General features: G+C 73.2%; 98 protein-coding genes, 1 tRNA gene and 2 pseudogenes (1 of these 101 only partly in view). 61 read left to right on the top strand and 40 right to left on the bottom strand.

Going from position 1 to position 115,343, the window contains the following annotated elements; translation table 11 throughout:
• Positions 1–243: 243 nt before the first annotated feature.
• Together IE329_RS04530 and IE329_RS04525 are read right to left on the bottom strand one after the other, a co-directional pair.
• Positions 244–495: a WhiB family transcriptional regulator gene (locus IE329_RS04530; RefSeq protein WP_014138019.1), complete on the bottom strand. Its 252-nt coding sequence runs from the start codon at positions 493–495 to the stop codon at positions 244–246.
• Between the two features lie 371 nt (positions 496–866).
• The gene (locus tag IE329_RS04525; protein WP_190209471.1) at positions 867–1,838 is read right to left on the bottom strand and encodes a diacylglycerol/lipid kinase family protein; all 972 of its coding nucleotides are present in this window, start codon (positions 1,836–1,838) and stop codon (positions 867–869) included.
• Positions 1,839–1,888: 50 nt separating this feature from the next.
• Between IE329_RS04525 and IE329_RS04520 the strand changes: the two genes are divergently transcribed.
• Complete coding sequence (locus IE329_RS04520) at positions 1,889–2,314, top strand: hypothetical protein (protein ID WP_190209470.1); 426 nt, start codon at positions 1,889–1,891, stop codon at positions 2,312–2,314.
• A gap of 87 nt (positions 2,315–2,401) precedes the next feature.
• Here the strand turns inward: IE329_RS04520 and IE329_RS04515 are convergent, their stop codons facing one another.
• The 5 genes from IE329_RS04515 to sodN all read right to left on the bottom strand — a co-directional run bounded on the left by IE329_RS04515 (position 2,402) and on the right by sodN (position 6,424).
• Positions 2,402–3,535, bottom strand: coding sequence for an RNA polymerase sigma factor SigF (locus tag IE329_RS04515; protein WP_413789711.1), 1,134 nt, complete (start codon positions 3,533–3,535; stop codon positions 2,402–2,404).
• A 177-nt stretch (positions 3,536–3,712) separates the two neighbouring features.
• On the bottom strand, positions 3,713–4,126 hold the full coding sequence (locus IE329_RS04510) for an ATP-binding protein (RefSeq protein WP_190209468.1): 414 nt from the start codon (positions 4,124–4,126) through the stop codon (positions 3,713–3,715).
• A 324-nt stretch (positions 4,127–4,450) separates the two neighbouring features.
• Complete coding sequence (locus IE329_RS04505) at positions 4,451–4,927, bottom strand: GNAT family N-acetyltransferase (protein ID WP_190209467.1); 477 nt, start codon at positions 4,925–4,927, stop codon at positions 4,451–4,453.
• Positions 4,928–4,993: 66 nt separating this feature from the next.
• A complete protein-coding gene (locus IE329_RS04500; RefSeq protein ID WP_073926181.1) occupies positions 4,994–5,368 on the bottom strand; it encodes a nuclear transport factor 2 family protein in 375 nt (124 codons plus the stop codon).
• A gap of 660 nt (positions 5,369–6,028) precedes the next feature.
• Complete coding sequence (sodN, locus tag IE329_RS04495; protein ID WP_190209466.1) at positions 6,029–6,424, bottom strand: superoxide dismutase, Ni; 396 nt, start codon at positions 6,422–6,424, stop codon at positions 6,029–6,031.
• Between the two features lie 184 nt (positions 6,425–6,608).
• Between sodN and sodX the strand changes: the two genes are divergently transcribed.
• A complete protein-coding gene (gene sodX, locus IE329_RS04490) occupies positions 6,609–7,049 on the top strand; it encodes a nickel-type superoxide dismutase maturation protease (protein WP_190209593.1) in 441 nt (146 codons plus the stop codon).
• A gap of 44 nt (positions 7,050–7,093) precedes the next feature.
• On the opposite strand, the gene IE329_RS04485 is transcribed toward sodX, so the two are convergent.
• The 5 genes from IE329_RS04485 to IE329_RS04465 all read right to left on the bottom strand — a co-directional run bounded on the left by IE329_RS04485 (position 7,094) and on the right by IE329_RS04465 (position 11,974).
• The gene (locus IE329_RS04485) at positions 7,094–7,681 is read right to left on the bottom strand and encodes a CGNR zinc finger domain-containing protein (RefSeq protein WP_073926178.1); all 588 of its coding nucleotides are present in this window, start codon (positions 7,679–7,681) and stop codon (positions 7,094–7,096) included.
• A 137-nt stretch (positions 7,682–7,818) separates the two neighbouring features.
• Positions 7,819–8,619 (bottom strand): amino acid ABC transporter ATP-binding protein, encoded by an 801-nt coding sequence (locus IE329_RS04480; RefSeq protein WP_308438334.1) that lies wholly within the window; start codon positions 8,617–8,619, stop codon positions 7,819–7,821.
• Positions 8,616–9,605: an amino acid ABC transporter permease gene (locus IE329_RS04475; RefSeq protein ID WP_229927162.1), complete on the bottom strand. Its 990-nt coding sequence runs from the start codon at positions 9,603–9,605 to the stop codon at positions 8,616–8,618. The genes IE329_RS04480 and IE329_RS04475 overlap by 4 nt, the downstream gene beginning before the upstream one ends.
• A 46-nt stretch (positions 9,606–9,651) precedes the next feature.
• Entirely contained in the window at positions 9,652–10,587 is a 936-nt protein-coding gene (locus IE329_RS04470; protein ID WP_190209465.1) for an ABC transporter substrate-binding protein, read from the bottom strand.
• A gap of 454 nt (positions 10,588–11,041) precedes the next feature.
• Positions 11,042–11,974 (bottom strand): ABC transporter substrate-binding protein, encoded by a 933-nt coding sequence (locus IE329_RS04465; protein ID WP_190209464.1) that lies wholly within the window; start codon positions 11,972–11,974, stop codon positions 11,042–11,044.
• 578 nt (positions 11,975–12,552) lie between these two features.
• On the opposite strand from IE329_RS04465, the gene IE329_RS04460 reads away from it, so the two are divergent.
• Positions 12,553–13,749 (top strand): NAD(P)-dependent malic enzyme, encoded by a 1,197-nt coding sequence (locus IE329_RS04460; RefSeq protein ID WP_190209463.1) that lies wholly within the window; start codon positions 12,553–12,555, stop codon positions 13,747–13,749.
• Positions 13,750–13,873: 124 nt separating this feature from the next.
• Positions 13,874–14,836 carry a zinc-binding dehydrogenase gene (locus tag IE329_RS04455; RefSeq protein WP_190209462.1) on the top strand — a complete coding sequence of 321 codons (963 nt, stop codon included), beginning with the start codon at positions 13,874–13,876 and terminating at the stop codon, positions 14,834–14,836.
• Positions 14,837–14,931: 95 nt separating this feature from the next.
• On the opposite strand, the gene IE329_RS04450 is transcribed toward IE329_RS04455, so the two are convergent.
• From IE329_RS04450 to IE329_RS04420, 7 genes are all read right to left on the bottom strand, one after another.
• Positions 14,932–15,990 (bottom strand): PadR family transcriptional regulator, encoded by a 1,059-nt coding sequence (locus IE329_RS04450; RefSeq protein ID WP_190209461.1) that lies wholly within the window; start codon positions 15,988–15,990, stop codon positions 14,932–14,934.
• A 1-nt stretch (position 15,991) separates the two neighbouring features.
• Complete coding sequence (locus tag IE329_RS04445) at positions 15,992–16,888, bottom strand: DUF4097 family beta strand repeat-containing protein (protein ID WP_190209460.1); 897 nt, start codon at positions 16,886–16,888, stop codon at positions 15,992–15,994.
• A 263-nt stretch (positions 16,889–17,151) separates the two neighbouring features.
• Entirely contained in the window at positions 17,152–17,331 is a 180-nt protein-coding gene (locus IE329_RS04440; RefSeq protein WP_073926358.1) for a DUF6104 family protein, read from the bottom strand.
• Positions 17,332–17,409: 78 nt separating this feature from the next.
• Entirely contained in the window at positions 17,410–19,359 is a 1,950-nt protein-coding gene (locus IE329_RS04435) for a serine/threonine protein kinase (RefSeq protein WP_190209459.1), read from the bottom strand.
• 224 nt (positions 19,360–19,583) lie between these two features.
• Positions 19,584–23,369: a multifunctional oxoglutarate decarboxylase/oxoglutarate dehydrogenase thiamine pyrophosphate-binding subunit/dihydrolipoyllysine-residue succinyltransferase subunit gene (locus IE329_RS04430; protein WP_190209458.1), complete on the bottom strand. Its 3,786-nt coding sequence runs from the start codon at positions 23,367–23,369 to the stop codon at positions 19,584–19,586.
• Positions 23,370–23,697: 328 nt separating this feature from the next.
• Entirely contained in the window at positions 23,698–24,828 is a 1,131-nt protein-coding gene (locus tag IE329_RS04425; RefSeq protein WP_190209457.1) for a sensor histidine kinase, read from the bottom strand.
• A 90-nt stretch (positions 24,829–24,918) separates the two neighbouring features.
• Positions 24,919–25,653, bottom strand: a complete 735-nt coding sequence (locus tag IE329_RS04420; protein ID WP_190209456.1) for a response regulator transcription factor — start codon at positions 25,651–25,653, stop codon at positions 24,919–24,921.
• Positions 25,654–26,144: 491 nt separating this feature from the next.
• On the opposite strand from IE329_RS04420, the gene IE329_RS04415 reads away from it, so the two are divergent.
• The 5 genes from IE329_RS04415 (at position 26,145) to IE329_RS04395 (ending at position 33,232) form a co-directional block, all read left to right on the top strand.
• A complete protein-coding gene (locus IE329_RS04415; RefSeq protein ID WP_190209455.1) occupies positions 26,145–26,918 on the top strand; it encodes a rhomboid-like protein in 774 nt (257 codons plus the stop codon).
• A gap of 280 nt (positions 26,919–27,198) precedes the next feature.
• Positions 27,199–29,592 carry an endopeptidase La gene (gene lon, locus IE329_RS04410; protein ID WP_190209454.1) on the top strand — a complete coding sequence of 798 codons (2,394 nt, stop codon included), beginning with the start codon at positions 27,199–27,201 and terminating at the stop codon, positions 29,590–29,592.
• Positions 29,593–29,936: 344 nt separating this feature from the next.
• Positions 29,937–31,382 carry an NHL repeat-containing protein gene (locus tag IE329_RS04405; protein WP_190209453.1) on the top strand — a complete coding sequence of 482 codons (1,446 nt, stop codon included), beginning with the start codon at positions 29,937–29,939 and terminating at the stop codon, positions 31,380–31,382.
• Positions 31,383–31,457: 75 nt separating this feature from the next.
• Positions 31,458–31,985 carry a GtrA family protein gene (locus IE329_RS04400; protein WP_190209452.1) on the top strand — a complete coding sequence of 176 codons (528 nt, stop codon included), beginning with the start codon at positions 31,458–31,460 and terminating at the stop codon, positions 31,983–31,985.
• Between the two features lie 14 nt (positions 31,986–31,999).
• The gene (locus IE329_RS04395; protein ID WP_190209451.1) at positions 32,000–33,232 is read left to right on the top strand and encodes an ROK family protein; all 1,233 of its coding nucleotides are present in this window, start codon (positions 32,000–32,002) and stop codon (positions 33,230–33,232) included.
• Positions 33,233–33,347: 115 nt separating this feature from the next.
• Here IE329_RS04395 and IE329_RS04390 read toward each other — a convergent pair whose 3' ends face one another.
• A complete protein-coding gene (locus IE329_RS04390; protein ID WP_308438333.1) occupies positions 33,348–34,409 on the bottom strand; it encodes an ABC-2 transporter permease in 1,062 nt (353 codons plus the stop codon).
• 99 nt (positions 34,410–34,508) lie between these two features.
• Here IE329_RS04390 and IE329_RS04385 point away from each other — a divergent pair, with 99 nt between their 5' ends.
• Both IE329_RS04385 and IE329_RS04380 read left to right on the top strand, forming a co-directional pair.
• Positions 34,509–34,958, top strand: a complete 450-nt coding sequence (locus tag IE329_RS04385) for a MarR family winged helix-turn-helix transcriptional regulator (protein WP_229927161.1) — start codon at positions 34,509–34,511, stop codon at positions 34,956–34,958.
• A gap of 332 nt (positions 34,959–35,290) precedes the next feature.
• Positions 35,291–36,778 (top strand): annotated as a pseudogene (locus IE329_RS04380) (MDR family MFS transporter); the annotation flags it as partial.
• 379 nt (positions 36,779–37,157) lie between these two features.
• On the opposite strand, the gene IE329_RS04375 reads toward IE329_RS04380, so the two are convergent.
• Positions 37,158–37,403 (bottom strand): hypothetical protein, encoded by a 246-nt coding sequence (locus IE329_RS04375; RefSeq protein WP_190209449.1) that lies wholly within the window; start codon positions 37,401–37,403, stop codon positions 37,158–37,160.
• Positions 37,404–37,414: 11 nt separating this feature from the next.
• Positions 37,415–38,599 carry an inorganic phosphate transporter gene (locus IE329_RS04370; RefSeq protein ID WP_190209448.1) on the bottom strand — a complete coding sequence of 395 codons (1,185 nt, stop codon included), beginning with the start codon at positions 38,597–38,599 and terminating at the stop codon, positions 37,415–37,417.
• 337 nt (positions 38,600–38,936) lie between these two features.
• Between IE329_RS04370 and IE329_RS04365 the strand changes: the two genes are divergently transcribed.
• Positions 38,937–40,526: a C40 family peptidase gene (locus IE329_RS04365; protein ID WP_190209447.1), complete on the top strand. Its 1,590-nt coding sequence runs from the start codon at positions 38,937–38,939 to the stop codon at positions 40,524–40,526.
• A gap of 69 nt (positions 40,527–40,595) precedes the next feature.
• Here the strand turns inward: IE329_RS04365 and IE329_RS04360 are convergent, their stop codons facing one another.
• Positions 40,596–42,899: an FdhF/YdeP family oxidoreductase gene (locus IE329_RS04360; protein WP_190209446.1), complete on the bottom strand. Its 2,304-nt coding sequence runs from the start codon at positions 42,897–42,899 to the stop codon at positions 40,596–40,598.
• 393 nt (positions 42,900–43,292) lie between these two features.
• On the opposite strand from IE329_RS04360, the gene IE329_RS04355 reads away from it, so the two are divergent.
• Positions 43,293–44,120 (top strand): hypothetical protein, encoded by an 828-nt coding sequence (locus tag IE329_RS04355; RefSeq protein WP_190209445.1) that lies wholly within the window; start codon positions 43,293–43,295, stop codon positions 44,118–44,120.
• On the opposite strand, the gene IE329_RS04350 is transcribed toward IE329_RS04355, so the two are convergent.
• Both IE329_RS04350 and IE329_RS04345 read right to left on the bottom strand, forming a co-directional pair.
• Entirely contained in the window at positions 44,114–46,084 is a 1,971-nt protein-coding gene (locus tag IE329_RS04350) for an FAD/NAD(P)-binding protein (protein WP_190209444.1), read from the bottom strand. The genes IE329_RS04355 and IE329_RS04350 overlap by 7 nt on opposite strands.
• Entirely contained in the window at positions 46,081–47,172 is a 1,092-nt protein-coding gene (locus tag IE329_RS04345) for an amino acid ABC transporter permease (protein WP_190209443.1), read from the bottom strand. Before IE329_RS04345 ends, IE329_RS04350 begins: the two co-directional genes overlap by 4 nt.
• An 841-nt stretch (positions 47,173–48,013) precedes the next feature.
• Between IE329_RS04345 and IE329_RS04340 the strand changes: the two genes are divergently transcribed.
• The 6 genes from IE329_RS04340 (at position 48,014) to IE329_RS04315 (ending at position 54,941) form a co-directional block, all read left to right on the top strand.
• On the top strand, positions 48,014–49,180 hold the full coding sequence (locus IE329_RS04340; RefSeq protein ID WP_190209442.1) for an LLM class flavin-dependent oxidoreductase: 1,167 nt from the start codon (positions 48,014–48,016) through the stop codon (positions 49,178–49,180).
• 190 nt (positions 49,181–49,370) lie between these two features.
• Positions 49,371–50,318 (top strand): ABC transporter substrate-binding protein, encoded by a 948-nt coding sequence (locus IE329_RS04335; protein WP_190209441.1) that lies wholly within the window; start codon positions 49,371–49,373, stop codon positions 50,316–50,318.
• Positions 50,319–50,349: 31 nt separating this feature from the next.
• Positions 50,350–51,516, top strand: a complete 1,167-nt coding sequence (locus tag IE329_RS04330; RefSeq protein ID WP_190209440.1) for an amino acid ABC transporter permease — start codon at positions 50,350–50,352, stop codon at positions 51,514–51,516.
• Positions 51,513–52,289 (top strand): amino acid ABC transporter ATP-binding protein, encoded by a 777-nt coding sequence (locus IE329_RS04325; RefSeq protein ID WP_308438332.1) that lies wholly within the window; start codon positions 51,513–51,515, stop codon positions 52,287–52,289. Before IE329_RS04330 ends, IE329_RS04325 begins: the two co-directional genes overlap by 4 nt.
• Before the next feature lie 197 nt (positions 52,290–52,486).
• On the top strand, positions 52,487–53,473 hold the full coding sequence (locus IE329_RS04320; protein WP_190209439.1) for an ABC transporter substrate-binding protein: 987 nt from the start codon (positions 52,487–52,489) through the stop codon (positions 53,471–53,473).
• 217 nt (positions 53,474–53,690) lie between these two features.
• Complete coding sequence (locus IE329_RS04315; RefSeq protein ID WP_190209438.1) at positions 53,691–54,941, top strand: serine/threonine-protein kinase; 1,251 nt, start codon at positions 53,691–53,693, stop codon at positions 54,939–54,941.
• 26 nt (positions 54,942–54,967) lie between these two features.
• Here IE329_RS04315 and IE329_RS04310 read toward each other — a convergent pair whose 3' ends face one another.
• The 5 genes from IE329_RS04310 to IE329_RS04290 all read right to left on the bottom strand — a co-directional run bounded on the left by IE329_RS04310 (position 54,968) and on the right by IE329_RS04290 (position 60,512).
• Positions 54,968–55,813: an STM4011 family radical SAM protein gene (locus IE329_RS04310; protein ID WP_190209587.1), complete on the bottom strand. Its 846-nt coding sequence runs from the start codon at positions 55,811–55,813 to the stop codon at positions 54,968–54,970.
• A gap of 125 nt (positions 55,814–55,938) precedes the next feature.
• Positions 55,939–57,288, bottom strand: coding sequence for an STM4012 family radical SAM protein (locus IE329_RS04305; RefSeq protein ID WP_190209437.1), 1,350 nt, complete (start codon positions 57,286–57,288; stop codon positions 55,939–55,941).
• Entirely contained in the window at positions 57,285–58,154 is an 870-nt protein-coding gene (locus IE329_RS04300; protein ID WP_190209586.1) for an STM4013/SEN3800 family hydrolase, read from the bottom strand. Before IE329_RS04300 ends, IE329_RS04305 begins: the two co-directional genes overlap by 4 nt.
• Before the next feature lie 74 nt (positions 58,155–58,228).
• Entirely contained in the window at positions 58,229–59,509 is a 1,281-nt protein-coding gene (locus tag IE329_RS04295) for an STM4014 family protein (protein ID WP_190209436.1), read from the bottom strand.
• A 40-nt stretch (positions 59,510–59,549) separates the two neighbouring features.
• Entirely contained in the window at positions 59,550–60,512 is a 963-nt protein-coding gene (locus tag IE329_RS04290; RefSeq protein WP_190209435.1) for an STM4015 family protein, read from the bottom strand.
• A 161-nt stretch (positions 60,513–60,673) separates the two neighbouring features.
• Between IE329_RS04290 and IE329_RS04285 the strand changes: the two genes are divergently transcribed.
• The 3 genes from IE329_RS04285 to IE329_RS04275 all read left to right on the top strand — a co-directional run bounded on the left by IE329_RS04285 (position 60,674) and on the right by IE329_RS04275 (position 63,423).
• The gene (locus IE329_RS04285; protein WP_190209434.1) at positions 60,674–61,000 is read left to right on the top strand and encodes a hypothetical protein; all 327 of its coding nucleotides are present in this window, start codon (positions 60,674–60,676) and stop codon (positions 60,998–61,000) included.
• Positions 61,001–61,057: 57 nt separating this feature from the next.
• The gene (locus IE329_RS04280) at positions 61,058–62,299 is read left to right on the top strand and encodes a DUF6745 domain-containing protein (protein WP_229927159.1); all 1,242 of its coding nucleotides are present in this window, start codon (positions 61,058–61,060) and stop codon (positions 62,297–62,299) included.
• Positions 62,300–62,571: 272 nt separating this feature from the next.
• Positions 62,572–63,423 carry a fumarylacetoacetate hydrolase family protein gene (locus IE329_RS04275; RefSeq protein ID WP_190209433.1) on the top strand — a complete coding sequence of 284 codons (852 nt, stop codon included), beginning with the start codon at positions 62,572–62,574 and terminating at the stop codon, positions 63,421–63,423.
• 146 nt (positions 63,424–63,569) lie between these two features.
• On the opposite strand, the gene IE329_RS04270 is transcribed toward IE329_RS04275, so the two are convergent.
• Positions 63,570–64,352, bottom strand: a complete 783-nt coding sequence (locus tag IE329_RS04270) for a TetR/AcrR family transcriptional regulator (RefSeq protein WP_190209432.1) — start codon at positions 64,350–64,352, stop codon at positions 63,570–63,572.
• Between the two features lie 162 nt (positions 64,353–64,514).
• Here IE329_RS04270 and IE329_RS04265 point away from each other — a divergent pair, with 162 nt between their 5' ends.
• The 5 genes from IE329_RS04265 (at position 64,515) to IE329_RS04245 (ending at position 70,905) form a co-directional block, all read left to right on the top strand.
• Complete coding sequence (locus tag IE329_RS04265) at positions 64,515–66,227, top strand: DUF885 domain-containing protein (RefSeq protein WP_190209431.1); 1,713 nt, start codon at positions 64,515–64,517, stop codon at positions 66,225–66,227.
• 368 nt (positions 66,228–66,595) lie between these two features.
• Positions 66,596–68,173, top strand: coding sequence for an MFS transporter (locus IE329_RS04260; protein ID WP_190209584.1), 1,578 nt, complete (start codon positions 66,596–66,598; stop codon positions 68,171–68,173).
• A gap of 212 nt (positions 68,174–68,385) precedes the next feature.
• Positions 68,386–69,303, top strand: coding sequence for a carbohydrate kinase family protein (locus IE329_RS04255; RefSeq protein WP_190209430.1), 918 nt, complete (start codon positions 68,386–68,388; stop codon positions 69,301–69,303).
• Between the two features lie 144 nt (positions 69,304–69,447).
• Positions 69,448–70,413, top strand: a complete 966-nt coding sequence (locus IE329_RS04250) for a trypsin-like serine peptidase (protein ID WP_190209429.1) — start codon at positions 69,448–69,450, stop codon at positions 70,411–70,413.
• Between the two features lie 81 nt (positions 70,414–70,494).
• Positions 70,495–70,905, top strand: coding sequence for a PPOX class F420-dependent oxidoreductase (locus IE329_RS04245; RefSeq protein ID WP_190209428.1), 411 nt, complete (start codon positions 70,495–70,497; stop codon positions 70,903–70,905).
• A gap of 60 nt (positions 70,906–70,965) precedes the next feature.
• On the opposite strand, the gene IE329_RS04240 is transcribed toward IE329_RS04245, so the two are convergent.
• Both IE329_RS04240 and IE329_RS04235 read right to left on the bottom strand, forming a co-directional pair.
• On the bottom strand, positions 70,966–71,775 hold the full coding sequence (locus tag IE329_RS04240; protein WP_229927158.1) for a hypothetical protein: 810 nt from the start codon (positions 71,773–71,775) through the stop codon (positions 70,966–70,968).
• A 267-nt stretch (positions 71,776–72,042) separates the two neighbouring features.
• A tRNA-Arg gene (locus IE329_RS04235) sits at positions 72,043–72,114 on the bottom strand.
• Between the two features lie 163 nt (positions 72,115–72,277).
• Here IE329_RS04235 and IE329_RS04230 point away from each other — a divergent pair.
• From IE329_RS04230 to IE329_RS04110, 25 genes and pseudogenes are all read left to right on the top strand, one after another.
• Positions 72,278–72,751, top strand: coding sequence for a response regulator (locus tag IE329_RS04230; protein WP_190209427.1), 474 nt, complete (start codon positions 72,278–72,280; stop codon positions 72,749–72,751).
• A 202-nt stretch (positions 72,752–72,953) separates the two neighbouring features.
• Entirely contained in the window at positions 72,954–74,615 is a 1,662-nt protein-coding gene (gene argS / locus IE329_RS04225) for an arginine--tRNA ligase (RefSeq protein ID WP_190209426.1), read from the top strand.
• 179 nt (positions 74,616–74,794) lie between these two features.
• Entirely contained in the window at positions 74,795–76,186 is a 1,392-nt protein-coding gene (gene lysA, locus IE329_RS04220; protein WP_190209425.1) for a diaminopimelate decarboxylase, read from the top strand.
• A gap of 132 nt (positions 76,187–76,318) precedes the next feature.
• Positions 76,319–77,611 (top strand): homoserine dehydrogenase, encoded by a 1,293-nt coding sequence (locus IE329_RS04215; protein WP_190209424.1) that lies wholly within the window; start codon positions 76,319–76,321, stop codon positions 77,609–77,611.
• An 8-nt stretch (positions 77,612–77,619) separates the two neighbouring features.
• Positions 77,620–78,708, top strand: a complete 1,089-nt coding sequence (thrC, locus tag IE329_RS04210; protein WP_073926132.1) for a threonine synthase — start codon at positions 77,620–77,622, stop codon at positions 78,706–78,708.
• 425 nt (positions 78,709–79,133) lie between these two features.
• Entirely contained in the window at positions 79,134–80,051 is a 918-nt protein-coding gene (gene thrB, locus IE329_RS04205; RefSeq protein WP_190209423.1) for a homoserine kinase, read from the top strand.
• Between the two features lie 604 nt (positions 80,052–80,655).
• A complete protein-coding gene (gene rho / locus IE329_RS04200; protein WP_190209422.1) occupies positions 80,656–82,809 on the top strand; it encodes a transcription termination factor Rho in 2,154 nt (717 codons plus the stop codon).
• Between the two features lie 300 nt (positions 82,810–83,109).
• A pseudogene (locus IE329_RS04195) lies at positions 83,110–84,168 on the top strand (LCP family protein); the annotation flags it as partial.
• 354 nt (positions 84,169–84,522) lie between these two features.
• Complete coding sequence (gene rpmE, locus IE329_RS04190; protein ID WP_073926128.1) at positions 84,523–84,747, top strand: 50S ribosomal protein L31; 225 nt, start codon at positions 84,523–84,525, stop codon at positions 84,745–84,747.
• A 140-nt stretch (positions 84,748–84,887) separates the two neighbouring features.
• A complete protein-coding gene (gene prfA, locus IE329_RS04185) occupies positions 84,888–85,964 on the top strand; it encodes a peptide chain release factor 1 (RefSeq protein WP_190209420.1) in 1,077 nt (358 codons plus the stop codon).
• 52 nt (positions 85,965–86,016) lie between these two features.
• Positions 86,017–86,883, top strand: coding sequence for a peptide chain release factor N(5)-glutamine methyltransferase (gene prmC, locus IE329_RS04180; protein WP_073926126.1), 867 nt, complete (start codon positions 86,017–86,019; stop codon positions 86,881–86,883).
• Positions 86,884–87,019: 136 nt separating this feature from the next.
• On the top strand, positions 87,020–87,667 hold the full coding sequence (locus tag IE329_RS04175; protein ID WP_190209419.1) for an L-threonylcarbamoyladenylate synthase: 648 nt from the start codon (positions 87,020–87,022) through the stop codon (positions 87,665–87,667).
• Between the two features lie 29 nt (positions 87,668–87,696).
• Complete coding sequence (locus IE329_RS04170; protein WP_073926347.1) at positions 87,697–88,338, top strand: arsenate reductase/protein-tyrosine-phosphatase family protein; 642 nt, start codon at positions 87,697–87,699, stop codon at positions 88,336–88,338.
• A gap of 158 nt (positions 88,339–88,496) precedes the next feature.
• Complete coding sequence (locus IE329_RS04165; protein WP_190209418.1) at positions 88,497–89,894, top strand: serine hydroxymethyltransferase; 1,398 nt, start codon at positions 88,497–88,499, stop codon at positions 89,892–89,894.
• 193 nt (positions 89,895–90,087) lie between these two features.
• Positions 90,088–91,584 (top strand): MraY family glycosyltransferase, encoded by a 1,497-nt coding sequence (locus tag IE329_RS04160; RefSeq protein ID WP_190209417.1) that lies wholly within the window; start codon positions 90,088–90,090, stop codon positions 91,582–91,584.
• Between the two features lie 301 nt (positions 91,585–91,885).
• Positions 91,886–92,329 (top strand): hypothetical protein, encoded by a 444-nt coding sequence (locus tag IE329_RS04155; protein ID WP_190209416.1) that lies wholly within the window; start codon positions 91,886–91,888, stop codon positions 92,327–92,329.
• A 285-nt stretch (positions 92,330–92,614) separates the two neighbouring features.
• Complete coding sequence (gene atpB, locus IE329_RS04150) at positions 92,615–93,433, top strand: F0F1 ATP synthase subunit A (RefSeq protein ID WP_373311066.1); 819 nt, start codon at positions 92,615–92,617, stop codon at positions 93,431–93,433.
• A gap of 83 nt (positions 93,434–93,516) precedes the next feature.
• Complete coding sequence (gene atpE, locus IE329_RS04145; protein ID WP_190209414.1) at positions 93,517–93,750, top strand: ATP synthase F0 subunit C; 234 nt, start codon at positions 93,517–93,519, stop codon at positions 93,748–93,750.
• A 36-nt stretch (positions 93,751–93,786) separates the two neighbouring features.
• Positions 93,787–94,344, top strand: coding sequence for a F0F1 ATP synthase subunit B (locus IE329_RS04140; protein WP_190209413.1), 558 nt, complete (start codon positions 93,787–93,789; stop codon positions 94,342–94,344).
• Positions 94,341–95,156, top strand: coding sequence for a F0F1 ATP synthase subunit delta (locus IE329_RS04135; RefSeq protein ID WP_190209412.1), 816 nt, complete (start codon positions 94,341–94,343; stop codon positions 95,154–95,156). The genes IE329_RS04140 and IE329_RS04135 overlap by 4 nt, the downstream gene beginning before the upstream one ends.
• Before the next feature lie 157 nt (positions 95,157–95,313).
• Positions 95,314–96,888: a F0F1 ATP synthase subunit alpha gene (gene atpA, locus IE329_RS04130; RefSeq protein ID WP_073926119.1), complete on the top strand. Its 1,575-nt coding sequence runs from the start codon at positions 95,314–95,316 to the stop codon at positions 96,886–96,888.
• A gap of 32 nt (positions 96,889–96,920) precedes the next feature.
• Positions 96,921–97,835 carry a F0F1 ATP synthase subunit gamma gene (locus IE329_RS04125; protein WP_190209411.1) on the top strand — a complete coding sequence of 305 codons (915 nt, stop codon included), beginning with the start codon at positions 96,921–96,923 and terminating at the stop codon, positions 97,833–97,835.
• A 3-nt stretch (positions 97,836–97,838) separates the two neighbouring features.
• Positions 97,839–99,281: a F0F1 ATP synthase subunit beta gene (gene atpD / locus IE329_RS04120; protein WP_190209410.1), complete on the top strand. Its 1,443-nt coding sequence runs from the start codon at positions 97,839–97,841 to the stop codon at positions 99,279–99,281.
• Positions 99,282–99,469: 188 nt separating this feature from the next.
• A complete protein-coding gene (locus tag IE329_RS04115) occupies positions 99,470–99,850 on the top strand; it encodes a F0F1 ATP synthase subunit epsilon (RefSeq protein WP_190209409.1) in 381 nt (126 codons plus the stop codon).
• A 129-nt stretch (positions 99,851–99,979) separates the two neighbouring features.
• On the top strand, positions 99,980–100,480 hold the full coding sequence (locus IE329_RS04110; RefSeq protein WP_073926115.1) for a DUF2550 domain-containing protein: 501 nt from the start codon (positions 99,980–99,982) through the stop codon (positions 100,478–100,480).
• A gap of 79 nt (positions 100,481–100,559) precedes the next feature.
• Here IE329_RS04110 and IE329_RS41405 read toward each other — a convergent pair whose 3' ends face one another.
• Positions 100,560–100,691 carry a hypothetical protein gene (locus IE329_RS41405; RefSeq protein WP_268257249.1) on the bottom strand — a complete coding sequence of 44 codons (132 nt, stop codon included), beginning with the start codon at positions 100,689–100,691 and terminating at the stop codon, positions 100,560–100,562.
• Between the two features lie 164 nt (positions 100,692–100,855).
• Here IE329_RS41405 and IE329_RS04105 point away from each other — a divergent pair, with 164 nt between their 5' ends.
• Positions 100,856–101,428, top strand: a complete 573-nt coding sequence (locus IE329_RS04105) for a cob(I)yrinic acid a,c-diamide adenosyltransferase (protein ID WP_073926114.1) — start codon at positions 100,856–100,858, stop codon at positions 101,426–101,428.
• Positions 101,429–101,514: 86 nt separating this feature from the next.
• Here IE329_RS04105 and IE329_RS04100 read toward each other — a convergent pair whose 3' ends face one another.
• On the bottom strand, positions 101,515–102,048 hold the full coding sequence (locus IE329_RS04100) for a hypothetical protein (protein ID WP_190209408.1): 534 nt from the start codon (positions 102,046–102,048) through the stop codon (positions 101,515–101,517).
• A 158-nt stretch (positions 102,049–102,206) separates the two neighbouring features.
• Here IE329_RS04100 and IE329_RS04095 point away from each other — a divergent pair, with 158 nt between their 5' ends.
• Both IE329_RS04095 and IE329_RS04090 read left to right on the top strand, forming a co-directional pair.
• Positions 102,207–103,421 (top strand): sensor histidine kinase, encoded by a 1,215-nt coding sequence (locus IE329_RS04095; protein ID WP_229927157.1) that lies wholly within the window; start codon positions 102,207–102,209, stop codon positions 103,419–103,421.
• The gene (locus IE329_RS04090; protein WP_190209406.1) at positions 103,418–104,071 is read left to right on the top strand and encodes a response regulator; all 654 of its coding nucleotides are present in this window, start codon (positions 103,418–103,420) and stop codon (positions 104,069–104,071) included. The genes IE329_RS04095 and IE329_RS04090 overlap by 4 nt, the downstream gene beginning before the upstream one ends.
• Before the next feature lie 48 nt (positions 104,072–104,119).
• Here IE329_RS04090 and IE329_RS04085 read toward each other — a convergent pair whose 3' ends face one another.
• On the bottom strand, positions 104,120–104,425 hold the full coding sequence (locus tag IE329_RS04085) for a hypothetical protein (RefSeq protein ID WP_229927156.1): 306 nt from the start codon (positions 104,423–104,425) through the stop codon (positions 104,120–104,122).
• Between the two features lie 215 nt (positions 104,426–104,640).
• Here IE329_RS04085 and IE329_RS04080 point away from each other — a divergent pair, with 215 nt between their 5' ends.
• The 3 genes from IE329_RS04080 to IE329_RS04070 all read left to right on the top strand — a co-directional run bounded on the left by IE329_RS04080 (position 104,641) and on the right by IE329_RS04070 (position 108,932).
• Positions 104,641–105,510, top strand: coding sequence for a 3-hydroxyacyl-CoA dehydrogenase family protein (locus tag IE329_RS04080; protein WP_190209405.1), 870 nt, complete (start codon positions 104,641–104,643; stop codon positions 105,508–105,510).
• A 475-nt stretch (positions 105,511–105,985) separates the two neighbouring features.
• Positions 105,986–106,357, top strand: a complete 372-nt coding sequence (locus tag IE329_RS04075) for an STAS domain-containing protein (RefSeq protein ID WP_190209404.1) — start codon at positions 105,986–105,988, stop codon at positions 106,355–106,357.
• Positions 106,358–106,694: 337 nt separating this feature from the next.
• Entirely contained in the window at positions 106,695–108,932 is a 2,238-nt protein-coding gene (locus IE329_RS04070; protein ID WP_190209403.1) for an ATP-binding protein, read from the top strand.
• Positions 108,933–108,942: 10 nt separating this feature from the next.
• On the opposite strand, the gene nucS is transcribed toward IE329_RS04070, so the two are convergent.
• Entirely contained in the window at positions 108,943–109,602 is a 660-nt protein-coding gene (gene nucS, locus IE329_RS04065) for an endonuclease NucS (protein ID WP_190209402.1), read from the bottom strand.
• Between the two features lie 779 nt (positions 109,603–110,381).
• On the opposite strand from nucS, the gene IE329_RS04060 reads away from it, so the two are divergent.
• A complete protein-coding gene (locus tag IE329_RS04060; protein ID WP_073926107.1) occupies positions 110,382–110,774 on the top strand; it encodes an SCO5389 family protein in 393 nt (130 codons plus the stop codon).
• 104 nt (positions 110,775–110,878) lie between these two features.
• On the opposite strand, the gene IE329_RS04055 is transcribed toward IE329_RS04060, so the two are convergent.
• A complete protein-coding gene (locus IE329_RS04055; RefSeq protein WP_190209581.1) occupies positions 110,879–112,060 on the bottom strand; it encodes an LLM class flavin-dependent oxidoreductase in 1,182 nt (393 codons plus the stop codon).
• A gap of 395 nt (positions 112,061–112,455) precedes the next feature.
• Between IE329_RS04055 and IE329_RS04050 the strand changes: the two genes are divergently transcribed.
• Positions 112,456–112,773, top strand: a complete 318-nt coding sequence (locus IE329_RS04050; RefSeq protein ID WP_190209401.1) for an ATP/GTP-binding protein — start codon at positions 112,456–112,458, stop codon at positions 112,771–112,773.
• Between the two features lie 48 nt (positions 112,774–112,821).
• Here the strand turns inward: IE329_RS04050 and IE329_RS04045 are convergent, their stop codons facing one another.
• Both IE329_RS04045 and IE329_RS04040 read right to left on the bottom strand, forming a co-directional pair.
• On the bottom strand, positions 112,822–113,589 hold the full coding sequence (locus tag IE329_RS04045; protein ID WP_190209400.1) for an ABC transporter permease subunit: 768 nt from the start codon (positions 113,587–113,589) through the stop codon (positions 112,822–112,824).
• A gap of 1 nt (position 113,590) precedes the next feature.
• On the bottom strand, positions 113,591–114,658 hold the full coding sequence (locus IE329_RS04040; RefSeq protein WP_190209399.1) for an ABC transporter ATP-binding protein: 1,068 nt from the start codon (positions 114,656–114,658) through the stop codon (positions 113,591–113,593).
• Positions 114,659–114,749: 91 nt separating this feature from the next.
• On the opposite strand from IE329_RS04040, the gene IE329_RS04035 reads away from it, so the two are divergent.
• On the top strand, positions 114,750–115,343 hold the 5' portion of the coding sequence (locus IE329_RS04035) for an alpha/beta fold hydrolase (RefSeq protein WP_190209398.1). Its footprint extends 201 nt past the window's final position; only the first 594 of its 795 coding nucleotides appear in the window; the start codon lies at positions 114,750–114,752; the stop codon falls past the right edge of the window.

The following is a 115,343-nucleotide window of genomic DNA, read 5'->3' as shown; positions in this document are numbered from 1 at the left end:
CCGGAACGGGGGCTCTGGGTGATGCGACGATCACCGACGCGTTGCGCACGGTGAGCGCCCTAGGCCCACAATATTGCTCTCAGTGAGCAGTATCAAGTACCTGGGCCGCTCGGCGTCGCGGAACCTCACCGGAGTGCGGCCCCTCATACGGAAGGCTTCGCCAGAAGAGGCAGGGAAGCCCTTGATCATGGGTTGATCGGGTCGTGCGGCCGCCGGGTGGCCCGACGGCTGATGGTGCTTCGATCAGGCGGTGCGGGCGCGGTTGCGGGCAGCACGGCGCTTCATCGCGCGACGCTCGTCCTCGCTCATACCGCCCCAGACGCCGGCGTCCTGGCCGGTCTCAAGAGCCCACTGCAGGCACTGCTCCATTACGGGACAGCGGCGGCACACGGCCTTGGCTTCCTCGATCTGCAGCAGAGCAGGACCGGTGTTCCCGATCGGGAAGAAAAGCTCCGGGTCCTCTTCGCGGCAGACAGCGCGGTGGCGCCAGTCCATGGTCGTCCAACTCCTCCTGCCGGCAGGCGGTGGCCCGGCCGGCGCAATCGATGGGCTTGTGAATGTGAACGCTTTCACGAATCCCTCAACAGCAAAAGGGACCAAAGGCCCATCGGGCCCGGGTGGTCTGTGCTGGGGTGGGGTTCGGGTGATTCAGGGGAAGCGCCCCGGCCGCGTCCGTCAGGCTCTGACGTTGTTGCCGGTGCGATGCGTCCCGATCGCCATGTAGAGGTTCGCAAACCTCGGGCCCGGATACAACCCCCTTCGAGTAGGAATTTTTGATTCTTCGGTGTCGCCTAGCTCACAGCCCGTACTTCTATGGAGTGAAGGGGGCTTGTGCGTTCGAGAAGAAGGGCGAAACCCTCTTCTGGTCACACAATCACACGCAGTGCCCGCCGAACGCCTGTGAAACTGACGCGACTCCTGTCTCCAAGGTGGTCCCCGTCGACCTGAAACGGGGCCGGTTCCTGTGAAACCAAGGTGAAGTGCCGGACGTCGTGATAGGAGATGGCGTGCTTGCCCAGCGGCCCCGCCGCCTGCGCGTCGTCCTTCGAAGGCGTGTGTGACCGCAGGATCTGACGGACCGTTCGAGCGGTTCCGAACGCCGTCATCCGGGTGATGCCGAAAACGTCCAAGTCCGTGTCGAAGGAAGCGAGCGGGGAGGGATACACCGGACGGTTCCCGAGGAAGGTCCACGGCGAGGTGTTGCTGACTATGGTCAGCACCAGGCCGGGGGTCGGTGCCCGGCCCGGAATCTCAAGGGTCACCGGGCCCGCCCGGCGGTGTTCACGCTCGGTGACGTAGTGCCGCAGTGCCTGTCCGACGTAGAGCGCGTGGGTGGACTTGCGCCCCGCCCTGCGCTGCTCCTCCACCCGGCCCACCACGCCGGCGTCGAAGCCCAGGCCCGCGGTGAAGGTGAACCAGCGGTCCGGCAGGCCCTCGGTCATCGCCTTGCCCAGTCCGACCGGGCGCTCCCGGCGCTGGTCCAGGGCGTCCAGCAGCACCCCGGTGGCCTCCACGGGGTGGTTGGGCAGCCCGAGCGCGCGGGCGAACACGTTGGTGCTGCCGCCCGGCACCACCGCGAGCCGCGGCACCCGCTCGCCCGGGCCGTGCGCCAGGAGGCCGTTCACGACCTCGTTGACGGTGCCGTCGCCGCCCAGGGCCACCACGAGGTCCACCGCGCCGTCGTCGGCCGCCTGCCGGGCCAGGTCGCGGGCGTGCCCGCGGTACTGGGTGTGGGCGACCTCCAGCTTGAGGTCGCTGCGCAGCGCATGGGTGAGGACGTCCCTGGTGCGGGCACTGGTGGTGGTCGCCTTCGGATTCACGACCAGGAGAGCGCGCATGGGCCCAGCCTACGGGTCGGTGCCCGGAGGGCGGCGGCTACCCTGCTTGGGTGACCGCAGAAACCGCCGGCCGGACGCCCGCCACCGCCACCCGCCCCACCTCGCTGCTCGTCGGCGCGGCGATCGCCGCGCTCCAGGGCGCGGCCCTGGTCGTCTGGGGCGGCTACGACATGATCGCCGCGCTGGTGGGCGACCCGATCGACCGGGGGCTGAGCGTCTTCGGCGGCTTCGTCATCCTGCTGCTCGGCCTGATGCCGCTGCTCGCCGCCCGGGGGCTGCTGAAGCTCCGCAGCTGGGGCCGGAGCCCGGCGGTGCTGACCAGTTCGATCTGCCTGCCGGTGGCGTACTACATGTGGCAGAGCGGCGGCGTGATGCCGGTGCTGGCGGTGTTCGTGGCGCTGCTCGGCGTCGTCGGCATCGGCTCGCTGCTGAACCCGACGGTGACCGCCGTGCTGTACCCGCCGCGCGAGGGCTGAGCGGCCCGCCGAGGGCCGGCAGCGGGGCAGCGGACGCCGAACGCCGGCACACCCGAGGGTGTGCCGGCGTTCGGCGTCCGCGGGCCGCTACTCCTCGACGAGGAGCTTCTCCCGCAGCTGTGCCAAGGTCCGGGCGAGCAGCCGGGAGACGTGCATCTGGGAGATGCCGACCTCGGTGGCGATCTGCGACTGCGTCATGTTCCGGAAGAACCGCAGGACGAGGATCTTCTGCTCGCGGGGCGGGAGTTGGGCCAGCAGGGGCTTGAGCGACTCCCGGTACTCGACGCCCTCCAGCGCCTCGTCGGTCGTCCCCAGGGTGTCCGCCACGGCCGGCGACTCGTCGTCGCTGTCCGGGACGTCCAGCGAGAGCGTGCTGTACGCGTTGGCGGACTCCAGGCCCTCCAGCACGTCCTCCTCGGAGATCCCCAGGTGCTCCGCCAGCTCGTGCACCGTGGGGGAGCGCCCGTGCCGCTGGGAGAGCTCGCTGGTCGCCGTGGTCAGCGACAGCCGCAGCTCCTGCAGCCGGCGCGGGACCCGGACGGCCCAGCCCTTGTCGCGGAAGTGCCGCTTGATCTCGCCCACGATGGTCGGCGTCGCGTAGGTGGAGAACTCCACCCCGCGCTCGTGGTCGAAGCGGTCCACCGACTTGATCAGGCCGATGGTGGCGACCTGGGTGAGGTCGTCCAGCGGCTCGCCGCGGTTGCGGAAGCGCCGGGCCAGGTGCTCCACCAGCGGGATGTGCATCCGGACCAGCTGGTTGCGCAGCTCCACCCGCTCGGCCGAGCCCTCGGGCAGCGCGGAGAGCCGCACGAACAGCGCCCGGGCGGCCTCCCGGTCCGGGGCCCCGGAGCGGTGCGGGGTCGGCTGCGCCGGCACGGCGGCGCGCACCGCGGCGCCGGCCGCCCCGGCCGCCTCGGCGTCCGGGACGGCCGTGGTGTCCTCGTCCGGCAGCGCGGCCGCCGGTTCGGCCGACGGCTCGGCCGCGGGCTCGGTCGACGGCGGCGGCGTCGACGGATCGGACGTCGGCTCGGTCGGCTGGCTCATCCGGTGGGCGTCCTTCGGGTGCGCGTCGTCGTGGGCGGCGAGGCCGGGAACGCTCGCCTGGGGCGGTACGGCCCGTCCGGCCGTCGCGAGGGCGCGGGCCTGCGCGACGGCGTCGGCAGCCGCTTCGGCGGAGCCGGCCGTTCGCCGGTCGGTACCCGTACGGTCCAGATCACTCACGGCCATTCCCCCGTTCCGTTCCGGGAGCGCCGGAGCCGCGGTCGCGGCCCCGGAGTCATCTCGTTGGTCGTACCGCGGTGGGGCGGTACCGGGAGCCGTACGCGCGGCCCGGTGCGGCGCCGGGCGTACGGCCCTTGCTCGGTGGTGCGTCGTGCGCCGCGCTCCCGCGCGGCGCCGCTACGGCTGGGCCGGGGATCCACCGCGCTTCTTGTGCAGGCTGATCGACACTGTCCGGTCGTCGGCGACCGAGGAGTCCACCTCGCCGGCCAGCGCGGAGAGCACCGTCCAGGCGAAGGTGTCCCGCTCCGGTGCCCGGCCGTCGGTGGTCGGCGCCGAGACCGTGACCCTGAGCGAGTCGCCGACCAGCCGGAACTCGCAGGAGAGGACCGAACCCGGCACCGCCTGCTGGAGCAGGATGGCGCAGGCCTCGTCCACCGCGATCCGGAGATCCTCGATCTCGTCCAGGGTGAAGTCCAGCCGGGCCGCGAGGCCCGCCGTTGCTGTTCGCAGCACCGAGAGGTAGGCCCCCGCCGCGGGCAGCCGGACTTCCACGAAGTCCTTCACTCCGGGCTCGCCGTCGATCTGGGACACCCTCACCTCCTGGGTGACGCGCTGTGCTTCCGGCCCCGAGGCCGCGGCACTGTCTGTTGCTTGGCTCAACTGCTTCGCCCCAACTGTCCAGAGGGGTGGTGCGGTACGTACCGGTTCATACCCCGGTAGGGGTGGCCGGACGCCGCGCATCCGCCCGAGACGTTACCGCGATCAGTGGGCGGATGTCGCGATCCTTGACCGTCGTCACGGGAACGAGCGACTCCGGAAGCAAGGGTCACTCATGGTAAGCCCTCGCGACGCAGGGTGGCAGGGGTTGACCCCACCGGCTTTCCGGGCGGCTCCCGGGACGGCGGCGGCGGCCGGTCAGCGGCGGCCGGCCTCCGCCAGCGCCTCGTCGGTCAGCCGGTAGACGGTCCAGCCGTCCATCGGCACCGCGCCGAGCGACTTGTAGAAGTTGATCGACGGCTCGTTCCAGTCGAGCACCGACCACTCCACCCGCGAGTAGCCGCGCTCCACCGCGATCCGGGCCAGCTCCAGCAGCAGGGCCTTGCCGTGCCCGCCGCCCCGGGAGGCCGGGCTGACGTACAGGTCCTCCAGGTAGATGCCGTGGGTGCCGCGCCAGGTCGAGAAGTTGAGGAACCACAGGGCGAAGCCGACCGGCTCGCCGGTGCTGTCGTCCTCCGCGATCAGGCCGAACAGTGCCGGGTTCGCACCGAACAGCGCCTCACGCAGCTGTTCCTCGGTCGCCTGCGCCTCGTGCAGGGCCTTCTCGTAGTCCGCGAGCTCGCGGATCATGGCGTGGATGACCGGGACATCGGTTATGGCGGCGGTACGGATCATGTTGTCGAGGGTACTCAAAGCGCCGGCCGGGCGGGATGTACCGATCCGGCGGGGCCGGCGGGCGGCTCACTCCTGCTCGTCCCAGGCCTGGATGGACGTCTGGTCGACGATCCGGCCGTCCCTGAGGTCGGCGACCGAGGTGCAGAGCACCCTGACCCCGTCCGGGTACAGGCAGGACTCCATGAAGGCCACGTGGTCGCCCTGGACGACGACCTGCTCCAGCTTGTGGGTCATCTCCCGGCCGTAGACGTCGGCCAGCATGGCGCTGATCTCCGAGCGGCCGTGCATGACCAGGGGGTGGCTCGGCTGGGTCTTGTGGTCGACCATGCGGAGCTCGGCGTCGTCCGCGTAGAGCGCGAGCAGGGTGTCGGCGTCCCGGTGCTCGATGCCTTCGCGAAGTGCTCTGGTGTCGAAGGCGGTCGGTGCCGCCGTGGTGCCCATGATGGCTCTCCTCCGGTTGGTACCAGTGGTACCAACGAGCCTACGCCCGGGAGCTCGGCCGGGCTCCACCGTGCGCGGACCGGCGGCCGGCGGCCGGCGCCGCGACGGTGGCGGGGTGTGCGGGGGTCCCGGGTGCCCGGCCGGCCCGCCGCCCGGGTCCGGCCCCGGCCGGACACCCCCGCCGGCCGCGCGGGCCCACGGCGGCGCCGGGCCCGCGGCACCGTCCGGCCCGCGACGGTCTCCGCCGGACGGCCCGGCCCGCCGGTCCCCCGGCTGCTCCGCGCCTTCCCCCGGCGGGGGAGCGGGTCGCCCGCCGGGGCCGCCAGGGGCGGGCAGGGCGGGGGCACGGCAGGGGGACTGACCGGACGTCATCTGCGGCCCGCTCAGGTCCCGTCCGGCGGCGCCGGCGGCCCCGTAGGACCTCCGGGCGCCGGAGGCAGCCAGGGTGCGGCCCGCCCCGCGGATCGACGCGACGGCCCCCGGGCGACCCGGCCGCGGCGCCCGCCGGTGGTCTCCGCCCCCGGCGAACCGCCCGCCGTGTCGGCCGCGTTGCCCGCCGCCCCCGGTGCCGCCGGGTACGGGCGCCCGGCCCCGGGCAGCGCGACGCCCCCCGCTCGTCGGGCGAGCGGGGGGCGTCGTGGTGCGGGGTCCGACCAGGCGTCAGGCCTGCTTGGTCTCCCAGAAGATCTTGTCGACCTCGGCGATGAGGTCCAGCAGGGCCTGGCCGGTGGCCGGGTCCGTCGACGCCTTGGTGGCCGAGGCGGCCTTCAGGGTGTCGTTGATGAGCTGGTGCAGCTGCGGGTACTTCTCGAAGTGCGGGGCCTTGAAGTAGTCGCTCCAGAGCACCGAGATGTGGTGCTTGACGGCCTCGGCGCGCTGCTCCTTGATGATGATGGCGCGAGCGCGGAAGTGCGCGTCCTCGTTGGCCTGGTACTTCTCCTGCGTGGCCTTCACGGACTCGGCCTCGATCCGGGCCTGGGCCGGGTCGTAAACGCCGCAGGGCAGGTCGCAGTGGGCCTGGGCGGTGGCGCGAGGTGCAAACAGACGAGAGAACATGGGAGTCCTTCCTTAGATCGTCTTCCCGCGGCTGAGATTACCCCGCCGGACGGCGGCTTTCGCGGTGGCCCCGGGGGCCTAGGGCCAAAGGCGGAGCCTGAACCGGTTGATTTCGGACACGGGCGGGCGAGGTCCGGTGCGGGACACTGGACGCGGTCAACCGGAGGAGGTAGGCGTGGGGCCGATGGAGGAGCCGGCGGGCGGCGTGCCCGGCGGCGGTCTGCTGCCGTTCGGCGTGGTCGACGTGGCGGGGCCGTCGATGGTGCCGACGCTCCACGACGGCGACCTGGTGGTGGTCCGCTACGGGGCACGGATCAGGCCGGGCGCGGTGGTGCTGTTCCGGCACCCGCTGCAGCAGGACCTGCGCCTGGTGAAGCGGGCGGACGGGCGGCGCGGCGGCGGCTGGTGGCTGCTCTCGGACAACCGGCCGGTGGACAGCGACAGCCGTCAGTTCGGGGCGGTTCCGGACGAGTTGGTGCTCGGCCGGGTGCTGCTGAGGGTGCGCCCCGGGCCGGCCTGGCTGGCGCCGTCGCGGTGGCTGGAGCGGGCGGTGCTGGCCGGCCCGCTGGCCCGGGTGCCGGGGCTGGCCCGGCGGCTGGGGGTCTGGCTCAGCCCGGAGCTGTGACCGCCGTGCGGCGGCCGGTCCGGGCGGGCGCGGGGCCGGACGGCTCAGGCCTGGGCGGCGGTCGCCTCCAGGGCCTCCTGGCGCTTGCGGGCCCGGTACGCGGCGACGTTGGCGCGGGTGGCGCAGCGGTCGGAGCAGTAGCGGCGCGAGCGGTTGGTGGAGGTGTCCAGGTAGGCGTTGCGGCAGGGGGCGGCCTGGCAGATGCCGAGCCGGTCGGCGCCGAGCTCGGTGAGGTGGATGGCCAGGCCCATGCAGGCCACCGCGGTGTAGTTGGCGGCGGCGGTGGGCGCGTTGTCGGCGAGGTGCAGGTGCCAGCGCGGGCGGCCGTTCTCGTCCAGGTAGTCGTGCCCGGAGACCAGCGGGCTGACCGGGTACTCGATCATCAGGCTGTTGAGCAGGTCGACGCCCCGCACCTCGTCCCCCTCGGCGGCGGCCTCGAAGACCCCGCGCAGCCTGGTCCGGGCGGCCCGCAGGCGGGGCAGGTCGGACTCGTCGGCGAGCGAGGCGGCGCGGGACGGGCTGCCGAACAGGCTCCGTACGGCGTCCACCGACGTCAGCTGGTCGGTGCCGCGCCAGGGCTGCTCGCTGTTGACGAGCCGGACGGCGAAGTCGGCGTACGAGGCGAGCTCCACGGTGGTCCTTCCAGGGCCGGTAACGGGTGAGCTGGCTCCAGCCTATTACTTTTGGGGGGAAACGCGGCGGCGCCCGGCAGGTTGGCACCTGCCGGGCGCCGGACCGTCCCGGACCGGGGCACGGCCCCGGAGGGGGGTCAGAGCACCTTGGAGAGGAACGCCCTGGTCCGCTCGTGCTGCGGGTTGGTGAGCACCTCGCGCGGGTTGCCGGACTCGACGACCACGCCGCCGTCCATGAACACCAGCGCGTCGCCGACCTCGCGGGCGAAGCCCATCTCGTGGGTGACGACGATCATCGTCATGCCCTCCTCGGCCAGGCCGCGCATGACGTCCAGGACGTCGCCGACCAGCTCGGGGTCGAGCGCCGAGGTGGGCTCGTCGAAGAGCATCAGCTTCGGCTTCATCGCCAGCGCGCGGGCGATCGCGACGCGCTGCTGCTGGCCGCCGGAGAGCTGGGACGGGTAGTTCTTGGCCTTGTCGGCCAGTCCGACCCGCTCCAGCAAGGCCATCGCCCGCTCCCGGGCGTCGCCCTTGCTCTCGCCCTTGACCTGGACCGGCGCCTCGATGACGTTCTCGATCGCGGTCATGTGCGGGAAGAGGTTGAAGCGCTGGAAGACCATGCCGATGTCCCGGCGCTTCATCGCGACCTCGCGGTCCCTGAGCTCGTAGAGCTTGTCGCCCTTCTGGCGGTAGCCCACCAGCTCGCCGTCCACCCAGAGGCGTCCGGCGTTGACCTTCTCCAGGTGGTTGATGCACCGCAGGAAGGTCGACTTGCCCGAGCCGGACGGGCCGACCAGGCAGAACACCTCGCCCTGCTTGACCTCCAGGTCGATGCCCTTGAGCACCTCGACCAGGCCGTACGACTTGTGCACGGCCTCGGCCTTCACCATCGGGCCGGCGGGCACGGTGTCCGCGGGGGACTTCGTCAGATCGGTCATGCCGCACCTCCGCCTTCGCCGCCGCCGCCGTGGCCGCCCGCGTTCGCAGGCTTCGCCGCCGGTGCCGACTTGATACCCCGGAACAGTCCGCCCAGTCGCTGCAGCGGTGTCGGCGGCAGCGAGCGGTTGGAACCGCGGGCGTAGTGCCGCTCGATGTAGTACTGGCCGACGGTGAGGATCGACGTGAGGAACAGGTACCAGAGGCTGACCACGATCAGCAGCGGGATGCTCTGGAAGTTGCGCGAGTAGATGTTCTGCCCGGCCCGGAACAGCTCCTCCAGGGCGATGACGCTGACCAGCGAGGTGGTCTTCAGCATCGAGATGGTCTCGTTGCCGGTCGGCGGGATGATCACGCGCATGGCCTGCGGCAGGATGATCCGGCGCATCGCGTCGAAGCGGTTCATGCCCAGGGCCTGGGACGCCTCCAGCTGGCCCTCGTCCACCGACTGGATGCCGCCGCGGACGATCTCCGCCATGTACGCGGCCTCGTTCAGGCCGAGGCCCAGCAGCGCCGCGACGAAGGTCGGGATCAGGACGTTGGTCTGCTCCGACCAGAACGCCGGGCCGAACGGGATGCCGATCGAGAGCTTGGCCCAGAGCACGCCGAGGAAGTTCCAGAACACCAGCTGGACCAGCACGGGGGTCCCGCGGAACACCCAGATGTAGACCCAGGCGGTGCCGGAGAGCAGGGGGTTCGGCGAGAGCCGCATGACCGCGAGCAGGATGCCGCCGACCACGCCCATGACCATGGCGAGCGCGGTCAGCTCCAGGGTGACCACGAGGCCGTGCAGGATGCGGTCGTCGAAGAGGTAGTGCCCGACGAGATCCCACTTGAAGGCGGGGACGGTCACGATGGCGTGGATCAGCATGGCCGTGAGCAGCAGGATGACTGCGGCTCCGACCCAGCGTCCGGGGTGGCGGACCGGGACGGCCTTGATGACATCAGGCCGTCCCGGGGCTGCCGGCCCCTTGTGGAGAGAGTTCACGTTGTGGCCTCAGAAAAGGGTCGCTGTGGAACGGGGACGACGAGGGTCAGCTGGTGGCACCGTTGAGCTGAGCCTTGTCGATCGCACCGGCCTCGACACCCCACTTCTGCAGGATCTCCTTGTACGTGCCGTCGTCCATCAGCGCCTGGACGGCCTGCTGGACGGCCGGGGTGAGCGCGGAACCCTTGGCGAGCGCGATGCCGTACGGCGCGGAGTCGGTGGTGGCACCGAGCTTCTCCAGCTGGCCGCCGGTCTGCTTGAGGGCGTAGTCGATGACCGGGGAGTCCGCCATCATCACCTGGTCGCGGCCGGAGACCACGGCGTTGGTGACGTCCGTCTGCAGGTCGAACTTGTCGCCGTCGTTCGGGACGGTCGGCTTGCCGGCCTTCACGCACGCCGGGTTGATGACGTCGACGATCGCGTCGGCCTGGGTGGTACCGGTCTGGACGGCGATCTTCTTGCCGCAGAGGTCGTCGGCGGAGATCTTGTCCGGGTTGCCCTTCTTGACCGCGGAGGAGGTGCCCGCGGTGAAGTAGGTGACCATGTCGACGGTCTGCTCGCGCTCCTTGGTGTCCGTGAAGGAGCTCATGCCGAGCTGGTACTTGTTCGCGCCGATGCCCGGGATGATCGCGGTGAAGCCGGCGTTCTGGACCTCGGCCTTGAGGCCGAGCTTCGCGGCGATGGCGTTGGCCAGGTCGACGTCCATGCCGACGATGGTGCCCTTGTCGTCCTGGAACTCGTTCGGGGCGTAGGACGCGTCGGAGCCGACGACCAGCTTGCCGCCCGACTTGATGTCGGCCGGGACGAGCGCCGCCAGGGCGGGGTCGGCCGTGACGGCCTTGACCGTGGCGCCCGCACTCGCACCGGTGGAGCCGGAGCCCGAGCTGGAGCCGCTGCTGCCGCAGGCGGTCAGGGCGAGGGTGGCGGAGGCGAGGACGGCGCAGGCCGCGAGAAGGCGGGTGCGCGGGGTACGAGCGGTCATGAGGGGGGTCTCCTCCTGATGGAGAGGTCGGGCGGAGTGCGCCGTCGGGGGTACGGCACACCGTGGGCCGGCTGTCCGTACTGCGCTGTACGGGCTGCGCTCGTCGTACGGGCCGAGCCGGTGGTGCGAGAGGTCTGCAGGTGGTGCCGGGTACTGATCCGCCACCCTCCGCCGAGGTGGACGTCGACCGAACCGCCTCGACCAGTGGCCGGCTCGATCCGAGTTGATGGGAATCCTGTCATCAGATGACCGTCAGAATGCCCTGTTCCAGATCAAAATCGGATAACGAGGGGTCTCGGTGTCCGCTATTCGGACGAATATCGCGTCCCTGTCACCCTGTGTATAAGTATGCAGATCTGTTCGCGCCCGGCCCGGCGACCCGCCCGTGCCCGCTGCACGGCCCCCCGCGCGGCCGGATCGCCGGCGCCCCCCGCTCACTCCGCGTGACCGGAGGTCACAGCCCCCCGTTGATCGCCGCCGCCTGGGCGGCACCCGCGCTCACGTTCCACTTCGCGAGGATCTTGTCGTACTCGCCGCTGCGGATCAGCTGGTCCAGCCCCTTGGCCACGGCGTCGCGCAGCGCCGTGTCGCTCTTGTTCACCGCGATGCCGTACGGGCTGGACTGCGACTGCGAGCCCGTGACCTCGAAGCGGTTCCCGCCGTCCGTGGTCTTGGCCGCGTACGCCGCCACCGGGAAGTCGTTGAAACCGGCCACCGCCGTGCCGGCCGCCACCTCGGCGAGGGCCTGCGCGTCGCTGTCGAAGCGGTGCACCTGGAGCGGCTTGCCCTGCCGGCTGCAGGCGGCGACCTGGCGGCCGATGATCTCGTCCTGGGTGGTGCCCCGCTGCAGCGCGACGGTGCGGCCGCAGATGTCGTCGAGCGTCCGGATCCCCTTCGGGTTGCCCTTCTGCACGATGATCGAGGTGCCGGCGATGAAGTAGTCCACGAAGTCCACGCCCGGCTGACCGGTCGGCTTGCCGTCCTCGCCGAGCGCGTCACGGCGCTGGGGCGTGTCGCTGATCGCGGACATCGCCACGTCGAACTGCCGGCCGTTGAGGCCCGGTATCAGCTTGTCGAACGGCGTGTCGACGATCTCGACCCGCAGGTCGAGGACCTTCCCCAGGGCGTTGGCCAGGTCCGGGTCCAGGCCGTCCGGCTTGCCGTCCGCACCGCGGAACTCCACCGGCGCGTAGTTCAGGTCGGAGCCGATCCGCAGCACCCCGGCGGTGCGCTGCGCCTTGGGGACGGCCGCCTTGACCACGTCGGCGGGGTCCTTCGAGGCCTCCGAGCCGCCGCAGCCGGTGAGCAGCAGGGCCGAGGCGGTGGTGAGGGCGGCGGCGGCCGGCAGGGCCCGGCGGCCGGGGAGCAGGCAAGGGAGGTGGTGCAAGGTGGTGCTCCTCTGTGGGGCGAGGTGGTGCGACCGGCGTCCGCGAGGGCGCGGAAGTGACCAGAAAGGGGGATCCTCCCATCCCGGCCCGACGAGCCGGGCGGCGGGTGTGTCAGAATCTGCTATCGGGTGACCCCCGACCCCGAACACAGGCCGCCGGGCCGCGACAGGCCCGGGGTGCGAAGGAACGGAAGCCGGGAACGCCGGCTCCGTATCCCGAACACCGGCTCCCCTCCGTGTCTGCGTTCACTCCCACGGGTGTGCGTGTTCCTTCCTCCTTGCCGCCGCCGGGCCCGGTACTTCCGAAACCTGGCCTGTCAAGTGACCGGCAATGGGATGAAGAGCACGTGACGAGGACAAAAAGGCATAGGTGCGATGCCTTCGTCCGACCTACGCTCGGCCCGGAAGCACAGCGCAGACAACCAGACCCAAAAACCCTCACCCCGAGGGCGCCGCCCGACGGCAGCGCCCCGACCCCGATCCGGGTCCGCTTCGGCGTACCCGGTTTCCAGTTTCCCTGGACGGGGTCGACCGCCCGTCGGACCGTGCTCTCGCTGATCAATGACGAAGAGGTCATCGTGGCAGCGGAGATCATCCACCCCAACACCCAGGACACCGTCGACCCCGTCGACGCCGTTTTCGCGCTCCACCGCGGCGGCAAGATGGAGGTCCGGGCAACGGTGCCGGTGCGCGACGCGGACGATCTGTCCCTCGCCTACACCCCGGGTGTCGCCCGGGTCTGCACCGCCATCGCGGAGCAGCCCGAGCTGGTCAACGACTACACCTGGAAGTCCAACGTGGTCGCGGTCGTCACCGACGGCACCGCGGTGCTCGGGCTCGGCGACATCGGCCCCGAGGCCTCGCTCCCCGTGATGGAGGGCAAGGCCATCCTGTTCAAGCAGTTCGGCGGCGTCGACGCCGTGCCGATCGCGCTGGCCTGCACCGACGTGGACGAGATCGTCGAGACCGTGGTCCGGATGGCGCCGTCCTTCGGCGGCGTCAACCTGGAGGACATCTCGGCCCCCCGCTGCTTCGAGATCGAGCGCCGGCTCCAGGACGCCCTGGACATCCCGATCTTCCACGACGACCAGCACGGCACCGCGATCGTCTCCACCGCCGCCCTGTGGAACGCCGCCAAGGTGACCGGCCGTGAGATCGGCGACCTGCGGGCCGTCATCTCCGGCGCCGGCGCGGCCGGCATCGCCATCGCCAAGATGCTGGTGGCGGCCGGCATCGGCGACGTCTCCGTCTGCGACCGCCGCGGCGTGGTGTACGACGGCCGGGGCGACCTGACCGACGTCAAGGCCGAGATCGCCGCCGTCACCAACAAGGCCGGCCTCAAGGGCTCCCTCGCCGACGCCCTGAACGGCGCCGACGTCTTCATCGGCGTCTCCGGCGGCACCGTGCCGGAGGAGGCCGTCGCCACCATGGCGGAGGGCTGCTTCATCTTCGCGATGGCCAACCCCACCCCGGAGATCCACCCGGAGGTCGCGCACAAGTACGCCGCCGTGGTCGCCACCGGCCGCAGCGACTTCCCGAACCAGATCAACAACGTGCTGGCCTTCCCCGGCATCTTCGCCGGTGCGCTCCAGGTGCGGGCCACCCGGATCACCGAGGGCATGAAGCTGGCCGCCGCCCAGGCCCTGGCCGGTGTCGTCGCCGACGAGCTGACGGCGCAGAAGGTCATCCCGTCGCCGTTCGACGAGCGGGTCGCCCCGGCCGTCACCAAGGCGGTGGCCGAGGCCGCCCGGCGCGAGGGCGTCGCCCGCCGCTAGGAGCCGTCCGGCCGGTCCGGCCGGCGGCGCGCCGATAGCAGCTTTCGAGGGCCCGGGACACGCGGTGGAGGTCACACCGTCGCGTGGTTCCGGGCCTCGGCCGTCCAGGACTATCGTCCGTGGCATGCTCGCTGCCTACGCCGCACGTATCGACGCCGACGACCCGCTGAGCGGACTGGAGGTCGGCGACCTCCCCGAGCCGCAGGCCCGGCCCGGCTGGAGCGTGGTGACGGTCCGTGCCGCCACCCTCAACCACCACGACCTGTGGTCGCTGCGCGGGGTCGGACTGCCCGCCGAGCGGCTGCCGATGATCCTCGGCTGCGACGCCGCGGGTGTCGACGAGGACGGCAACGAGGTGGTCATCCACTCCGTGATCGGCCAGAGCGGCCACGGCGTCGGACCGGCCGAACCCCGCTCCATCCTGACCGAGCGCTACCAGGGCACCTTCGCGCAGAAGGTGGCCGTCCCCACCTGGAACCTGCTGCCCAAGCCCGCCGCCCTCTCCTTCGCGGAGGCGGCCTGCCTGCCCACCGCCTGGCTGACGGCGTACCGGATGCTCTTCACCAACGCGGGGGTGCGCCCCGGCGACACCGTGCTGGTGCAGGGGGCCGGCGGCGGCGTCTCGACCGCCCTGGTGGTGCTCGGCAAGGCCGCCGGGCTGCGGGTCTGGGTCACCGGCCGGGACGAGGCCAAGCGCGCCCGGGCGGTCGAACTGGGCGCCGACGCGGCGTTCGGGAGCGGCGCCCGGCTGCCCGAGCGGGTGGACGCCGTGATGGAGACGGTCGGCGCGGCCACCTGGTCGCACTCCGTCAGGTCGCTGCGCCCCGGCGGGACGATCGTCATCTCGGGTGCCACCTCGGGGGCCGACCCCAAGGCCACCGAACTCAACCGGATCTTCTTCCTGGAGCTCAAGGTGGTCGGCTCCACCATGGGCAGCAAGGAGGAGCTGGCCGGGCTGCTGGCGCTCTGCGCCAACTCCGGCGTCCGGCCGGTGATCGACTCGGTGCTCCCGCTGGCCGACGCCCGGGAGGGCTTCGCCCGGCTGGCCAAGGGCGACGTCTTCGGCAAGATCGTCCTGACGCCGTGAAGCGCCGGGGCGCCGGCGTCCCCCGGCCCTGACGCGGTGGACGGCGGCGGGCCCGGCACCCCGAGGGGAGTGCCGGGCCCGGTGCCGACGGACGGTCAGCCCAGCAGCCTGCGCAGCCGCTCGGCGGCCGCCGCCAGCGCGCCGCGGGCGCCCTCCAGCTGGCCCGCCGTCACACCGCTGTCCCGGGCGGCGTCCCTGACCTGGTCGCGGAACCGGTCGAGCAGCCGCTCCAACTCGCGCGCCGGATCACCGGCCGGGTCGGTCGCCGTCCAGCCGGGCAGGTCGGCCGGAGCCGTCGCGGACCCGCCGTCGGCGTCCTCCTTGTCGAGGTCGATCCGGGTGACCCGGATCTCCTCGCCCGCGGCCGGGCCGCCCGCCGGGGCGTCGGCGGCCGGGTGGCCCCACTTGGCGGCGTCCGCCAGGCCGGCCAGGCCCTTCGTCAGCTCCGAGATGCCCTCGGCCAGGCCGGTCGGCCAGTCCCCGCGCGCGGCGTGCTCGCGGACCTGCTGCTCGACCCGGCGCTTGATCCGCAGCGCCTCCTGCTGGGCGGCGGTGCGGGCGGCCCGGGACTGCTCGCGCAACCGGCGGGCCTCCTCCTCGGCGGCCTTCGCCTTCGCCTTGGCGGCCTTCTCCTGCTCCTTGGCGCGCTTGGCCTGCTCCTTGGCCTGCGCCTTGAACTGGGCGAACTCCTCCTTGGCCCGCTGCCAGCTCTCCTTGTCGCCCCACGGACCGGCCCACGGGTCGCCGCCCGCGGACGACTCGGCCCGGGGGGCCTGCTTGGCCGCGCCCCACAGCTCCTCGCGCAGGTCCTTGGCGCTGTCCCGGACGTCCTCGCGGATCGCGCCGGCCAGCTGCGCCACCGAGTCCCGGATCTCGACCTCCAGCTCGGCGATCTCGCCCTGGCGGGAGGCCAGCTCGGCCCGGCCCGCCTCGGTCAGCCGGTAGACCTTGCGGCCGCCCTCGGTGCTGTGGGTGACCAGGCCCTCCTGCTCCAGCTTCGCCAGCCGGGGGTACACCGTGCCGGCGGAGGGCGCGTACAAGCCCTCGAAGCGCTCCTCCAGCAGGCGGATCACCTCGTAGCCGTGCCGGGGCGCCTCGTCCAGCAGCTTGAGCAGGTACAGGCGCAGGCGGCCGTGGCCGAAGACGGGGGTCATCTCAGGCCTCCTTGGTGAGGTCGGGGCCGGCCGGGAGCTCCTTGACGACGACCGGGCCCTCGTCCTCGGTGTCCGGACGGTGCAGCACGGTGACGGCGCCGGAGACCGTGGTCACCTGAAGGCTGCCCTTGCCGTCGCCGAGCTGGCCGGAGAGCTTCTTGGCCCCCCAGGTGCCGTTGACCTTGAGCTGCTCGAAGGTGCTGGACACGTCGCCGCTGTTGGTGCCGGCCTCGACCTTCGCGTCGGCGAGCGAGGGCAGCCGGACGCCGACCGCGCCGCTGACCGTGTTGACCTTGATGTCGGACGGGGTCTCCACGTCCAGGTCGAGGGTGACGGCGCCGCTGACCGAGTTGGCGGAGAGCCGGTCGGCGGTGCCGGCCACCACGGTGATCCCGCCGGAGACGGTCTTCACCTTGAGCTCGCCGGAGACGGACTGGGCGTCGACGTCCCCGGAGACGGAGTTGGCCTCGGTACGGCCGGAGAGGCCTACCAGGGTGGTGGCGCCGCTGGCGCCGTGCACGGCGACGTGGCCGGCCACGCCGGAGACGGTGCTGTCCGCGGAGACGGTGCCGATCTTCACCTCGGAGCCGGCCGGGACGGCCAGCGAGACCACGGCCCGGCGCTTCCTGCGCAGCGAGCTGAAGAGCTCCTTGACGGACTGGACGGACTTCACGGCCTCGCCGAGCTCGCCCCAGTTGAGGTTCTTGTAGGTCACCGTGAGCACCCCGTTCTCCAGGGTGACGTGCAGCGGCTCGCCCTCCAGCTCGGTGACCTCCAGCCGGGCGGGGCCCTCGGCGGCGACGACGTTCACGGCGCCGTCGATGATCCGCACGTGCAGGGTGCCGACCGGCTCGTCGATGGTGATCCTGTCAGGTTCGCTGACCGTCCACTGGCTCATGGTGTGCCGCCTCCCGTTGCGATTCGCGATGTATCGCGTTCCCTTGTCGAACACGATATATCGCGTGCCGGGGAAGTCAAGCATGCCCCGGGGAAGCCGGGGTGGACCCAGGGACGGCCTCAGGGACGGCCTCGGGGACGGTCTCGGGGACAGGTCGGGGGCGGGCCCGGGAACCGTCCGGGGATCCCCCGCGACATGCGGGAGGCCCGGGAGGCGGTCGCCTCCCGGGCCTCTCGTCCCAGCCGTGGCCGGTGCGGTGGTGCCTACTCGTCGTCCTCGTCGTCGAGCCGGGCCAGCCAGGTGGCCAGCCGCTCGACCGGGATCTCGAAGTCGGGGTTGAGGTCCACGAACTCGCGCAGGCGCTCGGCCAGCCACTCGAAGGTGACCTCCTCGTCGCCACGCCGGCTCGCCAGCTCCTCGATGCCACGGTCGGTGAAGTACACGGTGCGCTCCGGTCCGGTGGGATTTTCGACCAGGTCAGGATAGACCGGGCCGGCCTGCCGCCGGCCCGGTCCCGCCGGTCAGCCGTCGTTGCGGTAGTAGGTGATCGCGAGCTTGGTGGCGCCGTTGGAGTTGCCCTGGGTCAGCACCTTGGCGATCACGATGCTGCCGCTGGCGCGGTGGCGCAGGCAGAAGATCCGGCCGGGCGGCAGCGCGTCGTAGCGCAGCGCCCCGGTCGGCTGCCGGTCGATGGCGGCCGAGCACTGCTCCGGCGTCAGCTGCGCGTCCAGGGTGATGTACGCGTCGGTGCCGTTCCACGAGAAGGAGGAGTAGCCGGTCTCCAGCTCCCAGGACGGGTTGGCGGAGGAGTTCACCACCTTGCCCTCGGCCAGGTCGTAGCCGTAGTTGTAGTCCGGGGTGCCGAGCTCGCGGTCCTGGTAGACGGCGGTGTAGACGGCCGCGCCGCGGGGGGTGCTCGCGGTGGCGGACGGCGACTTGGATGCGCCGGCCGTGGTGCCCTTCGACGGCGAGGGGCTGTCGCCGGCCGCCGGGGCGGCGGAGGCGGACTGCGTGGGGGCGGCCTGCGGGGTGCTCGGGTCGGCGGCCGGCGAGTTCGTGGCGCCGCTCGCGACGGTGTTGTTCTTGCTCTTGCCGTCGTCGAGCTTCTTCATCAGCACCACCCCGCCGGCCGTCCCGCCGACCGCCATCACCAGGGCGACGGCGAGCAGGGCCTTCCACGAGACGCCCTTGCGGCGCGGCTCCGGCGCGGCGGGCCCGCTGTCCGTGACGACCGGGCCGGGCGGCGGGGTGTCGAACGAGGGCTGCTGGTGCAGCTGCATGGTGGGCGGCGAGGACAGCACCGGCCCGGTCGGCGCCTCGTTGGCCGGCTGCGGGACGCCGTACGAGCCGAGCGGCGGCGGCACGAAACCCTGCTGCGGAGGCTGCGTCTGCTGGTGGTGCTGCGGCGCCGTCGCCGGGGGCGGCCCGAAGCCCGGGGCGCCCGCCGGCGGCGGGGGGAAGGACGGCGCGGTGGCCGGCGGCCCGAAGGAGGGGGCGGTGGCCGGCGGCACGGGCAGCGGGGTCGGCGGGGTCTTCGGCAGGTCCGAGCGGCGGGTGATCTCGGTGTTGATCTGCTTCGGCAGCCAGTCGTCGGCGAACCGCAGCTGGCCGCCGACCGTCGGGTGGTTGCGGGCGATCTCGATGATTTCGGCGGGCCTCGGGCGGTCCTCCGGGTTCTTGGCCAGGCAGCGCATCAGCAGCTCGCGCAGGTCGGCCGGGACGGCGTCCAGCTCCGGCGGCTCGTGCACCACCCGGTACAGCACCGCCGTCTCCGGGCCCTCGCCGAACGGCGGGATGCCGCCCGCCACGTACGCGGCCAGCGCGCCGAGCGCGAAGATGTCGGTGGCCGGGGTGACCGCCCGCCCCTGGGCCTGCTCGGGCGCCATGAAGGCGGGGGAGCCGATCCGGAACCCGGTGCCGGTCAGCGCGGTCGCGTCGGCGGCGCGGGCGATGCCGAAGTCGATCACTCGCGGTCCGTCGCCGGCCACCAGCACGTTGGCGGGCTTGAGGTCGCGGTGCACCACCTCCACGCTGTGGATCGCCTGCAGCGCCTCGGCGATGCCGCCCATCAGCAGCAGGACGGTCCGCACCGGCAGCGCGCCGTGCTCGCGGATCACCTGCTGCAGCGAGGGGCCCGGCACGTACGCGGTGACCAGCCAGGGGGCGTCGGCGTCCACCCCGGAGTCGATCACCTGGGCGGTGTACAGCCCGTGGATGCGCTGGGCGTTGGTGACCTCCTGGGCGAAGCGGCGCCGGAACTCCACGTCCTCGGCGAACTCCGGGCGGACCACCTTCAGTGCGACCGGCCGGCCGCCGGGCGTGTAGGACAGGTAGACCCGGCCCATGCCGCCGGCGCCCAGCCGGGCGAACAGGCGGTAGCCGCCGACCTCGCGCGGGTCCTCGGGCAGCAGCGGCTGGAAGATCGGTGGGAGCGGCGGGACGGCGGCGTCCCGGGGAGTGTCGGCGGTCATTCGGGTGTCCCCCTGGTACGAGCGTTGAGCTTCGGCCGCCTCCTGGCGTGTGACGGGCACGCGGACGGCGGTGTGACGGCCATAACCTATCGACCCGTCAGGCCGCACCCCAAGCCGTCGGCCATTTGGTTGCACAGCTGCGACTTTGACGAGACGTCGGGGAAACGCCGAAGGCCCGGCAGCCGCACGGGAGTGCGGGTGCCGGGCCTTCGTGCCGACCGGGGTCAGAGGGTGAAGATCTCCTCCAGCAGCGCCTGCTGCTCGGCGGCGTGCCGCTTGGCCGAGCCGACCGCCGGGGCGGACGAGGCGGTGCGGGCAACGCGGCGCAGGCGGGCGCCGCCCGCGCTGCGGCCGACGACGACCTGCAGGTGGTCGACCAGGTTCATCGCGATGAACGGCCAGGCACCCTGGTTGGCCGGCTCCTCCTGCGCCCAGATGAACTGGACGTCGTCGCCGTACCGGCCCAGCTCCTCCTGGAGCTCGGCCACCGGCAGCGGGTAGAGCCGCTCGACCCGGACGATCGCGGTGTCGGTGACCCCGCGCTCGGCACGGGCCGCCGCCACGTCGTAGTAGAACTTGCCCGCCGTGATGACCACCTTGCGGACGTTCGCCGGGTCGACGGTGGTGTCACCGATGACCGGGCGGAACGAGCCGGAGGTGAACTCCTCGGTGGCACTCGCCGCGGCCTTCAGACGCAGCATCGACTTCGGGGTGAAGACGATCAGCGGCTTGTGGTGCGGGTTGTGCGCCTGCCAGCGCAGCAGGTGGAAGTAGTTCGACGGCAGGGTCGGCATCGCGACCGTCATGTTGTTCTGCGCGCACAGCTGCAGGAAGCGCTCGGGACGGGCGGACGAGTGGTCCGGTCCCTGGCCCTCGTAGCCGTGCGGCAGCAGCAGGGTGACGCCGGAGTGCTGGCCCCACTTCTGCTCGGCGGAGGCGATGTACTCGTCGACGACGGTCTGCGCGCCGTTGACGAAGTCACCGAACTGGGCCTCCCACATGACCAGCGCGTTCGGCCGGGTCAGCGAGTAGCCGTACTCGAAGCCCATCGCCGCGTACTCCGACAGCAGGCTGTCGTAGACGGTGTAGCGGGCCTGGTCCTCGGTCAGGTACAGCAGCGGGGTGTAGTCCTCGCCGGTGACCCGGTCGATCAGCACCGCGTGGCGCTGGCCGAAGGTGCCGCGGCGGCTGTCCTGGCCGGCGAGGCGGACGGGGTGGCCCTCCATCAGCAGCGAGCCGATGGCGAGCGTCTCGCCCATGGCCCAGTCGATGGTGTTGTCCTCGACCGAGGCCGCGCGGCGCTGCAGCTGCGGCAGCAGGCGCGGGTGGACGGTCAGCCAGTCCGGCAGGTTGACCTGCGAGGCGGCGATCCGCTTGACCATCTCCTGGGAGATGCCGGTCTGGATGTTGACCGGGAAGTCGGCCTGCGGCTTGCCGCCGGCCGCCGAGACCGGCGTCTGCGCGGCGTCGCGGACCTCGGAGAAGACCTTCTCCAGCTGGCCCTGGAAGTCCTGGAGCGCCTGCTCCGCCTCTTCCATGGTGATGTCGCCACGGCCGATCAGGCCCTCGGTGTAGAGCTTGCGCACCGAGCGCTTCTTGTCGATCAGGTCGTACATCAGCGGCTGGGTGAACGACGGGTTGTCGGCCTCGTTGTGACCGCGGCGGCGGTAGCAGATGAGGTCGATCACGACGTCCTTGTGGAACTCCTGGCGGAACTCGAAGGCCAGGCGCGCGACGCGGACCACGGCCTCCGGGTCGTCGCCGTTCACGTGGAAGATCGGGGCCTCGATCATGCGGGCCACGTCGGTGCAGTACATCGAGGAGCGCGAGGACGCCGGGGCGGCGGTGAAGCCGACCTGGTTGTTCACCACGACGTGCACGGTGCCGCCGGTGCGGTAGCCGCGCAGCTGCGACATGTTCAGGGTCTCCGCGACCACGCCCTGGCCCGCGAAGGCCGCGTCGCCGTGGATCTGGATCGGCAGCACCGGGAAGGAGGTGCCGGCCAGGTCCAGGACGTCCTGCTTGGCGCGGGCGATGCCCTCGACGACCGGGTCGACCGTCTCCAGGTGGGAGGGGTTCGCGGCCAGCGAGACCTTGATGGTCTCCCCGTCGAGGCCGGTGAAGGTGCCCTCGGAGCCCAGGTGGTACTTGACGTCGCCGGAGCCGTGCATCGACTTGGGGTCGAGGTTGCCCTCGAACTCGCCGAAGATCTTGCCGTACGGCTTGCCGACGATGTTGGCCAGCACGTTGAGGCGGCCGCGGTGGGCCATGCCGATCACGGCCTCGTCGAGGCGGTGCTCGGCGGCGGCGTCGATGGTGGCGTCCAGCAGCGGGATGAGCGACTCGCCGCCCTCCAGCGAGAAGCGCTTCTGGCCGACGTACTTCGTCTGCAGGAAGGTCTCGAAGGCCTCGGCCGAGTTCAGCCGGCGCAGGATGCGCAGCTGCTCCTCGCGCTCCGGCTTGGTGTACGGCTTCTCCAGGCGCTGCTGCAGCCACTTGCGCTGCTTCGGGTCCTGGATGTGCATGTACTCGATGCCGACGGTGCGGCAGTACGAGGCGCGCAGCAGGCCGAGGATGTCGCGGAGCTTCATCATCTTCTGGCCGCCGAAGCCGCCGACGGCGAACTCGCGCTCCAGGTCCCACAGGGTCAGCCCGTGCTCCACGACGTCCAGGTCGGGGTGCTTGCGCTGCTTGTACTCCAGCGGGTCGGTGTCGGCCATCAGGTGGCCGCGGACCCGGTAGGAGTGGATCAGCTCCATGACGCGCGCGGTCTTGTTGACCTCGTCGTCGTGGGTGGCGGCGACGTCGGTCGCCCAGCGGACCGGCTCGTACGGGATCCGCAGCGACTCGAAGATCTCGTCGTAGAAGCCGTGCTCACCCAGCAGGAGCTGGTGGATGGTGCGCAGGAACTCGCCGGACGCCGCACCCTGGATGACCCGGTGGTCGTAGGTCGAGGTGAGCGTCATGATCTTGGAGATGCCCAGCTTGGCCAGGGTGTCCGGGGACGAGCCCTGGAACTCGGCCGGGTACTCCATCGCGCCGACGCCGACGATGGTGCCCTGGTTCTGCATCAGGCGCGGCACGGAGTGCACGGTGCCGATGCCGCCCGGGTTGGTCAGCGAGACCGTGACGCCGGTGAAGTCGTCCATCGTGAGCTTGTTGGCGCGGGCCCGGCGGACGATGTCCTCGTAGGCCTGCCAGAAGCCGAAGAAGTCGAGGGTCTCGGCCTTCTTGATGGCCGCGACCACGAGCTGGCGGTCGCCGTTGGGCTTCACCAGGTCGATCGCCAGGCCCAGGTTCACGTGGTCCGGCTTCACCAGGAACGGCTTGCCGTCCTTGACCTGGTAGCTGTGGTTCATGCCCGGGCTGGCCTTGACGGCCTGCACCAGGGCGTAACCGATCAGGTGCGTGAAGGAGACCTTGCCACCGCGGGCGCGCTGCAGGTGGTTGTTGATGACAATCCGGTTGTCGATCAGCAGCTTGGCGGGCACGGCGCGCACGGAGGTCGCGGTCGGCACCTCCAGCGAGGCGTCCATGTTCGTGGCGACGGCCTTCGCCGGGCCGCGCAGCGGGATCAGCTCGGGACCCGTGGTGGCGGCCGGGGCCGCGGCCGGGGCGGCGGCCTTGGGGGCCGGCGGAGCGGCCGGTGCTGCGGCCAGCGGCGCGGGAGCCTGCTGCGCGGGCGCCTGAGCGGCCGGGGCAGCGGGCGCGGGCGCCTGAGCGGCCGGGGCAGCGGGCGCGGGCGCCGCCGGAACGGCAGCAGGGGCAGGGGCGGCAACGGGGGTCGGCGTGGGGCCGACCTGGGTCGCGGCCTGGGTCACTGGAGTCACCTCGGTACCGGGCTTGTAGTCGGCGAAAAAGTCCCACCAGGCTCGGTCGACCGAGTTGGGATCCTGGAGGTACTGCTGGTAGATCTCGTCGACGAGCCACTCATTGGGGCCGAAGCCCGAGGGCTCCGTCGTAGTGCGTGGGGCCGAGCTGTTGGGGGTTTCAGGGGACTGTGGCGACACGGCGGCAACCGCCCTCTTCCGCTTCCTTTTGGGATGGTTGGACAGCGGGGATTAAGGCTACGCCCCTGACCAGTGATCGCGTAGTCCCAACAGCCCAGGCGTCACCCAGATCACAGTCATGACCTGCAATTTGGCCGAAAAAGTGCGTTAGAAGTTCCATGGTCAGGGGAAGCGATCGGTTCCGATCAGTGGTCTTACCCCAGTAAAACCGGACAAAACCGGGAGTGCGGCTGTCCGTATGGCGGACAGCCGCACGAGCCCGGAGGCTCTGTCCCGATTGTGTGACAGTTGCCCGCTTGCTCCCCGCGGGGGAGCGGAGCGGTCCCGCCTAGCGCTGCCCGGGCAGCCGGACCTCGATCCGGCAGCCGCGGGCCGCCTCCGCCACCTCGATCTGCCCGCCGTGCAGGTCCACCGCCCAGCGGGCGATCGCCAGGCCCAGGCCGGTGCCGCCGTCGCTGCCCGGCCCCTGCGCCGTGGCGGCGCCGCTGCGGCTGAACCGCTCGAAGACCCGGCTGCGGTCCTGCAGCGGGATCCCCGGCCCCTCGTCCTCGACCTCCAGCAGCAGGCCGCCCGGGTCCGCCGACGGCCGGGCCCGGACCGTCACGGTGCCGCCGGGCGGGGAGTGCTTGCAGGCGTTGTCGACCAGGTTGGCGACCACCTGGTGGAGCCGCTCCGGGTCCGCCACGCCGGTCAGTCCGGACGGCCGCACCTCCAGCGCCAGCCGGACGTCGCCGCGGCGGGAGAACGCCCCGCCGGCCGTCGCGCCGTCCACCGTGACCCCGCGCAGCACCCCGTCCAGGAAGGTCCGCACCTCGAACGGGCGGGCGTCCAGCGGCACCACGCCGCCGTCCAGCTTGGAGAGGTCCAGCAGGTGGGTGACCAGCCGGCCGAGGCGTTCGGTCTGCTCCAGGGCCGCGCCCAGGGTGGCCGGGTTCGGCTGCACCACGCCGTCGACCACGTTCTCCAGGACGGCGCGCAGCGCGGCGATCGGCGTGCGCAGCTCGTGCGAGACGTTGGCGACCAGCTCGCGGCGGTGCCGGTCGGCGGCCTCCAGGTCGGCGGCCATCTGGTTGAAGGTCGCGGCCAGCTCGCCGATCTCGTCGCGGGAGGACACCTCGACCCGGCGGCTGTAGTCGCCGCCGGCCATCTCGCGGGCGGCGAGCGTCATGTCGCGCAGCGGGGCGGTCAGCCCGTGCGCGAGGAACTGCATGAAGAGCAGGGAGGCGATCATCGAGAAGATCATGATGATCCGGATCTGGGTCTCCGACCGGATCGCGACCACGACCATGCCGCTGGCCAGGAAGACCGAGACGATGACGAGCAGGGCGAGCTTGCCCTTGATCGAGCGCACCGGGTCCAGCGGGCGGATGTCGGCCCAGACGCGGCGTGCCGCCCGGGCGGCCAGAGTCGGCGGCCGGGTGGTGTCGGTGTCCCCGTTGCGTTGCTGTGGAAAGGTCATGAGTCCCCTGACTGATCCCCGCGAGCCCCCCGTGTGCGTGCACGGCGTGGGCCCCCCGGAGGCCCAGCCGCAGGTTGTTCGTCCGGCCCGTCAGGCGGCCGGTGCCTCCAGCGCGTACCCCACGCCGTGGACGGTGCGGATCCAGCTCGCGCCGATCTTGCGGCGCAGGGCCTTCACGTGGCTGTCGACGGTGCGGGTGCCGGAGGCGTCCGTCCAGTCCCAGACCTCGGCGAGCAGCTGTTCGCGGGTGAGCACCGCGCGCGGCTGGGCCGCCAGGCAGGCGAGCAGGTCGAACTCGGTCGGCGTCAGGTGGACGTCGCCCGAGGCCAGCCGGACCCGCCGCTGGACGTGGTCGATCTCCAGCTCGCCGAAGCGCAGGCTGCCGAGCGTCGGCGTCCTGGCCGCCTGCTGGGCGCGCTCCACGCGGCGCAGCAGCACGTTGACCCGGGCCGCCAGCTCGCGCATCGAGAAGGGCTTGGTCATGTAGTCGTCCGCGCCGACCCCGAGGCCGACCAGCAGGTCGGTCTCGTCGTCGCGGGCGGTCAGCATCAGCACCGGGACCGGGCGCTGTGCCTGGATCCGGCGGCACACCTCCAGGCCGTCGAAGCCGGGCAGCATGATGTCGAGCACGACGAGGTCCGGCTGCCAGGTGTGGAAGCCGTCGACGGCGCCCGGGCCGTCGTGGGCCACGGCGACCTTGAAGCCCTCCGCGCCCAGCCGGGCCGCGATCGACTCGGCGATCGTCGGCTCGTCCTCCACCACCAGCACTCTGCGCTGGCTGCTCACCGCGTTGCTGGTGTTGTTGTCCTGCTGAATTTCTGTCACGGTCACGCCACCGCCCCCAGGGCTGCGGGCCGGCCGTCGGTGGGACGGCGGGCTCCGCTCGTAGTCTTGTTCCGTCGTGGACTGTGCCGGGTCCGCCGTCCCCGCAGGTGCGGACGGGTTCGCAGGTGTGGACCGCTCACCCTTTCCGCACACCGCAGCGTACGGACAGCGGGCGCATCCCGGCAGATGGACCAGGCATTTTCGGCCCGCAGAGCGGGATCCGGCCTGGTCCGGAGTTGGCACGGGCCGATACCTTACCCGCCCAGAATTTCCCCCGTAACGGTGCGTATGCACCCAAGGTGATGACAGACTCCCCTTCGGGAGTGGCTACTCGTGCGTAAACAGAGGGTTGGTCCGGACCATCTCGGGCAGACGTGCCACCGTGCGGGTTCGATCTTCACATCCTGTTCCCAGCGAACACTCAGATCCTCGACGTAACGTGAGCACGACAAGTGTGGCAGGGATGCCGGCCGGCCCGGAAGGGAGGTGCAGTGACAGGCGTACGACGGGAGTCCGTCCCGCCCGGACCGCCCTACGGCGGACTGCGGCTCGGGCTGCGCGCGGGCCCGGCGCTCTGGGTGCTCCGGCGGATCCCCACGCCCCGGCGCACGCCCTTCACGCTGGCCTTTCTCGTCACGCTCGGCACCACCACGGTCTTTTCCCGGCTGGCCGATCCGGAGCTGGTGCGCCATCTCCAGGAGCTGTCAAGCACGGACGGCCACAACCTGCTGCGGCACCCGCTGCGGGCGCTGCTGCTCAGCGGGTTCTGGGTGGCCGGGCCGGTCTGGATGCCGTACCTCTGGGCCTTCGCCTTCACCGTGGCCCCGCTGGAGCGCCGGGTCGGACCGGCCAGGGCCGCCGGGGTGTTCGCCGCCGGGCACGTGCTGGCGACCCTGCTGTCCCAGGGCGTGGTGGCGGCCGCCGTCCGGACCGGGCGGCTCGGTCCCGACGCGCTGGACACCCTCGACATCGGCGTCAGCTACGGGGTGCTGGCCAGCCTCGGGGCGCTCGCCGCCCTGCTGCCGCGGCCCGGGCGGCTGCTGGTGCTGGCCGGGGCGGGGCTGCTGGTCGCCGACCAGGTCGTCACCGACCAGGACCTCGTCACCGGGGTGGGCCACCCGGCCGCGCTGCTGCTCGGCGTGCTGTTCGGGTCCCGGCTGCGGCGCCGGCCCCGGCCGCCCCGCCGGGTGCGCGGCCCGCGGCCGGCCGGGGAGCGGTCCCGCGCGGAGGCCTCGCGCGGCCGGGCCGTGCTCGACCGGGCGTAGGGCCGCGGCCCGCCCGCCCGTCCGCACTCCCGCTCGTCCGCACTCCCGCGCCGGGCCCGCTCGTCCGCACTCCCTCCGGTGTCACCGGTCCGGCACCGGTCTTTCCGCCGTGCACCCGTCCCGTCCCCGCGCTCGGTCCGGGCGGCCCCGGCGGCTCGTTTGACGCGCCCCCGACGAGGGCCCCTTCCCCTTTCGCTGCTGGCGAACAAGGGGCGGGGAACAACTGGCGCCCGCCAAACCTTAGTCAGGTCAGCTCAACTTCACTGACTGGGGAGAGATCATGGCATCGACGTCCACACCGCTCACCCTGCCCGTCCTGCCGCTCGACGACGACGTCGTGCTGCCGGGCATGGTCGTCCCGCTGGACCTGTCGGACACCGAGGTGCGCGCCGCCGTCGAGGCCGCCAGGTCGGCGGCCGTCGGCACCCAGAAGCCCCAGGTCCTGCTGGTCCCGCGGGTGGACGGCTCGTACGCGGCCGCCGGCACCCTCGCCACCGTCGAGCAGGTCGGCCGGCTCGCCGACGGTGACCCGGCGGCCCTGGTCCGGGCCGTCCGCCGGGTCCGGATCGGCGTCGGCACCACCGGCCCCGGCGCCGCGCTCTGGGTGGAGACCACCCCGTTCCGCGAGTCCGCCGTGCAGACGCCGCTGACCGGCCGGGCCGCCGAGCTGGTCAAGGAGTACAAGGCGGTCTCCACCCAGTGGCTGCGCAAGCGCGGCGCCTGGCAGATCGTCGACCGGGTGGCCCAGATCGAGGGTGTCGGCGAGCTGGCCGACAACATCGGCTACGCGCCGTTCGCCACCGCCGAGCAGAAGCTCAAGGTGCTGCTGGAGGCCGACCAGGTGGCCCGCCTGGAGTACGCGCTCACCCTGCTCCGCGAGCACCTCGCGGAGGAGGAGGTCAACGACACCATCCGCAAGGACGTCGAGGAGGGCGTCGCCAAGCAGCAGAAGGAGTTCCTGCTCCGGCGCCAGCTGGAGGCCGTCCGCAAGGAGCTGGCCGAGCTGAACGGCGACCCGGCCGACGAGGAGGGCGACTACCGCGCCCGGGTCGAGGCCGCCGACCTGCCGGAGAAGGTCCGCGAGGCGGCCCTCAAGGAGGTCGACAAGCTGGAGCGCGCCTCCGACCAGTCGCCCGAGGGCAGCTGGATCCGCACCTGGCTGGACACCGTGCTGGAGCTGCCCTGGAACGAGCGCTCCGAGGACGCCTACGACATCGCCGGCGCCCGCGCCGTGCTCGACGCCGACCACGCCGGGCTCGCCGACGTGAAGGACCGCATCGTCGAGTACCTGGCCGTCCGCAAGCGCCGGGCCGACCAGGGCCTGGGCCTGATCGGCGGCCGCCGAGGGGGCGCCGTGCTGGCGCTCACCGGCCCGCCCGGGGTCGGCAAGACCTCGCTGGGCGAGTCGGTGGCCCGCGCGATGGGCCGCTCCTTCGTCCGGGTCGCGCTCGGCGGCGTCCGGGACGAGGCCGAGATCCGCGGCCACCGCCGCACCTACGTCGGCGCGCTGCCCGGCCGGATCGTCCGGGCGATCAAGGAGGCTGGCTCGATGAACCCGGTCGTGCTGCTCGACGAGATCGACAAGGTCGGCTCCGACTACCGGGGCGACCCGGCCGCCGCCCTGCTCGAAGTGCTCGACCCGGCCCAGAACCACACCTTCCGCGACCACTACCTGGAGGTCGAGCTCGACCTCTCCGACGTGGTCTTCCTCGCCACCGCCAACGTGGTCGAGGCCATCCCCGAGGCCCTGCTCGACCGGATGGAGCTGGTCCGCCTGGACGGCTACACCGAGGACGAGAAGGTCGTCATCGCCCGGGACCACCTGCTCCCGCGCCAGCTGGAGAAGGCCGGGCTCAGCCCGGACGAGGCCGCGCTGACCGACGAGGCGCTGCGCCTGCTCGCGGGCGAGTACACCAGGGAGGCCGGCGTGCGGAACCTGGAGCGCGCGATCGCCCGGGTGCTGCGGAAGGTGGCCGCGCAGAGCGAGCTCGGCGAGCGTGAGCTGCCGGTCGCGATCGGCGGCGACGACCTGCGGGCCCTGATCGGGCGCCCGCACCACACGCCGGAGGCGGCCCAGGAGCCGGCCGAGCGGCGGACGGCCGTTCCCGGGGTGGCGACCGGGCTCGCCGTCACCGGCGCGGGCGGCGACGTCCTCTACATCGAGGCCTCGCTGGCCGACGCCGAGACCGGTGGCACCGGCCTGACCCTCACCGGGCAGCTGGGCGACGTGATGAAGGAGTCGGCGCACATCGCCCTCTCCTACCTGCGCTCGCGCGGCGCCGAGCTGGAGCTGCCGGTCACCTCGCTGCGCGACCGGGGCGTGCACCTGCACGTGCCGGCCGGGGCCGTGCCCAAGGACGGGCCGAGCGCGGGGATCACCATGACCACCGCGCTGGCCTCGCTGCTCTCCGGCCGCAAGGTCCGAGGCGACGTGGCGATGACCGGTGAGGTCTCGCTCACCGGGCGGGTGCTGCCGATCGGCGGGGTGAAGCAGAAGCTGCTCGCCGCCGACCGGGCCGGGGTCACCACGGTGATCATTCCCAAGCGCAACGAGCCGGACCTCGACGACGTCCCGGCCGAGGTGCTGGAGCGGCTGACCGTTCACCCGGTGGCGGACGTCCGCGAGGTGCTGGCGCTGGCCCTGGAGCCGGCCGAGGTGCTGGTCGCCGCGTAGCCGGCGGGGCGGGTCCGGGTGCGCCCGACGGGACATGACGTCCCGTCGGGCGCGTCCGCGTGCTGGGACGCCCTTGTGAGACGCCTCGTCAGTACTCCAGCATGGGGCCCATGGATCGCCACGCCCACCTGAGCCGCCGACTCGACGTCGACCTGGCTCACGCGTGTTCCGCGATCTGTCGCCGCGCCGTCTGACAGCGCGGTGACCCCGCCCGGCCGTGCCCGGGTCCTTCCCTGTCCGAGGCTCCCCTGGTTCCGGGTGAGCGTCCGGGCGGCGTGCACCGCTGTCCTCCGCCCCCCGGGCGCGTCCCGGCGGGGCTCACCACGACCTTGGACGGGACACCCATGCGCCTCGCGCCTCCCCTTCGCGCCGCCGTACTCCCCGCCGCCGCGCTGCTGCTCGCCCTCGGCGGGACCACGCCCGCCGCGGCGGCCGGCGCCTTCGGCCCGCTGCCGCCGCACAACCCCTACGCCGGCCCGGCGGGCACCGCCACCATGCACGGCGACACCGGCTCCTCCGACGCGACCCCGCTGCCCGGCCCGAAGGCCGGCCCGCTCTCCTCCGACCGGATCGCCCTGCAGTCCGCCTGCCCGACCGTCCTGGTCGGCTCCGACGGCTTCCCCGTCGCCCTCTGCACCACGATCTTCGGGCTCACCCCGACCGTCCACCTGCTCGACCCGGCCGACGGCGGTTCGCTCGCCGAGCTGCCGCTCGCCAAGGGCTCCCTGCTGGGCGGCGTCTACGCCTACCTGGACCACCTCGACCGGCTGGTCGCCGTCGACGGCAACGGGGACCTGCTGCGGATCGCCCACCACCGCGACGCCGCCGGCCGCTGGGAGCTGTCCGTCGACAGCCGGCTCCCGCTCGGCGCCGCCGTGCCGGCCGGGGACGCCGTCACCGGGGTCTCGCCCGACTGGCAGGGGCGGGTCTGGTTCGCCACCGGCGGGGGAGTGGTCGGCACCGCCGACGACCGGACCGGCACCGTCCGCACCCTGGCGCTCCCGGCCGGCGAGAAGGTCGCCAACAGCATCTCCACCGCCCCCGAGGGCACCGCCGTCGCCACCACGCACGCCACCTACCTGCTCACCGCCGGGGCCGACGGCACCCCCGTGATCACCTGGCGCCGGGCCTACGACCGCGGCCCGGGCCGCAAGCCCGGCCAGCTCAGCTGGGGCACCGGCTCCACCCCCACCTTCTTCGGGCCGCGCACCGGCACCGACTACGTCACCATCGTCGACAACGCCGCGCCGACCGTGAACCTGCTGGTCTACCGTACCGACACCGGCGCCCAGGTCTGCTCCGTGCCCGTGCTCAGGGCCGGCGGCAGCGGCAGCGAGAACTCCCCGGTGGCCGTCGGCAACGCCGTCTTCGTCGCCGGCACCTACGGCTACCCGTACCCCAAGCTGCCGGAGGACGCCGGCCCCGGCGTGCCCGCCTCCGGCACGTTCCGCGGCGGGCTGAGCCGGGTCGACGTCCGGGCGGACGGCTCGGGCTGCGACCCGGTCTGGGACACCAAGGTGCGCTCCGCCGCGGTGCCCCGGCTGTCCACCGCCGACGGGCTGATCCACACCGTGCTGCGCAACCCGGTGATCCCCGGCACCGACGCGACCTCGGCGCTCGACCCCTACTACTACGCCGAGGTCGACCCGGCGACCGGCGCCGTGGTGCGCACCAAGTACACCGGCGCCGGTTTCCTCTTCGACACCCTGCAGATGGCCGGCTCGATCGCCCCCGGCGGGGTCGTCTACCAGGGCACCACCACCGGCGTGCTGCGGATCACGGCGGAATGATCACCGGACCCGGCCGTGAGCCGGGCCGGGCCCTCGGATGTCGGCCCGGGCCGGGCACCGTGGGACACTGCGAGGATGCCGTCCCCCACCCAGCGCGCCCTGGCCCGAGTCCCGGCCCGGCTCCGTCCGCTCCTGGTGAAGCACCGCAAGCTGGTGAAGTTCCTCCTGGTCGGAAGCACCTGCTTCGTCCTGACCGTGGTGGTGAACCTCTCCCTGAAGCTCACCGTGCTCCAGCACAAGCCGGTCGTGGCGCTGACCGTCGCCACCGTGATCGCCACCGTCGTGTCCTACGTGCTGAACCGGCAGTGGTCCTTCCGGGCGAACGGCAAGCAGCGCGAGGCCGTCCTGTTCTTCGTCGTGAGCGCGCTGGCCGTGCTGGTCAACGACGTGCCGCTGATCGTCTCCCGCTACGTGCTCGACCTGCGCGAACCGGACGTCAGCGCCTTCACCCAGGAGGCCGCCGACTTCCTCAGCGGCATGGTCGTCGGCACCCTGCTGGCCATGGTGTTCCGCTACTGGGCGATGCAGCGCTGGGTCTTCGTGAACCTGGCCGAACCCCCGGCGGCGGCGCAGGAACAGCCGACGCGGGTCCCGCAGGCCTGAGAGGGGCGAGAGCGATGCGCGAGACGGACTCCAGACAGTCGGGGCCGGCCAGCCAGCAGGGCATGCGACGGGCCAACCTGGCCCTCGTCCTCGGCCAGATCGCCCAGGGACCGCGCTCCCGGGCCGAGGTCGCCGCGGCCACCGGGCTGACCCGGGCCGCGGTCTCCTCGCTGGCCGAGGAACTGCTCACCGCCGGGCTGCTCAGCGAGGCCGGCCCCGCCACGCCCAGCGGCAAGGTGGGCCGGCCCGGCACCGCGCTGGGCCTGGCCCCGGACGGGCCCGGCGGGCTCGGGGCCGAGATCGGCGTCCAGCACCTGGCCGCCTGCGTGGTGGACCTGCGCGGCGAGGTCCGCAGCTGGCACCGGATGGAGATCCGCAACCAGGGCCGGCTGCCCGCCCTGGTCTTCGCCGACCTCGCCGGACTGCTCCGCCGCGCGGCCGAGGAGTCCGGGCTCCGGCCCGCCGGGCTCACCCTCGCCGTACCCGGGCTGGTCGGCGCGGCCGAGGGGATGGTCGAGCGGGCGCCGAACCTCGGCTGGGCCGGCCTGCCGGCCGCCGCCGAGCTGCGCCTCGCCCTGCGCGCCTGCGGCGCGGCCGAACTGTCCGCCCTGCCGATCGAGGTCGACAACGAGGCCAACCTCGGCGGGCTGGCCGAACTCTGGCTCGGCGGGCGGCCCGGCGACTTCGTCCACCTGTCGGCCGAGGCCGGCATCGGCTCGGCGATCGTGGTCGGCGGGCGGCTGTTGCGCGGGGCGCGCGGCTTCGCGGGCGAGCTGGGCCACGTACCCGTGCGCCCGGACGGGCCGCCGTGCGCCTGCGGCGCGCGCGGCTGCCTGGAGCAGTACGCGGGCGAGGCGGCGGTGCTGCGGGCGGCCGGCCTGGCGGACGTCCGGGGCGACTGGGTCGCGCTGCTGGCCGACCGGGCGGCCGCCGGGGACGAGGCCGTGCTGGCGGCGCTGGCCGGGGCCGGCGCCGCGCTCGGCATCGCGGCCACCGGCGCGGTGAACCTGCTGGACCCGGCGGAGCTGGTGCTCGGCGGCGGCTACACGGAGCTGGCGCCCTGGCTGCTGCCCGCGATGCGGGCCGAGCTGGCGGCCCGGGTGACGGTGCGGCCCTGGTCGGACGACTGGCTGACGGTCTCCGGGCTCGGCCGCCGGGGCCCGCTGCTGGGCGCGGCGGTCGGGGTCGTCCGGGCGATCGTCGCGGACCCGGGGCGGTTCGCGGGCCGCGGGAGCGACTCCGACTGAACGGCTCCGACTGAACGGCTCCGATCGAACGGCTCCTACCGAACGCCCCCGACGGAACCGGCGGCGGGCCCGGGCGTCCGGCGCGGTGCACGCCGCTCCGACCCCGGCCGGCGCCTCAGGCTCCGGCCGGCTCCGGTGCGTGGCCCGGCGGCCGCTCCTCCTCCTTCTCGCGTCCCGGCCGGAAGGACACCGCGAGCAGCGTGACGGCGACCCCGACCACCGCCCAGGCCACCAGCACCATCAGCGGCACGGCGATCCCGGTCGCGTCGAAGTAGGCGATCGAGCGGGCCACGTCGGTGCCCGCGCCGTTCGGGATCCAGGCCCCGATGGCCCGCCAGAAGGCCGGCATCAGCGGCGGCGGGAAGACCCCGCCCGCGCTCGGGTTGCCGAGCACCACGAAGACCAGCACCGCCAGCCCGATGCCGACGATGCCGAACAGGCACTGCAGGGCCATGGTGAACGCGCCGACCGCGAAGACCACCAGGCTGCCGAGCCCCAGCAGCCCCCAGGTGGAGCCGGGCAGCGCGTCCAGCACCGGGCCGACGATCAGGGCGCCGCCGATGCCGGCCGCGACCGAGTAGAGCGCCAGGGTGCCCAGCCGGATCACCGCACGGCTGGTGCCGGCCGGCCGGGAGCCGGCGCTGATGCCGAGGATCGAGGCGACCAGGTAGCCGCCGACGCACCAGCCGATCACCAGGTAGAAGGAGGAGAGGCCCTCGGCGTCCCCCGGCGCGAGCGGCACCACGTCCTGGACGACGACCGTGCGGCCCTGGCCCTTCGCGATGCCGGTGGCGATCTCCTCGGCGGCCCGGGCCGCGGCCGGGCCGCGGGCGTCGGCGACCAGCAGGGTGTCCTGGGTGCCCGTGGGGTCGAAGACCAGGGCCGCGTAGATCCTCTGGTCCTCGATCAGGGCGATCGCGTCGGCGGGGTCGGCCGCCGTCCCCGCCTTCACCGCGTCGTCCGGCACCGCCTCCAGGGCCGCGACCAGCTTCGGCTGCACCTCGGGCGGGGCGACCACCGAGATCGAGAGCTGATGCGGGCTCGGGTGATGCAGGGCGCCGACGTACGACACGATGAAGCCCAGTTGGAGCAGGAGGACGGCGATCACCAGCAGTGCTGCGCGAGGGGTCACCGCGTCCTTGAACTCCGCGACGAACCCCTGCCCGGAGGCGGCCATCGACATCTCCTCACTTTCAGGTACCAATCGGATACTTCGTACCATCAACCACTTGCCTGCCCGCCAATCCCGCGCCGATGCCTGCGGGATACTGGCCCGGTGAGTGACGAGCAGGCTCTGCTGGCGGTGGAGCGGGAGATTGCGCTGCTGTTCCGGCGCGGCCGGGCCAAGGTGGCGGAGCTGTCCCGGCAGGTGCACCCGGAGCTGGAGGGCATGGCGTACAGCATGCTCGGCTTCGTCGAGCAGGCCGGCCGGGTGCGGCTGACCGACATCGGCGCGCACTTCTCGGTCGGCAAGGCCACGGTCAGCCGGCAGATCAAGGCCCTGGAGGAGATGGGCCTGGTCGCCCGGGAGGCCGACCCGCTGGACCGCCGGGCGTCGCTGGTCTCGCTCACCGAAGACGGTGCGCGGCGCTATCTGCGGGTCCGCGACTCCCGGACGGGACGGTTCCGCGAGCTGCTGGCGACCTGGCCGCAGGACGACGTGGTGCGCTTCGCCGACCTGCTGGAGCGGTTCAACGAGCTCACCGGCGAGTCGCTGGAGGGCTGAGCCGGCGGCTCCCCCGGGCCCGGTCGGGTCGGAGTGCGACGACGGGCGGTGTCCGGCGCCGGGGCGCGGTGCTGCGCCGTCGCGGCTGCCCGCCGCCATGGTGCCGCCGCGGTGGCGCCGCAGGCCGCCGTGCCGTCGGGGCTCAGCCGGGGACGAACCATCGGTACGGGCCATGGCCGCCGAGGATTTTACTTAGGCTTGAATAAAGTTGCCCGAGTCAACCATTCACCCTATGGTTGCTCAAGGCAACGAATTCGCGTCAAAGCCGAAGGACCCCGATGACCGTCACCTCGCCCGCCCCGACCGGAGCCGCCACCGGCGACGACGTCCCGATGACCCACCGTCAGGTCCTCGAAGCCCTCTCCGGGCTGCTGCTCGGACTCTTCGTCGCGGTGCTCTCCTCGACGGTCGTCTCCAACGCCCTGCCGCGGATCCTCACCGACCTGCACGGCGGCGAGTCCGCCTACACCTGGGTGATCACCGCGGCCCTGCTCTCGCTGACCGCCTCCACCCCGATCTGGGGCAAGCTCTCCGACCTGGTCAGCAAGAAGCTGCTGGTCCAGATCGCCCTGGTGATCTACATCGTCTCCTCGGCGCTCGCCGGGCTCTCCCAGAACACCGCCGAACTGATCGCCTGCCGGGTCCTCCAGGGGATAGGCGCCGGCGGCGTCACCGCGCTGGCCCAGATCTGCCTGGCCGCGATGGTCCCGCCGCGTCAGCGGGGACGCTACAGCGGCTACTTCGGGGCCGTCTTCGCCCTCGCCACCATCGGCGGCCCGCTGATCGGGGGCGTCATCGTCGACACCGACTGGCTCGGCTGGCGCTGGTGCTTCTACGTCGGCATCCCGTTCTCGCTGGTCGCCATCCTCGTCCTGCAGCGGACCCTGAAGCTGCCGGTGGTCCGCCGCAAGGCGAAGATCGACTACCTCGGCGCCACCGTCATCACCGGCGCCGTCAGCCTGCTGATGATCTGGATCACGCTGGCCGGCAAGAACTACGCCTGGTTCTCCTGGCAGACCCTGGCGATGGTCGGCGGCGGCCTGCTGCTCGGCGCGCTCGCCGTCCTGGTCGAGAGCCGCGCCGCCGAGCCGATCATCCCGCTCTCGCTCTTCCGGCACCGCACCGTCACCCTGGCCGCGATCGCCAGCGTGCTGGTCGGCGTCGGGATGTACGGCGCGACGACCTTCCTCAGCCAGTACTTCCAGCTCGCCCGGGAGAAGTCCCCGACCGCGGCCGGCCTGATGACGCTGCCGATGATCCTCGGCCTGGCCGTCTCCTCCACCGTCGCCGGCAAGCTGATCACCCGGTACGGGAAGTGGAAGGCCTACCTGGTCGCCGGAACGTTCCTGCTGGCGATCGGCTTCGGCCTGCTCGGCACCGTCCGGGACGACACCGGCTACGGCGCGCTCTCCCTCTACATGGCGCTGGCCGGCATCGGCCTCGGCCTCACCATGCAGAACCTCGTCCTCGCGGTGCAGAACACCGTGCCCAGGGAGGAGCTCGGCGCCGCCAGCTCGGTGGTCACCTTCTTCCGCACCATGGGCGGTGCGATGGGCGTCTCGGCCCTCGGCGCGCTGATGACCAACCGGGTCGGGCACTACCTGACCGAGAACCTGGCCGCGGCGGGCGTCCCGGCCGGGCACGCCGGCGCGGCCGGCGGCGGCGAGATCCCCGACCTGCACACGCTGCCCGCGCCGGTCGTCCCGCTGGTGACCGACGCCTTCGGGCACGGCGTCGGGGTGGTGTTCCTGACGGCGGCGCCGTTCGCGCTGCTGGCCTTCCTGGTGGTGCTCATGATCCGGGAGATTCCGCTGCGCAGCGGCCCGCAGGGCTGAACCCGCGCCCCCGGGGCCGGTCGTGGAGCGATCCACGGCCGGCCCTTCGCCGTCCGGTCCCGGCGTCGTCGGGGCCAACGTCGTCCGGTCCCTGCGGTGTCGGGACCCTGCGCCGTCCGGGCCCTGTGCCGTTCGGTCCCGGTGTCGTCGGGGCCTTCGCCGTACGGGCCCTCGGCCCCGGCGGCGGGAGCGTGAGTGACGGGCAACGACGGCGGGCCGTGGGCGGACCGGCAGCACCGGCGGCCCGGTGGGCGCCGGCCCCGGCCGTGGGGGCTCCCGGCCCTCGCGGGCGGCGCGGCCACCCCGGGAGATGCCGAACGGCCAGGGCGGATGACCGCCCTGGCCGTTCGTCGTACGGGTGCGACTACCCCGCGATCAGCGACAGTCCGTAGACCACCACCGCCGCGCAGGCGGCGAAGCAGACCGTGGCACCGGCCAGCGCCGCGTTGGCCCGGCCCGTGCCGCCGGAGCCGGTGCCGCCGGCCGCCTCCAGCACGGCCTCCCGGCGCGACAGGGCGAGGATGCCGAGGGCGAAGACCGTCACCACGGCGACGGTGATGCCGAAACTGATGCCGGCGGTCTGGGCCAGCGCGTTCCACTTGATGTTCATGGCGTTGCTCCTCAGGCCGCGATGGTGGCGTCGGCGGGGGCCGTGACGGGGGCCGTGGCCGGCGGGGTGGGCACGGGGGTGACCTCGACCGCCGCGGTGTCGTGGACGTTGCCGGCGTGCACCGGCTGGCGGCGGGAGACCAGGTACATCGCGCCCGAGCCGGCCACCAGGGCCGCACCGACCACGACGACGCCCCAGGTGCCCTGGTCGGCGACGAAGGCGGCCAGGCCGGCCACCGTGGCGGCGGCGGGCAGGGTCAGGCCCCAGGTGTAGACCATCCGGCGGGCCATGCTCCAGTTGAGCTCGCGCTTCGGGCCGCCGAGGCCGGCGCCCATGATGCCGCCGGAGCAGACCTGGGTGGTGGAGAGGCCGTAGCCCATGTGCGAGGAGGTCAGGATGACCGCCGCGGCCGCCGTCTCGGAGGAGAAGCCCTGCGGCGGCTGGATGTCGGCCAGGCCCTTGCCCATCGAGCGGATGATCCGCCAGCCGCCCATGTAGGTGCCGAGCGCGATGGCCGCGCCGGCGCCGACGATCACCCAGGTGGGGGGCAGCGCGCCCTTGGGCAGGGCGCCGACCGAGACCAGCGTCAGGGTGATGATGCCCATGGTCTTCTGCGCGTCGTTGGTGCCGTGCGCCAGCGAGATCAGCGAGGAGGAGGCGATCTGGCCGGTCTTGAAGGCCTTGGTGGTGGTCTTCTCGTTGCCGCGGCGGGTGATCGCGTACGCCAGCTTGGTGGCGCCCCAGGCGGCCAGGCCGGCCACGATCGGGGAGGCCACGGCCGGGATGAGGATCTTGGTCACGACGGTGTTGAAGTTCACGCCGTTGAAGCCGACACCGACGATGGTGGCGCCGATCAGCCCGCCGTACAGGGCGTGCGAGGAGCTCGACGGGAGGCCTCTGAGCCAGGTCAGCAGGTTCCACAGGATCGCGCCCACGAGGGCGGCGAAGATGATCGACGGGTGGATGCCCGCCTTCTCGTTGACGATGCCACCCGAGATGGTGGTGGCCACCTTCACGGACAGGAACGCGCCCGCGAAGTTGAGGACCGCCGCGATGGTGACCGCGATCTTGGGCCGCAGGGCACCGGTGGCGATGGAGGTGGCCATCGCGTTGGCGGTGTCGTGGAACCCGTTGGTGAAGTCGAAGGCGAGCGCCGTGATGATCACGACGGCTACCAGGAACGAGATGTGTTCCATACCCAAACAATCGTCGTAGTTGTCGCACTGACGTTGGTGTCACGGGCGACCGTAGGGATGGTGGATGAACGGAAGGTGAACAGGGTCGGGCATCGTGGTTCCTGGGATGTCCGGGAGGTTGCGGAGATCCCGTGAAAGTGTGGAGGGAGTGTCAGCGACCCCCCATTTTGAGCGGATCGCTCCACTTCGTGGTGGTTTGCTGAGATCTGGGTCACAGTCTCTGAAGAATTCATCAATATGTACGGGCACCGTCTGTCTCGGCCGGGGCCGCCGTGACAGGATTCGGCTGAGATCCGGAGGCCGAACCGAAGAGCTGCCGGAGGGGGAGGGCGGGCCGATGGGCGGGGCTTTGTGGCGCACCGAGTCGAGTGCGATGCGGCCGTGGGTGCGGGCCGCGCTCCGCTGCGGAGCCGTGCTGGCGGTGGCCGCCCTGTCCCTGCCCTTCGCGACCCAGGCCGCGTTCGCCGCGCCCGAGCCCTCCGCGAGCCCCTCGGCCAACACCATCACCGTGTCGCCCGGCGCCGACCCGCTCGCCGACGCCAAGGCCACCCTCGGTCCGCTGCTCGACCAGCTGCACCTGCTCTACGGCAACGCCGAGGCGGCCACCGAGCAGTACAACGGCACCGTCGCCCGGCTCGCCGAGCAGCAGGCCACCGTGACCGACCTGCGCGGCCGGGTGGAGCGCCAGCAGAAGGCGGTGGACGCCGGCACCGACGTCGCCGCCCAGCTCGCCGCCGCCCAGTACCGCAACGGCAGCGCCTCGGCCTACGCCGAACTGCTGCTCGCCGAGGACCCGTACGAGGCGGTGACCATCGCCGAGCTGCTCGCCGAGGCCAGCCGCTCGCAGTCGGCCTTCCTGGACCACCTCAAGGCGGACCGCGCCACGCTGGCCGATCTGCAGAAGCAGGCCGAGAAGGCGCTCCAGGACTCGCAGGCGCTGGCCGTCCAGCAGGACGCCGCCAAGGCCACCGTCGCCAACCAGCTCGCCGAGGTCGAGAAGCTGGTCACCTCGCTGACCGGGGCCCAGCGCACCGAGCTGGCCGCACTGGAGAAGGCCCAGGCCGACCAGTCCCAGCTGGCCTTCCTCGCCTCCGGAGCGCTCGGCAAGGGCGAGCGCACCCCCTCGCAGGCCGGCCGCGCGGCGGTGGCGTACGCGCTGGCGCAGCTCGGCAAGCCCTACGTCTGGGGCGGCGCCGGGCCGGACGTCTTCGACTGCTCGGGGCTGACCTCGCAGGCCTGGCTGCACGCCGGCCGGCCGGTGCCGCGCACCAGCCAGGAGCAGTGGGCCCAGCTCCAGCACGTGGCGCTGAACCAGCTGCGCCCGGGCGACCTGGTCGTCTACTACGCGGGTGCCACCCACATCGCCCTGTACATCGGCGGCGGCCTGGTCGTGCAGGCACCGCGCCCCGGCGCCGTCATCAAGGTGTCGCCGATCGGGTCGATGCCGATCCTCGGCGCCGTCCGCCCCGACCCGGAGACCGCGGCCGACGACCAGGGCGGCGTCTGGAAGGTGCCGGACCTCCCCGCGGGCTGGGACACCGCCACCCCGATCGCGCCGTCCCCGCCGGCCACCCTGCCGCCCGTGGTGCCCGCGCCGGGCACCACCACGCCGCCCACCACGCCCCCGGGCACCGCCGGCCCGACGACCTCGCCGACCGACCCCGCCACCGGGACCCCGAGCGGTACGCCGTCCGGCTCCGGCACCCCGACGGACCCGGGGACGCCCTCGGGCACCGGGACCCCGTCCGGGACGGGCACCCCGTCCGGCACCGGCAGCCCGTCCGGGACGGGTACGCCGTCCACCGCCACGCCGGACCCGTCCGCGACCGCGCCGTCCGCCCCGGGCACCACCGCATCCTCCGCCGCGCCGACCTCGGCCCCGGCGCAGCCGGAGAGCGCCTCGGCCTCCGCCTCCGGCGTGCGCTGAGCCGGCACCGCGACTCCTGGCCGCACCCCTCGGCCGCACCCCACGAGGGGTGCGGCCGGGCCCCGCGGGTCAGGCGCCGGGCAGGCCGCTGTCGGGCTCGAAGCGCACCACGACCGCCTTCGAGGTGGGGGTGTTGCTGATGTCGGCGGTCGAGTCCAGCGGCACCAGGACGTTGGTCTCCGGGTAGTAGGCCGCCGCGCCGCCCAGGGCCACCGGGTAGTGCACCACCATGAAGTGCGGGGCCCGGCGCTCCACGCCGTCCCGCCACTCGCTCACCAGGTCGACGTAGCCGCCCTCGGCCAGGCCCAGCGCGGCGGCGTCGGCCGGGTTCACCAGCACCACCCGGCGCCCGCCGGTGATGCCGCGGTAGCGGTCGTCCAGGCCGTAGATCGTGGTGTTGTACTGGTCGTGCGAGCGCAGCGTCTGCAGCAGCAGCCGGCCCGCCGGCACCTCGGGCGCGGTCAGCGGGTTGACGCTGAAGTTGGCCTTCCCGGTGGTGGTGGGGAAGGAACGGCTGTCGCGCGGGCCGTGCGGCAGGGCGAAGCCGCCGGGGCGGCGGACCTTCTCGTTGAAGTCCTCGAAGCCGGGCACGACCCGGGCGATCCGGTCCCGGACGCTGTCGTAGTCGTCCGCGAAGTCCTCCCAGGGCGTGCTGTCCTGCGGGCCGAGCGTGGCCCGGGCCAGCCGGCAGACGATCGCCACCTCGGAGAGCAGCCCGCGGGCCGGCGGCCGCAGCCCGCCGCGCGAGGAGTGCACCATGCCCATCGAGTCCTCGACGCTGACGAACTGCGCACCCTTGGCGGTGACGTCCCGGTCGGTGCGGCCGAGGGTGGGCAGGATCAGGGCGCGGGCGCCGGTGACCACGTGCGAGCGGTTCAGCTTGGTCGAGACGTGCACGGTGAGCCGGCAGCGGCGCATCGCGGCCTCGGTGACGTCGGTGTCCGGCGTGGCCGCGACGAAGTTGCCGCCCATCGCGAAGAACACCCGCACCCGGCCGTCCCGCATCGCCCGGATGGTGTCCACCGCGTCGAACCCGTGCTCGCGCGGCGGCTCGAAGGCGAACTCCTTGCCCAGCGCGTCCAGGAAGGCCCCGGACGGGCGCTCGAAGATGCCCATCGTCCGGTCGCCCTGGACGTTGCTGTGCCCGCGCACGGGGCAGACCCCGGCGCCGGGGCGGCCGATGTTGCCGCGCAGCAGCAGGAAGTTGACCACCTCGCGGATGGTCGGCACGGCGTGCTTGTGCTGGGTCAGGCCCATCGCCCAGCAGACGATGACCCGGCGGGAGGAGAGCACCATCGAGGCGAGTTCCTCGATCTGCCCGTACGGCAGGCCGGTGGCGGCGAGCACCGCCTCGCGGTCGGTGGTGCGGGCGTCGGCCGCCCACTCCTCGAAGCCCAGGCAGTGCTGCTGGAGGAATTCGTGGTCCAGCACGTTGCCGTGCTTCTCCTCGGCGGCCAGCAGCAGCTGGTTGACCGCCCGGAACAGGGCCAGGTCGCCGCCGAGCCGGATCTGCAGGAACAGGTCGGTGAGCTTGGTGCCGTGGCCGGCCAGCCCGCGGGCGTTCTGCGGGTTCTTGAACCGCTCCAGGCCGGCCTCGGGCAGCGGGTTCACGCTGACGATCTTCGCGCCGGCCCGCTTGGCCCGCTCCAGGGCGGAGAGCATCCGGGGGTGGTTGGTGCCCGGGTTCTGGCCCGCCACGATGATCAGGTCGGCCTGGTGGAGGTCCTTCAGGCTGACGCTGCCCTTGCCCACGCCCAGCGTCTCCACCAGTGCCGAGCCGGAGGACTCGTGGCACATGTTGGAGCAGTCCGGCAGGTTGTTGGTGCCGAGGCGGCGGGCGAACAGCTGGTAGGCGAAGGCGGCCTCGTTGCTGGTCCGGCCGGAGGTGTAGAAGGCCGCGCCGTCCGGGGTGTCCAGCGCCTTCAGCTCCTCGGCGACGATCGCGAACGCGCGCTCCCAGGAGACCGGCGTGTAGTGCGTGCCGCCCTCGTCCAGCAGCATCGGCTCGGTGAGCCGGCCCTGCTGGCCGAGCCAGTAGCCGGAGCGCTCCGCCAGCTCCGCGACCGGGTGCGCGGCGAAGAACCCGGCGGTGATCCGCCGTTCGGTGGCCTCCTCGGCGACCGCCTTGGCGCCGTTCTCGCAGAACTCGGCGGCGTGCGTCTTCCCCGGCTCGGGCCAGGCGCAGCCGGGGCAGTCGAAGCCGTCCGGCTGGTTGACCTTGCCGAGGGTGGCCAGGGTGCGGCGGGCGCCCATCTGCTCGGTGGCCATCCGCAGGCTGTGGCCCACGGCCGGCAGCCCCGCCGCCGCGTGCTGCGGGGCCGACACCTGCGGGGCGTCCTGGGCCGGGTCGTCCTGCGGGGCCTGCTTCGCCATGACTGGCACCTCCGGATCGTGCGGGCCGCCTCGTCGCCTGCCCGTCCTCCCATCCTTCCACTCGCCCCGCCATGGTCGAACGACTGCCCGCCAAGGTCGAACGGCTGTCCGGCCGGGGGTGTGGGGCGGCCTCCCCGGGGCGGGCGGCTGGAGCGGGCCCGGCGCGGCGGGACAGAATGTGCGGTGCCGACCGACGCAGAGGAGCCGTGGACCATGCCGCTGAGCGGACCCGCACCGGAACCGCCGGGCGCCTACGGGCCGCCGCCGGCCGTACCGCCGGTGCCGCCGGCCGTGCCCCCGGTGCCGCCGGCCGTACCGCCGGTTCCGCCCGTGCCCGGGCCTGGCCCCGTGCCCGGGCCTGGCCCCGTGCCCGGGCCCGCGCTCGTCGCGCCGGTGTCCGTCGACGGTGCCCGGGCGGAGCTGCTGCGGCAGCGGGAGGAGGCCCGGCGGGCCGAGCCGGCCGTGGCCGCGGGGATGCTGGAGGGGACGGCCCGGGAGATGGTCGCCCGGCTCGGCCGGTACGACCGGGACACCCTGACCACCTGGCGCGAGCTGGCCTGGTACCGGGACGCGGCGGGCGACCCGGCCGGCGCGCTGCACCTCCTGGGGCTGGTCGTCCCCGACCTGATGCAGGCGCTCGGGCCGGCCGACCCCGACACCCTCCAGGCCCGCTTCGAGCTGGCCGTGCTCACCGGCACCGCGGGCCACCCGCAGGCCGCCGCCCAGCAGCTGCACGCCCTGATCCCCCAGCTGGCCGCCACGCTCGGCCCCTACGACGAGCGGGTGCTGAAGGCGCAGCACGACCTGGCCCTGCAGGTCGCCGACACCGGGGACGTGCCCGGGGCCCTGCACCAGCTGAGGCTGCTGGTGCCGCTGGTGCAGCAGATGCTGGGCGAGGGGCATCCGCTGCTCGGTGAGGTCCGGCTGGACCTCGGCCGCTACGCCGAGCTCTGGGGCCTGACCCCGGCCGGCCGGGCCACCGGGCTGGGCTGGGTCGAGGCGGTGGCGATGGTCCACCGGCTGCTGGTCTGGGACTTCGAGACCGACCAGGAGGCCGACGCCAGCCTGCGCGAACTCGAACGACGCACCGGGACCAAGGACTTGATGGACCGGATCTTCCTCGCTCCGGAGCACCTCACGGCCGAGCAGGTGGCCGCCGCGGCCTTCGGCGTGCCGGGAGGAGCCCCGCCGATGACGCCGCCCCCGCTCGCCGCCTACTGACGGCCCGAGGCGGCCGCGGCCGCCAGGTCGCCCGCGCCCTGCCGGATTGCGGGGCCCGGCGGCGGTCCGGGGTCGGCGCCGGCCAGGTCGCGCAGGATGGCCCGGGCGGCCGCGTCGTTCTGGCGGAAGCCGGGCGAGTCGGTGCGCGGCCGGGCGAAGGCGGCGGCCGCCCGCAGGCTGGTGTGCGGGCCGAGCGCGGTGCGCCGCGGGTGCGGGGCGCCGCCGAGCGACGGGTCCAGGATGCGGCTGTCCGCGGGCGAGATGGTCAGCAGGCCCGATCGGTGGGTGTGCTCCGCGTCGTCGACCACCTCCTCGGCGATCCGGCCGTCCCGGTGCAGCTGCCGCAGCACCGGGTCCCGGGTGCGGCCCAGGTCGTGCTTGGGGAGGTAGCCCTCCACCAGGGCGGTGGCGGTGACGGTGTGCCCGGGCACGGTCGGGCTGCTCGCGCGGAAGGTGCCGGTGGCCTCGTCCGCCTCGACCCGGATGCCGGCCCCCAGGAAGCGCACCACCCCGGCCTCCGAGAGGGCGAGCAGCTGGCGCAGCCGGAACCCCGGCGGGCCGGAGGCGAGGTAGCTGAAGAAGCCGAACCACCACTCGTCCAGCTCCTCGCCCACCGCCCGTGCGGTGAGCCGTCCGGAGGCCATCACCCGGGGCAGCTGGCCGAAGAGCGACAGCAGGGCGAGGAAGGCGCCGAGGTCGGCGCTGTGCGCCGGATCGGCGCGGCGGTCGGCGTCCTCGGTGATGTAGGCGCGCAGGTGCCGCTGGAGGGCCTCGGGGGAGTCGAGCTCCAGCCCGGCCAGCGGGTGGTCCAGGCGTTCGAAGTCCAGCCGGTCGGCGGGGTCGGGGACGGCGGCCGCGGTCAGCCGGGCCAGGGTGGGCGAGTACCAGTCGAGCCGCTCGTAGGCGGCGAGGAAGTCCGCCCAGCTCACCGTGGTGCGCTCGGGGTGGGCGTGGAACAGCTCGTGGTAGTGCCCGAAGCCGATCTCCTTGGCCATCAACGGCCAGAAGTCCCGGCGGAGTTCGAGTGGTCCCGGCCGGGCCAGGACGTCGTCCACCGCGGCCCGGTCGAAGAACCGGGGGAGCGGGGCGGGCGGGCCCTGCAGCCGGTAGTCGGTCTTGGAGTGGTACGGCACGCCGCGCCGCGAGCCGACGTGGATCACCGGCTCCCGGCCGGACGGGTGGTAGACCAGGCCGGCGCCGGTCTCCTCGAAGCGCCCGCCGCGGCCCTCGGTGAGCATCGACGTCAGGTCGACGAAGGCGAGGCCGAACCCGCGCAGGATCAGGTGTTCGCCGGGGGCCACCGGCGACAGGTCGGCGTCGGCGGAGTAGGCCGGGGCCAGGTGGAACCGGCCGTGCCGGGCGGCGAACCGGGCCATCGGCGCGTGGCGCGGGTCGGGGGCGGAGTCCAGGTGGCCGATGGTGAGGGCGACGTGGTCGGCGCTCAGGGTGCGGCCGGTGAGCCGGACCAGCTGCGGCCCGTCGGCCGGGCCGGTCAGCTCCTGGGCGGTGTCGCGGTGCAGGCTCACCGTGACGTGCGGCGGCAGGTCGGCCACCGCACGGCGCAACACCCAGTCCAGGTAGGCGCTCTGGGCCCGGCGGGTGGGGAAGTCGGTCGGCGCCAGGGAGCGCAGCTCCGCCCGGACGTCCGGGTCGTCCGGCTCCCGGTAGGGCGCGAACTCCTCGCTGCGGGCGGCCCATTCGGCCAGCGACGGCCCCGGCCGGACCGGCCCCTCGATGGTCGAGCGCTCGTCGGTGAACATCGTGACGTCCTCGGCCATCGAGTTCATCCGCAGCAGCGGCGACTGCTCGTACCGCCAGATCCGCCCGGCGCCCGGCGGGTAGGGGTCCACCAGGTGGATGTGCAACGGCCTTTCGGCGGGCAGGAGTTCGGCCGCGTTGGCGGCTATCCGCTCCAGCAGGCCGGTGCCCCGCGGCCCGGCGCCGACGATCACCAGGGTGCTCACCGGACCTCCCCGGGGGCGTCCACGCGTCCCTGCAGCCGGCGCAGGCCGGCCCGGGCCCGCTGCAGCGGGGTCGGCGGCAGGCCCTCGCGGGTCGAGCCGCGGGCGTAGTGGCGCTCGACGTAGTACTGCCCGGCCGACAGCACGGTGGTGACCACCAGGTACCAGATGGTGGCGACCACCAGCATCGGGATCACCTGGTACGTCTGGTTGTAGACCAGCTGGACGGAGTAGAGCAGGTCGGAGACGGCCAGCACGCTCACGATGCTGGTGCCCTTCAGGGCGCTGATCAGCATGTTGCCGGCGGTCGGCACGATCGAGCGCATGGCCTGCGGGATGACGATCCGGCGCAGCACCCGGCCCCGGCCGAGCCCGAGCGCCTGCGCGGCCTCCAGCTGCCCCCGGTCGACGGAGAGGATGCCCCCGCGCACCACCTCGGCGGCGTAGGCGGCCTCCAGCAGGGTCAGGCCGATCACCGCGGTGAGGGTCGGGCCGAGCAGGTTGACCGTCCGGAAGGTGATGAACTCCGGGCCGAACGGGATGCCCAGGCCCAGGGTCGGGTAGAGCGCGCCGATGTTGAAGAAGAACAGCAGCTGGACCAGGGGCGGGGTGGAGCGGAAGAGCCAGATGTAGCCCCAGCTGAGGGTGCGGAGCACCGGGTTGGCGGAGAGCCGCATGGTGGCCAGCACGGTGCCGAGCACGAACCCGAGGGAGAGGGTGGCGGCGGTCAGCCAGAGGGTGAGGACGAGCCCGTCCAGGACCGAGGTGGAGGTGAAGTACGCGGCCACCACGTCCCATTGGAACGCCTTGTTGCGGATCACCGAGTTCACGGCCATGGCGAGCAGCAGCAGCGCGGCCGCCGCGGACACCCACTGCCAGGGGCGCCGGCGGGCGACCACCGGGGCGTCGGCCGGCGGGTCGGTGAGGACGGCCGTGCCGGGGGTGCCCGGGGTGCCGGCCGTGGCGTCGGGAGCCCCGGCGGGCGTCTCCGGTGCGGCGGCGGGACGGGTGTCCGGGGCCGGCGGTGCGGCCGGGGTCTTGCTGAGCGGGGGCGGTCCGGACGGGGGCAGGACGTCCTGCGGCGTGGCCATGAGGCGGGCTCCAGGCGGGGAGGTGCGGGCAGGCGGGCGTCGTCACGTCTTGCCGTCGCGCGTACCGCGTCCCTCAACGCGGCCGGCGTGCACTCACTCCGGATGGATCGTACGTGTGCACGATCGGTCGCTGTCAAGGGCAATGTCGTGGCACATCGTCAGAACCTTTACCCGGAAGCCGGATTGTGGAGGAATCGCGATCGTTCCGAGTGCGACCCCGGCCGAGGTCCGCCCGGGTCCCGCCGTCGGCGCGACCCGGATCGGCCGGGAGGCGGGGAATGGACGGTGGTTGACGAACTCCACCATTCACTGCTCAACTTGCCCCATGTACGCCGAGCAGCCCCTGGTCACCCGCGACCACATCGACTTCGGTCGGGTGTGGTCCGCGGCGTGTTGCGGCTGACCCGGCAGCGGGCCCTCTGACCGGCCCTTCTCTCTCTTCGGAGACCCCTCCCTCGGTGCCCCGACGCGGGCCGGGAAGCCGTCCGTAGCCGACGGTTCACAAGGCGCACGCTGCCGCCTCCTCACTCCAGTCCCACCCCCGTCACGCGTTGCCGCCGTTTCCGCAGGCCGTCCCGCCCGCTCCCCGCCGCACCCACGACAGCCGCCATCCCGCCAGCCGGGCCCGCGCCCTGGGCCGCTCCCGTCCTCCCGCCGCTCCCGCCAGACCGCTCCCGCCTGCCCCAACGCGTCGCCGGCCCCGGCCACGCGGTGCCCCGTCGTACCCGGATCCGCCCCCGGACCCGTCCGCACAGTCCGCGAACCTCCTTGCGCGCCATGGGTGCTGGGGTTCGCACCGCCCCACCGCGGCCACCCCCGCAGAGAACGAAAGGTCAGCACCATGCCCGTCGAATTCCTCGGTATCGCCGCCACCGGAGACGGTTCGGAGACCACGCCCCGGACCACCGCCGCCTTCGACCGCGACTACACCCTGCGCCTGGCCCGGGCCCACGAGGACAACGGCTGGGACCGCGTCCTGTTCGCCTACGCCGCCGGTGCCCCGGACCCGGCGCCGGCCGCCGCGTACATCGCCGCGAGGCTCGACCGGCTGCAGATCCTGCTCGCCCACCGGCCGAACGTCTCCTACCCGACCTTCGCCGCCAAGACCTTCGCCACCCTCGACCGGATCAGCGACGGCCGGCTCACCGTGCACTTCATCACCGGCGGCAACGACCACGAGCAGCAGCGCGAGGGCGACTTCCTGACCAAGGACCAGCGCTACGACCGGACCCGCGAGTACATCCGGATCGTCAAGCAGGCCTGGACCAGCCAGGAGGCCTTCGACCACGAGGGCGAGTACTACCGCTTCAACGACTTCGTCTCCGACGTCTTCCCCGTCCAGTCGCCGCGCCCGGGCGTCTCCTTCGGCGGCAGCTCGCCCGCCGCCTACGCGGCCGGCGGGGCCGAGGCGGACATCTACTGCCTCTGGGGCGAGCCGCTGGCGCAGACCGCCGAGCAGATCGAGACGGTGCGGGCCGCCGCCCGCGCCGCCGGGCGCACCGACCTGCCGCGGATCCAGGTCGCCTTCCGGCCGATCATCGCGCCGACCGAGGAGCTGGCCTGGGAGAAGGCCTACCGGACGGTCGACGCCATCCAGGAGCGCCGGCGCTCCGGCGCGTTCGCCCGCCGGCAGCCGGCCGGCGCCCCCGGCAGCGCCCCGGCACCGGAGAACACCGGCTCCCAGCGGCTGCTCGCGATCGCCGAGGCCGGCGAGCGCTACGACCGCGCCCTGTGGACGCCGACCGCCGCCGCTACCGGCGGGGCGGGCAACTCCAACGCGCTGGTCGGCACCCCGGAGACGGTCGCGCAGGCCCTGCTCGACTACTACGACCTGGGCGTGGACATCCTCTCCGCGCGCGGCTACGCCCTGCTCGACGACGCCGTCGACTTCGGCCGGTACGTCATCCCGATCGTCCGCGAGGAGGTGGCCAAGCGCGATGCGGAGAAGGCCGCCCGGCTGGAGCGGGCCGAGCGGGACCGGCACCAGCTGATCGCGGTCCAGGCATGAGAGCCGCGGCCGGCGGCCCGGGCCGCCGCCGGCCCCGACCGCCGGCCCGGGAACCCGCGCACCCGCTCCGCCGTACCTCCCCGGCCCCCTGCCCGGACTCCCGCTGCCCGGACACCAGCCCGACCGCCCGCCCGACTTACCGCCCGACTGACCTCCTGATCTCCGGACTTCACCGAAAGGCGCCATCCCTGTGAGAGCCACCAACCGCCGACGCGGCCTGCTCGCCGCCACCGCCCTGCTCCCGGTGCTGGCCCTGAGCGCCTGCGGCTCCGACCCGGCCGCCCCGGCGAAGCCGGCCGCCGCCGCCGCCGGGATCGCGCCCGACCAGGACGTCGTGTCCGCGGTGGCCAAGGTCGACAGCATCGCCGCGCTGCTGCCGGAGGAGATCCGCAAGGCGGGCACCGTCAAGGTCGGCAGCGCGATCGGCACCCCGCCGACCGCGTACTACCCGGACCAGGCGACCAAGAAGCCGGCCGGCATCGACATCGACTTCACCGACGCCGTCGGCAAGGTGCTCGGGGTCGCGGTCGAGCGCGAGGACGCGAAGTTCGAGACCATCCTGCCCGCCCTGGACAGCGGCAAGTACGACTTCGGCACCGGCAACTTCGGCGTCACCACGGCCCGGCTGAAGACCATCGACTTCGTCACCTACATCGACGACGGCCAGGGCTTCGCGGTCAAGAAGGACAACACCACCGTCCAGGCGGTGACCGAGGTCGGCCAGCTCTGCGGGCTGACCGTCGGGGTCGGGGCCGGCACCACCTTCGAGACCACGCTCAACAGCAAGAAGAACGTCTGCGCCGACGCGGGCAAGAAGCCGTACGAGGTGAAGGCCTTCTCCGACAACGGCGCCATCCTCACCGGCCTGCAGCAGGGCCGGATCGACATCGTGATGTCGACCATCAACGGCCTGCGGTACCAGGCCGCCCAGGAGAGCGCCGGGACGAAGTTCCTCGGCGAGTTCCACCGGCTGGACGTCGGGTTCGCCTTCAAGAAGGGCTCCGCGCTGACGCCCGCCTTCCAGGGCGCGGTCAACCAGCTGATCAAGGACGGCACCTACGACCGGATCCTGAAGAAGTGGGGGGTCGCCGACTCCGCGATCAAGGAATCCCTGATCAGCCCGCCCGAGCACCCGTGATCCCGTGTCAGCGCTTCGGAGGAATCCCCCCATGACCGCCACCACCGGCACCGCGTCCGGCACCGGGAGAACCGGGGACCCGGGTACGCCCGCGGAGCCCGGCACGCCCGCAGAACCCGTCACCGCGGCCGGCCCCGGGCCCGCCGCGGAGCACATCGACGCCGCCGGGGCCGGCGCCGCGCCCGTCCTCGTCCGCAAGGAGCCGCCCGCAACGGCCGTCCTCGAACGCGAGGAGAAGCCCGCCGGGTCGCCGGACGACCCGGAGAACCTGCGGATCGTCCCGGCCCGCCACCCCTGGCGCTGGGCGGCCGGCGTCCTCGCCCTCGTCGTGCTGGCCCAGTTCGTCCACGGCCTGGCCACCAACCCCGGCTGGGACTGGCCCACCTTCCGGGCCTTCTTCAGCACCACCACGATCCTGCGCTCCGTCTGGATCACCCTCCAACTGACCTTCTACGGAACGGCCCTGGGCTTCCTGCTGGGTGCGGGGGTGGCCGCCCTGCGGCTCTCCCGCAGCCCGATCCTGCAGACCATCGGCTGGGCGTACATCTGGGCCTTCCGGTCCATCCCGCTGATCGTCCAGCTGGTGTTCTGGTTCAACCTCTCCTACCTCTACAAGCGCCTCGGGGTGGGCATCCCGTTCGGGCCGACCGTGTGGTCCTTCGACACCATCGGCGTTCTCGGCGCGATGGGCGCCGCCGTGCTCGGCCTCGCCCTGCACCAGGCCGCGTACGCCGCCGAGATCATCCGCGGCGGCATCATCGCCGTCGACGGGGGCCAGCTGGAGGCCGCCTCCGCGCTGGGCATCCCCCGGTTCCGGCAGGCCTGGCGGATCGTCCTGCCGCAGGCCATGCGGGGGATCCTGCCGGCCGCCGCCAACGAGGTCATCTCGCTGTTCAAGGGCACCTCGATCGTCTACGTGATGGCGATCGGCGAACTCTTCTACCAGGTCCAGGTGATCTACGGCCGCACCGGCCGGGTGGTGCCGCTGCTGATGGTCGCCACCGTCTGGTACATCCTGCTGACCACGCTGCTCTCGATCGGCCAGTACTACGTCGAGCGCTACTTCGCCCGGGGCGCGCAGCGCACCCCGCCGCCCACCCCGCTGCAGCGGGCCCGCGGCTTCGTCCGGAACATCCAGGCCACCCGGCGCACCCCGCCGGCCGGCCGCCCCGCGCCGTCCCTCGGAGGCCGCTCATGACCACGACCACCAGCGACGCCATGGTGCAGGTCCGGGGCGTGCACAAGCGCTTCGGCGCCCTGGAGGTGCTGCGCGGCGTCGACCTGGTCGTCCCGGCCGGCTCGGTGACGGTGGTGCTCGGGCCGTCCGGCTCGGGCAAGTCCACCCTGCTGCGCGCCATCAACCACCTGGAGAAGGTCGACCGCGGCTTCGTGGCGATCGACGGGGAGCTGATCGGCTACCGGCGCTCGGGCGGCAAGCTGCACGAGTTGAAGGAACGCGAGGTGCTGCGCCAGCGCACCGGCATCGGCTTCGTGTTCCAGAACTTCAACCTCTTCCCGCACCTGACGGTGCTGGAGAACATCGTCGAGGCGCCGGTGAGCGCGCTGCGGCAGCCGAAGGCCGAGGCCCGCCGGGCCGCGCTGGCGCTGCTCGCCCGGGTGGGCCTGTCGGACAAGGCGGACGCCTACCCGCGCCAGCTGTCCGGGGGGCAGCAGCAGCGGGTGGCGATCGCCCGGGCGCTCGCGCTGGAGCCCAAGGTGCTGCTGTTCGACGAGCCGACCTCGGCGCTCGACCCGGAGCTGGTCGGCGAGGTGCTCGACGTGATCAAGGACCTGGCGCGCACCGGCACCACCATGATCGTGGTGACGCACGAGATCGGCTTCGCCCGCGAGGTGGCCGACACGGTGGTCTTCATGGACGGCGGGCTGGTCGTCGAGCAGGGCCCGCCCGCCGCGGTGCTGGACGACCCGCAGCACGAGCGCACCCGCGCCTTCCTCTCCAAGGTCCTGTAGGCCCCGGCCCCTCCGGCCCTGCTCCCTCCGGCCCTGCTCCCGCAGGTCCTGGCCCGCTGGATCCCGGTCCGTCGGCCCTTCGTCCGGCCGGCCCTGCCCGGGGCCGGCCGGACCGGCCCCGGACCTCCCCCGACCGCGCCGCCAGGACCCGGCCCGCCCCGGGCCCCGAAAACCCTGCCCTCGTAAGGAGTTCCGCCATGTCCCTGCCCCGCCGCGCCCTGTTGGCCGCCGCCCCGCTCGCCGCCCTCCTCACCCTGTCCGCCTGCGGCAGTTCCCCGGGCGCGGCCGCCGACCTCGCCGCGCCCAAGGGGACGGCCGCCCCGAACGGCGTCTCGGTGAACCTCACGCCGGAGCAGAACCGGGTCACCACGCCGAAGGTGGACGCCATCGCGGCGCTCGTCCCGGAGGAGATCAGAAAGAAGGGCACCCTGTCGGTCGTCGAATCGCTGGTCACCGTGCCGCCGCTGGCCTTCTACGCCAACGACGACAAGACCGTCATCGGCGTCGAGCCGGACGTCGCCTCCCTGGTCGGCAACGTGCTCGGCCTGAAGGTCGAGTTCAGCCCCGTCTCCTGGGAGAACATCTTCGTCGGCCTGGACAGCGGCAAGTACGACGTCGGGTTCAGCAACATCACCGTCACCGAGGCGCGCAAGGAGAAGTACGACTTCGCCACCTACCGGCTGGACATCCTCGGCTTCGAGGCCAAGAAGGGCGGCAGCTGGAAGGTCACCGGGCCCAAGGACGTGGCCGGCCACACCATCGCCGTCACCTCCGGCACCAACCAGGAGAAGCTGCTGGTCTCCTGGAACGAGGAGAACGTCAAGGCCGGTCTCAAGCCGGTGGACATCAAGTACTACCAGAACTCCACCGACTACTACCTGGCGCTGTCCTCCGGCCGGATCGACGCCTACCTCGGCCCCAACCCGACCGCGGCCTTCCACGCCGTCCAGACCGGCGAGACCGAGGTGATCGGCACCTACTCGGGTGGCGGCGCCGACGTCCTCGGCAAGATCGCGGCGACCACCAAGAAGGACAACGGGCTGGTGAAGGCCCTCAACCAGGCCCTGGACGAGATCATCAAGAACGGTACCTACGGGCAGGCGCTGAAGCGCTGGGGCCTGGACAACGAGGGCGTGAAGGCCTCCGAGATCAACCCGCCCGGGCTGCCCAAGGTCGCCCCCTAGGGCGGGTGCGAGGCCCGGGCGCGAGGCCCGGCGGACGGGGGCGACGGACGGGTGCGCGGGGCCGGTGCGGCCGGCCGGGCGCATCCGGCCGGGCGGCGGGTCGCGACCCGTCCGCCGCCCGCCGGGCCGCCCCCACCGCTATCGTGAAACTCGTTCGAATCGGGCGGAGTTGGGGGCGGTCATGCAGGTCGGGGACGTACTGGACAGTCGCTACCGAATGGTGCGCAGGATCGGCCGCGGCGGCTTCGGGGTGGTCTGGGAGGCCTTCGACGCCAAGGTCGGACGCCCGGTCGCGGTCAAGGTGATCTCCGAGGAGAACGCCGCCGACGAGCGGGAGGTGCGGCGCTTCGTCGCCGAGGCCCGTACCGTCGGCAATCTCCCGCACCCGCACATCGTGACCCTCTACGACCTGGGGGAGGTCCGGGACGGCGGCTTCGCCACCCACTACCTGGTGATGGAGCTGGTGCGGGGCCGTTCGCTGGCGGAGGTCCTCAAGGACGGCGTGCCGGAGCGGGGGCTCGCCCTGCGCTGGGCCGGGCAGGTCTGCGGCGCGCTGGACGCGGCCCACCGCGCGGGCGTGGTGCACCGCGACATCAAGCCCGAGAACATCATGATCACCGTGGACGACGAGGCCAAGGTCCTGGACTTCGGCATCGCCCGCCTGGAGACCCAGGCGGCCGGTCTCACCAGCACCGGCAGTGTGATCGGCAGCCCGCACTACCTGTCGCCCGAGCGCTGGTCGGGCGGGGCGGTGGACGGCCGCGCCGACCTCTACGCGCTCGGCTGCGTGCTCTACCAGCTCTGCTCCGGCCAGAAGCCGTTCCGGGCCGACAACGCCGTCACCCTGATGTACCAGCACCTCAACGAGACGCCCGCGGCTCCGCCCGGTGCGGGCCCCGAACTCGCGGCGCTGATCCTCCAGTTGCTCGCCAAGGATCCGGCCGGCCGGCCCGCCGACGCGGCCGAGGTCCGCCGCCGGCTGGTGGCGGTCGAGGCCGGGCCGGCGCCGGCCGGTCCGAGCCCGGAGGAGCTGCGGGAGCGGGCCGACCAGGCCTGGGCGCGCGGCGCCGACGGGAACGCCGGCGAGGCCGTCCAGCTGCTGCGGCAGGTGCTGCCCGAGTTCGCCAGGGTCTGCGGCCCGGCCGATCCGCGCACCCTGCGGACCTGCCACGACCTCGCGCTCTGGCTCGCCCGCTCCGGTGAACTGCTGCTCGCCGTCGACCTGTTGCGCGAGCTGGCGGCGCCGCCGGCCGGAGCGCCGGGGGCCGGCCCGACCGGTCCGGACGCGCGGGCCGACGCCGCCCGCGACCTGGCCCGCTGGGAGCGCGAACTCGCCCGCCGCGGCCCGGTCGGCGGTGCGGCGGCCGGTGGAGCGGCGGAGTCCGGCCGGGGAGCCGGCGGCGGCACGTCCGCCCTCGGTACCGTCCTGCTCGGTGCCGCGCCGCCCCGCGGCCCGCGGCACGGCTGACCCGCCGGCGGCGCCGTCCCGCCGCCTCACCAGTCCTGCGGGATCCGCTCCAGCACACCCTCGCCGAAGACTTCGTACAGCGGCAGCGTCTCCAGGTGGACGTACCCGATGTGGCAGTCGCAGACGGCCAGTTCGCAAGGCCGCGGGCCGAGCGCGGCGCGGTAGGAGCCGTCGTACAGGTTGCCCAGTTCGGTGCGGACGAAGTGGCAGCGCCGGACGGTGCCCGCGCCGTCCACCGAGATCACCGTGCGGCCCGTCCGGCAGGGCCGCCCGCCGCTCGGGTGCGGGGTGCGGCTGTACGCGAAGAGCGGGTCGAGGGCGGTCCAGCGGGCCGCCTCCGGGTCGGTGTAGGTGCGCCCCTCGGCCGCGTTGACCCACAGGTAGACCTCGGGCGGCAGCTCCGCGCGCAGCCGGCGGGCCGGCTCCAGGTGCTCGGGCTCGCCGACCACGCCCACGCTGTAGCGCACGCCCAGCGCGGTGAGCTCCCGGCACTTCGCCAGGAACCGCTCGTGGGTGACCTCGCCCGGGTGGTACGTCGCCCAGAGCGCGAGGGTGCCGAGGTCGGCGTCGGCCAGCCAGTCGGTGCGGAAGCTGAGGTTGGTCTGGATCGCCACCCGCCGCACGTGCGGCAGCCGGCTCAGCCGGGCCAGCGTCTCGCGGTACCAGGAGCGGACCAGCCCCTCGCCCCACGGGGTGAACAGCAGCGAGAGGGTGTCGCCGCGCTGACCGGTGGCCCAGCCGGCGAACCGCTCCAGCGCGGCCCGGTCGGCGCGCAGCTGGTCGGGGGTGTCCCGCCGCTTGCCGAAGGGGCAGTAGGGGCAGTCGTAGTCGCAGGAGGCCAGCGGGCCCCGGTACAGGATCGTCAGGTCCAGGGGCGCGGAGGCGGGCGGGCCGGGTGCGGGGGCGCCCCGGTCGGCCGGCGGCCGGAAGGCCGGCATGCCGAGGTCGGCCGGCGGACGGGACCGGGGCATGCCCGGGCCGGCCGGCGGGTGCCCGCTCACTTCGCCTCGTAGGCGGCCATCAGGTCGCGCACGGCGGGGGAGAAGAGGTCCGGGCCGACGGCGTCCGAGTGGGCCAGGCCCTCGGGGGTGAGCCGGAGCCGGCCGGGGGCGTCGGCGAGCCGGCCGGCCGCCCGCAGCGCGGCCAGCTCGGCGGCGAAGTCGTCCGTCACGGCGGTGCCGAACCGCCGCCGGTAGTCGGTGAGGTCCAGCCCCTCGGCCTGCAGCAGGGACTGCACCAGGTGGCGCCGGCGGGCCTCCCCGCCGTCCATCCGGTGGCCGTACTCGGCATGCCCGAAGTCGGTGGTGGAGACGTAGTCGTCGATGATCGAGCGGACCTGGGTGGCGTCCACCGCGTAGTCGAAGGAGTAGTGCAGGCCCGCGGTGTAGGAGCGGGAGCCGCAGCCCAGGCCCACCATGCCGTCGCTCTGGCAGCTGTACTCGTCGGTGCCGGCCTGGGGCGAGCCGGCCCGGCGGAACATCCGCATCGAGACCTGCTGGTAGCCCTGCCCGAGCAGGTGGTCCCGGCCCGTGCGGTAGAGCGTGAGGCGCTGCTCGTCCCAGGCCCGCGAGCCGTGCTCGCCGGCCCGCCGGCCGAGGCCGGTCAGCGGGCGCACGTACAGCGGGTAGAGGTACAGCTCCTCGGGCTGCCAGGCGAGGGCGGCGTCCAGCGAGCGCAGCCAGCTCGCGGGGGTCTGGCCCTCGATGCCGTAAATCAGGTCGATGTTGAGGACGGGGAAGCCGGCGGCGCGGATCCGGCCGAGCGCCGCCTCGACCGCGGCGCGCTTCTGCGGGCGGACGGCCGACTTCGCCTCCTCGTCCAGGAAGGACTGCACGCCCAGGCTGAGCCGGGTGGTGCCGCGGGCGGCGAGCACCTCCAGGCGGTCGGCGGTGGCGGTGTCCGGCGAGGCCTCCACCGAGAGCGGGACCGCCCTCAGGTCGGCGCCCATCCGCTGCTCGGCGATGTCGCACAGGCGCTCCAGCTCGGCGGCGCTCAGGTACGTCGGGGTGCCGCCGCCGAAGGCCGCGAGGGCGAACCGGGCGTCCTCGTCCAGGGCTCCGCGCACCGCGTCGGCCTGTCGCTCCAGCGCGTCCAGGTAGGCGGTGGTCAGGCCCTCGGGGCTGCCGATCCGGGTGAACAGGTTGCAGAAGCCGCAGCGCACCTCGCAGAACGGTATGTGCAGGTAGAGCGAGAGCGCGTGCTGCGGCTCGCCGGCCCACAGGTCGCGCAGCGCGGGCCGGTCCGGCAGCCGGCGGTAGGCCGTCTTGTGCGGGTAGGCGTAGACGTAGCTGCGGTAGGGGGAGTCCGCCGAGGGGACGCCGGTCAGCAGCGGCAGGGCGGTGGTCATCGGGGCTGCGTCTCCTGGGCGGTGCTGGGCAGGTGCCGGCCGGGGGCGGGCGGCTCCTGGGCGGTGCGGGGCAGGGTGAAGTGCGCGTACGGGACGGTCCAGACCACCTCGTGGCCGATCCGGTGGCCGGTGTAGCCGTCCTCGCCGTACGCCGTGCCGTGGTCGGAGCAGACGACGGCGAAGCACGGCCGGCGCCGGCTCATCGCGGCGAACAGCCGCCCGATGTGCCGGTCGACGTACTCCAGGGCGGCGGCGTGGCTGGCCCGGCTGTCGCCGTGCTCCCGGGTGGCGCCGGGCAGGTGGAACCAGTTCGGCTGGTGCAGGGCGGCCACGTTGACGAAGAGGAAGAGCGGCTGCCCGGCGGGCTGCCCGGCCGCGACCTCCTCGGCGCGGGCCACCTGCGCCTCGAAGGAGACCGGCGAGGGGACGCCGAACTCGGGCTCCCAGTGGCTCTCCTGGAACATCCCCGGCAGCACCGAGCCGAGCGGGCCCTGCTTGTTGAAGAAGCCCACGCCGCCGATGCAGACCGTCCGGTACCCGGCCGCGGCGAGTGCGGAGGGGAGGTCCGGGGTGTCGAAGACCCAGGTGCGCGGCTCGGTGGTCTCGGAGCCCGCGAAGCGGGCGGCGAACAGCCGTGGGTGCGGGCCGTCCGGGCTCGCCGGGGTCGGCAGGAATCCCGCCAGGATGGCCTGGTGGGCGGCGTAGGTGAAGCTGCCGGGGGAGTGCCGGCGCTCCCAGCGCCCGCCGGGCAGGACGGCCGCCAGGTGCGGGATGCGGCCGGCCTCGGCGAGCTCCCGGGCGACGTCGAAGCGGAGCGTGTCGAGGGTGACCAGCAGCAGGTCGTGACTGCCGACGACCTCGTTCATGTCGGGTGCCGGGGGCACGGCGTTCATCTCGGGTGCCGGGGGCACGGCCGGGGCCGGGGACGGGACGGGGTGGTTCACGGGGTGGCTCCATGGCCTGCGGCCGGGACGGCGGTACGGGGCGGGGCGGTGTCGGGGGACGGCCCGGCGCCTGCGGCCGGGCCCGGGAGGCCGGCGCCCGGGAGGTCAGTGGCCTGGAGGTCGGCGCCCGGGAGGCCAGTGATCGGGAGGCCGGCGCCTCCCGCGAGCACCGCGGCGAGCTGGGCCGCGTAGGTGTCGAGCCCTTCGGCGGGCCCGCCGGGCAGGCCGGTGAGACCGGGCAGCAGGTCGCCGAAGGCGTTCACCTCGCCGACCAGGTAGCGCCGCCAGTCGGCACCGGGCAGCACGTCCACGCCGGCGGCCGGGGAGCCGGGGAAGCACGCGGCCGCCCGCTCGGCGGTCTCCAGCAGGGCGGCCCAGTGCGGGCCGGCCGCCTCGCGGACCAGCCCGGTGTCGCCCCGGGCGCCGCCGAGATGGAGGTTGGTCATCGGGCCGGTGCTGGTGCGCACCACCAGGTGGGTGGCCCGGCCGGCGATCACCACCACCCGCAGGTCGGCCGCCCGGCCGCGCTGGGCGGACTTCGGGATCCAGCGCTCCACGTGCAGGCCGTCGGGCGCCAGCCGGTCCACGATCGCCGCGATCTCGTCCTCCTGCCGGTAGCTGCGCACCCGCAGGGAGTTGTGCAGCTCGCCGTCCCGCCAGGACACCGAGGTGGTGGCCGAGACCCGGCCGCGCGGGCCGAACTCCAGGGCCAGCACCCCGGACGCGGAGGAGCCGTGGGCGGGTTTGACGAAGACCCGGCGCAGGCCCGCCGCCGCCAGCCGCCCCTTGAGGTCCGCCCAGCCGGCGACCGGCCCCGCCGACTGGTCGAGCGCCGGCGGGACGGGCACGCCCGCGCCCGCCAGCAGCCGGTGGGTGCGGCGCTTGTCGAACATCACCGCGATCTCGGCCGGGTCGGCCAGCAGCCGCGCCCCGGGGGCGGCCCGGACCGCCCGGCCGACCCCCGTCAGCGCGGCGGTGAACCCGGCGTACCAGGCGGCCGTGCCCTCCACCCGGGTCGGCGCGTACCCCGGGCCGAGCGCGGCGCCGCGCAGCAGCCGGTCCACCGCCTCGTCCTCGCCGGGGGAGTCCACCCGCAGCAGCGTGCCCGGCTCGATCGCGTACCCGCCGCGCAGCACGTCCGACCAGGGCAGCACGGCGGGTTCGGGCAGCCCGGCGGCCCGGACGGCGGCGGCGAACAGCGTCACCCGCCGGTGGCCGGGGTTGCCCAGCACGGTGAGCCGCGGGGCGGTCGGGTCGGTGGCCGGGGCCGGTGTCATGGGCGGGCGTCGTCCGTCGGTCCTCCGGTGGGCTGACGGGTCACTCGCCGTTGGCGACGTACGGCCGGTCGTCGTCGAGGTTCTGGGTCTGGGAGAGGTCCAGCGCCGTGCCGGCCGCGCCCAGGGTGTCCTCCAGGCGCTGCCGCATCTCCTCGGAGAGGTAGTGGTGGTGCAGGTCGAGGGCGGTGAGGTGGGTGAGCGGCTGGCCGGCCAGCAGGGCGGCCGCGCCCTGGTCGCCCAGCGTGCCGAGGGCCAGGCTGAGCGTCGACAGCTGGGCCACCACCGGGGCGCCGGCCAGGGCGGCGGCCAGCTGGTCGCTGAGGTCGCTGTTCTCCAGCCCGAGGTGGCGCAGGGCGGGCAGCCGGGAGCCGTCGAGCAGCGGTGCGAGGTCCTCGACGGTGCTGTCCGCGCCGTACCACTCGGTGCCGAGCCAGAGTTCGAGCCGCTCCAGGGCGGGCAGCTCGCAGGCGCCGATCGCCTGCGCGACCGTGCCGGAGAGGCCGCCGGACTCGAAGCGCAGGGTCCGCAGGTGCTCGTGCCGCAGCGGCCGCAGGTACGGCGGCGGGACTTCGCCGTACGTCGAGTACGCACCGCGGGCGACCAGCTCCTCCAGCCGCGGGTAGGCCTCCAGCAGCGGGGTGAGGTCGGCCGGCTGGATCCAGGAGATCTCGTTCTCCTCGTACGTCACCTCGCCGAGGAACAGGCCCCGCAGTGCGGGCAGCCGCCCGGCGCTGCGCACGATCAGCGCCAGCGTCTCGGTGAGCGGGTCCATGCCGTCGTCGCCCCACCAGGAGCCGATCACCAGGGCCCGGACCTCGGTGCCGTCGACGGCGGCGAGGAAGGACTCCCAGAGCTCTTCGAAGCTCCCGTCCGCGTCGTAGTCCAGGTGGAGGCGCCAGGCGACCTCGCCGGCGGGGGGCAGCGGCTTGCCGTCGGCCAGCGCGGCCTCCACGTTGAACACGGGCAGGCCGTGGAATTCCTCGATGTGCCGGCCGATCGCCATGGCGCGTCTCCTCGGGCTGGAAGGGGGCTGACCCCTGTCTACCAGGTGCCGCCGACAGCCCTTCCGGGTGGTCCGCCCGGGCGGCGCCCGGGGCCCGTTGTCGTACCCCGCCCGTAGCGTCTGCCGTGTCGTCAAGAGGGCAGCGAGTACGGGGAGGCGCCGTGTACCGGCAGGGTGATGTGCTGATCGTTCCGGTGGAGGAGGAGGCGCTCCCGCAGCGGGTGGCCGGACTGTCCGGGCAGCCGCGGGACGCGCGCGGCCGGCTGGTGCTGGCGCTGGGCGAGGTGACCGGCCACGCGCACGCGGTGGTCGGCCCCGGTGAACTCCGCCGGGAGCCCGGCCCGTTCGCCGCCGCCTGGCTGCACCTGCCGGAGGGCGGCCGGGTGGTGCACGAGGAGCACGCCGTGATCCCGCTGCCCAAGGGCTGGTACCGGGTGGTCCGCCAGCGCGAGTACCTGCCGGGCGCCGTCCGCGTCGTGGCCGACTGAGACCGGCCGCGCACCGCCGGCCCACCCCCCCCGTACGCAGGAATCAGGAGCAGGACGATGACCCAGCAGACCGACCGGCCCGGCCGGGCCCCCGCCACCTTGCCGGCCGACCCCGCCCGGGTGGCCGCCGACTGGCGCCGGGCCGCCGTCGCCACCGCGCCCGCCGCCGACGCCCCGCGCGAGCGGGCGGCGGCCGAGCAGGCGGTCCGGGCCGCCTACCGGGCCGCCGGGCTCGCCGGACCGGCGGCCGTGGTCCGGCTGGACTCGCCGTTGCAGGCGCTCGCCGCCGCGCTGGTCCTCGGCGGCGGCGAGCAGGCCGTGCTGGCGGGGCCGGGCGCCGCGCCGGCCGCCCCGGTGTTCGAGGCCGCCCGTGCGCGGCTGGCCGCCGCCGGGGTGGTGCCGGCGGCGGGCGCGGCCGGGCCGAGCGTCCGCGAGCTGGTCCGCACGGCGCCCTGGGAGCGGGCCCGCCGGCTGGTGCACGAGCGGCTCGGCGGGGCCGGCTGGGCCCGGCTCTGGGCGCTGACCGGCGGCGAGCTGTGGCCGCAGACCCAGGCCCTGACCGGGCGGATCGAGGGCGTGCTCACCGACCGGCTGGCCCCCGAGGCCGGGGACGGCGCCGACGGCGCCGCGCGCAGGCGGGCCACCGCGGCCGTCCGCACCGTCCGGTCGGCCCTGCTGGACGCCGTGCTCGGGCAGCACGACGCGCCCTGGCTGTCGGCCTTCGACGCGGCCGGCCCAGGCTTCGACGGTGACCTCGCCGAGCTGGCGGGCCTCGCCGCGGCCGCCCGGCACGCCGGCTGGTGGTGGCCGTACGAACGGGTCGCGCTGGTCGCCGCCCGCCCGACCACGCTGCACCGGGACGAGGCTGGCCGGCTCGACCGCGCGGACGGCCCGGCGCTCGCCTACCCCGACGGGTTCGCCCTGCACGCCTGGCGCGGCATGCCGGTGCCCGAGGACTTCCTGGCCGGGCTGGGCGGCCTGACCCCCGAGCGGATCCGCGAGGAGGAGAACGCCGAGCTGCGCCGCGTCATGCTGGAGCACTACGGCTACGACCGCTACCTCGCCGACTCCGGCGCCGAGCCGCTGCACCGCGACGAGGCCGGCGTGCTCTGGCGGATCCAGCTGCCGGACGACGAGCCGGTGGTGATGGTCGAGGTGGTCAACTCGACGGCCGAGCCGGACGGCACCTTCCGGACGTACTGGCTCCGGGTGCCGCCGGCCACCCGGACGGCGCGGGCCGGGGTGGCCTGGACCTTCGGCGTCGCCGAGCAGGACTACCGCCCCGAGCGGGAGACCTGAGCCCGCCGCGGGGCCGCCCGGGGGAGGTCGCTGCCCGGCCGCCACGGCCGCCCCGAACACCGCGAGGCCCGGCCGCGCGAGGCCCGGGCAGCCTTGTCAACCGTACGGGCGACCTATTCGAGGGTCCGGGCACTTGGAGGAATTGATAGGAATTCGCCGACCCCGGCAGTCTGGTTCGCAGGTGGCAGCGGTTGATATACCTCGGATGCATAGACCGGGTGAGCTGTGCGGCCTGCCCGGTGAGATGCGACGAACCAGGTGGTGACGGTCATATGAAGCTCCTCCGTGTCGGCCTCCCCGGCGCTGAGCGCCCGGTCGTACTGGGCCAGGACGGCACCGCGTACGACCTCTCGGGCCGGACGCCCGACATCGACGGCGCCTTCCTCGCCGGGCTGGACCCGGCCGAGCTGGCCCGGGCGGTGGCCGGCGGCGCGCTGCCGGTGACCGACATCGCCGGCCAGCGGGTCGGGGCGCCGCTGGCGCGCCCGGGCAAGGTCGTCGGCATCGGCCTGAACTACCGCGACCACGCCGCCGAGGCGGGGGCGCAGATCCCCACCGAGCCGGTGGTGTTCCTCAAGCCGGCCAACACCGTGGTCGGCGCCTACGACGAGGTGCTGGTGCCGCGTGGCAGCGAGAAGACCGACTACGAGGCCGAACTGGCCATCGTGATCGGCCGGACCGGTCGCTACCTGGAGACCCACCGGGACGCGGCGGCGGTCATCGCCGGCTACACGGTGGCCAACGACGTCACCGAGCGGGCCTTCCAGTTCGAGCGCGGCGGGCAGTGGGACAAGGGCAAGTCGGCGGAGACCTTCACGCCGCTCGGGCCCTGGCTGGTGACCGCCGACGAGGTGGAGGACCCGCAGCGGCTGCCGGTGCGGACCTGGGTCAACGGCGACCTGCGGCAGAACGGCTCCACCGCCGAGATGATCTTCCCGGTGCTGGAGATCGTCCGCTACCTCACCCACTTCATGGTGCTGGAGCCCGGCGACGTGATCGTCACCGGCACCCCGGCCGGCGTCACGCTCGGGCACCCGGGGACGCCGTTCCTGCAGCCCGGCGACGTGGTCGAGATCGAGATCGACGGCCTGGGCCGCCAGCGGCAGGTGCTCGGCAAGGCCTGACCGCCGGGCCCGTGACCGCGACCCCGACCCCGGGCACGGGGGTCGGGGCCACCCTCCGCCGGCCGCCTCATGCGGGTCCACCATCCTCGCCGTTGCGCCGTTGCGCCGTTGCGCCGGACCGCCGCCCGCCGGCTCGGCCCGAGGCCTCAGCCCGACGCCGTCCCGGCCTGCTCCGCCACCCCGCTCCGCGCCGTCAGCAGGGCCCCCAGATGCCCCGCCAGCGCCGCCGCCGGCCCGTCCGGCCGCTCCAGCGCCAGCAGCCCGTCCAGCACCTGCGCGGTCTGCGGGTCGTGCAGCGCCGAGGCCGCGCTCATCGCGACGAACTGGTCCACCAGCCAGTCGCGCAGTTCCGCCGGCGGGATCTGCCGCCCCTCGTCCAGCCAGGTCAGCGAAGCACCCTCGACCACCGAGATCCAGGACCGGACCAGCATCGTCACCCGCGGGCCGGCCTGGCGCACGCCGAGATGCCGCAGCGTCCGGCGCAGCGCCGTCCGCCGGACTTCGTCCACGATCGCCGAGGTCCGCGCCGTCTCCACCACCGACCCGCCGCGCAGCAGCGCCCCGTAGCCGGCGTGGTGCTCGGCGACGAAGTCGAAGTAGTGGTCCAGCACGGTGGCCAGCTGCTCGGTCGGGGTGCCCTCCTTCGGCACCTTGAACCGGCTGCTCAGCTCCTCCGCCGCACTGCGCAGCGCCGCCTCGTACAACTGCTGCTTGCCGCCCGCGAAGTAGCGGTACACCAGCGGGCGCGAGGCGCCGGCGGCCTCGGCGACGTCGTCGAGGGTGACCTCCTCGGGCGGCCGGGAGGCGAACAGCTCCAGGGCGACGGCGATGAGTTGCTCGCGGCGCTGCTGCACCGGCAGCCGCCGGTAGCCGGCGCGCCGGGGGCGGGCCTCGGCGGAGGACGGGTCGGGCGCTGAGCTGGCTTCCATGGCCGCCAGCGTAGTGGCGGACCGTCCGATCCGACCCGGTGCGGAGGGCCCGGTTCCGGCATCCGGCACGCACGGCCGCTGCCCGTGCCGAGTTGGGCCCCGGGGCGCCGGACGATGCCCGAAGAGGGTTGCATTCGGCCCCGGCTGCGACAGGATGTCCAGATGGTTGAAGAACTGATCAACTCTCACGAAGGCGGCACCACCCCCCGCCGCATCGCGGACTCCTATGTCCAGGCCCTCGCCGAGCTCGACCCGCTGACCGCGGTCTATCTCGGCCTCAACCCCGACGACGACAGGCTGCCGGACCTCTCCCCGGCCGGCGACCGCGAGATCGCCGAACTCGGCCGCCGCACCCTCGCCCGGCTCGACGCCGCGGAGGCCGCCGGCGCCTCCCAGGACGAGGCCGAGCGCCGCTGCGCCCGGCTGCTGCGCGAGCGGCTGACGGCCGAACTGGCCGTCCACGAGGCGGGCGAGAACCTGCGGGCGGTGCGCAACCTCGGCTCGCCCGTGCACAACGTGCGGGAGGTCTTCACGCTGATGGCCACCGCCACCGCGGAGGACTGGGAGCTGGTCGGCCGCCGGCTGGCCCGGGTGCCGGTGGCGCTCGCCCAGTACCGGGAGACCCTGGAGGAGGGCGTCGCGCGCGGTCTCCTCTCGGGCCCGCGCCAGGTCACCACGGTGGTCGGCCAGTTCGGCGAGTGGCTGGACCCGGCGACCCCCGGCGGCTGGTTCGGCGAGTTCGTGCAGGCGGCCCCGGAGGAGCAGCGGGCCACCCTGACCGGGATCGCGGTGGCGGCGGCCGACGCGCTGGCCACGCTGCGCGACTGGCTGCGCGACGTCTACGGCCCGGCCGCGGCCGCGGCGCCGGACACCGTCGGCCGGGAGCGGTACGCCCGCTGGGTCCGCTACTGGACCGGCTCCGACCTCGACCTGGACGAGGCGTACGGCTGGGCGTGGCAGCAGTTCCACGAGCTGGCGGCCCAGATGCGGGCCGAGGCGGAGAAGGTGCGGCCCGGTTCGACGCCGATGCAGGCGATGAAGTGGCTGGAGACCGACGGCCCGTCGATCAAGGGCGAGGAGGCGGCCCGCGAGTACCTCCAGGGGCTGATGGACCAGGCGATCGCCGACCTCCAGGGCACCCACTTCGACCTGGCCGAGCCGGTCACCCGGGTCGAGTCCCGGCTGGCCCCGGCCGGCAGCGCCGCCGCGCCGTACTACACCGCGCCGTCGCTGGACTTCACCCGGCCGGGCCGGACCTGGCTGCCGACGCTGGGCCGGGAGGCCTTCCCGGTCTGGGACCTGGTCTCCACCTGGTACCACGAGGGCGTGCCGGGCCACCACCTGCAGCTCGCGCAGTGGAACTACGTCGCCGACCGGCTCTCGACCTACCAGGTCAGCCTGGGCGGGGTGAGCGCCAACCTGGAGGGCTGGGCGCTGTACGCCGAGCGCCTGATGGACGAGCTCGGCTACCTGACCGACCCGGGCCACCGGCTGGGCTACCTCAACGCCCAGATGATGCGGGCGCTGCGGGTGATCGTCGACATCGGCATGCACGTCGGCCTCGACTTCCCCGCCGACTCGCCGTACAAGCCGGGCGAGCCGGTGCTGCCGGACGACGCCCGGGAGTTCTTCGGGCAGTACTGCGGGCTGCCGGCGGAGTTCCTGGACAGCGAGCTGGTCCGTTACCTGGGCCTGCCCGGCCAGGCGATCGGCTACAAGCTCGGCGAGCGGGCCTGGCTGCGCGGGCGGGAGGCGGCCAAGGCGGCGCACGAGGCCCGCGGCGAGGCCTTCGACCTCAAGGCCTGGCACATGGCGGCGCTCTCGCAGGGCTCGCTCGGCCTGGACGACCTGGTGGCCGAACTCACCGCCCTGTAGGCGGGGCCGCGCGGCCGGTGGGAGCCCGGGCCGGGCTCCCACCGGGGCCGGGCAGGGCTCCTGCCGGGGGCCGGGCAGGCCGCTGGTCGTACGTCCCTGGTCCCGGGGCCGGTCCCGGGACCGGGCCGGTGACCGGTCCCGGAGACGGAGGTGGTTTAGCCGAGCTGGGCCTTAAGTCCCATTTCGGAACATTTGGTCACATTTTTCCTTGCCAATCGGCCGTCCGAGAGTTTGCCTGGAAGACGACTGCGTGTCCTCTCCGAACCCTCCGGAAGGCTCTCCCAGTGTCTTCGCAACCTCCCCCCGGCGGTCGTACGGCGGACTCCCGCCGCTGGTGGGCGCTGGCCGTGATAGCCGTCGCCCAGCTGATGATCGTCCTCGACATCACCATCGTGAACATCGCGCTCCCGTCGGCCCAGGCCGACCTCGGCATCAGCGACGCGGACCGCCAGTGGGTCATCACGGCCTACACCCTGGCCTTCGGCGGGCTCCTGCTGCTCGGCGGCCGGCTCGGCGACCTCTTCGGCCGAAAACGGGTCTTCGTGATCGGCCTGCTGGGCTTCGCGGCGGCCTCCGCGCTCGGCGGCGGCGCCACCGGACCCACCATGCTGTTCGCGGCCCGCGCCCTCCAGGGCGCCTTCGGAGCACTGCTCGCGCCGTCCGCGCTGGGCCTGCTCTCGACCACCTTCTCCGATCCCAAGGAACGCAGCACGGCCTTCGGCATCTTCGGTGCCATCGCCGGCGGCGGCGCGGCGATCGGCCTGATCTCCGGCGGTCTGCTGACCGAGTACCTGAACTGGCGCTGGTGCCTGTTCGTCAACACCCCGATCGCCATCGTCACCGCGATCGCCGCGTTCTACCTCCTCGTCCCCGACCACATCGCCAAGGGCCGCCGGGTGAAGCTGGACCTGCCGGGCGCCTTCCTGGGCTGCGGCGGTCTGCTCGCCATCGTGTACGGCACCTCCGAGGCCGTGAACCGCGGCTGGGGCGACTGGCTGGTGCTCGGCTCGCTGTGCCTGGGCGTCCTGATGCTGCTGGTCTTCGTGCTGGTGGAGAAGCGCAACCCGCACGCACTGCTGCCGCTGCACATCGTCGCCGAGCGCAACCGTGGCGGCGGGGCCCTGTCGGTGGGCCTGGCCATGATCGGCATGTTCGGCGTGTTCCTGTTCCTCACCTACTACCTCCAGGTCATCAAGGGGTACTCGCCGGTGATGACCGGCGTCGCGTTCCTGCCGATGACCGGGGCGATCGTGCTCAGCTCGACCGGCATCGCCGCGCGGCTGATGACCAGGGTGCCGTCGCGCAACCTGATCGCCACCGGCCTGCTGCTGGCCGCCGGCGGCCTGGCCGTGCTGACCCAGATCACCGTCACCAGCGCCTACGTGGCCACCGTGCTGCCGGGCGAGCTGTTGCTCGGCTTCGGCATGGGCATGGTGTTCATGCCCTCGATGAGCCTGGCCACCCTGAACGTCGCACCCCGCGAGACGGGCGCGGCGGCGGCGACCATCAACTCCGCCCAGCAGGTGGGCGGCTCCTTCGGCACGGCGCTGCTGAACACCATCGCGGCGAGCGTCACGGCGACCTACCTCGCCTCCCGCGCCGCCGGCGACCCGCTGGTCCAGGCCCAGGGCGCGGTGCACGGCTACGCGGTGGCCACCACGGTCGCGATGGTCATCCTGCTGGCGGCCGCCCTGATCGCGTTCCTGATGATCAACCACCGGCCGGCGCCGGGCGAGGCCACCGGCGGCGCCCCCGCCGGGCCTCCTGCCGAGGCGGACGCCGCCGCGGCGGCCGGCCGGCAGTCGCAGCCGGACCCGCACGTCGCCCGGGCGGCGAACCCGGAGGCGGCCCGGTCGCGCGCGGACGCGCCGGCGGCCGACTCCCCGGCGGCGGGCTCCCGACGGCCCGACACCCTGAACCCCGACCCGCTCAGATCGGAATCCTGAGATCCGGACCGACCGGCCGAGGCCTGCGGGCCCGGGGCGCGAGCCCCGGGCCCGTTCGGTGCCCGCGGGCGCCGGCCCGGGCCGCCCGCAGGACACCGCTTGAAAGTTGCAGAAAGATATTGCATGCGCCTCGCCCGGCTGCTTGACTCCTGCTGCGGATCTGCCGCGTGCTCCGGCGGAGCACCCAGCCAACAGCCGAAAGGGCCACCACCGTGCCTGAGTTCGACCTGCTCGTCGTCGGCGGAACCGGCGTGGACACCATCGTCAGGGTCGACCGGCTGGAGGTCCCGGACGGCGATTCGGTGTACGCCCCGCCGATCCGCGACTACGTCGCCCACACCGGCAACGGCGTGGCCCTCGGCGCCCACCACCTCGGACTGCGCACCGCCTTCGTCGACTTCCTCGGCGACGACCCGCAGGCCGAGCTGATCCTGGCCGAGTACGCCCGCCGCGGCCTGCCGTTCAGCCACCTCCACACCCCGTACGGCACGCCGCGCGCGGTCAACCTGGTGGACGCCGCCGGCCGGCGCTTCTCCTTCTACGACGGCCGCCACCCCGCCGACCTGCGCCTGCCCGCCGACTTCTACCTGCCGCACCTCCGGCAGGCCCGGCACGTGCACCTCTCCATCACCGGCCCGAACCGCGACATGTACGAGGACATCCGCCGGCTGGGCCTCACCAGCTCCACCGACCTGCACGACTGGGACGGCCACAACCCGCACCACCTGCACTACGCGGTCAACTCCGACCTGGTCTTCCTGTCCGTGGCGGGCTGCCGGGGCCGCCACGAGGAGGTCATGCGGCGGATCCTCGCCGAGGGCCGGGCCCGGCTGGTCGTCGCCACCGACGGCGCCGACGGCTGCCACCTGCTGACGCGGGACGAGCCCGCCCCGGTCCGTCACTTCCCCGCCCTCCCGCCGGCCGCGCCGGTGGTCGACACCAACGGCGCCGGGGACGCCTTCGTGACCGGTTTCCTGCACGCCTGGTTCGCCGGCCGGCCCGCCGAGGAGGCGGTGGTGAGCGGTACCGTCGCCGGCGCGTACGCCTGCACGAGCGCCGGGACCCACACCGACTTCATCTCCGCGTCCGACCTCGCGGAGGGCCTCGCCGGCGCCCTGAAGGGCCGCTGACCGGCGGCTCCGCCGCGGGTGGCCCGGCCACCGGGAGATTCTCATCGGACTCCCAGCACAGCATCACGGCCCTCCCAGCTCGGCCCTGCACAGTCGGACGGTAAGCGAACCGACGCAGGACCAGGGGCAGGAGTGGGGCACCGGATGGGACAGCACCGGGCCGGGCAGCACGCCCGCCGAACGCCGCGCCGGCGCATCCTGCGGCCGGCTCTGGCCACCGCCTGCGCCGCGCTGGCGGTGGCCGCCGTCCTGGCCGGCGCCCACACCCTGACCTCGCGCGCCACCGCCGACGCCCCGGCGGACAGTGCGCTCACCGCCTCCGCCGACCCGTCGACGGCCCTCGCCCCGGCGGCCGCGCCCGCCACCCCGGACCCGGACCCGGCCGCCGTCGAGGCGACCGCTCCGGCCGGCACCGCGAGCACGGCGGCCGCCCCGGCGGCCACGCCGACCGCGGCCGTCAAGCGGGGCAGCACCACGGATGCTCCGGCCGACGCCGAATCCGCCAAGGTCGGTGCCCTCTTCAACGGCCCGGTCGCGGCCGGGCGGCACTTCTGCACCGCCAGCGTCGTCCACAGCCCCACCAAGAACCTGCTGCTCACCGCGGCCCACTGCCTCAGCAGCTCCGGCAACGTGACCTTCGCCCCCGGCTACCGGGACGGCACGGCGCCGTACGGGAGCTGGCAGGTGACCGCCGTCCACACCACCACCGGCTGGGACCAGCACCGCGACGAGGACGAGGACTTCGCGATCCTGGAGGTCGCCGCCGACCAGGGCCGGCAGATCGAGGACGTGGTCGGCGCCCACCCGCTCGGCACCGGCGAGAGCTTCACCGCCCAGGTCAGCCTCTTCGGCTACCCCAACGCCGGCGAGACCCCGCTCACCTGCGTCAACGCCACCAGCAAGGAGGACACCTACCAGCGCGCCATCGACTGCCCCGCGTACACCGGCGGCACCAGCGGCGGCCCCTGGATCAGCACCGCCACCGGCGCCGTCATCGGGCTGATCGGCGGCTACCAGGAGGGCGGGGACACCCCGGACACCTCGTACAGCGCCCTGTTCGACCACACCATCACGGCCCTCTACGCGACGGCGGTCGCGGCCGCGGGCTGACCCGGCCCGGAGCCCGGGCAGCCCGGCCCGCTGTGCCGAACCGGCCGACGGGCCGGTGCGCCGTGATCTAGGGTCGTGGTCATGACATCCCTGTTCAACGACGCCGTGCGCAAGCTCCTCGACGCACCGCACTCGGCCGTGCTCGCCACCCTCAACCCGGACGGCGCCCCGCAGACCTCGGTCGTCTGGGTCGGACGGGAGGGCGACGAGGCGGTCGTCTCCACCGCCGCCGGGCGCCGCAAGGAGAAGAACGTGCGCCGCGACCCGCGGGTCAGCCTCACCGTCTACGACCGGGACAACCCGGACGTCTACGCCGAGGTGCGCGGGACGGCGACCGTCGCCGAGGACACCGGGCGCCGGCTCGCCGTGGCCCTGGCCGAGCAGTACGAGGGCCCGGGCGCCGGCCAGGAGTACCTCGACCTGCCGGCGGAGCAGGTCCGGCTGGTCATCCGGATCACGCCGACGCGCGTCCTCGGCAGCGCCACGGCCTGAGCCGGGCCCGATCGGTGCCGGGGCGGCCGCGCCCCGGCACCCACGGCAGCCGGCGTGCCGTCAGACGCACTTCGTCCCGCGGTCGGCCAGCACCACCGCGCCGACCTTGTCGGCCGCCACGGTGAACTCGTACACCCAGCCCTGCGGCCCGCCGGCCGGCATCCGGTAGCGCCCGTCACCGGTGAGCTCCAGGCCCCGGGCCGCGTAGGCCTGCTTGAGCTCGTCGACGGTGGAGCCGGCCCCGATCCCCTCGGCCGTCCGGGCGTCCGCCGGCGCGACCAGCTCGTGCAGTCCGCCCTTGCCGAACGAGGCGCCGCCGGCGGCCGCGAAGGCCTTGTCCCGTGCCTCGCGCAGCGTCGCCACCCCGACCACGGCCTGGGTCGCCTCGGCCACCGCCCTGGCGGCCTCGGCCTGGCGTGCGGCGTCGTCGGCGAACTCCTTGGCCGACGCCCCGGGCCCGGCCCTGCCGCTGTCCGCCTTCGCGCCGGCGGCGTCGGCCTTCGCGTCCAGTTCCTTGAGCCTGGCCTCGGCCGCGGTCTCGGCGGCCATCCGGACCGGGTCGGGCGCCGGCCCGCCCCGGTAGGAGAAGTCCGCGCACCCGTCCAGCGTGGACACCGGCGCGGCCTCCAGCGCGCCACCGGCCAGCGCCGCCTCCTTGGCCGTGCCGGGGGCCAGCCCGCGGTACCCGGCGACGCCGAACACCTCCGGCGCCTTGCCGGCCTTCGACTGCCCCGGGGTACCCGCCGCGGCGGGGCCCGCGGCGGCACCGCTGGAACAACCCACCGCGCCCGCCCCGACCAGTGCCACCACGAGACCCAGGCCGATCATCCGCCCGGCCCGCCCGGACGTTCTTCCCGGTGCTGCCTTCATCGCTGCTTCCCCCCACATACGTTCGGGCGAGCCGGCGCCTCGCCGCCCCGCTTCAAGATCATTGTCCATGCAGCCGTCGCCGCCCCGCCGCCCGGGGGAGCCGATGGCCCGCGCGAACAGGCGCGCCGGACGGGTCACTTCGGAGCGACGGCGACCGCACCGGACAGCCGTGGCCCCGGGCCTTCGGCACTGCCCCCGAACATGACGAAGGCCCAGCTTCGCGGTAACTCACCGCTTGGCTGGGCCTCTTCAGCACTTCTCGCGAAGTGCCCCCGGTAGGATTCGAACCTACGCACCCGCCTCCGGAGGGCGGTGCTCTATCCCCTGAGCTACGGGGGCCTGCTCTTCGTCGCGACCTTGCTGCGACGTGGAGAACATTACCAGGCTGTCGGCTCTGTCCGTGCACGGGTTTTGACGGACGCGTCGGAGTGGCTCCCGGCGGGGGTGACGGAAGTGCGGAAAGCCCGGACGGGGCGGTGGGCGCGCGGCTACCCTCGGTGAGGTGTCTGGAGTGTCCGGGCGGGTCCTCGTGGTGGACGACAGCGAGGTGATCCGCCAGCTGATCAGAGTCAACCTGGAGCTTGAGGGCTTCGAGGTGGTGACTGCCGCCGACGGCGCCGAGTGCCTTGAGGTGGTCCGCCGAGTGGACCCGGACGTGGTGACGCTCGACGTGATGATGCCGCGGCTGGACGGGCTGAAGACGGCGGCGCGGCTGCGCGCGGCGCCGCGCACGAGTCATCTGCCGATCGCGATAGTCAGCGCCTGCACGCCGGCGGATCTGGACCGGGGCGAGTCGGTGGGGGTGGACGGCTATCTGGGCAAGCCCTTCGACCCGGCGGACCTGGTGGCCCTGGTGCACCGGCTGATGGCGCTGCGCGCGGGGGGCGGGCGGGCGTCCGGCTTCGCGTACGGGTTCGGCGCCGGTCCGGTGCTGGGCGCTCCGGCCACCCCGGGTGACATCGGCCACCCCGGGTGACACCGGCCGCCCGGCCGGGGAGCCCGGCGAATTCCGCTCTCAGCGAACAGGGCGGGGTTGACGGCCGCGGCCGTCGACGCCACGAACCGCAACGGCCTGCCGGTCGGGTGCCGCTGGGGCGGGTGAGGCCCGGACGGGCCCGGCGTCTCAACGGGTAAACCGGGTGGCGGGCGGGCACCCTCTCTCGCCTACGCTTGGCGTCGTGACACCCGCAGAGCTTTCCCAGGCAGTCCAGGCCGCAGTGCGCACCGCCGTCGAGGCGGGCGAGCTGACCGTCACCGTGCCCGAGCACGTGACCGTCGAGCGGCCCAAGAACAGGGACCACGGCGACTACGCCACCAACGTGGCCCTCCAGCTCGCGAAGCCGGCCGGCAAGCCGCCGCGAGCCGTCGCCGAACTGGTCGCCGCACGCCTGCGAGAGCTGCCCGGGGTCGCCAAGGTCGACATCGCCGGACCGGGCTTCCTGAACATCACCTTCGACGCCGCCACCCAGGGCGAGCTGGCCCGCACCATCGTCGAGGCGGGCGCCGCGTACGGCCGCAACGACGCGCTCAAGGGCCTGAAGATCAACCTGGAGTTCGTGTCGGCCAACCCGACCGGCCCGATCCACATCGGCGGCGTCCGCTGGGCGGCCGTCGGCGACTCGCTCGCCCGGGTGCTCAAGGCCACCGGCGCCGACGTCACCACCGAGTACTACCTCAACGACGCCGGCGTGCAGATCTCCAAGTTCGCCGCCTCCCTGCAGGCCGCCGCCAACGGCCGGCCCGCGCCCGAGGACGGCTACGTCGGCGAGTACATCGTCGACATCGCCAAGGCACTGGTGGAGGGCATCCCCGGGGTGCTCGACCTGCCGGTCGACGAGCAGCTGGAGACCTTCCGGGTCGAGGGCCTCAAGCTGATGGTCGCCGAGATCCAGCGGTCGATGACCGAGTTCGGCACGCACTTCGACACCTGGTTCTCGGAGAAGTCGCTGCACGACTCCGGCGCGGTGGAGAAGGCGATCGAGCGGCTGCGCGCGCAGGGCCACGTCTTCGACGAGGACGGCGCGATCTGGCTGCGCACCACCGACTTCGGCGACGACAAGGACCGCGTCCTGATCAAGGCCGACGGCGAGACCACCTACTTCGCGGCCGACGCGGCGTACTACCTGAGCAAGCGGGACCGCGGCAGCGAGGTCTCGGTCTACATGCTGGGGGCGGACCACCACGGCTACGTCAACCGCCTCAAGGCCATCGTGGCCTGCGCGGGCGACGACATGGACCGCAACATCGAGGTCAAGATCGGCCAGTTCGTCAAGATGCTGCGTGACGGTGAGGAGGTCCGCATGTCCAAGCGGGCCGGCAACATCATCACCATCGACGACGTGGTCGACTGGATCGGCGTGGACGCGGCCCGCTACACCCTGGCGCGCTCCTCCACCGACTCGACGATCACGCTCGACATCAACGTGCTGACCAGCCAGTCGAACGAGAACCCGGTCTTCTACGTCCAGTACGCGCACACCCGGATGTGCGGCGTGGCGCGCAAGGCCAAGGAGCTGGGCGTCGACAAGGGTTCGGCCGAGGACTTCAAACCCGAGCTGCTCGCCACCCAGTGGGAGAGCGACATGCTGGGCGAGCTCGGCGAGTTCCCGCGGATCCTGGCCAAGGCCGGCCAGACCCGTGAGCCGCACCACGTGGCGCGCTACCTGGAGGACCTGGCGGGCGTCTACCACCGCCTGTACGACAACTGCATGTTCCTGCCCAAGGGCGACGAGGAGATGACGGACACGCACCGTGCCCGGCTCTGGCTGGTGGAGGCCGCGCGGACGGTCGTCGCCAACGGCCTCACGCTGCTCGGCGTCACAGCCCCCGAGCGGATGTAACCGCCCCACGTGCGGACGGGGCGGTGACGGTCCATCCGGGCCGTCGCCGCCCCTTTCCATAGATCGGCCCGCGCCGGGACCGGCGTCAGGACCAGCTCCGAGAACAGCTCCGAGATCCGCTCGAAGACCAGCTCCACGATCCGCCCGCGCTCCAGCCGAGAACGTCAGAGGAAGAGGACATGAGCCGCTCCGCCCACCCCGCAGGCCCGCGCCACGGCGACGTGCTGCCCGAGGGCCACTACCAGGCCCCGCCGAGCGACCTGAACGCCCTCGACCCCAAGGTGTGGTCCCGGACGGTCGCGCGCGGCGCGGACGGCGTGGTGACCGTCGGCGGGCTGGACGTGCGGACGCTGGCCGCCGACCACGGCACCCCGGCGTACCTGCTGGACGAGGACGACTTCCGCACCCGGGCCCGGGCCTGGCGGGACGCCTTCGGCACGGACGCCGACGTGTACTACGCGGGCAAGGCCTTCCTCTCCAAGGCGGTCGTGCGCTGGCTGCACGAGGAGGGGCTCAACCTCGACGTGTGCAGCCAGGGCGAGCTGGCGGTCGCGCTGGCCGCCGGGATGCCGGCCGAGCGGATCGCGCTGCACGGCAACAACAAGTCCTCGGACGAGCTGGAGCACGCGGTCAAGGTCGGCGTCGGCCACATCGTGGTGGACTCCTACCAGGAGATCGACCGGCTGGCCGCGATCGCCGCCGGCCAGGGCGTTCGCCAGCCGGTGCTGATCCGGATCACGGTGGGCGTCGAGGCGCACACCCACGAGTTCATCGCGACCGCGCACGAGGACCAGAAGTTCGGCCTCTCGCTGTCCGGCGGCGCGGCCGCCGAGGCGGTCCGCCAGGTGCTCGCGCGGCCGAGCCTGGAGCTGCGCGGCATCCACTCGCACATCGGCTCGCAGATCTTCGACATGGCGGGCTTCGAGGTCGCCGCCCGCCGGGTGGTGGGGCTGCTCTCCGAGGTCCGCGACGAGCACGGGGTGGAGCTGCCGGAGATCGACCTCGGCGGCGGCCTCGGCATCGCCTACACCAGCGAGGACGACCCGCGCGAGCCCGCCGAGATCGCGGCCGCGCTGGCCGAGATCGTCCGCCGCGAGTGCGCCGCGGCCGAGCTGCGGGCGCCGCGGCTGAGCGTCGAGCCGGGCCGGGCGATCGTCGGCCCGACCGCCTTCACGCTGTACGAGGTGGGCACCGTCAAGCCGCTGGAGGGCCTGCGGACGTACGTCAGCGTGGACGGCGGCATGTCGGACAACATCCGCACCGCGCTGTACGACGCCGAGTACTCGGTCGCCCTGGTGTCGCGGGCCAGCGACGCCGAGCCCATGCTGGTCCGGGTGGTGGGCAAGCACTGCGAGTCCGGCGACATCGTCGTCCGGGACGCGTTCCTGCCCGCCGACCTGGCGCCGGGCGACCTGATCGCGGTGCCGGCCACCGGCGCGTACTGCCGCTCGATGGCCAGCAACTACAACCACGCCCTCAAGCCCCCCGTGGTCGCCGTCCGGGACGGCGCCGCCCGGGTGATCGTCCGGCGCGAGACGGAGGAGGATCTCCTGCGTCTCGATATCGGATGACGAAATTCTTGTCTCAGATCATGGAACGACCGTAGATCCCCGCGGAAAGTCCCGGAGACTGGTACGGACCGAAGGTTCGGCGACCGTCCGAAATGGGCGCCGGAATACACGAAGAATGCAGAGCGGAGTCGGATGATGCGTACGCGCCCGCTGAAGGTGGCGTTGCTGGGCTGTGGTGTGGTGGGCTCCGAGGTGGCGCGCATCATGACGACGGACGCCGCCGACCTCGCCGCGCGTATCGGCGCGCCGGTCGAGCTCGCCGGCATCGCCGTCCGCCGGGCCGGCCGGGCCAGGCCCGGGGTGCCCGAGCACCTGCTCACCACCGACGCCGAGGCCCTGGTCGGCCGCGGCGACATCGACGTGGTGATCGAGGTCGTGGGCGGCATCGAGCCGTCCAAACACCTCATCCTGAAGGCGTTCGAGCAGGGCGCCTCGGTGGTCAGCGCCAACAAGGCGCTGCTCGCCCGGGACGGCGCCGAGCTGCACCGCGCGGCCGCCGACGCCGGTGTCGACCTGTACTACGAGGCCGCGGTGGCCGGGGCGATCCCGCTGATCCGCCCGCTGCGCGAGTCCCTCGCGGGGGACCGCGTCAACCGGGTGCTCGGCATCGTCAACGGCACCACCAACTTCATCCTCGACAAGATGGACTCCACCGGCGCCGGCTACTCGGAGGCGCTGGAGGAGGCCACCGCGCTCGGCTACGCCGAGGCCGACCCGACGGCCGACGTCGAGGGCTTCGACGCCGCCGCCAAGGCCGCCATCCTGGCGGGCATCGCCTTCCACACCAAGGTCACCGCGGCCGACGTCTACCGCGAGGGCCTCACCGAGGTCACCGCCGCCGACATCGCCTCCGCCAAGGAGATGGGCTGCGTGGTCAAGCTGCTCGCGATCTGCGAGCGCTCGGCCGACGGCGAGTCGGTCACCGCCCGGGTGCACCCGGCGATGATCCCGCTGTCGCACCCGCTCGCCTCCGTCCGCGAGGCCTACAACGCGGTGTTCGTGGAGGCCCAGGCGGCCGGCCGGCTGATGTTCTACGGCCCGGGCGCCGGCGGCGCGCCGACCGCCTCCGCGGTGCTCGGCGACCTGGTGGCGGTCTGTCGCAACAAGGTCGCCGGCTCCACCGGCCCCGGCGACTCGGTGTACACCCGCCTGCCGGCCAAGCCGATGGACGAGGTCGTCACCCGCTACCACGTCAGCCTGGACGTGGACGACCGCGCGGGGGTGCTCGCCCAGGTGGCGTCCACCTTCGCCGAGCACGGCGTCTCCATCGACACCGTGCGCCAGCAGGGACGCGACGGCGACGCCTCGCTCGTCGTGGTCACCCACCGCGCCACCGACGCCGCGCTCTCGGCGACGGTCGACAAGCTCCGCGCGCTCGACAGCGTGCGGGGCGTGGCCAGCATCATGCGGGTTGAAGGGGAGTAGGAAGCACCATGAACGCAGTGATCGACAGAGCTGCGCACACCCACCAGTGGCGCGGCCTCATCGAGGAGTACCGCGACCGGCTGCCGGTGAGCGACTCCACTCCGGTGGTCACCCTGCTGGAGGGCGGCACGCCGCTCGTCCCCGCGCAGGTGCTCTCCGAGCGCACGGGCTGTGAGGTGTACCTCAAGGTCGAGGGCGCCAACCCGACCGGGTCCTTCAAGGACCGCGGCATGACGATGGCGATCTCCAAGGCCAAGGAGGACGGCGCGCAGGCCGTCATCTGCGCCTCCACCGGCAACACCTCGGCCTCGGCCGCGGCGTACGCGGTGCGGGCCGGCATGGTGTCCGCGGTGCTGGTGCCGCAGGGCAAGATCGCGCTCGGCAAGATGGGCCAGGCGCTGGTGCACGGCGCGAAGATCCTTCAGGTGGACGGGAACTTCGACGACTGCCTCACCCTTGCGCGTGAACTGTCCGAGAAGTACCCGGTGGCGCTGGTCAACTCGGTGAACCCGGTGCGGATCGAGGGCCAGAAGACGGCGGCCTTCGAGATCGTGGACATGCTGGGCGACGCCCCGGACATCCACGTCCTGCCGGTCGGCAACGCGGGCAACATCACCGCGTACTGGAAGGGCTACCGCGAGTACGCCGCGGACGGGCTGTCCTCCCGGCTGCCGCGCATGTGGGGCTTCCAGGCCTCCGGTTCGGCCCCGATCGTGGACGGTCACCCGGTGCTCAAGCCGCAGACCATCGCGACCGCGATCCGGATCGGCAACCCGGCCTCCTGGGACTACGCGATCGCCGCGCGGGACGACTCGGGCGGCCTCATCGACAAGGTGACGGACCGTCAGATCCTGTCGGCCTACCGGCTCCTGGCCTCGCAGGAGGGCGTCTTCGTGGAGCCCGCCTCGGCGGCCAGCGTGGCCGGCCTGCTGGCGAAGGCGGAGGCCGGACTGGTCGACCCGGGCCAGCGGATCGTCTGCACCGTCACCGGCAACGGCCTGAAGGACCCGGACTGGGCCGTGGCCGGCGCGCCGCAGCCGCCGGTCGTCCCGATCGAGGCGGAGGCCGCCGCCCGCCGGCTCGGCCTGCTCGACTGACCGACCCGAACCGGTGGGCCGACTCTTTAGGGGGTTGGCCCACCGGCGTTCCCGGGTGACACTTTTGTGTCAATTTCCGGCTCCGATTCCTCGTCGTTCCGGCACGCATTCCGGCCAGAACCGGCAACACACCGGATCGGTGGGCCGTGGGGTGTACCGCTGTGGAACTTCTCTTCGATACTCTGGGTCCGGCCGTGTGGCACATGCCCCGGGCCCGGTCCGCCCCCAGGGCCGCGGCATCGACTGTGACCGCCCGCCCCCGCCGGGGCCCTGCGTGCAGAGCCCGCGTCGTCCCACCCGCCGCCCGCGTCCGCCCGGGCTGCCTGCCGCCCCCACCGACATTCTGCACCGACGCTCTCCCGGGCCCCGTCCGGGAGCGCCCCCCGTCGCGCGACAGCGCCAAAGTCTTCAGGAGGGTCCAGCCGATGGCCGGTCCTGCGTTCCGTGCCGCCGCCGTCCGGGTCCGGGTGCCCGCCACCAGCGCCAACCTGGGCCCCGGCTTCGACGCCTTCGGACTCGCCCTGGGCCTCTACGACGACGTGGTCGTCCGGGTCGCCGACTCCGGTCTCTCCGTGGACATCGCCGGCGAGGGTGCCGACACCCTCGCCCGGGACGAGCGCCACCTGGTGGTCCGCTCGATGCGCGCCGCCTTCGAGCGCCTCGGCGGCCAGCCGCGCGGCCTCGAAGTGGTCTGCGCCAACCGGATACCGCACGGCCGTGGCCTCGGCTCCTCCTCCGCCGCGATCTGCGCGGGCATCGTCGCCGCCCGCGCCGTCACCATCGGCGGCCCGTCCGCCCTGGACGACGAGGCGCTGCTGGCCCTCGCCTCCGAGCTGGAGGGCCACCCCGACAACGTCGCAGCCTGTCTGCGCGGCGGGTTCACCATCGCCTGGACGGACGAGGACAGCGCCAAGGCCGTGAAGCTGGAGCCCGCCGCCCAGGTGGTGCCGGTGGTCTTCGTCCCGTCCACCGAGGTGCTCACCGAGACGGCCCGCGGCCTGCTGCCGAAGACCGTGCCGCTCGCCGACGCGGCCGCCAACGCGGGCCGTGCCGCGCTCCTCGTCGAGGCCCTGACCAGGCAGCCCGGCCTGCTGCTGGCCGCCACCGAGGACCGCCTGCACCAGGACTACCGGGCCTCGGCGATGCCCGACAGCGCCGGTCTGGTGGGCGCCCTGCGGGCGGAGGGCATCCCGGCCGTGATCTCCGGGGCCGGTCCGACCGTGCTCGCGTTCACCGACGCCGAGGGCGCCGACAAGCTGATCGGCTTCGCCGGCCCGGGCTTCGCCGCGCACCGGCTCGAACTCGACCGCACGGGTGCCTCGGTACTCCCGCTCGACGTCTGAACGGGCCGCCGCCGCGGGCGGGCCGGGCCGCGCCGCGGCCCGGCGGTACGGACACGATTGGCAAGCGCAAGGCTGGGGAATGTCTGAGGGGGTCGGTAGTGTTAACCTCATTGCTGCACCAGGTGCCCTCCGGGGCTCGGTGCGCCGCGTCCCGATCCCAGCGTTCCGCTTCCGCGGAATCAGGGCGATGCACGGGACCGCGATTCTCCGGGAGCCCGCCACAGCGCGTACGCAGCCTGCCTGCGCGATTGCGGCCGCATCCCGAAGCCGTGACGGCACCTGACTCCCACCCGCGGCCTCCAACCTGAGGCCCGGCCGGGCGGAACACGGGCGACCGTCTCGCAACGGGGGCCCGGGATTCGCAGGCAGTGGGCTCCTCCTGCTCCCTCGCGGGCAAGGAGGGCGCGGGCCGGCACGAGACCGGTCCACCGCGCAGACCGAGCACCACCCGTGCTTCACGCACCGCACCTCGCAGCTCTCTCCCGACTGGCACCTTCATTCGGGGGACCACAGCCTCGGGCCGACGCAGACGAGCGTCGGTCAGGACAGCACAACCGGTCGCCGAGCCAGACAGGCCGACGTCCGCTCCAGGGAAGGACCCTTAGTGAGCGACACCACCGATCTGATGGGCGCGCGCCCCGACGCCGAGGCGCCGGACGCAGCCGCGGCCCCCGCGGCTCCGGCACGACGCCGTCGCACCGCCGCCGCGGGCCTTGACGGTCTCGTCCTGGCCGAGCTGCAGAAGCTCGCCTCGACGCTGGGCATCAGTGGCACCGGGCGCCTGCGCAAGAGCCAGTTGATCGAGGCCATCAAGGAGAAGAGCGGCGGCGACCCGCTGCTCGCCGGCTCCGCGCCCGCCGCCCCGGCCGCCAAGCGCGCCGCCAAGGCCGCCCCGGCCGAGGCCCCGGCCGCCGAGCCGGCCGAGAAGCCCGCCCGCCGCACCCGCGCCGCCGCCGCCCCGGCCGAGGCCCCGGCCGCCGAGCCCCAGACCCAGATCGACATCCCGGTCCAGGCCGCCGCCGAGACCACCGCGCCGGCCCGTGCCGAGCGCACCCGCCGCCGCGCCACCTCGGCCGCCGGCGCCCCGACCGCCGAGGAGGCCGCCGCCGCGTCGGTCGCCACCGAGGCCAAGCAGGCGGAGGCCAAGCAGGCGGAGGCCAAGCAGGCCGAGACCCGCCAGGCGGACGTCAAGCAGGGCGAGACCCGTGCGTTCGACGGCCGCCAGGACGACGGTCGCAGCGAGAGCCGCCGCGACCGCCGTGACCGCCGTGACCGCCGCGAGGGCGGTGAGCGCCAGGACGGCGCCGAGTCGCAGGCCGGCCAGGAGGGCGACGGCCGCGAGTCGCGCCGTGACCGCCGCAACCGCCGGGACCGCGCCGAGCGCCAGGGCGGCCAGGCCCAGCCCCAGTCCGGCCAGCAGTCCGGCGCCCAGGGCGACGGCCAGCCGGGCCGGCAGACCCAGCAGGGCGGCGGCCAGCCGCAGGCCCAGCAGGGCGGCTACGACGACGACGAGTTCGGCGACGGACGGCGCGGCCGGCGCGGCCGCTACCGCGACCGCCGGGGCCGCGGCACCCGCCGTGACGGCTTCGACGTGGGCCAGCCGGAGCCGCAGGTCGGCGACGACGACGTGCTGATCCCCGTCGCGGGCATCCTGGACATCCTCGACAACTACGCGTTCGTGCGGACCTCCGGCTACCTGCCGGGCAGCAACGACGTCTACGTCTCGCTGGCCCAGGTCCGCAAGAACGGCCTGCGCAAGGGTGACGCGATCACCGGCGCCGTGCGCCAGCCCAAGGACGGCGAGCGCCGCGAGAAGTTCAACGCCATGGTGCGGCTGGACTCCGTCAACGGCATGGACCCGGAGAGCGGCCGCGGCCGTCCCGAGTTCGGCAAGCTGACCCCGCTGTACCCGCAGGAGCGCCTGCGCCTGGAGACCGACCCGGGCGTGCTGACCACCCGCATCATCGACCTGGTGTCGCCGATCGGCAAGGGCCAGCGCGGCCTGATCGTCGCCCCGCCGAAGACCGGCAAGACGATGATCATGCAGGCGATCGCCAACGCGATCACCCACAACAACCCCGAGTGCCACCTGATGGTCGTCCTGGTCGACGAGCGTCCGGAAGAGGTCACCGACATGCAGCGGTCGGTGAAGGGCGAGGTCATCTCCTCGACCTTCGACCGCCCGGCCGAGGACCACACCGTGGTTGCCGAGCTGGCCATCGAGCGCGCCAAGCGCCTGGTGGAGCTGGGCCACGACGTGGTGATCCTGCTGGACTCGATCACCCGTCTGGGCCGCGCCTACAACCTGGCGGCGCCGGCCTCCGGCCGCATCCTGTCCGGTGGTGTCGACTCGACCGCGCTCTACCCGCCGAAGAAGTTCTTCGGCGCCGCGCGCAACATCGAGAACGGCGGCTCGCTGACCATCCTCGCCACCGCGCTGGTGGAGACCGGCTCCCGGGCCGACGAGGTCGTCTTCGAGGAGTTCAAGGGCACCGGCAACATGGAGCTCAAGCTCGACCGCAAGCTCTCCGACAAGCGCATCTTCCCGGCCGTCGACGTCGACGCCTCCAGCACCCGCAAGGAGGAGATCCTGCTGGGCAAGGAGGAGCTGGCCGTCACCTGGAAGCTCCGCCGGGTGCTGCACGCGCTCGACTCGCAGCAGGCGATCGAGCTGCTGCTGGACAAGATGAAGCAGACCAAGAGCAACGCCGAGTTCCTGATGCAGATCGCCAAGACGACCCCCGGGTCCGGCGACTGACACCCGGTCGGGAACACCGGTGAGCACCACCCCGAGCCCCGGGCCGCGCACGCGGTCCGGGGCTCGGGCGTTCCCGGGGCCGGGGCGCCGGGATCCGTCGGGGCCGCGCGGTCCCGGACGCCGGTTCGGGTCCGCGGGACGGCCGGGCCTGCGTCCGGCGGTCCCGGCCCCCGGCCCGGCCCGGGCCCACCGGGCCCACCGGCCGCCGGTTCGCCCGGCTTCGCCTATGCTCGAACGGATGGCCATATCGGCCATAAGAGGGAGAAAACGGAAAAGCCGCCTAGCCTAGGACGGAACCGGATGGCCGATCACGAGAAGGGCCGCAGCCCCCGCCGCCGCGCCCTGCGGATCGCCGTCTGCGCCATGGTCGCCGTCGTGGTGATCGGCGCGGGAGTGGCCGGTTACGCGTACTGGAAGTTCAACGGCAACATCAAGAGCGTCGACATCGACGCCAGCCTGGGCACCGCCAGGCCGCCCGCTGCCACCGACGGCTCGTTCAACCTGCTGGTGCTCGGCTCGGACTCGCGGGCGGGCGGCAACGGCGCCCTGGCCGGCGGCGACACCGCCGACACCGCGCGCTCCGACACCGCCATGGTGGTGCACGTCAACCAGGACCACTCCGGGGCCCAGGTGGTGTCCATCCCGCGCGACACCCTGGTCGCCCGGCCCGCCTGCACCGACAAGACCGGCAAGACCGTCCCCGCCGTGCAGCGGGCGATGTTCAACAGCGCCTACGAGACCGGTGGCGCCGCCTGCGCCGTGAAGACCGCCGAGCAGCTCACCGGGCTGCGGATGAACCACTACATCGAGATCGACTTCGCCGGTTTCGCGCACGTCATCGACTCCATAGGCGGGGTCACCGTGACGACCACGGTGGCCATCCACGACAAGGACAGCGGCCTGGACCTCGCGGCCGGCACCCACCACCTGGACGGCACCCAGGCGCTGGCCTTCGTGCGCACCAGGCACGGCATCGGCAACGGCAGCGACCTCGGCCGGATCGAGCTCCAGAAGCAGATGATGAAGTCCGTGCTGCAGCAGGTCGCCGGCATCGGGCTCTTCTCCAACCCGGTGAAGCTCTGGTCCGTCGGGGACACCCTGACCAGCAGCATCACCACCGACTCGGACCTCGCCTCGGTGAACTCGCTGGTCGGCCTCGCGCAGTCGCTCCGGGGCATCGGCCCCGAGCAGCTCGCCATGGTCACCCTGCCGGTCGTGACGGCCCCCTCCGACCCCAACCGGGTGGTCTCCCAGCAGCCGCAGGCCGGCCAGCTGTGGGCGGCCCTGAAGACCGACCAGGCCGTCCCGCAGGCCGTCCTGGCGGTGCAGCCGGGCAATCCCGCCACCTCGCCCTCCGGGGCCGCCACACGGCCCCCGGGAGGCTCCTCCGGCACCGCTCCCGCCACCGTCCCGGCCGCCTCGCCGAGCAGTACCCTGAGCAGCTTCCTGAGCGGCCGCCCCGGCGGCTCCGTCACCGGCCCGGCGACCGGCCCGGCGATCGGCCCGGTGACCGGCTCCTTGAGCGGCCCCGCGACCGGTCCTTCGCCCGTCGCGGAAGGGCGTTAGGAGCCGGTCGCGGGCGCCCGGAATATCCCCCCGGGGTTCCCGGTTTGGGAAGAAGCGGGCAGTCCTGGCAGACTGGTCCGTCGGTCCCGGTTCACGTGCGGCTGATCAGACGCCGACCCGGTGCCCTCCCGAACCTAGGAGAACCCCTTGAAGCCCAACGTTCACCCCACGTACGTGGTCACCTCCGTGACCTGCACCTGTGGCAACGAGTTCACCACCCGCTCGACCGAGCCCAGCGGCGTCATTCGCGCCGAGGTCTGCTCGCAGTGCCACCCGTTCTACACCGGCAAGCAGAAGATCATGGACACCGGTGGCCGCGTCGCCCGCTTCGAGGCCCGCTTCGGCAAGGGCCACAGCGGCAAGCAGGCCTAGCGCTCCCACGGCGCCGGTCTCCGGTGTCCCCGTCCAGTACGGGGGCACCGGGACCGGCGCCGTTCGCGTCCCACCGCCGCAATGCCGCACCCCCTCCAGCACCGACGCCACCGCAGACCGATCCGGAAGTAGGCCATCCCATGTTCGAGGCAGTCGAAGAGCTCCTCGTCGAGCACGCCGCCCTCGAAGAGCGGCTGGCGGACCCGTCCGTCCACGCGGACCAGGCGAACGCCCGCAAGCTCGCCAAGCGCTACGCCGAGCTCACCCCGATCACCGCCACCTACCGCGCCTGGCGCCAGGCCGGCGAGGACATCGAGGCGGCCCGCGAGTTCGCCGCCGAGGACCCGGACTTCATCGCCGAGATCAAGTCCGCCGAGGCCCGCCAGGCGGAGCTGACCGAGGACCTGCGCCTGTTGCTCGTCCCCCGGGACCCGAGCGACGAGAAGGACGTGATCCTGGAGATCAAGGCGGGCGAGGGCGGCGAGGAGTCCGCGCTGTTCGCCGGCGACCTGCTGCGGATGTACCTGCGCTTCGCGGAGCGGACGGGCTGGAAGACCGAGATCATCGACTCCAACGAGTCCGACCTCGGCGGCTACAAGGACGTCTCGGTGGCCGTGAAGACCAAGGGCACCGTCGAGCCCGGCCAGGGCGTCTGGGCCCGCCTGAAGTACGAGGGCGGCGTGCACCGCGTGCAGCGCGTGCCGGCCACCGAGTCCCAGGGCCGCATCCACACCTCGGCGGCGGGCGTGCTGGTCACCCCCGAGGCCGAGGAGGTCGAGGTCGAGGTCCACGCCAACGACCTGCGGATCGACGTGTACCGCTCGTCGGGCCCCGGCGGCCAGTCCGTCAACACCACCGACTCGGCGGTCCGGATCACCCACCTGCCGACCGGTATCGTGGCCTCCTGCCAGAACGAGAAGAGCCAGCTCCAGAACAAGGAGTCGGCCATGCGTATCCTGCGCTCACGGCTGCTGGCCGCCGCGCAGGAGGCCGCCGAGCAGGAGGCCTCGGACGCGCGTCGTAGCCAGGTCCGCACCGTGGACCGCTCCGAGCGCATCCGGACGTACAACTACCCGGAGAACCGCATCTCGGACCACCGCACGGGCTTCAAGTCGTACAACCTGGACCAGGTCCTGGACGGCGAGCTGAACCCGGTGATCCAGTCGTGCGTGGACGCCGACGCGGCTGCCAAGCTCGCCTCGGCACAACAGAACTGAGCAATCCGGCCCGGAGGCGACCACCGGGCTGCGCCGGAAGGGGTACGTACGGATGAACCTGCTGCTCGCCGAGGTGGCCCAGGCCACCCAGCGGTTGGCCGCGGCCGGCGTGCCGTCGCCGCGCTTCGACGCGGAGGAACTCGCCGCACACATCCACAACGTCAAGCGCAGCCAGCTGCACACCGTGCCGGACGCCGACTTCGACGCCCGCTACTGGGAGGCCATCTCCCGCCGCGAGGCGCGCGAGCCGCTCCAGCACATCACCGGCCGCGCCTTCTTCCGGTACCTGGAGCTGGAGGTGGGCCCCGGCGTCTTCGTGCCCCGCCCCGAGACCGAGACGGTCGTCGAGTGGGCCATAGACGCCGTCCGGGACATGGACGTCGCCGAGCCGCTGGTGGTCGACCTGTGCACCGGCTCCGGCGCGATCGCGCTGGCCCTGGCCCAGGAACTGCCCCGCTCCCAGGTGCACGCCTTCGAGCTGGACGAGGGCGCCATGCGCTACACCCGGCGCAACATCGCCGCCAGCTCCGACCGCGCCCGGGTCACCCTGCACGCGGGGGACGCCACCCGCGCCTTCGAGGACGACCGCTCCTGGGACGGCCGCTTCGACCTGGTGATCAGCAACCCGCCGTACATCCCGCTCACCGAGTGGGAGTACGTCGCGCCCGAGGCCCGCGACCACGACCCGCAGATGTCGCTGTTCTCCGGCGAGGACGGCCTGGACACCATCCGCGGCATCGAGCGGGTCGCCGCCCGGCTGCTGCGCCCCGGCGGCGCCGTCGTGATCGAGCACGCCGACACCCAGGGCGGCCAGGTGCCGTGGATCTTCAACGAGGAAGGCGGCTGGACGGACGCCGCCGACCACCGCGACCTCAACAACCGCCCGCGCTTCACCACGGCCCGGAAGGCGTCGCTGTGACCCTCGGGCACCGCGGCCGGCGCCGGCCCGGCGACCGGCCGCACCACCACGACCGCGCTGCACGGCACCGCGCCCCGGGCGCCGCCGGGCAGCCGGGCCACCAGGCCATGAGCCATCTCGGAAGGGGACCGCACCGATGAGCCGCCGCTACGACTGTGCCGACGCAGGGGACCGCGCCACCGGACTGCGCGAGGCCGCCTCGGCGATCCGCCGCGGTGAGATCGTCGTGCTGCCGACCGACACCCTCTACGGGGTCGGCGCGGACGCCTTCTCCCCGGAGGCCGTCGCCGCGCTGCTGGCCGCCAAGGGCCGTGGACGCAACATGCCGTCCCCCGTCCTGGTCGGCTCGCCCACCACCCTGCACGGCCTGGTCACCGACTTCTCCGAGCAGGCCTGGGAGCTGGTCGACGCCTTCTGGCCGGGCGGTCTGACCCTGGTCGCCAAGCACCAGCCCTCGCTGCGCTGGGACCTCGGCGAGACCCGGGGCACCGTCGCCGTCCGGATGCCGCTGCACCCGGTCGCGATCGAGCTGCTGAACACCACCGGCCCGCTCGCCGTCTCCAGCGCCAACCGCACCGGCGGCCCGTCGCCGGCCACCTGCGACGAGGCCCAGGAGCAGCTCGGCGACGCCATCTCGGTGTACCTGGACGGCGGCCGGGCCGACCACGCGACCGCCTCCTCCATCGTCGACGTCACGGGCAAGGTCCCGGTCCTGCTGCGGGCCGGCGCGATCAGCGCCGAGCAGCTGAGGGAGGTCGTCCCCGACCTGGAGGCCGGCAGTTGACGGCGACCTCCCTGCACGCGGGGCCCGGCATATCGCCGTACCTCAGCGTGGCGCCCCGGCCGCTCGACCACTTCCGGATCCTGTTCGTCTGCACCGGGAACATCTGCCGCTCGCCGATCGCCGAGCGGCTCACCCGGCGTGAGCTGGACACCCGGCTGAGCCCCCGGGTGGCCGGCCGGATCCTGGTGGAGAGCGCCGGCACCTGGGGCCACGAGGGTGCCCCGATGGAGGCGCACGCCGCCACCGTGCTGGACGAGTACGGGGCGGACAGCGGCGGCTTCACCGGCCGCGAGCTGCTGGACGAGCACGTGGTCGAGGCCGACCTGGTGCTCACCGCGACGCTGGACCACCGGGCCCAGGTGATCTCGATGGGCCACGCGGCCGGGCTGCGCACCTTCACGCTGAAGGAGTTCACCCGCCTGGTGCGCCGGATCGACCCGGGCACGCTGCCCGACCCCCGGCGCGGCGCCGACGTCACCGAGCGGGCCCGGGCGCTGGTGCGGGCGGCCGCCGCGCTGCGCGGCTGGCTGCTCGCGGCGACCCCCGAGTCGGACGAGGTGGACGATCCCTACGGCGCGCCGATCGGGATGTTCCGCAACTGCGGCGAGGAGATATTCCACGCCGTGGACCCGGTCGTCACAGCGCTGACCGGCGTCCAGGCACCGCGCTGACGCCCCCGGCCGCCACCCGCCGCGGGGGTCCTGCGCCCTGACGGGTGCACCCGCCTCGCGTCGGCAGGACGGCCGCGCGGGCCGGTCCTACGCTGGAGGGACCTCTCCCCCCGCCTTCGGCCGGGAGGTGCCCGCACGCGCAGCCCGGGAGTCCCGCCATGACCGTCACCGATGCCCCCGCCGGTCGATCCGACAGCGGGCATTCCGACACCGCGCACCCTGACAGCACACACCCGCGGAGCGAGAACCGCGACACCACGCATCCCGGCGCCGCGGACACCGGCGGCCCGCACGCCGGCGGGGGAGCGGGCGCCACCGGGGGATGGCAGCCCTCGCAGGCCCTGCGGCAGGCCGATCCGCAGCTGGCCGACCTGCTGGCCGCGGAGGCCGAACGACGGGCCGAGAGCGTGCAGCTGCTGGCCGGGGAGAACCTCACCAGCCCGGCGGTGCTGGCCGCGCTCGGCGGCCCGCTGATCGACAAGTACGCCGAGGGCTACCCGGGCCGGCGCCACCACACCGGCTGCACCCTCGCCGACGCGGCCGAACTGCTGGCCGTCGACCGGGCCCGCGCGCTGTTCGCCGCCCCGCACGCCAACGTCCAGCCCCGGTCCGCGACTTCGGCGATGCTGGCGGCCTACGCGGCGCTGCTGCGGCCCGGCGACGTGGTGCTGTCGATGTCCCTGGAGCACGGCGGCCACCTCAGCTGCGGCTCGCGCGCCAACTTCTCCGGCCGGTGGTTCGAGTTCGTCGGCTACGGGGTCCGCGAGGACGACGGGCTGGTCGACCTGGACCAGGTCCGCGAGCTGGCCCGCCGGCACCGGCCGAAGGCGATCGTCGCGGGCGGCATCTCGTACCCCCGCCACCTGGACTGGGCCGCCTTCCGGGAGATCGCCGACGAGGTCGACGCCTACCTGATCGCCTCCGCCTCGCAGACCGTCGGCCTGGTCGCCGGGGGAGTGGCCCCGTCGCCCGTCCCGTACGCCGACATCACCGTCGCCGCCACCCACAAGCTGCTGCGCGGCCCGCGCGGCGGCCTGCTGCTCTGCACCTCCGAGCTGGCCGACCGGGTGGACCGGGCGGTCTTCCCGTTCACCCAGGGCGGCGCGGCGATGAACGAGGTGGCCGGCAAGGCGGTGGCCTTCGCCGAGGCCGCCACCCCCGAGTACCGCGACTACGCCCGCCGCACGGTCGCCGGGGCCCGCGCCCTGGCGGCCGGGCTGGCCGGGGCGGGGCTGCGCCCGACCACCGGCGGCACCGACACCCACCTGGTGACGGCGGACGTCTCCCCGCTCGGGGTCAGCGGCGCGGAGGCCGAGCGCAGGTGCGCCGCGGTGGGACTGATGCTGGGCAAGTGCGCGCTCCCGTACGATCCGGCGCCGGCCGCCGAGAGCTCCGGGATCCGGCTCGGGACGGGCGCGGTCACCGCGCAGGGGATGGGTGAGACGGAGCTCACCGAGATCGCGGCCCTGGTCGGACAGGTGCTCGAAGGGGGTCCGCAGGCCCGGATCGGGGCCCGGGTCCGGGAACTGGCGTGGCAGTTCGCCGGCCGGGGCTGAGGGCCGGAGCCCGCTCCGCACCCGTCGTGGCGGGGCCCGGACGGGGTCCGGTACCCGTCGGGGCGAACCGCGGTGCACACGGACCGCGTCCAACTCAATAAGGTATGTGCCGTGGCGACGCACCTCGAACCCCGGAAGAGCACGGGAGTACCTTCGGTATTCACCCGTCGGACTGTGACGCTGGAGGCGCGTGGTGCGTGAGTATCTGCTGGTGCTGTTCTGCACCGCGGCCGTCACCTATCTGCTGACCGGCCCCGTCCGTAAGTTCGCCATCCTGGCCGGCGCCATGCCGCCGGTCCGGGCCCGCGACGTGCACCGCGAGCCGACCCCCAGGCTCGGCGGAATCGCGATGTTCGGCGGACTCTGCGCGGGCGTCCTGGTCGCCTCCCAGCTCGACAACCTGAGCAAGGCGTTCGTCGAGGGCTCGGACATCAGGGCGCTGCTCTCCGGCGCCGGGATCATGTGGATCCTCGGCGTGCTGGACGACAAGTGGGGCGTCGACGCCCTGGTCAAGCTGGGCGGCCAGATGATCGCCGCGGGCGTGATGGTCTGGCAGGGCGTGACGGTCATCTCGCTGCCGCTGCCCGGCTACGGCGCGGTGGCGGTCGGCCCGACCCAGGGCATGGTCATCTCGGTCGCCCTGGTGGTGATCATGGTCAACGCGGTGAACTTCATCGACGGCCTGGACGGCCTGGCGGCCGGCATGGTCTGCATCGCCGCCGGCGCCTTCTTCCTGTACTCCTACCGGCTCTGGTACGGCTACACGATCACCGCCGCCGCCCCCGCCGTCCTGTTCAGCGCGCTGCTGATCGGCATGTGCCTGGGCTTCCTGCCGCACAACCTGCACCCGGCCCGGATCTTCATGGGCGACTCCGGTTCGATGATGCTCGGCCTGATGCTGGCCGTCTCGGCGATCTCCATCACCGGCCGGGTCGACCCCGACCTGCTGACCGACCGCACCGAGTCGCTGGCCGTCACCGTGCACACCCTGGTGCCCGTCTACATCCCGCTGCTGCTGCCGTTGACCGTCATCGCGCTGCCGCTGGCCGACCTGCTGCTCGCGGTGGTCCGCCGCACCTGGGCCGGGAAGTCGCCGTTCGCCGCCGACAAGCAGCACCTGCACCACCGGCTGCTGGAGGTCGGGCACTCGCACAGCCGGGCCGTGCTGATCATGTACTTCTGGGCCGCGCTGATCGCCTTCGGCACGGTGGCCTTCTCGGTCACCGACACCGGCCGGACCGTGGTGCTCACCATCGCCGGCTTCTGCCTGCTGGGCATCGTCGTGCTGCTGATCCCGCGGTTCCGCCCGCACGCCCCGCAGGCGGTGCAGGCCTTCGTGCCGCCGCGCTACCGCCGGGCCGGCGCGGACGCCGAGCAGGAGCCGGCCACCGCCGGGACGGCCGCGCGGACGCAGGCCGGGAGCGCGGACCGGGCCCCGGACGAGGCGGGCGGACCGGTCCCGGCGAAGGGCGCCGGCCGGGCCGCCGACAAGGCCGGGAAGAAGACGCCGGCGACCGCGGGCCGCACCCGGGGCCCGGCCGCGGAGCAGGCCACGGACGAGGAGGCGCCCGCCGCGGCGCCGGCCATGGCGGAACTCTCGGCCAAGGACAAGGAGCTGCTCGGACGGCTCGGCACCGGCGCTTCGGCGGTCGGCGGCCACGGGCGCGGACGGGGCTCGCGCGAGGGGTGACCGGCGCGTGTGATGGTGTGTCAATCTGCTTCACCCGTACGGCGGCACCCTTGGGCCGTCGGTGTGACAGGTACCACACATTCATGGTAAAGCTCTCATCAAATAGTTTGTGATACCGTTCACGAGTACCGAGAAACGCGCCGAAAGACCTGACAGGTGGAGGACTTCCGTCCCTGGTCGGGTCTCCCTCGACGGGCTCGCCGCCAAGCGGCCGGCCTGCGGCGATCCCTCCCGGTAGGTGCCACCCACCGCACTGTGCGCCCGTCCCCCGTTTCCCCGACATGCCGCCGGAGTTGCCGACATGCCGTCCCCCGACGCCCGGATCCTTCGCGGCGCCGCAATCCCCACTGCGGTCGCCGGAGTCATCGCCATGGTGATCTCGACCGCCGTAGTCGGTGGCAAGGGACTGCTCGGCGCGCTCTTCGCAACGCTGCTCGTGATGGCCTTCTTCAGCTCCGGCCAGGTCGCCCTCGATCGGCTGACCAGGAACAACCCGCAGATGATGATGGCTGCGGCCCTGTTGGTCTACACCACGCAGATCCTGCTGGTCGGCATCGTTCTCGCGCTGTTCAAGAGCACGACGCTCTTCGACACCAAGGTCTTCGGCTTCACGCTGCTCGGCTGCGCTCTGATCTGGACGGGCTTCCAGGTGCGCGGCGCGATGAAGGCGAAGATCTACTACGTCCAGTCCGACGCCTCCGAAAACAAGGCCGACAAGCCTTCGGACTCGGGGCGTCAACAGTGACGAGGCCGAGCTGTCCCCCCAACGAGGGGGGCGGTGTTTATGCGGTACTGACGGGCTGCTATCGTCCGTCGCAACAACGGAGTACGGGAAGAGGCCTGGTCCATCCGCTCGGCGGACGGATCGCCCCCCGGATCCGCGCAGTCTTCGATGATCCCGCGTCGGTGCAGCGCACCGACGCGCAGGGTCGGCGAGAAACCCATCAAGTTCCAGTGCCGCACTGTGGCCGCAGGCCACGCCGACACACCGAGGTTGCCGTAATCATGCGTCACGACGAAGGAGTCCGTGGTGAGTGCTGTACTCACGTCCCTCGCCTCTGAGGGCAGCTGCCACTTCGGCGGGGACAACGGCTGCGGCTTCCCGGCGCCCGGCCTGAACGAGTTCGACTTCAAGCCGATCTTCACGGTCGGCAGCGTGGACTTCACCAAGCCCATGCTGCTGGCGATGATCTGCGCTCTGCTGGTCGTCGTGTTCTTCTGGGCGGCGTTTGCCAAGCCGAAGCTCCTCCCCGGGAAGCTCCAGCTGGTTGGCGAGATCGGCTACGACTTCGTCAAGCGAAGCATCGTGCTGGAGACCATCGGCAAAAAGGGCGAGAAGTACGTCCCGATGATGGTCTCGATGTTCTTCTTCATCTGGATCATGAACATCATGTCCATCATTCCCTTCGCGCAGTTCCCGGTGATGTCGCGCATCGCGTTCCCGGTCGGACTCGCGTCGGTCGTGTGGATCACGTACATGTCGCTCACGTTCAAGAAGCACGGCTTCGTGGGCGGAATGAAGAACCTCTGCTGGCCTTCCGGCATCCCCGGCTGGGTCATGTTCATCCTGGTGCCGATCGAGTTCTTCTCGAACATCATCGTGCGCCCCTTCACGCTCGCGGTCCGTGCCTTCGCGAACATGTTCGCCGGCCACCTGCTGATCGTGGTCTTCTCCGTAGCCTCCTGGTACCTGCTCAGCCCGACTCTCGGTGCGCTCTACGGCACGGTCTCCTTCGGGGTGACCGTCGGCCTCACCGGCTTCGAGCTGCTGGTCCAGTTCCTGCAGGCCTACATCTTCGTGATGCTGGCCAGCAGCTACATCGCCGGTGCCCTCGAAGAGGCGCACTGAGCACTGCGGTCCCGGCCGCAACCCCCCTGAACTCCCGGTGGCCAACCACCACCGGTTCTCCACCCCGCAAAGGATTAGCAGAGATGTCCGCTCTCGCTGAGGTCACCGGTTCCGTCGCGTCCATCGGCTACGGCCTTGCTGCGATCGGCCCCGGCATCGGTGTCGGTCTGATCTTCGGTAACGGTGTGCAGGCCATGGCCCGCCAGCCCGAGGCTGCCGGTCTCATCCGCTCCAACATGTTCATCGGCTTCGCGCTGACCGAGGCGCTCGCCCTCATCGGCATCGTCATGCCGTTTGTCTACGGCACCGGCGCCTAATTCCTGTCGCACGCCTTTTCGACGAAAGGTTCTGATATGAACCCCGTGGTCGCCTTCGCGGCAGAGGAGAAGATGAATCCTCTCCTCCCCGCATGGCCCGAGGTCATCATCGGCCTGCTCTGCTTCTTCATCGTCTTCGGCCTCCTCGGCAAGAAGCTCCTGCCCAGCATCGAGAAGGTGCTGGCGGACCGCCGGGACGCCATCGAGGGCGGTATGGAGCGGGCCGAGATCGCTCAGCGCGAGGCCCAGGCCCTGCTGGAGCAGTACCGTGCCGAGCTCGCCGAGGCGCGTCACGAGGCCGCTCGGATCACCGAGCAGGCGCGTGAGCAGGGTGCCGCTCTGGTCGCCGAGATGCGCGAGGAGGGCCAGCGTCAGCGCGAGTCCATCGTCGCCGCGGGCCACGCCCAGATCGAGGCGGACAAGAAGCAGGCGACTGCGGCTCTGCGTCACGACGTGGGTTCGCTGGCCTCGCAGCTCGCCTCCCGCATCGTCGGCGAGTCCCTGGAGGACTCGGCCCGGCAGAGTGGCGTGATCGACCGTTTCCTTGAGGACCTGGAGGCCAAGGCCGCCGCGTCCACGGCGGCTGCCAAGTGATCGGCGCAAGCCGTGAGGCCCTCGCCGCCGGGCGGAAGAACCTCGACAGCCTGACCGACTCCACCTCGGTGGATGCGGCCGCGCTGGCCGAGGAGCTCGCCGCCGTCACGGTCCTGCTGGACCGCGAGGTGTCGCTGCGCCGTGTCCTGACCGACCCCTCGCGGTCCGGTCAGGACAAGGCCGCGCTGGTCGGCTCGCTGTTCGCCGGCCAGGTCTCGGGCGTGACGATCGACCTGGTGTCGGGCCTCGCCCGCTCCCGCTGGTCGAGCGGGCGTGACCTGGTGGACGCCACCGAGGAGCTCGCCGCGTACGCCGAGGTCATCGCCGCCGACAAGGCCGGTGCCCTGGACGACGTCGAGGACGAGCTGTTCCGCTTCGGCCGGATCGTCAGCGGCTCGCACGAGCTGCGCAGTGCGCTCACCGAGCCGAAGGCCGGTGCCGCCGCCAAGGGCGCGCTGGTCGTGAAGCTGCTCGGCGGCCGGGCCAACCCGGGCACCGTCCGGCTGGTCACCGGCCTGGTCGCGAACCCGCGTGGACGTAGCCTTGAGCAGGGACTCGAGTCCTACTCGAAGCTCGCCGCCACCCGGCGCGGTCGCGTGGTGGCCGTGGTCACCAGCGCGGTGCCGCTGTCGGACAGCCAGAAGGAGCGCCTGTCGGGCGCCCTCGGCCGGCTGTACGGCCGCCAGGTCCACCTGAACATCGACGTCGACCCCGCGGTCCGCGGCGGTGTCCGGGTGCAGATCGGCGACGAGATCATCGACGGGACCGTGTCGAGCCGCCTCGAAGGCGCTCGCCAGGCACTCGAAGGCTGAGCACCGAGCAACATCCGACCCTCGGTCGGGCGCCGGCCCCGCATGGCGGGAGCCGGTAAATCGTACGGCCGGTTCGCAACGACCCGGCCGAGAGTCGAATACTTGCGGCCCTCAATGGCGGGCCGAGGATCGCAAACTAGGAGAGCAGGGAAGCCTGATGGCGGAGCTTACGATCCGTCCGGAGGAAATCCGGGACGCGCTGGCCGACTTTGTCCAGTCGTACCAGCCGGACGCGGCCTCGCGTGAAGAGGTCGGCACGGTTACTGACGCAGCGGACGGTATCGCCCATGTCGAGGGCCTGCCCTCGGTCATGGCCAACGAGCTGCTCAGGTTCGAGGACGGCACGCTGGGCCTCGCGCTGAACCTCGACACCCGCGAGATCGGTGTCGTCATCCTCGGTGAGTTCTCGGGGATCGAGGAGGGCCAGACGGTGCACCGCACCGGCGAGGTCCTCTCCGTCCCGGTCGGCGAGGGCTACCTCGGCCGCGTCGTGGACCCGCTGGGCAACCCGATCGACGGCCTGGGCGACATCGCCTCCAGCGGCCGCCGCGCCCTGGAGCTGCAGGCCCCCGGCGTCATGGTCCGCAAGTCGGTCCACGAGCCGATGCAGACCGGCATCAAGGCCATCGACGCGATGACCCCGATCGGCCGCGGCCAGCGCCAGCTGATCATCGGCGACCGCCAGACCGGCAAGACCGCGGTGGCGATCGACACGATCATCAACCAGCGCGACAACTGGCGTTCGGGCGACCCGAAGAAGCAGGTCCGCTGCATCTACGTCGCCGTCGGCCAGAAGGGCTCGACCATCGCGTCGGTCCGCGGCGCCCTGGAGGAGGCCGGCGCGCTGGAGTACACCACGATCGTGGCCGCTCCCGCCTCGGACCCCGCGGGCTTCAAGTACCTCGCCCCGTACACCGGCTCGGCCATCGGCCAGGAGTGGATGTACGACGGCAAGCACGTCCTCATCATCTTCGACGACCTGTCGAAGCAGGCCGAGGCGTACCGCTCCGTGTCGCTGCTGCTCCGTCGTCCGCCGGGCCGCGAGGCCTACCCGGGTGACGTCTTCTACCTGCACTCCCGCCTGCTGGAGCGCTGCGCGAAGCTCTCCGACGAGCTGGGCGCGGGCTCGATGACCGGTCTGCCGATCATCGAGACCAAGGCCAACGACGTGTCGGCGTACATCCCGACCAACGTCATCTCGATCACCGACGGCCAGTGCTTCCTGGAGTCCGACCTGTTCAACGCCGGCATCCGCCCGGCCGTGAACGTCGGTATCTCGGTCTCCCGCGTCGGTGGCTCGGCCCAGATCAAGGCCATGAAGTCGGTCGCCGGCCGCCTGCGCCTGGACCTGGCCCAGTACCGCGAGCTGGAGGCGTTCGCCGCCTTCGGTTCCGACCTGGACCCGGCCTCCAAGGCCCAGCTGGAGCGCGGTGCGCGCATGGTCGAGCTGCTCAAGCAGGGCCAGTACCAGCCGTTCCCGGTCGAGGAGCAGGTCGTCTCCATCTGGGCCGGCACCACCGGCAAGCTGGACGACGTACCGGTGGCGGACATCCGCCGCTTCGAGCGCGAGTTCCTGGACCACCTGCGGACCTCGAAGAAGGACCTGCTGGCCGGCATCGTCGAGACCTCCAAGCTGGAGGACGGCACGATCGACGCGCTGACCGAGGCGATCAAGGCCTTCAAGCTGGGCTTCACCACCGCCGACGGCAAGCTCCTCGGCGAGCAGGCCTGAGTCCGGTAGCGAGGGAAAGGACGTAACGACCCATGGGAGCACAGCTTCGGGTCTACAAGCGCCGGATCCGCTCTGTCACCGCGACGAAGAAGATCACCAAGGCGATGGAGATGATCTCCGCGTCGCGCATCGTCAAGGCGCAGCGCGCGGTGGCCGCCTCCACTCCGTACGCCGATGAGCTGACCCGGGCGGTGACGGCGGTGGCCACCCGGTCCAACGCCAAGCACCCGCTCACCACCGAGAACCCGGCGGCGTCCCGCGCCGCGGTCCTGCTGATCACGGCGGACCGCGGCCTGGCCGGCGGCTACTCGACCAACGCCATCAAGCAGGCGACCGCTCTCACCGAGCGGCTGCAGGCCGAGGGCAAGGACGTGGTGACGTACATCGTCGGCCGCAAGGGCGTCTCGTACTACAACTTCCGCCACCGTGAGGTCGCGGCAGCGTGGACGGGATTCTCCGACAAGCCGACCTACGGTGACGCGAAGACGGTGGCCGGCGAGCTGATCGAGGCGTTCACGGCGGAGAACGGCGGGGTGGACGAGCTCCACCTGGTCTCCACCAAGTTCGAGTCGATGCTCACCCAGACCGCCGTCGAGGCCCGGCTGCTGCCGCTGAAGCTGGACGAGGTCCAGCTCAGCGACGAGAAGCAGGCCAAGGCGGAGATCTTCCCGCTGTACGACTTCGAGCCGTCGGCCGAGGGCGTCCTCGACGCGCTGCTGCCGCGGTACGTCGAGAGCCGGATCTACAACGCGCTGCTGCAGTCGGCCGCCTCGGAGCACGCCGCCCGGCGTCGTGCGATGAAGTCGGCGACCGACAACGCGGAAGAGCTCATCAAGGCGCTCACGCGGCTTGCCAACTCGGCCCGACAGGCCGAGATCACCCAGGAAATCAGCGAGATCATCGGCGGCGCCAACGCCCTCGCCGACGCTAACGCGGGGAGTGAATAAGACATGACCACCACTGTTGAGCCGACCACGGCGACGGGCCGCGTCGCGCGGGTCATCGGCCCGGTCGTCGACGTGGAGTTCCCCGTCGACGCGATTCCCAACATGTACAACGCGCTGAAGCTCGACGTCGAGACGTCGGACGGCGGCACGAAGACCCTGACGCTCGAGGTCGCCCAGCACCTCGGCGACGGCCTGGTCCGCGGCATCTCGATGCAGCAGACCGACGGCGTCGTGCGCGGCACGGTCGTGCGTGACACCGGCAGGGCCATCGAGGTCCCGGTCGGCCAGGTCACCAAGGGCAAGGTCTTCAACGCCCTCGGTGAGGTCCTGAACGTCGACAAGGACGAGTTCGAGTCCCAGGTCGAGGTCCGCTGGCCGATCCACCGCAAGGCCCCGGCCTTCAAGGACCTCGAGTCCAAGACCGAGATGTTCGAGACCGGTATCAAGGTCATCGACCTGCTCACCCCGTACGTCCAGGGTGGCAAGATCGGTCTGTTCGGTGGTGCCGGTGTCGGCAAGACCGTTCTGATCCAGGAGATGATCTACCGCGTCGCCGAGAACTTCGGTGGTGTGTCGGTGTTCGCCGGTGTCGGCGAGCGCACCCGTGAGGGCAACGACCTCATCCACGAGATGGTCGACTCGGGCGTTCTGGACAAGACCGCGCTGGTCTTCGGCCAGATGGACGAGCCGCCGGGCACCCGCCTGCGCGTCGCCCTGTCCGCGCTGACGATGGCGGAGTACTTCCGCGACGTCGAGCAGCAGGACGTCCTGCTCTTCATCGACAACATCTTCCGGTTCACCCAGGCCGGTTCCGAGGTGTCGACCCTGCTCGGCCGCATGCCCTCCGCGGTGGGCTACCAGCCGAACCTGGCCGACGAGATGGGCCTCCTCCAGGAGCGCATCACCTCGACCCGCGGTCACTCGATCACCTCGATGCAGGCGATCTACGTCCCCGCGGACGACCTGACCGACCCGGCGCCGGCCACCACCTTCGCCCACCTCGACGCGACGACGGTTCTCTCCCGTCCGATCTCCGAGAAGGGCATCTACCCGGCCGTCGACCCGCTGGACTCCACGTCCCGCATCCTGGACCCGCGCTACATCGCGCAGGACCACTACGACACGGCGCTCCGCATCAAGGGGATCCTGCAGAAGTACAAGGACCTCCAGGACATCATCGCGATCCTCGGCATCGACGAGCTGGGCGAGGAGGACAAGCTCACCGTCCACCGTGCCCGCCGGATCGAGCGCTTCCTCTCGCAGAACACCTACGTGGCGAAGCAGTTCACCGGTGTCGAGGGTTCGACCGTGCCGCTGTCGGAGACCATCGAGGCCTTCAACGCGATCGCGGACGGCAAGTACGACTCCGTCCCCGAGCAGGCCTTCTTCATGTGCGGTGGCATCGAGGACCTCGAGAAGAACGCCGCCGAGCTCGCGAAGAAGTAGTCGCGACCGGCCGGTAGCAGCTGAGTGACCGTGAGGGGTGGCCCCGAGCCCTGGGGACCACCCCTCACGGCGCACTCACTGTGATTCCGGTCATCTCCGCGCCGCCGGTTTCATCTCCGGGGCGCGGGCCCGTTATTCTTACCGAAACTCCCGAGTAATCGGGCGTTGCAAGAGCCTAGGAGCCCACGTTGGCTGAGCTGCACGTCGAGCTGGTCGCAGCCGACCGCAAGGTGTGGTCCGGTGCGGCCACCATCGTTGTCGCCCGTACGGCCTCCGGTGACACCGGCATCATGCCGGGCCACACCCCGGTGCTGAGCGTGCTGGAGTCCGGCCCGGTGACGATCCGGACCACCGACGGCAACGTCGTCGTGGCCGCCGTCCACGGCGGTTTCATCTCCTTCGCCGACAACAAGCTTTCTCTGCTCGCGGAGATCGCCGAGCTGGCGGACGAGATCGATGTCACCCGCGCGGAGCGCGCGCTCGAACTCGCCCAGGGCGAGAGCGACGCGCACGCCGAGCGACGCGCCGAGGTCCGCCTCGTCGCGGCAGGCCGCCGCAAGGCCGCCTGAACGTAGTCAGACCGACGGTCCCGGGGACGCGCGAGCGTGACCCCGGGACTGTCGTATCAGTTGGTAGGACAGCGCGGCCGCTCGTCACGGCCGATCCGGGGTACGCGGGTAGCGAGGAGGTCGGTGAGCATGGTCCTCGCCCTTGTGGTGTGCGCGGCGGTCGTGGCGTTCGGGGTGGCAGGCCTGGTGGCCTTCGCCGTACGCCGGCGGGTGATCCAGCGGGTCGGCGGAACGTTCGACTGCAGCTACCGGCTCAAAATGCCGGCCGACGCCTCCACGCAGCCCGACCTCGACGAGAACGGCAAACCCACCTCAGCCCCGGTTCCGCAGACCGACGGCAAGGGGTGGGTTTTTGGTATCGGCCGGTACAGCGGCGACTCCATCGAGTGGTTCCGGGTGTTCTCCTACGCCCCGCGCCCCCGCCGGGTCCTGCCGCGCCGCGAGATCGAGGTGCTCGGCCGCCGCTACCCGGAGGGCCAGGAGGAGCTCGCCCTGCTCTCCGGCTCCGTCGTCCTGCGCTGCCTGCACAACGGCGCCCCCCTGGAGCTCGCCATGAGCGACGACGCCCTCACCGGCTTCCTCGCCTGGCTGGAGGCCGCCCCGCCCGGGCAGAGAGTCAACGTCGCGTAGCGACGGGACTCTCGGGCCGGGGGTACCTCCCGGCCGGAGGCTGGGGTGGGGGTACCTCCCGGCCGGAGGCTGGGGGAGGTCAGCGTCGCGCGATTGGATCACTCGTGCTCGCAAACGGGACCTCATCCGCAAGCGGCGTGCCCACGCGCGCGCCGGCATCCCGGTCTACGTCGTCATCGACGATCTCGACGATCTCGACGGCGACGGGCACGTCACCGTCCTGACCGACCCGCGTCCCGACCGGGCGACGTACGAGGCCGAGATCCGCGTCCCCTACGGCACCGAGGTGACCGTCCCCGAGGGCCCGGCCAAGGGCTTTGTGATCGGTGTCGCAATCACGGGTGAGCCCCGCCGGGGCTGAGTAGTCTGCTGTCCATGGTCAACCTGACGCGTATCTACACCCGCACCGGCGACGACGGCACCACGGCGCTCGGCGACATGAGCCGCACCACCAAGACCGACCCCCGGCTGATCGCCTACGCCGACGCCAACGAGGCGAACGCCGCGATCGGGGTGGCCATCGCGGCCGGCGGGCTGCCGGAGGACGTGTCGGCGGTGCTGACCCGGGTCCAGAACGACCTCTTCGACGTGGGCGCGGACCTCGCCACCCCGGTGGTCGAGGACCCGAAGTACCCGCCGCTGCGGGTGCTGCAGAGCTACATCGACCGGCTGGAGGCGGACTGCGACCTCCACCTGGAGTCGCTGGAGAAGCTCCGCAGCTTCATCCTCCCCGGCGGTACGGCCGGCGCCGCGTACCTGCACCTGGCCTGCACCGTGGTGCGCCGGGCCGAGCGGTCCACCTGGGCGGCGATCGAGGTGCACGGCGACAGCGTCAACCCGCTCACCGCGAAGTACCTCAACCGGCTCTCCGACCTGCTGTTCATCCTGGCCAGGTCCGCCAACAAGGAGCGCGGTGACGTGCTCTGGGTGCCCGGCGAGAACCGCTAGAACCGCTAGAACCGCCGGAACCGCCGGAACCGCCGGAACCGCTGGAACCGCTGGAACCGCTGGAACCGCTGGAACCGCCGGCCGAGCTACCGGGGCCGCTTCGGGAAGACCGTGTAACTGGCCGCGACCACCAGGCTGATCCCCGTCACCCAGGCCGTCCGGGGGTACCAGGCGGTGAGCGCGCCCGTCCGGGCCGGATCGTCCACCAGCAGGATCATCAGGCTGACCAGGGCGACGGTGAGGCCGGCCGCCAGCAGGGTGCGGCGGAAGATCCGCCACTCGTGGGCGGCCCGGGCCCGGCCGTACTTCGGCGCGGCGGGCGGCTTCGGGCCGCCCGCGAACCGGTGCGCGAACCGGGCGTCGGCCCAGACCACCAGGGAGTGCCCGTAGGCGGCCGTGAAGCCCACGTAGGCGGCCGCCAGCCCGTGCGAGGCACGGGCGGCGGCGCCCTGGCGCAGGTCCAGCACGGTGGCGCCGAGGACGAGCAGGTCCACCAGCGGCAGGCAGAGCAGCAGGGCGGCCCCGGTCCGGCGCCACCGGAGCAGGTAGCGGGCCGCCAGGCCCAGGGCGAGGACGACCCAGAAGCCGGCCTCGCCGGCCGGCACGACGGTCACGATCATGGTGGGCTCCTCTCCTCGCCGCTCCGCCCTCCAGCCTGGCCGCCCCGGCCCGCCCGGTCGTCGTCACCGGTGCCGAGCGGGCCCTGCATCCTTCGATGTACGGCGGATCGTCCTGGCGGTCCGCGCGCCCGGGCCCGCCGGATGATTGGGTGGACCCTGTGACCGGACTCAGCCTCACCCCGCGCCAGGAGGACCGCGCGATCGCCCTGGCCGGGCTGCTCGGCGGCCTGGTGCTGATCGCCACCGGCGCCTACGACAACTCCGGTTCGGTCTCGCCCTGGCTCGCGGTGCTGCCGCTCTGCGCGATGGCCGGACTGGAGCTGTTCCGCCGGACCCACCCGGTGTGGACGGTCTGCCTGGGCGGGCTGGTCTTCGCCGGGAACATCTTCGCCGGCTCGGTGCTGGCCACGGTCATCATGTACACCGACCTGCTCTACGCGGCGGTGCTCTACGGCTCCAAGCGGATGTCGGCGATCCTGCACCTCACCGGCGCCGGTTCGACCCTGGTGCTGAGCGGCCTGACCCTGCTCTACGGTACGGTCTCGGCCGCGCTGCTGGTCGTCGTCCTCGGCGGGCTGGTGTTCATCGCCCCGGTCTGGACGGCGGACCTGCTGCGCCGGCACCGGGACGAGGCCGTCGCGGAGCGGCTGCGCGCCCAGCAGACCGCGCTGCTCTCCGAGATGGACCGGCGTGGCGCGGTGGTCGCCGAACGGGCCCGGATGGCACGCGAGCTGCACGACGTCATCGCCAACCACCTCTCCGCCATCGCGATCCACGCGACCGGCGCGCAGTCCCTGGCCCGCCGTCAGCGCCGGCCGGACGACGACCCGCTGGTGGAGGTGCTCGCGGTGATCCGGGAGAACAGCGTGCAGGGGCTGACCGAGATGCGCCGGATGATCGGCCTGCTCCGCTCCAGCGGCGGCGGCGAGGGCGAGGAGGAGTCCTACGCGGCGCCCGAACTCGACGCCGTGGACTCCCTGCTGGAGAACGCGCGGGCGGCCGGCCAGGACGCCGGGCTGGCCTTCGAGGCGTCCGAGGAGGGCGAGCGCGGGCTCCTCGCGGTGCCGGTCGGGCTGGCCGCGTACCGGATCGCCCAGGAGTCGCTGACCAACGCGCTCAAGCACGCCGCGCCCGGGACGGTCCGGCTGCGGCTGACCTACGGGCCGGAGGACCTGGAGATCGTGGTGGACAGCCCGTACCGGGCGGGGGAGGGCCGGGTGCTGCCCGGGGCCCGGGCCGGGCTGGTCGGCATGCGGGAGCGGGCGGCACTGCTCGGCGGGAGTTTCGAGGCGGGCGCGCGGGGCGGCCGGTGGCTGGTCCGGGCGGTGCTGCCGCGTGGTCTGGCGACGGCGGAAGGGAAGGGCCGGGCATGACGATCCGGGTGGTGGTGGCGGAGGACCAGGCGGCGGTGCGGGCCGCGCTGGTGATGATCCTGGGCGCGGAGCCCGGGCTGGAGGTGGTCGGCGAGGCCGCCGACGGCGAGCAGGCGGTGCGCCTCGCGCTGGAACTGCGGCCGGACGTGGTGCTGATGGACATCCAGATGCCCCGGCTGGACGGTGTCTCGGCGACCCGCCAGGTGGTGGCCGCGGGCGCCGCGCAGGTGCTGGTGCTGACCACCTTCGACCACGACGAGTACGTCTACGGGGCGTTGCGGGCCGGCGCCGCGGGCTTCCTGCTGAAGGACCTGGAGGCGGACGCGCTGATCGAGGGGATCCGCACGGTGGCGCGCGGCGACGGCATGCTGGCGCCCTCCGTGACCAGGCGGCTGATCGGCACCTTCGCCCGCCCGGGACGGACGGTCGGGGCCGGGGCGAGGGCGGCCGTGGAGGCCCTGACGCCGCGCGAGCGGGAGGTGCTCTCCTGCATCGGCGCGGGCCTCTCGAACGGCGAGATCGCGGAGCGGCTGGCGATGGCGGAGGCGACCACCAAGACCCACGTCAGCCGGATCCTGGCCAAGCTGGAGCTGCGCAGCCGGGTCCAGGCGGCCATCCTGGCGCAGGACTTGGGCCTGATCACGGGCTGAGCACCCGCGGCCGCGGGGCGGCGGCGGCCGGCCCGCGCCGGCGGCCGCTCAGCCGCGCCGCAGCAGGGCCCTGGCGGCCTCCGCGTCGGCCGGCCAGACCATCAGCCGCGGCCCCTCGGCGGTCCGCACCAGGGTGTGCCGCAGCCCGGCCGCGTCGAGCCGGGCGGCGAGCCGCCGGGCCTGCTCGGCGTCGGGCGGCGCGGCGACGGCCACCAGCAGTCCGTACTCGTCCGGGCGGCCCGTCCGGGGGCGGCGCTCGACCAGCGAGGCCCCGCCGCCGTACGTCCAGCGCAGCAGCAGGATCAGCACCGCCATCACGGCGGCGGTCAGCAGCAGGAACGCCAGGCTCCGCACGATCGGTCCTTCCGCCGGTGCGCCCCGCCGGACGCAGATCACACCGGCCAATCTCACCACGGAGCCTGCCGGGGCGTTAGAGTCCGGCGGTGAGCGGCGCGGCTCCTGGGGGTGACCCCTGCCCAGGGCCGCCTTCAGGCACCGCCCTGAGCCGACCGCCCGAGCATCGGGCCCGGCGGCCGGGGGCGGTCAAACGGCACCCCGGGAGACCAGCCATGAGCAACGTACCCAGCAAGCAGATTGCCGTGATCGGCGCCGGACTGATGGGCGCCGGCATCGCCCAGGTCGCCGCCCAGGCCGGCCACCCGGTCGTGCTGCGGGACGTCACCGAGGAGGCGCTGCGGCGGGGCCTGGACGGGATCCGCGCCTCGTACGACAAGTTCGTCTCCAAGGGCAGGCTGGACGCGGCGGACGCCGAGGCGGCGCTCGGCCGGATCACCACCACCACCGACCTGGGCGCGGTCGCCGACGCCGACATCGTGGTGGAGGCGGTCTTCGAGCGCCTGGACGTCAAGGAGGGCGTCTTCCGGGAGCTCGACAAGATCGTGAAGGAGGGCGCGGTGCTGGCCTCCAACACCTCTGCCATCCCGATCACCCGGATCGCCGCCGCGACCGCCCGCCCGGAGTCCGTGGTCGGCGTGCACTTCTTCTCGCCGGTGCCGCTGATGAAGCTGGTCGAGCTGGTGCGCGGCTACAAGACCAGTGACGAGACGCTGGCCGTGGTCCGCGAGTTCGCCGAGGGGGTGGGCAAGGAGGTGGTGGTGGTCAACCGCGACGTGGCCGGCTTCGTCACCACCCGCCTGATCACCGCGCTGGTCGTCGAGGCCGCCAAGCTCTACGAGTCGGGCGTCGCCTCCGCCGAGGACATCGACACCGCCTGCCGGCTCGGCTTCGGCCACCCGATGGGCCCGCTGCAGACCGCCGACCTCACCGGCGTCGACATCCTGCTGCACGCGGCGCGCAACATCTACGAGGAGACCCAGGACGAGAAGTTCGCCGCGCCGGAGATCATGGCGCGGATGGTCACGGCGGGCGACCTCGGCCGCAAGAGCGGCCGCGGTTTCTACCCGTACGGGAGCAAGTGACGCGGGCGCCCGGAACAGGGCGCCGGTGACCGGCGGGCCGTGCGGATCGGACATCGTACGGCCCGCCCGCCGGGCGGCGGGTGAGTTTCCTCACGCAGGTGCCGCAGACGGGTGATTTGGGCGGTAATCGAGCGTAGGTATGGGGACTTACTGCGTATATTCCCTCGGACGAGTGAAGTTGGTTCAGGTCTGGGCCGCGGCAGCAACCTGCGGAGCTGGTTCACCGTCAGATGAGGGAGAGCCCCGGTGCGAGCGCCGGGGTCCGGGCCCCGGGCAGGCGCCGGCCCGGCCGGCCCGAGGGAATCCCCGCGGCACGGAACCCCGTGGAACGGAAACCCGTCGGGTCCGGACCGGCCGTACCCGGGCCGGCGCGGACCGACCGGCACGACAAGGCAACCTGCGGCCGGCAGCCCGTGGCGGGCGGCCGACGGCAGGCCGAGGCCCTCGGGCAGGCCTACGAGCGGAGGAGGAGAGCATGCGCATCATCGGTGACCACACCGCCCTGGCCCTCGAAGGCCACCTCGACGTGCGCAGCGCCGCCGACGCCAGGGTCCTGCTGCACCAGGCCGTGGACGGCGGGCAGGGCGACCTCGTGCTGGACCTCGGCCGGCTGGAGTCCTGGGACGCCACCGGCCTCGGCGTCATCATGGGCACCCACCGCCGGGCCGGCCGGCTCGGCCGCCGGCTCGTCCTGCGGGCCGTCCCGGCGCAGTTGCAGCGCCTGCTGGTGGCCACCCGGCTGCACCGCATCCTGGCCGTCGAGGGCACCGTGTCCGACGTCCGCGGCGCGACCCTGCCCGGGCTCGGCCCGGTGACCGGCCAGCCGGTCGTGGCCCCGCTGCTCTGACCGGCCGGTCCCCGCACGACACCGTGCGGGGCGGCACGGGAGCGGGCCGCGTCCCCACCCGAGCCCCGGGCGCCCCGGGCCGCTCCGGTGCCCGTGGTACGGCCGGGCAGGCTCCCGTGGCCCTGCCGTCGCGTACATGTCGGGTGCGAACGGGCAGCTCACAGAGGGCCCCGGCACCTCCACGAGGGGCCCGCGCTGCACGGGAGGGCACGAATGTGCGAGAGTCTGCGGTCAGGAGACGGCCGCCGGCACCCAACAGCCTGCCCGCGCAAGGCCGCTCGAACGTCGTCAACGCCCCGGCCCCGGGCCGGGCGGCCGAGCATGGGCGGAGCGATACGTGGGACAGCCAACCGGTGACTTTCGGCAGGAGGGCGTGCGCCCGCGGACCGGCGAACTCGTCACCGGCGACCTGTTGGTGACCGTCGGCTCGACCGACGGCTCCGAGGCCCGGCCCTGCCCCGACGAGTGGCGCCCCCGCCCCCGCCGGCTGGAGCGCGGCGGCCCGAGCCGCGGCACGCTCGGCCCCAGCCCCGCCGTCGGCCCGCTGGCCCTCGGCGCCGGCCCCGCCGACCTGCCGCTGCTGGACCGTGAGGCGGACATCGCCCAACTGCTCGGCAAGCTGACCGAGGGCCGCTCGATACGCCTGGTCGGCCAGGCCGGCTCCGGGCGCAGCGCCCTGCTGTCCGCCGTCGCCGCGGCGGCCGGCGAGCTGGCCCCCGACGGCGTCGTCCAGCTCTGCGGTCACCGCCGCAGCGCCGCCGACCTCCTCCAGGCCCTCTTCTCCGCCACCCACCACGCCCCCGGCTTCCGCCCGGACCCGCAGCAGCTGGCCCGCCATCTCGCGACCGTCGGCGCCGTCGTCGTGGTGGACGAGGTCGAGTCGACCGGCGAGGAGCTGGAGGCGCTGCTCGCGGCCGCTCCCGACTGCGCCTTCCTGATCTCGGTCGCCCCCGACAGCCCGGCGCTGGCCCTGGACTCCCGGCTGGAGGACCACCTGGTCGCGGGGCTGTCCCGGGCCGCCTGCCTGGCCCTGACGGCCCGGTTGGCCGGCCGCGCCCTGGACGAGGCCGAGCGGGCCTGGGCCGTCGACCTGTGGTTCGAGTCCGAGGGCCTGCCCCTGCGCTTCGTCCAGGCGGCCGCCCTGCTGCGCCAGCGGGACGTCGCGGTGGACGCCCTGGTGGCCGCGGAGGAGGACCGCCGCGGGGTGTTCGGCGCGGTCGAGCACCCGGAGGTGGACGAGGACCCGGCCGTCCGGGAGGCCGAGCTGCGGCGCACCGTGGCGCTCCCGACGGTCGCCGAGAGCGCGGCCCCGGCCCTGCGGCTGGCGGAGGGGCTCAGCGAGCCCGCCCAGGCCGTGCTGCGGCTCGCGGTGGCGCTCGGCGGCGAGTGTCCGACCGCGCCGCACCTGCCCGCGCTGATCGACGTCGGCCTCGGCGAGAGCGCCCTGCACGAGCTCACCGACTGCGGCCTGGCGGTCTCCATCGGGGGCCACCACCGGCTGACCGCGGGCGCGTTGGAGCTGCTGGAGCCGCACTGGCCGTCGGCCGGCAGCACCAACGGCGCCGCCACCCACTTCGCCTGGTGGGTGGGCCACAGTTCGGTCAGCATCGAGCAGGTCGCCGCCGAGGCCGAGGTGGTGATCGGTGCGATGCTCGCCGACCGCGCCGCCGGCCGTCCCGCCGCCGTGCTGCGGCTGGCCCGCGCGGCCGCCCCGGCGCTCGCCCTGGCGCTGCGCTGGGGGGCCTGGGAGCGGGCCCTGCAACTGGGCCTGGAGGCCGCCCGCGCGGTCGGTTCCGGCCCCGACGAGGCCTGGTTCCACCACGAGCTGGGGGTGTACGCGCTCTGCCGCCGGACCCCTGAGCGCGCGGTGGCGGAGCTGGAGGCCGCGGTGGCCCTGCGGGGCGCGCTCGGCGAGCAGCGCGGCGTCGCCGCGGGACGCCGGATGCTGGACCTGCTGCGGGAGGACACCCAGGCCCTTACGGCGGGGGAGGGGGACCTCCCCGCCGTCACCCGACGGCCCGTCATCCGGGCCATCGCGCAGGTGCCTTGGCGCTTCGGCATGATCCCGAAGGCCGGCGGCCGGGGCCGGACGGTCATCGCCGCCTCGGCGGCCGTGCTGGCGCTCGGTGTGCTCGGGACGGCGGTCGGCCTGAGCGTGGCCGGCCAGGACACCCCCAAGGGCGGCGCCACCCCGCACAACGGTGCGCCGGACCAGCCGGGCAGTCTGACCGGCAACTACACGATCCCCGCCCCGAGCGACTCGGCCTCGGACAGCGCCACCCCCACTGGTACCGACTCGCCCTCGCCGGAGGCCTCGGCGACCAGCGGCAGCCCCTCGCCCTCGGGTTCGGCGTCGGCCTCGCCCTCGCCGAAGAAGACGACGACGAAGCCGGCGAGCCCGAGCCCGAGCGGCCCGCAGCCTCCGGGGGCGACCCAGCCGCCGGTGGTGGTCCCGCCGGTGACGACGACGCCCCCAACGGTGCCGACCCCGTCGCAGACGACCCCGTCGCAGACGCCCACCGCCACGCCGACCAGCCCGAGCCCGAGCACGACGCCGGCCTCGCCGACCCCGTAGGGCCGGCGGGTCAGAACAGCTTGAGCTTGTCGTCCTCGATGCCGCGCAGCTCGTCGTAGTCCAGCACCACGCAGCCGATGCCCCGGTCGGTGGCCAGGACGCGGGCCTGCGGCTTGATCTCCTGCGCGGCGAAGACGCCCTTCACCGGGGCGAGCAGCGGGTCGCGGTTGAGCAGCTCCAGGTACCGGGTGAGCTGCTCGACACCGTCGATCTCGCCGCGCCGCTTGATCTCGACGGCGACGGTGGCGCCGTCGGAGTCGCGGCAGAGGATGTCGACGGGGCCGATCGCGGTCGGGTACTCGCGGCGGATCAGCGCCCAGCCGCTGCCGAGCACCTCCATCCGGTCGGCGAGCAGCTCCTGGAGGTGGGCCTCGACGCCGTCCTTGACGAGTCCCGGGTCCACCCCGAGTTCGTGCGAGGAGTCGTGCAGCACCTCCTCCAGCGTGATGATCAGCTTCTCGCCGGCCTTGTTCACGACCGTCCAGGTGCCTTCCGCCTCCTTCAGGGAGCACGGTGGCGACATCCAGTTGAGCGGCTTGTAGGCGCGGTCGTCGGCATGAATGCTGACGCTGCCGTCGGCCTTGACCAGGATGAGCCTGGTGGCGGACGGCAGATGGGCGGAGAGCCGACCGGCATAGTCGACTGAGCAACGGGCAATTACGAGACGCACGGTCGACCACGCTAGCCCACCGGGGCCAGTTGATGCGATTCCGGTACGGCGGGGTGAAGAAACCGGGGGGACGGCGAACATGGAGGTTCGGCGGTTCGACCGGTTGCCCGCCGCACTCTGGCGCGCTTACCCACTGGCGGCTACGGTGTGTGACTGAGTGCTTGCGGGGCGAGTCGTCGACGGGGACGGAGACACGGGGATGGGGACACGGGATGCGAGATCCGGCCGAATCCGGCCAAACCTGCTCCGGCGGCGCGCGAATTCATAGGAAATCAACGGATTCGCCTGTTCTGCGGGCCAATGGCTGACACGCTGTTCCGAGCGGCTGCCGCCCCCACCCGGCGGAGCCGACCAGGGGTGGCCCGGGTGGCCGGGCATCGCCCGATCGCCGGTTCGCCGGTGCGCCGGGCCGACCGGCCGGTGTCCGCCCCACGTCATCGCAGGCCCTCGGCGCATTCCCCCGGTGCATTTCCGCACCACCGGCATTCACGGCACACCCCCGTCGCATGAACCCCACCAGCCCCAGGCCCGGTGATCGCGCACGACCGGCGGTCGAAAAGGGCCCGGTGATCGCGCACGACCGGCGATCTTCCAAGGACCACGATCGTGCACGAATCGGCGATCGGGAACAGCGGGAACACCAGCACCACCAGTAGCACCAAGTGGTACCGGCCCGAGGCGCCGCCTCGAAGCACCAACCTGAGCAAGGCACGGCACCATCCGAACACACGCACCACCACCCGGGCGCCGCGCACGGGTGGACCGCGAGAGGAGAACCCATGTCGCTCGACGTCTCACCGGCCCTCCTGGAGAAGGCCGAGCGGGGCGAGGTCGACGAGCGGGAATTCGTCGACTGCGTCCGCGTCTCCCTGCCGTACGCCTGGGAGCTGATCAGTTCGCTGGTCGCCCAGCTGAAGGTCGACGGCACCGACTTCGCCGACAACCACGTTCCGCCGCCCAGCGAGCAGGCCCGCGGCCAGCTGCTGCGCGCCCTCGCCAGCGACGCGATCCGAGGGGCCCTGCAACGGCACTTCGGCGTCCAGCTGGCCTTCCAGAACTGCCACCGGGTCGCGGTCTTCGCGCCGTCGGAGAACAACGTGGCGCGCTACCAGCGCTTCACGTCCGTCCGGGAGCAGCTGCTCAACCAGTCCGAGGAACTGCGGGACTGCTGACCCGTCTCCGAGCGGGCCGAACCACCCGGGTCACCCCGCTCCTGCTCCGGGCGCGCCGAGCGCGTCACCGGAGGCGGGGCAGGGTGGCCCGGGCGTCCGCGCGCTCAGGACAGCTGGGGGAGCACCTCGGAGCCCAGCCGGGCGATGTTGTGCAGGGTGGCCTCGTGGTCGCCGCTGCCCTCGGCGAGCAGCGCGAAGCGCCGGATGCCGGTCCGCTCCGCGGTGGCCAGCAGCCGGTCCGCGCACTGCTTGGGCGTGCCGACCGCGTGCAGGTCGCAGAGCAGCGCGGTGTACTCGTGCGGGTCGCGCATCTTGCGCTCGCGCCCGTCCACCGTGCGGTGCGCGCCGAGCCCGTGCTCGAACCAGCCGGGCATCGAGCGCAGCAGGGTAGCCCGGGCCGCCGACGGGCCGTCCTCGACCTGCCCCACGCCGGCCGCGACGTGCTCGCCGCGGATCCGGGCGAGCTGCTCCTCGGAGCGGCCGCAGGCCCGCCAGGCGGCGCTGTACAGCGCGAGCATCTCCTGCTTGTCCTCGTCCCCCGAGTGCATGCCGAGCAGCATCGGCAGGCCGCGCTCGGCCGCCAGCCGGACGCCGCCGGGGGAGGTGCAGGCCACCACGAGCGGCGGGCCGGCCTGGGGCCGCTCGCCGGCCGCCTCGGCGGCCTGGCGCTGCTCGGCCGGCTCGGGCCGGAGCCCGTCCACCCGCTGCCGGGGGAGCCGCCCGGCCAGGCCCGGCAGGACGGCCTGGCCCGGCTCCAGCCCCAGCCAGGAGGAGAGCCCCGGCCGTCGCAGCGGCTCGCCGGCCCGCGGCACCACGGCCACCTCGGGGAAGCTGAACTGCGGGCCGTCCGCGCCGACCCTGGCCTCGCGCAGCCAGCGCAGCAGCAGGTCCAGCCGCTCGGGGAACCCCCGCTCGTACGCGTCCAGCCCGGTGCCGAAGACGTCCAGGTCGATCCAGGGCCCGCCGCGGCCCACCCCGAGCGTGAAGCGCCCGCCCGAGGTGAGGTGCAGCAGCGCGGCCTGCTCCCCGAGGGCCACCGGGTGCCGGGTGGAGAGCACGCTCACCGCCGTCCCGACGCCGATCCGCCGGGTGCGGCCGAGCAGCATCGCGGCGAGGGTGGCCGCGTCCGGGCAGACCCCGTACGGGACGAAGTGGTGCTCGGCCAGCCAGACGGCGTCCAGGCCCGCGCGCTCGGCCGTGACGGTGGCGCCGACGGTGCGCTCCAGCACCTCGGTGTGGGTCTGGCCGGGGAACTGCGCCGACAGCAGGAAGGCGCCCACCCGCAGGGAGTCGGTGGCCGCCGGCCGGCCGCCGGCGCTCTCGGCCAGCGGGACCGGGCCGGCGGGCAGCGGCGCTCCCGGACGGCCGGTCAGCGGCTGGGCCCCGGCGGGCGCGGCGGGCGGTCGCACGCCGACGGTCGGGTGTGCCTCGGCGCGGGCGCTGGTCTTGGTCATGGACAGCCTCCTGGGGGTCGCGCAGGGTCTGCGAGCCCCGCCTCGTCACCTCGTGAGTAACCCATGTCATGTGCCAATGGCACGCGGATTCACCTATTTCGCGGAAGATCGGGTGGATCTCACCGGAAACACCGGGGCGCCGGGCGAAGCCGTGGTAGGGCCACGGAGGACCGGCCGCGGCCCGTACCCTGGAAGGGTTTCCGAGCCCCTGCAGAGAGGTCGCCCACGTGTCTCCCCGCCGCAACCGGATCAGCAACGCCGACCGCGAGGAGCCCGGCCCCGGGCCGCTCGGCGGCTCCCTGCGGCGGACCGAGAGCTACCAGGGCGAGGAGTGGGTGGTGCAGACGGTGGCCGGCACCGCCGGGCGCCACTACCGCTGCCCGGGCTGCGACCAGGAGATCCCGCCGGGGGTCGGGCACGTGGTGGCCTGGCCGGAGTTCGGGGCCGGGGTGGACGACCGCCGGCACTGGCACCGGGCCTGCTGGGGGGCGCGCGAGCGGCGCGGCTCCAACATCCAGCGCGGGCGCGGCGCCCCGCGCTACTGAGGGGCGCCGCGCCCGCGGCCCGGTGGCGCGGCCGGCGGCCGCCGTGGGTCAGGCGTCCCGGCTCTTGAGCACCAGGGCGCCCCCCACCAGGGCGGCCAGCGTCCAGGCGAGGCAGATCAGGAAGCCCGCCCACGGCCCGTACGGCTGGCCGCTCTGCTCGTACACCAGGAGCATCCGGGAGCCGGCGTAGTCGGGGAAGTAGTGCGCCAGCGTCTTCACCTTCGGCACGGCCGAGAGGATCGGCGAGAGCAGGAAGAAGAACGGCACCAGCACCCCGAGCGCCAGGGTCTGGTTGTGCAGCATCGCGGTGACGCCGGCCGAGAACAGGCAGAGCATCGTCAGGTAGAACGCCGCGCCGAACACCGCGCGCAGCACGTGCGGTTCGCCCAGGCCGGTGGAGTGGCTGCCGAGCAGGGCCTGGCCGAGGAAGAACGTCACGAAGGCGGTGACCAGCGCCACCAGGAAGGCCAGCGCGCCGAGCACCACGGCCTTGCCGGTGAGCAGCGTGCCGCGCTGCGGGACGGCGGCCAGGGTCACCCGGATCATCCCGGTGCTGTACTCGTTGCCGACCGCCAGCACGCCGAACACGATGATGGCGAGTTCGCCGAGCATGATGCCGGAGAAGGCGGTGCCGGTGGCGTCGAAGGGCCCGTTGTCGCCCCGGGTGAACTCCTCGAAGTTGTTGTTGGTCAGCAGGGACAGCAGCGCGCCCAGGCCGACCGTGACCACGAAGGTCAGCGCCAGGGTCCAGATCGTCGAGCGGACACTGCGGACCTTCGTCCACTCGGACTGCAGGACCGCGGGGAAGGACGCCATCTCAGTTCTCCTCCTCGGGCTTCGCGTTCGGGGCCCCGGTTCCGGTGCGGGGCGGTCCGCCGGGCCCCGCCTTGCCGGCCTGCCAGCCGGCGCCCCAGGCGCCCGGCGCACCGGGCGCGGTGCCGGGCGGGTTGCCGGGGGCCGCGCCCGGCGGGAGGGGCGTGCCGCCGCCGGCGTGGTACTGGACCGAGTCGGCGGTCATCTGCATGAAGGCCTCCTCCAGCGAGGCCTGCTGGGGGCTCAGCTCGTGTAGCACGACGCCGTTGGCGGCGGCCAGCTCGCCGAGCTTGGCGAGGTCGCCGTCGACCACCTCGTACGAGCCCTCGGGCCCGCCCTCGACCCGGATGCCCGCGCTGTCGAGGGCGTCCAGCAGCCGCTCGGGCTGCGGGGTGCGCAGCCGGACGGCGGTCCGGGAGTTCTGCCGGATGAACTCGGGCATCGAGAGGTCGGCGAGCAGCCGGCCCCGGCCGATCACCACCAGGTGGTCGGCGGTCAGTGCCATCTCGCTCATCAGGTGCGAGGAGACGAAGACCGTCCGGCCCTCGGCGGCGAGCCGCTTCATCAGGTTGCGGATCCAGAGGATGCCCTCGGGGTCGAGGCCGTTGACGGGCTCGTCGAACATCACGATCTCGGGGTCGCCCAGCAGCGCGGAGGCGATGCCCAGGCGCTGGCCCATCCCGAGCGAGAAGCCCCGGGAGCGCTTGCGGGCGACGGAGGTGAGGCCGACGAGGTCCAGCAGCTCGTCGACCCGGGACCTGGGGATGCGGTTGCTCTGGGCGAGCCAGAGCAGGTGGTCGTAGGCGGTCCGGCCGGGGTGGACGGCCTTGGCCTCCAGCAGCGCGCCGATGTACTTCAGCGGCTCGCTGAGCCGGCCGTAGCGCTTGCCGTCGATGGTGACCGAGCCGCTGGTGGGCCGGTCCAGGTCGAGGATCATCCGCATGGTGGTGGACTTGCCGGCGCCGTTGGGGCCGAGGAACCCGGTCACCACGCCCTGCGGCACCTGGAAGCTCAGCCGGTCGACGGCGAGCGTGTCGCCGTACCGTTTCGTCAGCTCGTGCAACTCGATCATCGGTTCTCCCTCACTCTCCGTCAGATTACGACAATCCGGACATAAGGGCTCATCGGCCGCGCCCGCCCGGTGTGCCGCTACGGTGGGCGTCATGAACCGGCTCCCCACCGCACTGGCCGTCCGTGAGAGCGGCACCGGCACCCCGCTCGTCCTGCTGCACGCCTTCCCGCTGGGCGCCTCGATGTGGAGTGCGCAACTGGACGGGCTGCCCGGCCTGACCGGCGACGAGGCCCGCGTACTGGCCCCCGACCAGCGCGGCTTCGGCCGTACCGAACTGGGCACCGACGCGCCCTCGCTGGACCTCGTCGCGGACGACGTCGCCCTGCTGCTGGACGCGGCCGGGATCGGGCGCGCCGTGCTCGGCGGGCTCTCGATGGGCGGTTACGTGGCGCTGGCCTTCGCCCGCCGCCATCCCGGCCGGCTCGCCGGGCTGCTGCTGGCCGACACCAAGGCCACCGCCGACACCGACGCCGCCCGCGCCAACCGGGAGCGGATCGCGGCCGCCGTGCTGGCCCGGGACAGCGTCCGGCTGCTGGCCGAGGAACGGATGGAGGACAGCCTGCTCGGGCCGGCCTCCGGCCACCTCGCCGAGCGGGTCCGCGGCATGATCGCCGAGGCCTCCCCGCAGGCCGTCGCCTGGGCCCAGCGCGCGATGGCGGCCCGGCCCGCCACCCTGGACGTGCTG

It is taken from the genome of Kitasatospora indigofera (assembly GCF_014655955.1).
GTDB lineage: Bacteria > Actinomycetota > Actinomycetes > Streptomycetales > Streptomycetaceae > Kitasatospora > Kitasatospora indigofera.
The sequence above is the reverse complement of the archived record's forward strand: the minus strand, read 5'-3'. Positions and strand labels throughout refer to the sequence as shown.

What these genes read in the sequence shown, in the direction of transcription:
- IE329_RS04270 (WP_190209432.1), bottom strand. Translation starts at nt 64,352, where the DNA reads ATGGAAGCCAGCTCAGCGCCCGACCCGTCCTCCGCCGAGGCCCGCCCC.
- IE329_RS04155 (WP_190209416.1), top strand. Translation starts at nt 91,886, where the DNA reads ATGCCGTCCCCCGACGCCCGGATCCTTCGCGGCGCCGCAATCCCCACT.
- IE329_RS04330 (WP_190209440.1), top strand. Translation starts at nt 50,350, where the DNA reads ATGACCGCCACCACCGGCACCGCGTCCGGCACCGGGAGAACCGGGGAC.
- IE329_RS04215 (WP_190209424.1), top strand. Translation starts at nt 76,319, where the DNA reads ATGATGCGTACGCGCCCGCTGAAGGTGGCGTTGCTGGGCTGTGGTGTG.
- IE329_RS04080 (WP_190209405.1), top strand. Translation starts at nt 104,641, where the DNA reads ATGAGCAACGTACCCAGCAAGCAGATTGCCGTGATCGGCGCCGGACTG.
- lon (WP_190209454.1), top strand. Translation starts at nt 27,199, where the DNA reads ATGGCATCGACGTCCACACCGCTCACCCTGCCCGTCCTGCCGCTCGAC.
- IE329_RS04500 (WP_073926181.1), bottom strand. Translation starts at nt 5,368, where the DNA reads ATGGGCACCACGGCGGCACCGACCGCCTTCGACACCAGAGCACTTCGC.
- IE329_RS04175 (WP_190209419.1), top strand. Translation starts at nt 87,020, where the DNA reads ATGAGCCGCCGCTACGACTGTGCCGACGCAGGGGACCGCGCCACCGGA.
- IE329_RS04305 (WP_190209437.1), bottom strand. Translation starts at nt 57,288, where the DNA reads ATGACCACCGCCCTGCCGCTGCTGACCGGCGTCCCCTCGGCGGACTCC.
- IE329_RS04240 (WP_229927158.1), bottom strand. Translation starts at nt 71,775, where the DNA reads ATGAAGGCAGCACCGGGAAGAACGTCCGGGCGGGCCGGGCGGATGATC.
- IE329_RS04125 (WP_190209411.1), top strand. Translation starts at nt 96,921, where the DNA reads ATGGGAGCACAGCTTCGGGTCTACAAGCGCCGGATCCGCTCTGTCACC.
- atpE (WP_190209414.1), top strand. Translation starts at nt 93,517, where the DNA reads ATGTCCGCTCTCGCTGAGGTCACCGGTTCCGTCGCGTCCATCGGCTAC.
- IE329_RS04375 (WP_190209449.1), bottom strand. Translation starts at nt 37,403, where the DNA reads ATGAACATCAAGTGGAACGCGCTGGCCCAGACCGCCGGCATCAGTTTC.
- IE329_RS04505 (WP_190209467.1), bottom strand. Translation starts at nt 4,927, where the DNA reads ATGATCCGTACCGCCGCCATAACCGATGTCCCGGTCATCCACGCCATG.
- IE329_RS04365 (WP_190209447.1), top strand. Translation starts at nt 38,937, where the DNA reads ATGGGCGGGGCTTTGTGGCGCACCGAGTCGAGTGCGATGCGGCCGTGG.
- IE329_RS04325 (WP_308438332.1), top strand. Translation starts at nt 51,513, where the DNA reads ATGACCACGACCACCAGCGACGCCATGGTGCAGGTCCGGGGCGTGCAC.
- IE329_RS04445 (WP_190209460.1), bottom strand. Translation starts at nt 16,888, where the DNA reads ATGAGCCAGTGGACGGTCAGCGAACCTGACAGGATCACCATCGACGAG.
- prmC (WP_073926126.1), top strand. Translation starts at nt 86,017, where the DNA reads ATGAACCTGCTGCTCGCCGAGGTGGCCCAGGCCACCCAGCGGTTGGCC.
- IE329_RS04315 (WP_190209438.1), top strand. Translation starts at nt 53,691, where the DNA reads ATGGTGCGCAGGATCGGCCGCGGCGGCTTCGGGGTGGTCTGGGAGGCC.
- IE329_RS04370 (WP_190209448.1), bottom strand. Translation starts at nt 38,599, where the DNA reads ATGGAACACATCTCGTTCCTGGTAGCCGTCGTGATCATCACGGCGCTC.
- IE329_RS04040 (WP_190209399.1), bottom strand. Translation starts at nt 114,658, where the DNA reads ATGATCGAGTTGCACGAGCTGACGAAACGGTACGGCGACACGCTCGCC.
- IE329_RS04060 (WP_073926107.1), top strand. Translation starts at nt 110,382, where the DNA reads ATGTCGCTCGACGTCTCACCGGCCCTCCTGGAGAAGGCCGAGCGGGGC.
- IE329_RS04165 (WP_190209418.1), top strand. Translation starts at nt 88,497, where the DNA reads ATGACCGTCACCGATGCCCCCGCCGGTCGATCCGACAGCGGGCATTCC.
- IE329_RS04525 (WP_190209471.1), bottom strand. Translation starts at nt 1,838, where the DNA reads ATGCGCGCTCTCCTGGTCGTGAATCCGAAGGCGACCACCACCAGTGCC.
- IE329_RS04390 (WP_308438333.1), bottom strand. Translation starts at nt 34,409, where the DNA reads ATGGCCGCCTCCGGGCAGGGGTTCGTCGCGGAGTTCAAGGACGCGGTG.
- lysA (WP_190209425.1), top strand. Translation starts at nt 74,795, where the DNA reads ATGAGCCGCTCCGCCCACCCCGCAGGCCCGCGCCACGGCGACGTGCTG.
- IE329_RS04075 (WP_190209404.1), top strand. Translation starts at nt 105,986, where the DNA reads ATGCGCATCATCGGTGACCACACCGCCCTGGCCCTCGAAGGCCACCTC.
- IE329_RS04395 (WP_190209451.1), top strand. Translation starts at nt 32,000, where the DNA reads ATGCGCGAGACGGACTCCAGACAGTCGGGGCCGGCCAGCCAGCAGGGC.
- IE329_RS04470 (WP_190209465.1), bottom strand. Translation starts at nt 10,587, where the DNA reads ATGACCGCTCGTACCCCGCGCACCCGCCTTCTCGCGGCCTGCGCCGTC.
- thrB (WP_190209423.1), top strand. Translation starts at nt 79,134, where the DNA reads ATGGCCGGTCCTGCGTTCCGTGCCGCCGCCGTCCGGGTCCGGGTGCCC.
- IE329_RS04260 (WP_190209584.1), top strand. Translation starts at nt 66,596, where the DNA reads ATGATCGTCCTCGACATCACCATCGTGAACATCGCGCTCCCGTCGGCC.
- IE329_RS04100 (WP_190209408.1), bottom strand. Translation starts at nt 102,048, where the DNA reads ATGATCGTGACCGTCGTGCCGGCCGGCGAGGCCGGCTTCTGGGTCGTC.
- IE329_RS04295 (WP_190209436.1), bottom strand. Translation starts at nt 59,509, where the DNA reads ATGACACCGGCCCCGGCCACCGACCCGACCGCCCCGCGGCTCACCGTG.
- IE329_RS04530 (WP_014138019.1), bottom strand. Translation starts at nt 495, where the DNA reads ATGGACTGGCGCCACCGCGCTGTCTGCCGCGAAGAGGACCCGGAGCTT.
- IE329_RS04340 (WP_190209442.1), top strand. Translation starts at nt 48,014, where the DNA reads ATGCCCGTCGAATTCCTCGGTATCGCCGCCACCGGAGACGGTTCGGAG.
- IE329_RS04105 (WP_073926114.1), top strand. Translation starts at nt 100,856, where the DNA reads ATGGTCAACCTGACGCGTATCTACACCCGCACCGGCGACGACGGCACC.
- IE329_RS04345 (WP_190209443.1), bottom strand. Translation starts at nt 47,172, where the DNA reads ATGGCCACGCCGCAGGACGTCCTGCCCCCGTCCGGACCGCCCCCGCTC.
- IE329_RS04250 (WP_190209429.1), top strand. Translation starts at nt 69,448, where the DNA reads ATGGGACAGCACCGGGCCGGGCAGCACGCCCGCCGAACGCCGCGCCGG.
- sodN (WP_190209466.1), bottom strand. Translation starts at nt 6,424, where the DNA reads ATGTTCTCTCGTCTGTTTGCACCTCGCGCCACCGCCCAGGCCCACTGC.
- IE329_RS04400 (WP_190209452.1), top strand. Translation starts at nt 31,458, where the DNA reads ATGCCGTCCCCCACCCAGCGCGCCCTGGCCCGAGTCCCGGCCCGGCTC.
- IE329_RS04300 (WP_190209586.1), bottom strand. Translation starts at nt 58,154, where the DNA reads ATGAACGAGGTCGTCGGCAGTCACGACCTGCTGCTGGTCACCCTCGAC.
- IE329_RS04045 (WP_190209400.1), bottom strand. Translation starts at nt 113,589, where the DNA reads ATGGCGTCCTTCCCCGCGGTCCTGCAGTCCGAGTGGACGAAGGTCCGC.
- IE329_RS04110 (WP_073926115.1), top strand. Translation starts at nt 99,980, where the DNA reads ATGGTCCTCGCCCTTGTGGTGTGCGCGGCGGTCGTGGCGTTCGGGGTG.
- IE329_RS04480 (WP_308438334.1), bottom strand. Translation starts at nt 8,619, where the DNA reads ATGACCGATCTGACGAAGTCCCCCGCGGACACCGTGCCCGCCGGCCCG.
- IE329_RS04275 (WP_190209433.1), top strand. Translation starts at nt 62,572, where the DNA reads ATGAAGCTCCTCCGTGTCGGCCTCCCCGGCGCTGAGCGCCCGGTCGTA.
- IE329_RS04425 (WP_190209457.1), bottom strand. Translation starts at nt 24,828, where the DNA reads ATGACCTTTCCACAGCAACGCAACGGGGACACCGACACCACCCGGCCG.
- IE329_RS04280 (WP_229927159.1), top strand. Translation starts at nt 61,058, where the DNA reads ATGACCCAGCAGACCGACCGGCCCGGCCGGGCCCCCGCCACCTTGCCG.
- atpD (WP_190209410.1), top strand. Translation starts at nt 97,839, where the DNA reads ATGACCACCACTGTTGAGCCGACCACGGCGACGGGCCGCGTCGCGCGG.
- prfA (WP_190209420.1), top strand. Translation starts at nt 84,888, where the DNA reads ATGTTCGAGGCAGTCGAAGAGCTCCTCGTCGAGCACGCCGCCCTCGAA.
- IE329_RS04435 (WP_190209459.1), bottom strand. Translation starts at nt 19,359, where the DNA reads ATGACCGCCGACACTCCCCGGGACGCCGCCGTCCCGCCGCTCCCACCG.
- sodX (WP_190209593.1), top strand. Translation starts at nt 6,609, where the DNA reads ATGGAGGAGCCGGCGGGCGGCGTGCCCGGCGGCGGTCTGCTGCCGTTC.
- IE329_RS04455 (WP_190209462.1), top strand. Translation starts at nt 13,874, where the DNA reads ATGCTCGCTGCCTACGCCGCACGTATCGACGCCGACGACCCGCTGAGC.
- IE329_RS04320 (WP_190209439.1), top strand. Translation starts at nt 52,487, where the DNA reads ATGTCCCTGCCCCGCCGCGCCCTGTTGGCCGCCGCCCCGCTCGCCGCC.
- IE329_RS04090 (WP_190209406.1), top strand. Translation starts at nt 103,418, where the DNA reads ATGACGATCCGGGTGGTGGTGGCGGAGGACCAGGCGGCGGTGCGGGCC.
- IE329_RS04140 (WP_190209413.1), top strand. Translation starts at nt 93,787, where the DNA reads ATGAACCCCGTGGTCGCCTTCGCGGCAGAGGAGAAGATGAATCCTCTC.
- atpA (WP_073926119.1), top strand. Translation starts at nt 95,314, where the DNA reads ATGGCGGAGCTTACGATCCGTCCGGAGGAAATCCGGGACGCGCTGGCC.
- IE329_RS04360 (WP_190209446.1), bottom strand. Translation starts at nt 42,899, where the DNA reads ATGGCGAAGCAGGCCCCGCAGGACGACCCGGCCCAGGACGCCCCGCAG.
- IE329_RS04450 (WP_190209461.1), bottom strand. Translation starts at nt 15,990, where the DNA reads ATGACCCCCGTCTTCGGCCACGGCCGCCTGCGCCTGTACCTGCTCAAG.
- IE329_RS04405 (WP_190209453.1), top strand. Translation starts at nt 29,937, where the DNA reads ATGCGCCTCGCGCCTCCCCTTCGCGCCGCCGTACTCCCCGCCGCCGCG.
- thrC (WP_073926132.1), top strand. Translation starts at nt 77,620, where the DNA reads ATGAACGCAGTGATCGACAGAGCTGCGCACACCCACCAGTGGCGCGGC.
- IE329_RS04265 (WP_190209431.1), top strand. Translation starts at nt 64,515, where the DNA reads ATGGTTGAAGAACTGATCAACTCTCACGAAGGCGGCACCACCCCCCGC.
- IE329_RS04290 (WP_190209435.1), bottom strand. Translation starts at nt 60,512, where the DNA reads ATGGCGATCGGCCGGCACATCGAGGAATTCCACGGCCTGCCCGTGTTC.
- IE329_RS04245 (WP_190209428.1), top strand. Translation starts at nt 70,495, where the DNA reads ATGACATCCCTGTTCAACGACGCCGTGCGCAAGCTCCTCGACGCACCG.